Raw genomic sequence first — 115,343 nt, forward strand, 5'->3', positions numbered from 1 at the left:
ATTGGGATTAGCGCCTTGTTGTGCCAGAGTAATGTGTAGTTGGTTCTGTAGCAGTTGCAGGCTTAGCTGCAGGCAGATGTCGCCAGCGCGTTCTGCGACGCTGTATTGAATGGCATTTTCGGCCAGCGGTTGCAATAACAACGGCGGAAAGTGCACTTTAGGCAGCGGTGTGGCTAGCTGCCAGTTCAATTGTAGGCGCGGGCCAAAACGCACTTGCTGTATCGCCATATAGGCGGTTAATGCATCTAGCTCTTGCTGCAACGGAATAAACTCATCCTGTTGGTTTTTCAGCGAGTGGCGCAGATAGGTGGAGATGTGTTGGATAAGTTCTTCCGCCGCCAAGCCGTTGCGCTGCACAATTAACGCATTAAGCGCATTGAGGGTATTAAACATAAAATGTGGGTTAAGCTGATAGCGCAGCACTTTTAAGCGGGCTTGGCGTGCTTGCTTTGCCAGCTGCTGTTGTTGTTGCAGTGCGGCATAGTGCAACTGATTGGTTTTAATCAGCATAAACACGGCAAGCCATCCAGCCAGTGGCAATAACACCAGTGAAAATGCTAAGAAATACTTTAGTACAGAATCGACGTTTTGTACCATATCTGATGCGTAACGCATGACCAGATATTGCCGCAGTAGCACCATCGTCAGCCAAAGCGGAATAACTATCCACAACAAACGTGTTAGTTGTGCCACTAGCTGCCGTTGCTGCAATAACTCATGTTGTCCCAGCCAACCAGTAACTAAAACATTTATCAAAGTAACCAGACTGTAGATCCATAAATAAGGCCACGTAGCCTCGTCCTGAAGTGGCACTAACACGGCCAGATGAGTGTATTTAACCAGTAAATAGCTTAACCAATACAGCACATGCCAATAGCAAAAGCTGGTTAGTCGCTGTCGTTGCACATCTGCGGTAATCACGCTGTGTGCCATGGTAAGCATATGTCGACGGTAAAACCTTGCGGAGTGGCGCCGACATCCAGCGAGGCGTTATCACCAAAATGTTGCCGCAGCCGATTACGGATATTGTTCAGACCGACACCGGCGCCACCGCTGTTTGCTTGCAATTGTGAACCTGGACCATCGTCACTGATGCACAGGTGTAAGCTGTTCTGGTCTCGGTTACCACTTATGGTAATAGTTGCCCCCTGCTTGCGGGTTGCTACGGCGTATTTGATCGCGTTTTCTATCAAGGGTTGTAACAGCAGCGCGGGAATGCGCTGGCGCTTTAGTGTTTCATCAATATTGCACTGTACTTTAAGTTTTTCACCAAACCGGGTTTTCTGCAGTTGCAAATAGGCGTCGATGGCCGACAGTTCATCAGCCAGTTGTACCAGGCTATCGGGAGATTTACTCAACGAGTAGCGTAAAAAGGTTGCCAATTGCTCCGACATGGTCTCGGCGTCATCATAGCGCTTAGCTTCCAGCAGCGCGCACACTGAGTTTAGGGCATTAAATGTAAAGTGGGGGTTAAGTTGATGGCTCAATGCCTGTAACTCCAATTGCTGGATTTTCTGGCTTAGATCATGAGTCTGTGCCAGCCTCTGTAGCTGCTTTTGGTGCAACAGTACCGAGAGATAGCAAGCTGTCCAGACAAAAAAAGCCAGCACAGAGGTGTCCAGATTACCAATTAGCATACGAATGTCGACAATCTCTTTATCCCAAAGCAACTGCCAAAATGCGTTTTCGGCGGGAATATAGAATGCGGCCAACAGAGCAATGCCCAACAGCAATTGCATGTTTGAAAAGGCCTGTTGCATTAGGCGCTGATAGCTCCAAATGACCAATGCCGCTGTCAACAGCATCGCAACCAGGTCACTGGCCAGCATCATGGGCAGGTAGCTCCAATCGTATGGCTTATCGTACAAAGCACCCGCATGCCACGAGCTAAGCAAGCCCAGGCTGAATATCGCTAACCAGTAGTACAAATTAAAACGTAACAATGTCCCAAGACTGACGAACTGCATATGGCGTCTCGCTGGTTAAGGTGTTTCTCAGTATAAGTGACGCTGGCATTTTTGCCGATTTAAGCTGGATAACCGGATGAAAATCCGGGGTAAAACAATTAGCAATCTTCATAAAACTGCCATTTTTGGCACTGTCCGATACGGTAAGCTGTCATGCTAGTGTCATTCACATTAGCCGAGGGTGGCTTGCAAGAGCAGAGTATATTGCCGGAGTTGGCGCAGTTGGAGCAATTAATTGCGGGGGCGCCGGCTGATTTACACACAGAGGTGCTGACTTATGTGGGGCATATGTCGCAAAAGTTACCGCTGTATGGCTTATCTTTGGGCAACACCGCCGCTGACAAGCCAGCTGTGTTACTGGTGGGCGGTGTACATGGTCTGGAACGTATTGGTACCCAGGTGGTGCTGGCGTATTTGCAAACCTTATTGCAGCGGCTGCCGTGGGACCTGTGTTTACAGCACACACTTGAAAATTGCTGCATTTATGTTATTCCGCTATTAAACCCGGCAGGTATGGCAAACGGTTGGCGAGCCAATGGCAACAGTGTTGATCTCATGCGAAATGCGCCGGTAAATTGTACAGAGCAGGCCGCGTGGCTGGTAGGCGGGCAGCGAATAAGTCGAGCCATACCCTGGTATCGCGGACGTACAGATAAAATGGAAATAGAAAGCCAGGCGTTGGTCGACTTTGTCTGTAGTAACTTGTTTAACCGGCCGTTCTCATTGGTGTTGGACTGCCATTCTGGCTTTGGTAGTACTGACCGGCTGTGGTTTCCGTATGCGAAAAGCCGGCGCCAGCCAATTGCCCATCTGGCCGAAATGTATCGCCTGCGGCAACTACTGGCGCAAACCTATCCGTATCAAAATTATATTTTTGAGCCTCAGGCCCAACATTATCTATGCCATGGCGACTTATGGGATTATCTGTACGATTTGTCGCTGGCAAGTAACACCAACATGCTGCCACTGACTCTGGAGATGGGGTCATGGAACTGGGTGCGGAAAAACCCGTTCCAACTGCTGTCCAGCCTGGGCATGTTTCATCCGGTAAAGCCACATCGAGTCCGGCGAGTGCTGCGCAGCCATTTGATTTTAATTAATTTTTTAATTAATGCCACGATGTCTTACCAAAACTGGCTGCCGCTAAGTCAGCGAGAGCAATTACAGGCGGAGGCGCGGCAACTATGGTACTAGACAATCGTACGCCATTGCTGTTGCTGCGCGGCTTAGCGCGAGAGCAGAGGCATTGGGGCGAATTCAGACCGCTGCTGGCAGATACGTTGCCCAACCCGATACTCAGTTTTGATTATGCTGGCAGTGGTCAGCTTTACCAGCAATCATCACCATGCAGTATCAGCGCACTGCGTCAGTCAGTACGATCTCAGTTACAGCAAGCGCTGGAATTTAATGGCAAAGTACATCTGGTGGCCTTGTCGCTTGGCGCTATGCTAGCGGCTGATTGGGCGGCATCCTTCCCACAGGAGGTGGCGTCAATCACCTTGATTAATAGCAGTGCCAGGCCGTTATCGCCATTTTATCAGCGTTTACGCTGGCAGAGTTATCCGGCTTTGATGCGCGGTATTTTTGCCGACACAGCCAAGCGAGAGCAGGTTATTCTACAGCTCACCAGCGCCCGGCCAGCAGAGCATGTAACGGCAGTAGCAAACTGGCAATTGTGGCAGCAGCAACGGCCGGTAAGCCGATTAAACACACTGCGACAATTATGGGCTGCCAAGCGTTTTCGGGTGCCAGCAGCGCCGCAATGCCCAACATTGCTGCTCAGCAGCCTGGCGGACCGGCTGGTTAGCCCAACGTGCAGCGCCCGCTTGGCAGACTACTGGCAGGTTAAACATCTACAGCACCCATGGGCCGGGCATGATCTGCCGTTAGATGATGCAAATTGGACGGTGACGCAGATAGCGGCTTTTATCCGTCAAGTTTAGCTTGGCTTTTACAATAAACGCATTTGCAGCTTTTCGCCGCCAATTTCAATAATATCGCCGGCGTTAATTTGCCGGCGTTTGCGCGTTTCCACTTCGCCGTTCACTTTCACCAAGCCGCCGTCTATCGCCGCTTTAGCTTCGCCGCCACTGCTAAGCAGACCTTCAAATTTCAGTATTTTATACAGTTCTACCGCCGGTTTACTCAGTATTACATCACGCATGTCAGATCCTTGGCAGATTACTCTGCTGATTCAGTAAAATTAAGGTGGGGTTTGCCGACAATATAAGCACGGCGAAATAGTGCAAAGTATTCGGCCAACGCGGCTGCGGCGGCGCTGTCATTCGCAAGTTGCAGTACTTCAACCGCTACTTCGGCGGTACACAGCTGATGCAGGTGTGCCGCTTCGCGCAGTTGATAACGTGAGCCTTGTTCTGGTTGAATACCCAGCACCGGCAAGTTGGCCAGATAAGCGCTTTTGAACATTTTTTTCGCTTCGCGCCAGGTGCCGTCCAGCATAATAAACAACGGTATTTTCTTGTCTTGCACTGCACTAAGTTCAAGCGGGCTGCTAATACAACGCTCAGCTTGCGCATATTGCTGCGGAAATACCACTATCGGTGCATAGCGTGCATCGTTAAGCAGCGCCAGCATGGCAGCATCGGGTTGGGTTCTGTCCCAGACAAAGGCGTGGTTATCTGCAATGACATCGGCAATAATCCGGCCGGTATTACTGGGTTTATAGCACTCGCCGGTGTACATAATAAAGCAAAAAGCACTGTTACTAATGACACTCGGCCTGGCAGCACAAATACACTCAGCCGCCGGCAATAAGCAGTGCTCACAGCGTTTAACTTTACTGCCGCGGGCGTTAAACACCCGGGTGGCTTTGGCTAATTCGCGCTGGCGCAACGTAAGTACAGAGTTTAAATGCAGCACTGGCGACCCGTATTAATGAATGGGTCGCCATTTTAGCCGGTTTTTAAAAGACCGCAATCCGACAGTTGTTATTAGTTGATTGGTTTTTGTAACAACAATACAAAACGGTCTGTTTTCCCACGAATGCTCTCATCAAATACCGATTTACTGTAGTCGTCATCTGGGTTTTGCAGTACATCACTCACCATTATCAGGTTGAAACCAAACTGCTGTAGTTCTTGCTGCACATAGTTAGCCTCTATGCGATGTAGCTCCTGTGATGCATCGATACCGCTTCCTGCACTGGCATTATGATCAACTACCAGCATCCTCCCGCCTGGCGTTAGCGCAGCGTATATCTGTGCCATCAGTTGCTGCGGGTTTATTTTCCAGCCTTCAGCCACATGATACATGTCGTGATAGCCCATAATAAAATACACTGCATCCAAGCTGTTTGGGCTAATACCTAAGTCTTCCAGTTCTGCTTCCAACCGCATAACATTTGGCAAACGGCCTTGTGCAAGCCTTTGTTGCAATTGTTTGTCCACATAAGGCAAGTAGGCTTTATTGTTATGCAGGTACACTTTACCTGAAGAGCCAACCTGTTGTGACAACAACTCGCTGAAGTAACCATTGCCACCAAGCAAATCCAGCACCACGTTGCCTGGCTGCAGCGGTAATAATTTAGCCATACTGCAAGGCAAGCTTACGGTGTCGCGCTTTTTGTCCGCCAGGCTTCTATTGGCTGCATCTAGTGCAAGTTCGCAAGCTGCTAGTGGCAAGTGGCATAAAGCCAACATTAGCGTGCTGATGATTAAACGCATGCCGAGTTTCCTTGTTTTCAAAATGAATAATTGCTTTGGTTTCAGATCAGTAAAATGCAATTACAGCATAGCCATTTCCAGGGCGGTTTGCATTTGGTGCAAGCGGATGCTTTTTGGGGCTGGGCAAGTGATTCTGTTACACTGCTAGCAATTATTTAGGAGTCTTTATGTCAATTGCGGTTAAGGCATCAGAAATCACTCTGCCGGCAACTAATCAGGGCTGGCCGACGGTATTCTCCTATTTATGTGCGCATTTTCATCGTATTACTCCAGAGATTTGGCAAGCACGAATTAAAGCTGGCAAAGTTCACTGGTTTAACGGTGAGACCATTACCGAAATTACGCCTTTTCAGCCCAGTAAGCGGCTGTGTTACTACCGTGAAGTTGAGGCAGAACCGGTGATTCCCTTCGCCCATAAGATCCTGTATCAGGATCTGCATATTTTGGTGGCGGATAAACCGCATTTTTTACCGGTAACACCGGGCGGTGAATACGTTAATGAGTGCTTGTTAGCAAGATTACAGCGTGAAACCGGCATAGCCGATATAGTGCCGGTACATCGTTTAGACCGTGATACTGCGGGCCTGGTATTGTTTTCTGTTAACCCGTTAAGCCGGGCGGCGTATTATCAGTTGTTTAGTGGGGGCCTTGTTGAAAAGCAGTATCAGGCGGTGGCACACTTAACGGCTGCTGTTAGCATTGCTGCCTTGCCATTGTGTTGGCATATTGCAAATCGCATTGAGAAAAGTACACCAGGCTTTATCAATGCGATAGTACCCGGTGCGGTAAATGCTATTTCAGATATCAGCCTGATAGCCAAAACTGCTGAACTTGGGTTATTCAAACTAACTCCGCATACCGGTAAGACCCATCAGCTAAGGCTACATATGCTTAGCCTTGGTATGCCAATTTTGCATGACAGCTATTACCCACAGTTACTGCCCAAGCAAGCGCCGCAATTTGATAAACCACTACAGTTACTGGCTAAGACGCTATCCTTTATCGATCCGGTTAGCGCAACGGCGCATTCGTTTATTAGTCAACAACAACTGCAAGTGGCACATCAGGTTTCGGGTTAAGTATTTTCCAATCACGCACCGCAGGATGGAAAAAGCCCGCCTGCGTGTACGCTCGGTCAATTACGCCTTGCTCGCGTAACAGCGTTAAACCCGCCTGAAGTGCATTGAAAACCCGCTCACCGTCAGGATGCAGGCGTGACACCGCAACATGGCGGCTATCATCAAGCATTATTTTTACACCCGGCACTGCAACGAGCTGATACTCATCGCTGCTAATGGTGAAAGGCAGTCGTGGTAAAAATGGTGACAGCATTACATCAACCCATTGCTTACTTACCAGCTTAGCCTGCGATGGCCATGAATGTTCATCGAGTAAGGATGCCGGGCCAATTTGTTGCCAGGTATACCAGTCGGCATGCCAGTTTTTGCTCGATACCGCAGTGAGCTTTTTTAACTGTTGCAATTCAGTCACCGCAAGTGCCCGTGTATTGTGTGGCGAGGTATATAGACCTGCCAGGTATTCGCCGCGGCGGATTAGTGGCTGGCTAATATAGAGTTGTTGTTGCAGGCTACTCAACTCAGAGCGCCAAAAGGTGTCCAAGCCAATTAATAACATACCGCTGCTTATTGAACGCAAGTTACGGGCATCGTAATTGCCCGGCTCATATCGGACTTGCAATTTAATGCCGCCCAGTGCCACAGCTTGTTGGATCAGAATAAAATCGACGACATCCCGTCTGGCATGGTTGGTACTAAAATCGGTAACAGTTAAGGCGTCGCGGCCATTTAAAAAACGCCGGGCGTCTTCGAAAACGTCTTTATCTACCGTGATAACCGTTTTTAGTGTTTCGGCTTCAACAGTAATAAATACCAAGATTAACAAAAGAAACTTGCCCATTGCCGTCGGTCTTAAAGTGCTATGCATTCAGTTTAGACAAAGTTTTGCATTGCTTATACTTTTCATGCAATGCGCAAAATTTAACAAGCGTGGGCAACAACTGCATAAAACTCAACTATGCTACCTACACCATGCGCCATTAAGCACAGTTAACTTCAACGCTATTTTAAGTAGAGAATAGTTATGACCAACCTGAAAAATTTGTCTGTTAAATTACAAATTGCTTTACCCATCGTTTTATTAGCTGTTTTGATTGCCATTGTCGGTATCAAAAGCCTGACGACGGTCAATGGCGTTGTTACACAAACTGATATTGCTATCAATAGCTTAACTCCAGCAACCACGGCGGTATTAAATGCTGATCGGGATTTGTATCAGGCAGAGCTTGCGATGCGGGAATATGTGTTATTGAGCGCTGAGGGGCGTCAGGTAGGTAGTGCCCAGCAAGATTTTGATGAGAATGTGAAACAAGCCTTGGAGCGCATGACAAAGGCGGCGACTTTAGTGCGTCAACATGACGTCAGTGTGATGGCGGAAGCCGAATTTACCAAAGTATTTGATAACTGGCTTAACCTGGCCCGGCAAGCAATGGAATATGCGCAGCAAGGCAATGCACAGCAAGCCCGTTTATTAATTGAAGGCAGTGAAAGTGCTGCATTCTCAACATTACGAGATGAATACAATGGGTTGGGTGAGCGCATTGATGCGCGTGCTATTGTATTGGGTAAGGAGTTATCAGCTTATGTCAGCCAGCAAAAATCATTGACAGTGCTATTGATGCTGATCGCAGTGATTATTGCTATTGTTACCGTGATCTTTAGTCCAGGGTTAATTGTTAAACCATTAGCGCAGTTGAAAAATATGGTTAGCGAGTTGGCCAGTGTCGGTGGTGATCTGACTCGACGCCTGCCAGTAAGTGGTAGTAATGAAATTGGTGATGTTGCTGTTAAAACCAACGAATTTATCTCAACACTGCAGAAGATGATGAGTCAGGTGCAGCTACAACTGATTGAACTTGAGCAGGCTGCAACCAATATTGCCGGTAAAACCGGACAAACCAGCAGTAAAGCCGGTGAGCAAACGATGCATATTGAACAGGTGCTAACGGCTATTCATCAAATGCAGCATGCGGTGCAAGAAATTGCCGGTAATGCAGCATTAACCAGTGGTGCTACTGAAGATGCCAATAAAGCAGCAAACAGTTCTGGCAAGGTTATCCGTCAGTCGATGCAGGAAATTGGTATGCTGGCGCGTGATATTGATCTGGTAGTGCACGCTATTGGTAACCTGGAAACGGAAAGCCGTAATATCGTTTCGGTACTAGAGGTGATTGGCGGTATTGCCGATCAAACCAATTTGCTGGCACTCAATGCTGCAATTGAAGCTGCTCGGGCAGGTGATGCCGGTCGGGGCTTTGCAGTGGTGGCAGATGAGGTACGTACACTGGCGTCGCGCACGCAGCAATCCACCAAAGATATTCATGACATGATTATCCGGCTGCAAAACGGCGTTAGCAGCGCCGTTACCGCGATGAGAAATGCAAAAAATCAAGTCGACGAAACTGAAAAAAATTCAGAATCAGCCAGTCAGTACCTTGACCATATTATGTCGGGCATCACCAACATTAATGATATGGCGATGCAAATTGCTGCCGCAACGGAGCAACAGTCAACGGTTGCTGAGCACGTTAACCAAACCGTAAATGGTATTAGTCAAAACGCGAATGAATTATCTGACTTGGCGCACGATACCGGCAGCGATGGCAATCGCGTAAGGCAGTTAGTACAAGCTGTCAGTGCTCAGGTTGGCCGGTTTAAGGTGTAGCATAGCGCTGCAAAAAACGATCTAATTGATTAGCAAATGCCTGACGGTCACTCTGATTTAGTGGCGGCGGGCCGCCAGTATGCACGCCGCTGCTGCGCATAGTGTCCATAAAATCGCGCATGGTTAGTTTTTGTTTTATGGTATCGGTACTGTACAGCTCACCACGCGGGTTTAGCGCATGGCCGCCTTTGGCCAGTATATCGGCTGCCAGCGGAATATCGGCGGTGATCACTAAATCGCCGGCTTCACAACGGCGCTCTATTTCGTTATCGGCTTCATCAAATCCGCTGGATACGGTAATGGCGGAAATGAATGCTGATGGCGGTATCCGCAGCATTTGATTGGCTACCAGCACCATGTGGATTTGTTTACGCTCGACGGCGCGGTACAGAATATCTTTTATCACTGTTGGACACGCATCTGCGTCTACCCAGATTTTCATACTGCCTCAGTTGTCAGGTTTTGTGTGTGACCGGAAACGGTTCGGTAATCACCCAGATATTGCCATCCGGTCGCAGCAACATATCGATGACGAAGTTTCCCGCCAGACTGTTTTTTGAGTTGGTTTGCTGGGTATAGCGACGAAAACGGTAGCCATCATAACGTAGCAGGCCGGCAGGGGTACCAATCCAGATAAAGCCTTGTTGATCTTGCAATAAGCGCGTCACAACGTTGTCGGGGATCTGCTCTTCATCACCAATTGGCTGAAATAAACCGGTTTCAGGTGGAAACGGCACTGCCGCTACAGCTGGGTAGAGTAATAACATTATTACTGTTACAAGCAGCTGACGTGCAGAAATACGTATTAGCTGGCTAAGTTGTGGCATATAACGGCTGCCTCACTGATGGTTTAATTAACTTAGCCAAGGCGACATACTAAAGCAATGTTTTTCCGGTGAATAATCAGTCGGCTGTTGTATTGTAATGATGATAAAAACGCATAGCGTCGGGGTAAGGAAAAATATCTTCCACCACACCATCGCGGATATTTTGTTGTTTTTGCCGCCAGTAGCCAGCATCTAATAACTCAGGGTGTTTACTAAACAACAGCTCGCGAATGTCACTTTGTGGTGTAACAAAGGTTGCCATTTGCTCGGGGAATACATCGCCAGGTGCTGCGCATACGGTGCCTTCGGCAAACATGGCGTCTTCGTAGTTGTCGGTTTTGGGGAAGCTTCTGAAATTCACATCCAGCATATACTGCACTTCATCATAATCATAAAACACCACCCGTTTGTGCCGGGTTACGCCAAAGTTTTTTAACAGCATGTCACCGGGAAAAATATTTGCGGCAAGCATTTGTTTAATCGCCAGGCCATAGTCATCCATAATATGGCTTTTTTCTGCCATAGAGGCATGCTCCAGATAAATGTTCAGCGGGATCATCCTGCGCTCGATATACAGGTGTTTAATCACTACCAAATCGTCTTCATAGCTTAGTGAATCGCCGATAACCTGTTGTAACTCTTCAAGTAGTTCAGCCGAAAAACGGCTTTTTGGCAGTGCGACATAGGAATATTCCAGTGTATCGGCCATGCGGCCAACCCGGTCGTGCTTTTTTACCAACAAGTAGCGCGCTTTTACCGTGTCGCGGCCAAATTCTTTACTGGGGGCAAATTTATCGCGGATCACTTTAAACACGTATGGGAAGGACGGCAAGGTAAACACCATCATCACCATGCCGCGGATGCCTGGAGCGGCAACAAACTGATCATTGCTTTTATTCAGATGATTTAACAACTCGCGGTAGAACTCGGTTTTGCCTTGTTTATGCAAACCAATGCTAGCGTATAGCTCGGCCAGAGTTTTGTGCGGCAGCAACTCGCGTAAAAAATGCACCAGCGCGGAGGGCACCTGCGTCTCTACCATAAAATAGGCCCGCGAGAAGCCGAAAATAATAGTCATTTGCTTGGCGTCAGTGACCAGCGTATCAATGAACAAACCGGCGCCTTCGCGGTGCAATAGCGGGATAATAAACGGCTGCTGGCCATCGGGTGTTACTGCCCGGCCAACGATATAAGCCGCCTTATTGCGGTAAAATACCGACTTTAAAATATCAAACCGAATTTGATATACCGGATAGCGGCCATGGCTGGATTGCGCCATAAAGCTTTTTACAATTAAGCGGATATCGCGGTCCAGGTTAATAAAGGGGGTAATAAAACCAAAGCTGGAAACAATATTGCGGATGGTTTGTTTTAAGCCATCCTGCGCTGGAAAATAGCTGTCGTATACTGATGCGATGGGCGCCGGTAAATGCTGCTTACTAAGGGTCGATTCAACAAAAATATTCTGATTATGAAAATATTTGCGTTCAAATAATTGGCAAAATACTGAGTTATAAAAGGTTTCGGCCAGCTCGGCCTGCGGATGAAACGCCAGAAACTCCATGTAGTGCAGTTTAACTTGCTGCCATAGCGCTTCATTCAGACATTGGCTGGGCAATTCCGTTGCCAGATGAGAAATAGCCTCAGTAACGCGCTGATCGTAAAACGAAATGCGCTCTGAGCTGTCTTGCTGAAACGCGCGCCAGTCGGCCAATTCAAAGCGCTGTTTGGCTTTGGCGGTTATCGCCTGAAATAAACCAAAATGGCGGCGAAAGCCCTTTAATATTATTTCTGCAATTTGTTTTGCCTGGCTCATAATTTACTAACTTCCGCGCTTTAAAAAAATAACAGTAGCCACTGTAAACATATTCAAGCTTATAGACCAGTCATGCTGTGCTGAAAGTAGCCTAAATCGAAACAGTGCATACTGTTTTTGAAAAAATATCCTGTGCCGTCAATAAAGTGTTCTATGTTTAGCAGGTGGTCCGAAAAAATAATAATCAGTGGAGTGAATATGAAGCCATCGTTATTAGGTTCAGCATTGATGTTCTCGTTAGTCGCTATACCGGTAAGTGCCGATATTAATATATCGGGTTTTGCCACCATTGCCGGCGGCAGGGTACTCAGTGGCAGTGGCGTCGCAGAATTTGGCTTAGAGCCGACGTTTTTGGCCAATTATCCGTTGGTCGGGGTGTATGAGGAGGAGTGGTCATTTAAGCCCGAAAGTCGGATTGGTTTACAATTATCTGCCGATCTAGCCGACGGCTTGTCGATGACTGGGCAGATAGTGGCGCGCGGTGCGGATGATTTTGATGCCAGTTTTGAATGGGTCTATTTGTCGTATCGGCTAAATGACACCTGGACGATTCAAGCAGGTAAAAAACGTCTGCCCTTGTATTACTACTCTGATTTTTTTGACGTGGGTTATGCCTATTTATGGTTGCGGCCACCGGCAGATAATTACACCTGGCAGATCTTTAATTACACCGGTGTCAACGCGCTGTTTAACACTCAACTTGGTAGTTGGGATGTTAGCGGCAACCTATACACCGGGCGAGAGGACGACAGAGACAACAAGCTGCTATCTGATTTCTTTTTTGGCGCCTCAACCCGTGAAATCTGGAAGGATATTATCGGCGGCGTTGTTAGTTTCAACCGCGACTGGCTGGATGTGCGTTTAACCTACATGACTTATGTCAACGAGCGCTTTATTAATGAAGACGGTGTTGATGTACAACAAACCTGGGATGGCAACACCGAGCGACGTGGCAAGTTTGCCGGTATTTCCTTTAATATTGATTACAACAATATTGTGTTTTTAAGCGAGCTAAACCGGCTTGATCTTGACGGCAGCAAGTTTGATACCTATATGGTTTCACTGGGCTATCGTGTTGATAGTTTCACCCCCTATGTATCTTATGCTGATTTTGATAGCGATGGCGAGGTACACAACACCACCAGCCTGGGGTTTCGTTATGACTTTCACAGTTCGGCGGCGTTTAAGCTGCAGTACGATAAAGTGGAGGACAATGGCTACGACGGCCTGATGGTGGCTGGCGACAGCGATTCTGTAACCTTTGGTATCGATTTAGTCTTTTAGGAGGCGCTATGAAAACGCTATTCGTTGTTTCATTGTTGTTACTTCCGGTCAGTGTTAATGCCGCTATTGCTGTGGTGGTGCATCCGTCGAATCAAACTAGCCTGACGCAGGATGATTTGGTGCGCTTGTATACCGGTAAATTGAGTGCCTTTCCGGATGGCAACTCAGCGGTGCCAGTGAACCTGGCCGATTCTGTGGCATTGCGGGCAGATTTTGATCAAAAGGCTTTGGGGCGCTCATCCAGCCAGATTAAAGCTTACTGGTCAAAGTTGGTGTTTACCGGTAAGGGTACACCACCCAAAGAGGTGGCGTCAGATAATGAAGTGCTGACGTTGGTAGCGAATAACCCTAACCTGATTGGTTATGTCAGTGCTGCGGCAGTGTCTGACAAGGTTAAGGTGTTGCTGACATTAGAGTAACGCTAACGGGCCGGCGATGCCGGCCCGAATTCTTTACAGCACTGGTTGCACCGCAGCGCCATAGTCAAACACCACAGCTAATACCAGCACCAACGCTGCTGCTGCCAGAAGTTTCAACAATAGCGGCATACAGAAACGGAACCAGTGGCCATACGGCACGCCGGCGATGCCAATAATGCCCATTAGCACAGCATTGGTGGGGATAATCATATTGGAAAACCCATCACCGAACTGATACGCCAACACCGCCACCTGACGCGGAATGTCTAGCAAATCACTCAGCGGTACCATCAATGGCATAGTGACATAAGCCTGACCGCTGCCAGAGGGGATAAAGAAATTCAGTAAGGTTTGAATTATAAGCATGCCAACCGCCGCAGCCTCTGCGCCAACGTAAGACAGCGGCATCGACATAGCATTAACCAGTGAATGTAGAATTTGGCCATCTTCCATCACCAGCGAAATGCCGCGGGCAACGCCAATTAACATGGCGGTGGTGGTCAGCTCCATGGCGCCATCAATAAACTTTTGTGCCGCCGTATCAGCAGTAATACGGCCGATTAGCGCAGTAAACAACCCCCAGGCAATAAAGCAGGCGCTTAATTCATATAAGTACCAGCCATGCACCCTTATACCGTAAGCTACCAGCGCGATGGTACCGACAAAGCTGGCGAGGATCAGTTTATGATTCCAGGCCAACGCTGGGTAGGTCGCTGGTAATTTATCGCCAAGCGGGCAGGGTAAATCGGCCACCATAGAGTTGGCAGGATCGGCCAAGACTTTTTTCGCGTAGCTCCAGACATGATGAAAGCCAATCAGCACAAAGGGCAGGAAGATAGCGAACCTTAACCAATTACCTGACAATGGCGGCACATCGGCGATTTGCTGGGCAATAATCACGGTAAACGGATTAATGGCTGATACGCCATAACCAATACCGTAGCCGGCCACCGTCATACCCACTGCGGTCATTGCATCCAAGCGCATGGCTTTACACAATGCCACTAAAATAAGCACAAAGGGAATATACTCACCGGCCGTACCTATGGCGCTGGACGCCATAGCAAAACAAAACACCACCATAAAAATCAGCATGTGCGGTTTTTCGCCAAACCGGGTTAGTAACCGGCCAATTAACGCATCTACCGTACCGGTGGCGCGGGCAATCGACAGCACGCCGCCCAGTATCATGACAAAGAAAATAACATCCTGGGCACTGGCAAAGGCGCGGGGGATCGCGGTAAGTAATTGCCAGGGCGTTAAATACTGCCGCTCTTCAACCAGTGTAAAGGTACCAGGGATAACTGCATTGCGGCCATTAGCCAGCGTTTGGGTTTCAAAAAAACCTTGTGGTACCAGCCAGGTGGCAATCATTGCTAGCACCATCATGGCGAATAACAGCGTTAGGGTGTGGGGTACCCGTAAAATTTTGTTCATAAAAACTGACCCATTTTATTTTTTATATTTGTTGCTCTGCGGCTTAGCGCGAGGCGCCACAGTCTACCCGAGACTGCCAAGCAGGACAAATTTTGCCGCGAAGCGGAAACTTTGTTAATAACCCGCAAGCGCCCGCTTGCCTGAGCAGCGCAGTTTGTATAGGCTTGCGCCTTTATTTGCTTACCATCTGCCGGAGCCTGTCTTGGTCTTGTTTGCCCTGACGATATTTTTAAGCGCTGCCTTGTTGTTTTTGCTGCAGCCGATGCTGGCCAAGCATCTATTACCGTATTTTGGTGGCGGTGCCGCTGTCTGGACTGCCTGTATGCTGTTTTTTCAAATCATGCTGCTGGCGGGTTATGTTTACGCCCATGTTATCTGTCGCTATTTGGTACCGATACAACAACGTGCAGTGCATTGCTTGCTAATGTTGCTGGCGGTAATGGCATTGTCGCTTATGGTACAACCTGACATTATTGCCTTTACTGCTGCCGGGCCACTTAGCGGCATCATTATGTTCTTATTCGTTACTGTTGGTTTGCCTTACTTGGTGTTGTCTGCCACCGGGCCACTCCTGCAGCACTGGTTTGCCGGCCGTTATATCGGCCGCTCGCCTTATCGTTTGTATGCACTGTCTAATATCGGCTCACTGGGTGGCTTGTTGGCCTATCCATTTTTACTTGAGCCCTGGTTAACCTTGGCGACGCAACGACAGCTGTGGCTTGCTGGCTATGGTGTATTTACGTTGTGCTGTCTGGCACTGACTGTAACGCAGTTGCCTAAGTTAGCGCAGGGCTATCGGGCGCAGGCGGTGAAGCTGGGACAGGGCACGGCATTACACTGGTTATTGTTATCGGCATTTGGGGTGGTGTTGTTGTTAGCCGTGACGCAGCAATTGACGCAAAACGTGCCGCCGGTGCCGTTTTTATGGGTAGTACCACTGGCGCTGTATTTGCTTAGCTACATTATCGTGTTTAACAAGCCCGGCTGGTATCAGGGCGCAATATGGCGTTATCTGTTTGGCTTAAGTTTGGCGTTCGCGTTAATGCTATTTTACTTCGGTGGCAGTTTTGATTTATGGTCAAAGCTGGTGCTTTATCTGGTGATTTTATTTAGCGGGTGCATGCTGTGCCATGGTGAGTTGGCACGACTAAAACCGCAGCCGGCATCTTTGACCGGTTTTTACTTAGTACTGGCCGCCGGTGGTGCACTGGGCAGCGCGGTGGTAAACCTGCTGGCGCCGGAGGTATTTAGTCACTATTGGGAGTTTTTACTAGTGCTGGCGTTAATTGCCCTGCTGCTGCAGGTGCGTCAGCCACCGCAACCGGCCTGGCATACGCCGTTATGGTTGCTGGGTATCGGGCTGTTCGCTGTCACTGCCGTGGCGCTGCAATGGCAATTTGGCCAGCATAATGTCTACAGCAGCCGCAATTTTTACGGCAGCCTGGTCGTGCGGGATCTGCAAATCAATGGCCAGCTGCAACGCCAGTTAATTGATGGCACCACCAGCCATGGCGCGCAATATCTGGATACAGAGCTGGCGCGCCAGCCGCAAAGCTATTACCGCCAGGGCACTGGCGCGGCGCTGGCCTTGCAGCATTTTATTCCGGCAGCAATAACGCGTAGCAGCCAGCAATTACAGCAACGCCATATTGGTCTGGTTGGCTTGGGCAGTGGCGCACTGGCGGCATATGGCACGCCACAACATAGCATGTTGTTTTACGAGATAAACCCGGATGTTATTAAGGTCGCCAAGGAATACTTTAGTTATCTGGCTGACAGCAGCGCGCAAATTGAAATTGTACCGGGTGATGCCAGGCTAACGCTGGCTGAGCAATTGGCCAACGGCAGCCAACAGTTTGACATTCTGGTACTGGATGCTTTTAGCAGCGACAGTATTCCGCAGCATTTGCTTACGCTTGAGGCAATGCAGCTGTATTGGCAGCATCTGCAATCCGATGGTGTATTGGCGGTGCATGTGTCGAATAATTACCTGGATTTAACCAGTCTGTTGCGCAATCAGGCCGCTCAGCTGGGTATGCAGGCTATTTTTATCGCCACACCGGCGGCAGGGCTAAACCCGGCCGCACAATGGGTGTTAATAACGTCGAACAGCCGTTTCATAAAGCAAGCGGCGATACAGCAAGCTGTGCGTGCCTGGCCAAGCGCTTTGCAAAGCGCTGTTAGTTGGACAGATCAGCGCAGTAACCTGCTGCAGGTGTTGAAATAACGGTGTTACTCATCGTCTTCCACCATGGTCATCAATGAGGTATTTCCGCCTGATGCCGTGGTATCGATACTGATAGTTTTTTCAGTTACCAGGCGTTTGATCAGCGTGTCGTAGTACTCGGCGCTGATCACCGGCAAGATAGCACCATCACGCTGCGCCAATTGCTGGCTGAAGTAGCCTAAGCGGGATGAGCGCGCCGCTACTACCGCACCGGCTAAATGCGGGTGCGCCAAAATGGCTTGCAGCTGATCCGGTTTGGCTACCTGAAATACCCCGGCAGCCACGCCGGTAGCGATAAACTTGTCTTTAAACGCCATGGCTTCTTCATAGAATAACTCAGAAGCGACGGTAATTACGGTATTACCGGCTGCCAGTGCAGTAATAATGGATATAGCCCAGAAGTTAAACGAGGTGCTTTTATCGGCGTAACACACTACACAACCGCGCGGCTCAATATGCAGCGTATTCGACTCGCCAGTAGGGCCTGGCAGGGTGGTACACTTGCGCATATGTTTTTCCAGCTGGTTTAGCTGGGTGCGGGCATCGGCCAGGGTTAGGGCTAAATCGTCGGCCAGCTCATCGATAATATCTACCGTGGCAATTTTTGCCAGCAATTGCCGCACGGCCGATACGCGGTCATTCAGTGGCGTAGCGCGCCATATTTTTTCATCCCGCAGTGAGTTAGCCATCAGCTGTTGCACTTTGGCATCAGCATCGGGGTTATGGTGCAGGCTCAGCTCGTCCGGGCTTAAGTTAGTCATTTGCACATTGTCCGGCGAGGCTTTCTCTTTTACCAGGCGCAGTAAGTAATTCGGCCCGCCGGCTTTAGGTCCGGTACCGGACAAACCGCGGCCGCCAAACGGTTGGGCACCGACAATGGCACCAATCATATTACGGTTTATATACACATTACCGGCGCGCGACATTTTTGCCAGGTAATTGCAGCGGTCTTCAATGCGCGAATGAATGCCCATAGTCAGGCCGTAGCCGGTGGCATTGATCTGGTCGATAACCTGATCCAGCTCACTGGCTTTAAAGCGGATCACATGTACGCAGGGGCCAAATACTTCACGTTTCAGCAGCGATAAATCACTGATTTCGTACAAGCGTGGCGCAAAGAAATAGGCGCCGTTTTCAGCGTTATCCGGAATATCGCACTGGTAGTGCAAGGTGGCTTTATCTTTTAAATATTCAACGTGCTGTTGCAGGTTTTTCAGTGCTTTTTCGTCTATTACCGGGCCAATGTCCGTGCTAAGCCAGGCCGGGTCGCCCACATGCAGCTGCTCAAGTGCGCCCTTTAGCATGTCGATAATGCCGTCTGCGACATCCTGCTGAATAAACAATACCCTAAGCGCCGAGCAGCGCTGGCCGGCACTTTGAAAGCCCGAGCTTATCACATCGTCGACCACTTGCTCTGGCAGGGCGGTGGAGTCGACTATCATGCAGTTTTGGCCGCCGGTTTCAGCAATCAGCGGTACCTGTAAATCATTACGCTGCGCTAAGGTACGAGATATCAGGCTGCCTGTTTCGGTTGAGCCGGTAAACATCACTGCCTGAATACGGCTGTCCGGCACTATGGTTTTACCCACGTCGCTACCGCGGGCAATGACGGCCTGCACCACATGCTCGGGTAAGCCGACTGCATGCATCAGTTCAATGGCGCGCAGCGCAATCAGGCTGGTTTGCTCGGCCGGTTTGGCAATAACGCTATTACCGGTAACAATGGCCGCCGCTACCTGGCCTAAAAATATCGCCAGCGGGAAATTCCACGGGCTGATACACAAAATAACGCCGCGCGGCTCAAAGCGCTCATCTTTAGCCAGCTCTTCTGCTCTTGCGGCATAGTAACGGCAAAAATCGACTGCTTCGCGCACTTCATCGATACCGTCTTGCGCTACCTTGCCGGCTTCTTTAATACAAATAGCCACTAACTCATCGTGGTGGCGCTCAATAATATCGGCAATGCGGCGCAGTAAATTAGCACGCTCGGTTACCGGTATTTGTGACCAACTGGCGAAGGCGGTGTCGGCATTTTCCAGCAATTGCTGCATCTGCTCAGTGCTGTGGAGGCGCACATGGCCGATGATCTCGGTATGATTAGCCGGGTTTTTAACCGCAATGGCGCCATCCGGCACTTGGTCAGCGGTCAGCAAATGTGTGCTAAACCAGTTATCCAGGTTAGCTTTAAACGCAGTCAGGCTGTCGACGTCGGTTAAATCCAAGCCTTTGGAGTTTGCCCGTTCCTTGCCGTATAAATCCAGCGGTAGCTTTATTTGCGTGTTGTATTTATTGCGCAGGCTTTGCAGGGTTTCAACCGGGTCCGGCAGCAAGGCTTCTACCGGCTGGCTGGTGTCGACGATAGCATTAACAAAAGAGGAGTTAGCGCCGTTTTCCAGCAAGCGGCGTACTAAATATGCCAGCAGGTTTTCATGCTCGCCCACCGGGGCATAGACGCGGCACTGAATTTTTTCACTGCTGACAATCTGGTCAAATAACGACTCGCCCATGCCGTGTAAGCGCTGAAATTCAAAGCCGCTGTTATTGCCTTTGGCCACCTCTAAAATGGTGGCGGCAGTATAGGCGTTGTGGGTGGCAAACTGCGGGTATAGTACATCACGTGCTTCTAACAGTTTAATAGCGCAGGCTTTATACGATACGTCAGTCGAGGCTTTACGGGTAAACACTGGAAAGTGATCCAGGCCTTTTTGCTGGGTAGTTTTAATCTCGGTGTCCCAATAGGCACCTTTAACCAGCCGTACCATTAGTTTGCGGTTTACCTTGCGGGCTAAGTCGGCCAGCCACTCTATAACAAAGATGGCGCGCTTTTGATACGCCTGCACTGCCAGGCCAAAGCCGGCCCAATCACCCAGCTCGTCGTCAGATAATATTGCTTCGATAATATCCAGCGAAATATCTAAGCGGTCGGCTTCTTCGGCATCCACGGTAAAGCCGATATCATAGCTTTTGGCCACCAGCACCAGTGCTTTTAGCTTGGGCAGCAGCTCGCTCATCACCCGCTCGCGGTGACTAAATTCGTAGCGCGGATGAATCGCCGATAATTTAACTGAAATGCCGGGGCTTTTTATCGGCCCCTTGCCGTTAGCAGCTTTACCAATAGCATGGATAGCGGTTAAGTAGCTTTGGTAGTAGCGCTCGGCGTCGGCCATGGTGCGTGCACCTTCGCCCAGCATATCGTAGGAATAGACATAGCCTTTTTTCTCGGTGTCAAAAGCGCGCTCTATGGCATCGTCAATGTTGGTGCCCATAACAAACTGTTTGCCCATAATTTTCATGGCAAAGTTAACTGACTTACGGATCACCGGCTCGCCTAAGCGGCCCAGAGTTTTTTTCAGCACACCAAATTGCTGCGCCTTGGTTTTATCGTTGTAGTTCACCATTTTACCGGTAACTAATAAGCCCCAGGACGAGGCATTAACAAACAGCGAGTCGCTGCTGCCCAAATGCGAGCTCCAGTCGCCTTTGGCCAGTTTGTCGCGGATAAGTGCTTCCTGGGTACTTTTATCCGGCACGCGAAGCAACGCTTCGGCCAGACACATTAGCACCACGCCTTCTTCGCTGGATAACGAAAACTCGTTTAACAGTGCATCAATACCACCCTGGCCATCCTGATCTTTACGAATGGTATGCACAATTTGCCTTGCCCGCTCCCAGGCGCGGCTGCGCGCTTTAACGCCCACCTCTGCCAGTGGCAGTAAATAATCAATCGCTGTGTTTTCGTCGATACGGTAGTAGTTACGGATCTTTTGTCTAAGCGGGCATTGGGTGGTTAAATCAGCATCAAATAGCATAAATCAGCCTTTAGCATGAGCATTGCAAAGTAAAACGCTGCAACGCCGGGTTAGCATTAATTACCCTTGGCATACTAAAGAAAAAGTCACAATATTGGCTGGTTTATTTTGCCATTAAGGCCATATTTAAAATGGCATTAATGTATTTTTACAGCATAAAATGCTGCCTATTTTCTGTTAGGCCCCGCCTAATTGCTGGGTTATTTGCTTTGTGCCGTATTGTCATTGACACTGTTGCAGCCAAATCCACTGCTGAGCGCTAATCCCAATGCTGTTGGCAAACGCCATATACTCATCACACAGCGCTTTTGCCGGAGTTTTACTGCGTGCCAGCAGCCAGGCATAATCTATTGACGGGCCCACCACCAACGCCACACTGTAATCGTCGCTTAATCTTGCAATATTGTAACCGCCGTAAAACGGACCAAAAAACGACACTTTAAGGGCGCCGGTGTTACTGTCGCCAACAAAATACGCTTTACCCTCAGCTTGTTGCCAATCGCTTTCTTCGGCATTAAAGCCACGGTTAATCACCTGTACACCACCGTCGTCGCGCATGGCGTAGTTAGCAGTTACTTCGGTTAAGCCACGTTCAAAGCGGTGGTCCAGCCTGGCAATTTCATGCCACTCCCCAAGGTAGCGATTAAGTTCAAACGGTGTTACCGGCGTAACGCCCGCTGGCGTGCCGGTGCAGCTTTGCAGTATAAGGCTGCTACCAAGCAGCAGGGCAAAACGTAGCAGAGTTTTCATCGCAACCTTCTAACTTTGTTATAGACAGCTGATATTACGCCGCTAAACCAGGTTTGTATCAAAACTTAGCCGGTGTTATGGCGCTAAATTGCAAAAGTTGCAAGCTTGCCGGTTGGGTGTCGCGGATAAAAGCCTTAGTTAGGGTGGCTGATGATGTAAGCAAGCACTGAAAGTTGTGTAAGTTGCATTAAAGAGGGCAGATAAACATTAAAATTTGCGGCTAGCTAGGTTATAACAATGCTATGACTAAGGAATAACGCATTCAAGCGGCTTATGCCAGGTATGACTATGGTTGAAACTGTGCTTGATTTTTGGTTTAAAGAAATTAGCCCCAAACAGTGGTGGGCGAAGGACGACGCTTTTGATCTGCTGATCAGCCAGCGCTTCTCTGCACTGCTGCAACAAGCGGCTGCGGGAGAGTTATTCGGTTGGCGCAGCAGTGCTCACGGTCGGTTGGCTGAGATTATTGTGTTGGATCAGTTTTCGCGCAATATCTACCGCGATAAACCCACGGCTTTTGCTCAGGATGCAATAGCACTAGTGCTGGCACAGGAGGCGGTTCGTGTCAGGGCGATGCTGGAGCTGAATGCAGATGAAAGAAATTTTTTGCTGATGCCCTATATGCACAGTGAATCGGCGGTTATCCATAAACAAGCTGAGGTGCTTTTTAAGCAATTCGCTCCAGCGGCAAACTACGAGTTTGAATTAAAACACAAAGTGATTATTGACCGCTTTGGTCGTTATCCACATCGCAACAGTATTCTGGCTCGCACTTCAACCACAGAGGAAGCAGCATTTTTACGCCAGCCAGGCTCAGGTTTCTAGTAAACGGCCGGTACTAACAGCACTGAGTAATCTAGCCTGCAAACGGGTTTTGTTAGTGCGACCTTTTATAAATCGATTAACCGACAAGAAAATGATAGAAATAATGTGTAAAAAATAAACGGGCTAAAATACAGCAGTTTTGGCCAGCAGCAACACGATTATCTTCTACAATAGTGTTCAGTCTGGTAATTATTGCAGCGTTATCCTCGGAGCCTTGTTTGCATACCTTGTCTGCCACTTTTTCACCGCTATTGCTATTGGCACTGCTGCTGTTGATTGGTCTGCCTGGTACCGCAGCAGGGGCGACAGCGCCGCTGCGCATTATCACCGAACCTGCTGGCCGTGGCTTGCTAACAGACAGGCGTGGCAATGTGTATGGTATGTCGACGCAAATTGTCAAAGCGATACAGCTGCAGGTTGGCGATAGCAGCACAATTGAGATTTTACCTTGGGCCCGCGCTTATGCCATTGCGGTAAGTAGTGACAATATAGCGATGTATGACACCATCAGAACGGCTGACAGAGAAGATAAGTTTAAGTGGGTGGGGCCGATTAAGCTTTACTCAGTAAACCTCTATGCCCAACGCGGCGTAGTGGCAGCCAATGCAAGCCTGGCCGATTTACTGCAGCAGCATATTGCCTGTGAAACGCGCAATACCAGTATCGTCAACGAGCTATTGTCACTGGGCTTTGAAATAGATAAAAACCTGATCTTAAGCCGCCAATCCGGTGATTGTTACAAGATGTTAAAACTTGGCCGCGCCGATTTAATTGCCATGCATGGCGATGTTACACCTAAACGACAGGCCGAACTTTTAGACACAGGATTGGATTTACAGCCGGTTTACCCGCTGCAAAACATTGAGATGTACATCGCCTTTTCAAAGCAGACGGATGGTGCAGTAATACTTAAGTGGCAGTGCGCATTAAATAAACTGGTACTGCAAGGCCGGTTTCGCCAGCTGTATCAGGATGAATATCCCCGTACCATGATTGAAAAAATAGAAATCAGAGCTGCAAATTCACAGCAACAGATGCCGTGCCCGGGGTGATCGGGGTTGCTATATGCAGACAAAAATTCAAAGGCGACTTTTGATATCACCAGCAAATCAGGTTTTAGACTGATCTGCTGGCTGTGTAGAGTGTGTAGTGTGCTGAGGTTAACCTTGTCGAGTTTTATCAGGCAACAGCGACGTTCTTCAGCTGCCTTTTGCCATTGCGACGGGCTAAGCCCAACAAGCCCAAGGCGAATACAGCTAAAGTAGATGGTGCTGGAACGTCAAAGGAGGCACTTTGCACATTTGTTATAAACTCGTAAGTGCCCCCTTGACTTAGTGACGATAATGCTAAAGAGTATCTGCCGGCCGCAAGCACCCGATTAAAATCCGGATCGCCAAAAGGACCACCAAAATTATCATTGTGGGTATCATCAAAAAATTCAATAAATGTGAGACTAGGATTGTAATCGCCTGCTGAAGCGTATGACCAGTTAGCCGAAGAGACACCCGCCGCTACATAATCGAAACCATATGTATCGCCAGAATACAGGCCTGCAATTAAATCTGGGTTTGCAATTGTTCGGTTAAAATAAAATGATATTGCGTCAACGCCATTTGAATCAAAAATAAACCAGTCAACAGCTTCATCTGGCGCAGAGTTGGCATCGCCGACTGCATAGCCAGTGTTTAAACCAATATTAAATTGCTCACCGATAATTGGCGCTGCGTGTGCAAAGCTAATTAAAGAAAACCCAAAAGCAGCAACAATCCCTTTAAATATTTTACTTTTCATTCAATTTCCTTTTAACCGAAACTTACTCGGTATTATTATTTATTAAATACTACTTTTATTTAAGCAATAAACATGCCGTTAATAAAGTTAGTGAATAACAATTACTTACGTTGGTTTCCGTTGTGTTTTGTAAAGTAATTTGACAGAGGTAACGGCTGGCATACTACTTTTTAGTCGCGCCGTAATTTTATTAATGAAGTTTCTTAACGATAACTTCAAACGTTATTTAAACTAACAGCCAATATTACTACAGCCAGAGTGACAACATTAAGTATTGTAAGCTTATGAAGCAGGGTTCTGCGACCGCTGCGGCACAACGGATACGTCGTTCAGCTGTATACGGCTGCAGGCTTTACCGTAACCCAGGCTGTACTTCAGTGCCGGATAAACCCGGTAAGCGCTGATAGCAAAACCAAGCGTAATAAGCCCTTTAGCACCCCACAGCGCCAGTATATTATCGCGCAACGCGTCAGCTTGCGGATCGTGCGCTAACACCCGTTCGGTAAACTGCACTACCAGGGCAATATCTGCAGGCAGCGCGGCGAAGTCTTGCTCAATAATGGCGCGCACCAAAGCCTGTGACAATCCGGCTTCCAGCGCCATATTCGCTACTAACTGGCTGCAGGGGCCACAATCATCATAAATTATGGCGCGTATTCTGGCGGCATACAGTGGCCCGGCGGGCAGATCACCGCGGTGTGATGCCATAGTCTGAAAGCCGCTGAATTTTAAAAACGCGGTTAAATCGCTGTGCAGAATATCCTGTTGATAACGCACGTCGTAAGCGTAACGCTGTTGCATCGCCAGCAGCATCTTTTTGAACATATATCGAAGCATCTGAGTCACCTTAGGTTGTTGCCTGGTCGCTAAACAGCTTATTGGCAGGGAGCTAAAGCCGCAGCCGGTTTTTCAAAGGCCTGCACCGGCTTAAACAGCAGTACATAGCTACATAAGAACAACAGCGCGCAGCTGTAAAGCAAGGCAGAGAAGTTACCGTTATCCAGCAAAGCAGAGGCCAGCAGTGGGCCTGTAGCCATGCCGACAGAGGAAACCACAGCGGCTATCGTTGCCAGCCGGCCGCTGCTGTCTGTTACTGCTATTACCGCTAATAGGTAGGCTAGCACCGCCGGCCAGGCAAAAAACAGCATGGCCAAGGCGCCGATATAAAGCAGGTTGTGCCCGGCAACGGTTAGCAGTAGCGCCGCGCTTAGCGACAAAATTATACCCGCCAACAGCAAGTTTAAGCGGCCAAATCGATGGCCGGTCAATACCGGCAGCATGGCACCGGCCAGGCCCAACAGACCGGTTAGCGCAATAGCGTTATTAGCACTGGCAGTTGCCATGCCGGCAGCCTGGCCAATAAGCCCGGCATAGGCCCAAATTGCGCTGGCGGCAATCTGATACAACATAATGGCGAGCAATAATAAGACGGCGTGCTGTGCTAAACCGGCGCGCGCTGTGTCAGCTGATGCCTGCGCCCGGGGGTTAGGCTTTGGCGTGAACGCCAGCGTTGGCAGACATAGCAAACACAGCATTGCCAGCACGGCAATGCCGGCCATCAGATAAAACACCGCATAGACGCCGAGCAGACTTTCCAGCGCCGGCAGCAGGTAAATAACCAACGAGCCTAGGCTAAACTGCACAAATAGCAGCGCACCAAAAGCGCGGTCGGGATTGTTTAGCCGCGCCAGTACCGCAAAGGCGATACCCAGGCTTAAGCCACCGCACAGCCCGGCAAAAAACCGCCAGGCCAGCAACGCACTGAAGTGAGTAAACCAAACCGTAGCCAGGTCAATTACCGCCAGCAGCGCCAATAGGCTAAGCATCGCGCTTTGCCAATGAAGTTTGCGCACTAAAAAAATGGCCACCATACTACCCAGCAGGCCGCCATAGCCATTTAGTGCCACGATTTGTCCAGCCTCAACTTCGCTAAAGCCAATACCGCCGGCCAGAGCATTGACGACGCCCGGTAAAAAATTAATGTAAGCCAGCCCTGCCATGGCGCTAAAGGCCAGTAGGAAGTAGCTGACAGGGTGAATAACGGCGACTTTTGCTAATGCAGACTGCGGTAACATAATGCCTCTTGCCTGTGGCGCTAGTTGATGATTGGCGCCATGGTAGGCTGTAGCAAAGATGAAAAAAATAGCAGGTTATGCCAAACAGTCGTGAATACTATTCATGAGTTTTTGTGTTATGTTCGGCGCATGAACACACGTCGTACAGCAGACAAGTTATGGATAAACTGCGCTTACTGGATGTTTTTATCGCCACCTGTGATGCCGGCAGCTTTGCGGCAGCGGCAAAAAGCTGTAACACCGACCCCTCGACAGTGAGTAAAGCGATTAACCGGCTGGAGGCAGAGCTGGGCTTTATCTTGTTTCAGCGCTCTACACGGCAGTTAAGCATTACCGCAGCCGGCAGACGCTATGCCGATACGGTGCGCAAATTGCTGCAGGACTTAAACTCGTGCGAACACGAGCTTAAACACTTAAATGATTCACCAGGCGGTACCCTGCGTATTAACTCGGCCGCCTGTTACGGCCATTTGTATGTGCAGCCGTTGTTGCAGGCATTTTGTCAGCGTTACCCGGCAATTAAGTTGCAACTTGAGATCAACGATTTACACGTCGATATTATTGATAACGACATTGACGTTGCCCTGCGCACCGGGCTGGTAAAAGACAGTCGTTTAGTCGCGCGCCGCTTAAGCCCGATGGACTTTCTTACCTGTGCCTCGCCGGACTATTTAGCCGCCAGGGGCACGCCGCGTTGTGCTGATGATTTTCTGCAGCACAGCTGGATTGGCTTTCGCATTAAACAAACCCAACAATTACAGCCGGTGTTTCTGCCGGATCAGCACGGCAGCTATCAGCCCTTTGAGTTGCAGCGCAGCCATATTACCGATGATGGCGAAGCCATGGCCGCAATGTGTGCCGATGGTTTGGGCTTTGCACAGCTGCCACATTTTTTGGCCAAGCAAGGCTTGCAAAGCGGCGCCCTGGTGTCGTTGTATCCGTATTACCGGCCACCACAGCCAGATAATGGCGTGTTTGCTATCTATGCCAAGCGCGATTATTTACCGGCCAGAGTCAGGGTGTTTATCGAGTTTATAAGTAGCGCATTAGAAGTTGCGGGGGAAAGTAGCAACCACACCTGGGCAGAGAGTTGGCCATCGTTGCTGCAAGGGAACATTTCTGGCCGTTCCAGAGCTGATTTGTAGCGAAAAATAACTAACAATGAGTGCTGTTGAATCGAGCTATATTTAAAACCAAAAGGCAGCAAACTCGCTGCCTTTTGGTATTTTAAGCGGGTGTTACTTTGCTAGCTTTTGCGCCATAGCAGCGACAACGCTGGCAATATCCAGCATTTCTTTTTCGCCTGTACGACGGTTTTTATATTCTACCTGCTGGTTATCCAGGTTACGCTCGCCAACGACAATACTGTGCGGAATGCCAATCAGCTCCATATCGGCAAACATTACGCCCGGACGCTCTTTACGATCATCAAACATTACCTCGAAACCGGCGGCAGTCAGCTCGTTATATAACCGTACTGTAGCGTCTTCAATCCGCACCGATTTATGCATATTCATCGGAATTAAGGCAATTTGAAATGGTGCTATAGCATCCGGCCAGATGATGCCGTAATCATCATGGTTTTGCTCGATAGCGGCGGCAATAATGCGTGATACGCCGACACCATAGCAGCCCATGGTCATGATCTGGTGCTTACCTTCTTCGTTCAGCACGCCGGCTTTTAACGCCTGAGAGTACCTGTCGCCCAACTGGAAGATATGGCCAACTTCTATACCGCGCTTAATCACCAGTTTGCCGTTGCCACAGGGGCTGGCGTCGCCTTCAACGATGTTACGTAAATCGGCAACGCTGTAGTCTTTAATATCACGGTCCCAGTTAACGCCGGTTAAGTGACAACCGTCTTTGTTAGCACCACAGATAAAATCGGCTAAATGCGCTGCGCTGCGATCAACAATTACCGGCAGTGGCATACCGACCGGCCCCAGTGAACCCGGGCCTGCGCCGATAGCCGCACGAATTTCTTCTTCGCTGGCAAACACCAACGGGCTTTGTACCTGCGGCAGTTTTTCGGCTTTTATTTCGTTCAGTTCGTGATCGCCACGCAGTACAAGGGCTACCAATGTTTGCGGTGCTTTATCATCGGCTTTGGCGGCATAAACAATCAGTGTTTTGCTTACCAGCGTCATATCTTGTTGCAGCAGCGTTGCTACATCGGCCACGGTTTTGGCATTGGGTGTGGCAACTTCAGTAAGATTTTGTGTTGCGCTGACGCGTTCACCTTTAGGTGCTAAGGCTTCGGCCATTTCAATATTGGCGGCGTAATCACTTTCGTCTGAGAAAGCGATGGCATCTTCGCCGGATGCGGCCAGTACATGGAATTCGTGCGACATACTGCCGCCGATAGCACCGGTGTCGGCCAGAACCGGCCGGAAATCCAGGCCTAAACGGTTAAAAATATTGCAATACGCCTGATACATGGCGTCATAAGTTTGCTGCAGGCTGTCCTGGCTTAAATGAAATGAATAAGCGTCTTTCATTAAAAATTCGCGCGCGCGCATTACGCCAAAACGTGGCCGGCGCTCATCACGGAACTTGGTCTGAATTTGGTACAGGTTCAGCGGCAGTTGCTTATAACTGGTAATTTCACGCCTTACCAAGTCGGTTATGACTTCTTCATGCGTTGGCCCCAGCACAAAATCACGTGTGTGGCGGTCTTTAAAGCGCAGTAACTCGGCATCCATTTTGTCCCAGCGACCGGACTCCTGCCACAGCTCTGCCGGTTGCACCATCGGCATTAATACTTCAATGGCGCCGGCTTTATTCATTTCTTCGCGCACAATTTGCTCTACTTTGCGCAATACCCGCACGCCGGTAGGCAGGTAAGTGTACATGCCTGAGGCAACACGACGCACCATACCGGCGCGCAGCATAAGTTTGTGGCTGATAACTTCGGCATCGGCCGGTGTTTCTTTCATGGTAGATAGTAAGTACTGACTGCTGCGCATCGTATTCTCATATGTCGTGCTAAAAAAATTGCCGCCATTCTAGCAAGGCGGCAGGGGCAATTCTATTGGAGTTTTATCTGGTGTTTAATCAGTTTCGGCGTGACTTGTTGGCTGGCTTGCATGCCGCCAACCGAGTAGATGTCGCCATCTATGTCCACAAGACCACGTAAGTCCATAACAGCAGTGGTATCAGCTGCTTTGAGCCAGCGCTGTTCTGCTAACGAAAATACCCATACCTTGCTGTCAGGCTCTGCTGGTGCGCCGTTATAGCCAATACCATTGTAGTTATACGGGTTAGTGGTGCCGCCGATAAACACCAGCGTATCTTTGCCATCAATTTTAGTGTTAATGCCGGCCATACGGTAACGCGCGGTGCCGGTAGGATGCGGAATGATACGCCAGTCGATTTGGTTAGCGTTGTTGCCTACTGTGCCGAGGTAGCAGGCCGGTTCACTTTTATACTCGCGCTTTTTATCGGCGTAATACTGCAGTGCCACACCATCACAGAGCAACATCTGGTTATCTGCCATAGCGCCGGCCAAGCCAAATACAGGCTTGCCAGGAAACGGCGTAGCTTGTGACCAGCGCTGGGTAAAGTTGTCAAACACCTGTACCAAGTTAACATTGCCATGGTCGCTCCAGCCGCTGACAAGATAGATATACCGGTTCTGGTAGGTTAACGCGACAGCATCATCTACTGGCACCGGAATATCATTTAGTTTGGTGTAGCGTTTGGTTACCGGATCAATACGGTAACTGTCTACCGCGGTTTGTTCAGATCCATCTGCATTAACGCTAAAACCGCCAAAGATAAAAAAGTTATTGTTAAGTGCTACTGCACTGGCAGCAATACGGCCGTTTACTTTTTGCGTGCTGGGTACCGCCGGCAAGCTTTGCCAGTTAAATTCACCCACGGTATGCATCCAGACTTTATTGTGCACGTCGCTGTGTTGTTTACCCGGCCCCATACCCATAAAGCTGACAATATAGCTTTTACCGCGCACCGACGTTGTCGCAACGGCGTTATTACTCACCGGCTCGGGTAAGTCGGGTAGTGTAGTGGCGGATACGGCAACACAAGTTGCTGCAGCTGCCAAACTACTCAGGTAGCTGATGGATTTCAGTAACATGGTTATGTTCTCCGTTTACGGTCCATTTAATATTGTAGTTATACAGTGTCATGCCGTAACTTTGTTCACCTTCGCGTTGTTTTTTATACGACGGCCGCGGATCTTGTTTTAACACCTTTTCAATAAATACTTGTAAATCAGGATATTGGCTTTGCTGTGCGCAAAACACACTGGCTTGTTCAGCGAAGCTTACTGTCATCGCGGTTTGTGGTGCAGCATCAGCAAAACCGCCCGCTGCGTTTGGTAAGGCATCTGAATAAGGCAGGTAAGGCTTAATATCGATTATCGGTGTGCCATCAAGCAAATCAATACCACTGATTTTAAGCATTAACTTACCGTTTTTGCGCTCAACACCCTCCAGTTTCACGACAGACAATCCTACCGGATTCGGCCGGAAAGTGGCGCGGGTAGCAAACACGCCTTTACGGGCATTACCACCCAGGCGTGGCGGACGCACCATCGGTGACCAGCCTTTATCTGCTGTCTCGTGGAATACAAACAGCAACCACAAATGGCTGAAGCTGTCGATGCCACGCAAAATGGCCTCATCGCTGTAGTCCTCTTCCAGCACCAGATAACCGGTTGCCTCAGCAATAAGCCCGGGTTGGCGTGGAATGGCAAATTTTTGTTTGTAGGGCGACTGAATATAGCCCACCACATTAAACTGATACGACGGCATAAACTCCTGCGCGGCTACTAACAAAGGTAATCTGCGGTATTATGCGGCTTTTTGTCGAAACAACAAGTTAAGTCGAAGACGTCTAAATGTCTTTGACGCTGTAGCTTAAGATGCGGTAAAACATAAGCTGGTATGAATAAGGTATACACAACATTATGGAACGTAAGATATTACTGACAGAATGCCCCGACTCTAAGGGACTTATCGCGCAAATTACTAATATTTGCTACAAACACCAGCTGAATATTATCCGTAATACCGAATATGTAGACCCGGTAAGCGGGCGGTTTTATATGCGCACTGAGCTTGAAGGCGTATTTAACGATGCAACCTTGCTATTTGATTTAGACCGCGCTTTGCCGACAGGCTCAGAGCGCAGTTTAGTTAGCCAGCGCGCGAAGCGGGTAGTCGTGTTGGTTACCAAAGAAGCGCATTGTTTGGGTGATATTTTAATGAAAGTGTTTGATGGCTCGCTGGCCCTGGATATTGCTGCTGTAGTGGGCAACTATCCGCAACTGGAGCAACTGGCTGCTCGCTTTGATTTACCCTATCACTATGTCAGCCATCAGGGCTTAAGTCGCACAGAACACGAAGCAGCGCTGCTGGAGGTGATTAAGCCTTATCAGCCGGAGTATCTGGTACTGGCTAAATTTATGCGTATTTTAACGCCGGCGTTTGTAGCGCAGTTTCCAGAGAAGATTATTAATATTCATCATAGTTTTTTGCCGGCGTTTATCGGTGCTAACCCATACCAGCAAGCGTTTGAGCGTGGGGTAAAGATTATTGGTGCAACGGCGCACTTTGTAAATGATGATTTGGACGAAGGGCCTATTATTCAGCAGATGGTGGCGTCGGTTGATCATAATTTCAGTGCTGATGATATGGCCCGCGCCGGCCGTGATGTTGAAAAGTCAGCTCTGAGTAAAGCCCTGCAGCTGGTGGTTGAAGACAGGGTATTTGTGCATGGCAATAAAACCGTGATCCTGTAATGGGTGATTTTACATTGCGGCGGTTTTCTTTGATACTTTGGCGGAACAAGACACAAGGATAACCCTATGAGCCGGATAATACTAAGTGTGATATTGCTTTGCAGCGCGTGGTTGGCTTCAGCTGCAGAAGAGCAAGGTAGTTTGCATCCAAAACTGGAGCCGCTGCGGCCTTATCTTAACCAGCATTGGCAGGGCGATTTAACGCAGCCTGGTAAAGCAGAAAAAGTAATTGACCGTTCGTTGTGGAGCCGGGCATTAAATGGCCAGGCGATTAAATCCGTACACTCTATTAACGATGGCCAATATGGAGGTGAGTCGTTTATTTTCTGGGACGAGAGTAAACAGAGTTTAGCGTATTATTATTTCACCACCGCCGGCTTTTATACCCACGGTACTATGGAGTTTGATGTCCGGGTGGGCGAAATTGTTGCGCTGGAGAATGTCGAAAATAACCAAAATGGTATTACGCAGGTGAAATCTTTTAGCCGCATTATGCCCGATGGTACTTTACAGTCAAAGTCCAGCTACCTGCAAAACGGCAACTGGGTTGACGGCCACAGCGCCACCTACAAACCGGTGGCGCAGCAGCAGATCATTTTTAAATAGTTATTTTTCGCTAAGGCTGGCGTCTGTCAGATCTAAGGTGTAGATATCGTCAATTTTATCGGCACAGGAATGACTGACGCGCAGGTCTTTTACCCGGCCATTGCGTAAACTATACACCCAGCCATGAATAGTAAGCGGCTGACCGCGCTCCCAGGCTTCCTGCACAAAACTGGTATGGCACAAGTTTCGTACCTGCTCCATTACGTTTAATTCAATCAAGCGGTTTAACCGTTCATTGTCATCGGCGATGTCGTCAACTTCCTGGCGATGCATGGCGTAAACGTCTTTAACGTTACGCAGCCAATTATCAACAAAGCCCACGCGCTGCTTAGTCATAGCCGCTTTAACACCGCCACAGCCATAATGGCCGACAACTAAAATATGCTTAACCTTTAGAATATCAATAGCATACTGTAAAACCGATAAGCAGTTCATATCAGAATGCAGCACTAAATTGGCAACATTACGGTGGACAAAAAGTTCACCTGGTAATAAGCCGACAATTTCATTCGCTGGCACACGGCTGTCTGAGCAGCCAATCCACAAATATTCTGGTGCCTGTTGCTCTGACAATTGCTTAAAGAATCCAGGCTGTTCTTTTTCAATCCGGTCTGCCCAGTTTTTATTGTTAAGAAATAGCTGTTTAAAATCTGGCATAAGTTTACCTTAGATACAAAATCGCGCCACGATAGCCGATTTTAACTACTTTTAGAGCACCGACCAGCTAAATATACTTATTTAAGCCACTTTATCGTTTAGGCATAAAGTCGATGTCGTTGCTGACGACGGCTATTATCTGTGGCTATACTGTGCGCCATATTAAGTTTGATGGATTATTACTGAAAGGAGTCGGCATGATACCCGTTATTTTGTCTGGTGGGTCTGGTACACGGCTGTGGCCGTTATCACGAGCTAAAAAACCGAAACAGTTTTTAGCACTGCTTAACGATAAAAGCATGCTGCAAAATACACTTTTGCGGTTAAAAGGGTTGGAAAACCTAACAGCCCCCATGTTGATTTGCAATGAAGATCATCGTTTTATGGTGGCAGAGCAGATCCGCGAATTAGCACTGGGTCAGCCGACGATTTTATTGGAACCAGAAGGTCGCAACACTGCGCCAGCAATTGCGGTAGCTGCATTGCAAGCTATTGCTGATGGCGGGGATCCTCTGTTGCTAGTGTTGGCTGCCGACCACGCCATAAAAGATATACCGGCATTCCATCGTGCGGTTGAACTGGCGATACCTGCTGCAGAGCAGGGTAAACTGGTAACCTTTGGCATAGTGCCTACCAGTGCTCACACCGGCTATGGTTATATTCGCCGGCCAGACCAAACTAAAGAGGACATTACCCCAGGTGTGGCTGCTGTGGCACAGTTTTGCGAAAAACCTGATCTGGTTACCGCACAACAGTTTGTCGACTCCGGCGAGTATTTCTGGAACAGCGGTATGTTTTTGTTCAAAGCGAGTTGTTTTCTGGCTGAACTGCAGCAATTTGCCCCTGCAATAGTCGCGGCAGCTGAACAATCATTGGCGCAGGCCAGTGTCGATCTGGATTTTATCCGGCTGGATAGAACCGCCTTTGCAGCCAGTCCTTCTGACTCGATTGATTATGCCGTGATGGAAAAATCTGCCAATGCGGCGATGGTCGTACTGGATGCGGGTTGGAGTGATGTTGGCAGTTGGGATGCACTTTGGGATGTGATGGCCAAAGACGAGCAGGGCAATGCCAGCCGCGGTGATGTGCTGCTTGAGCAGTGTAAAAATAGCTATGTCAATGCTGAAGAGCGACTGGTTGCTGTTATTGGCTTGGACGATGTTGTGGTTGTGGAAACCAAAGATGCCGTGCTGGTGGCCAACAAAGCGCAAATACAAGGCGTAAAGAGTATCGTTGCCAGATTGCAAAGTTATGGCCGCACTGAAGTGGATTTGCATCGGGAAGTGTTTAGGCCATGGGGCAAATATGATTCAGTTGACAGTGGCACACGCTATCAGGTGAAACATATTACGGTAAAACCTGGTGCGAAACTATCGGTACAAATGCATCATCATAGAGCTGAACACTGGGTAGTCGTTAGCGGCGCTGCGTTGGTGCGCAACGGTGACGAAGAATTTTTAGTCAGCGAAAACGAATCGACATTTATTCCGGTAGGCACGGTTCACTCCTTAGAAAATCCCGGCAAAATTCCATTGGAATTGATTGAAGTGCAATCGGGCAGTTATTTGGGTGAAGATGATATTGTGCGGTTTGAGGATATGTATGGTCGCCATTGAAAACGCACTGCGATGCTTTAAAGCCTACGACATTCGCGGCAAACTGGATGAGGAATTAACTGAACATCTGGCCTGGTGCCTTGGCCGGGCTTATGCGTTGGTGGTGCAAGCAAAAACCGTTGCGCTGGGCGCCGATGTGCGTGCGACGTCAGAGCCACTAAAGCGGGCGCTGGCGCTAGGTTTGCTTAGCGAAGGTGTAAACGTGATTGACCTTGGCATGACGGGCACTGAAGAGGTGTACTTCGCTGCCCAGCATTTACAGATTGACGGTGCGATAGAAGTTACGGCTAGCCACAACCCAATTGATTATAACGGCATGAAGCTGGTGAGACATAACGCCCGGCCAATAAGCGGCGACACAGGGCTTGAAGACATTAAACAGCAAACCGCTGCTTTGTTAGCTGAGCCATTTCCACTGCAACAGTTTAAACAGTTTTGTCAGCTGGCTGATAGCGAAGTCGCGTTCAGTTGGCATGGCGCCAAGTGGCAGCGGCAGTCGATATTAGCGGCATATGTTGACTGTATGCTGAGTTTTATCAAAGCTGCTGCAATTAAGCCGCTGAAGTTGGTTGTTAATGCAGGCAATGGTGCTGCAGGCCATGTTATCGATGCCATCGAGGCGGTGTTTTCTCATGCCCAAGTGCCGGTGGAGTTTATTAAATTGCACCACCAGGCGGATGCTAGTTTCCCCAATGGCATTCCAAACCCATTACTAGTTGAGAATCGGGCGGCTACGTCAGCTGCCGTGATTGCCCATAAAGCAGATTTTGGTATTGCCTGGGATGGCGATTTTGATCGCTGTTTCTTGTTTGATGAAAGTGGCCACTTTATCGAAGGTTATTATATTGTCGGTTTACTTGCTGCAGCATTTTTACAAAAAAATCCGGGGCAGAAAATCATTCACGATCCCAGGTTGTATTGGAATACAGAGCATATCGTGCGGCAACAGGGTGGCGTGAGTGTGTTGAGTAAGACCGGACATGCGTTTATTAAAGAGCGGATGCGATTGGAAGACGCAATATACGGCGGCGAGATGAGCGCGCATCATTACTTTCGCGATTTTGCCTATTGTGACAGTGGCATGATCCCCTGGCTATTAGTGGCAGAGTTAGTATCAGTTAGCGGGCAAACGCTGTCTTCTTTGGTGCAACAAATGATTTCAGCTTATCCCTCGTCAGGTGAATTGAACTTTGAGCTTAGTGAACCAAAAACATTGATGCAAAAAGTGCAGCGGCACTACCAGGCTGCGGCATTGTTGCAGGACTTTACCGATGGACTGAGTATGGAATTTACCGATTGGCGTTTTAATCTAAGAAGTTCAAATACAGAGAATGTATTAAGGTTGAATGTTGAATCAAAGGCTGATGTCCTACTAATGGAACAAAAAGTCGCCGAGATTATATCAATCTTAACTGAAGCTGAATAAATTATATTGTTTTAATGATATTGGTTAATTTTATACCTTTATTTTGCTACTTAAATTGCTTATCCTCTTATAATAAATATTCAAGGAGACTACCATGTCAATTTTATTAGATAAGCGTGAATTAAAACGAGCCGCAAAAGAACTTACTTTAGGTAAACTGACTGATGTTATTGAAACACTTAATCAGGTGTTGGCTGACCGGCAAAAAGAAGTAGAGTTAATTTCTCAATTAGAGCAGTTAGCTAAGTCGCAAGGTTTTACGCTGGAGCAGTTGGGATATAAGCAAAATATTGACGTCGTAGCCGTTGATACACAAGACAGTCAGGCTAAGTCTGATAAACGCCCAACTAAGCCAAAGTTTAAAACGATAAATAAAGATAGCCAGTATTTTTATGTTGAAAGTGGCAAATTGCAGTTACTGCGTACCCATACAATGAAGAAGGGTTTACAACAGCGCGGTATTGATGTGATGCCAGTTGCCAAAGTAGATAAAAAGTTCGCTAAGCAGATAGATGGGCTAATTGCAGAAGCAACAACTCAGGCTGTTGAAAACTTTAACGCTAAAGTGGATGCATGGAATGAGTGGGCGGCGGCGAATGGTGAAGAAATTTTAACGAAAAAGTAGTCGTAATCATTAAATAAAAACCCGGCATGAACCGGGTTTTTTGTTATTTGGCTTGTGCGTCTAATGATTGACCGTTCACGCCAATGCTGTCATCACTCATTAAATAAAGATATAACCACATCAGATCTGCAGGTGTCTTTAGCAAGTTCACGTCTTCGCCGGGATAAGCGCGACTGCGCATTTTGGTCCGTGTGGCGCCAGGGTTGATGCAATTTACCCTAACGTTACTATTGTCATACTCGTCTGCCATTACTTGCATCAAACCTTCGGTTGCAAATTTTGATACGGCATAGGGCCCCCAAAATGCGCGACCTTTGCGGCCGACACCGGAAGAGGTAAATACCACTGACGCATGTGGTGCAAGTTTCAGTGCCGGCATTAGGGCTTGGGTCATCAACATGGCGGCGGTAACATTTACCTGCATAATATCTTGCCAGCTGGTTAAGTCGATATGTTCAAACGGACTCAGCACACCAAGTATACCGGCATTGTGCAGTACGCCGTCGAGGTGACCAAATTCGGCTGTAATCGTTGCTGCCATATCGCGATAGTGCTTGGCTGTTGCGCCTTTTAAGTCTAGTGGAATAATTGCTGGCTCTTTGCCGCCTGCAGCAACGATAACGTCGTACACTGCGGTCAGTTTAGCGACAGTTTTACCTAGCAAAATGACACTGGCACCATGGCGCGCATAGCTAAGGGCTGCTTCTTTGCCTATGCCATCACCTGCACCGGTTACTAAAATCACTTTACCGTCCAGAACATCGCTAGCTGCTTGATAACTTTGCATATAGTTTTTCCTGTTGCCACAAAAACGGCGCAAGCATACGCGCTCTTCGTTAGTTTTGCACCTTTCTTCGCCGATTCTGTATTTTTCAGCTAGCGATTTCCGTTAGTTTGAGTTAACTTTAACTGGTCGTAGCTGTTGCAAGCTACAAGCACAACAGGTTTCCAATAAGCAAGGTAAGCATTTGCTTTGCAAATAAAAATAAAGGCTAGGATAGGGGAGAAACTATGAATAAGCTGACACTGAGTGTGGCTGTAGCCGTGGCATTGGGTTTAGCCGGATGCGGCGGTGAATCTTTAGATGATATTAAGCAAGAAACGAGCAACAACACGGTAAAGCCTTATTCCAGGGTAGTATTTGACCCGGGTGCGGCAACGCCACGATTGTCTGTACCCAATGATTTGTTATTTCAGGGCACGACTGACGGCACCTTGACCACAGATGCTGGTGCAGCGCCTGACTACACAAACCCACAGGTTGCTTTAGGCGCTTTAGATGGTTGGTCTACGCAAAACCCATTTGCTATAGCGGTAGATGTCGCTGCAGGCGCTAGTCTGGTTGCGAGTTCAGTGCAGCAGCCGGGTGCAGTACGCGTATTTGAAATGGTAATGCAAGATCCAAACTCTCCGCTCGATGAATGTAAAACTGCTGATCGTGGTTTTGCTTGTCAGGCGGTGTCAGAGTTAACGTTTGGCGTGGATTTCATTTCTGCGGTTAGCGGCAATAGCATAGCGGTTATACCTTTGCGGCCATTAAAGCCTGCTACAACTTACATGACCGTGTTAACGTCATTAATTGAAGATGACAACGGTAACTCGGTAGCACCGTCAACATCTTATGAACTGGTGAAGCAAGATGACAAGGCTCTTCCGCTAAGCACGCCGTCTCAGCTAGCGCTGCAAAAATTGATTAACAGCTTTGAAGACGCCATAGAGGCTGAAGGCGTAGACCGGGATAGCATTATCTACACTGCAGCAATAACAACACAATCAGTCGGAGCAGTATTATCAACGCTGAAAAGTTTAATGGCATCGCCTGCACCAACCGGATATGGCCCTTCAAATTTCGTTGTGCAGAATACCGGACTTACTGTGTCACAGCTGAGTAGCAGTTTTAGTAATCCATTATTTAATTTAGCCCGGCTTTATCAAGGCAGTATCACACTGCCGTACTACTTGGGCTCGGCTACCGCAGAGAATCCAACCGCACCATTGTCGTCGCGTTGGACGGCTCGTTGTGATAGCGGTGCTATTATCGCTGCGCTACCTGATAGTATGAAACCCGAGGCTCCGGTATCACAAAATGATGGTGTGTGTCAGGCACTCAGTGGCGGCGCACTGCGAGATTTAGGTGTAGATGCTGCACGCCACCTGACGAAGTTTAATACCATTCCTAAAATTGACAGCTATAAGCAAGTCGCAGTGCAAATGACTGTGCCTGATGCTAATGCGATACCAATGCCTGCAGCAGGCTGGCCGGTAGTAATACTGCAACATGGTATTACTTCCTGTAAGGAAAACATGCTGGCGTTGACCGGTGCTCTATCTGCTCGTGGTTTCGCTACAGTGGCTATCGATCATCCACTACACGGTTCGCGTGGTTTCGGGCCAATTAACGCCTCGGGTGCAAGTTGCGGCCTGAGCGGTACTGCCACTGCTTATATGAACCTGCAAAATCTACTGGTTACCCGTGACAACCTGCGGCAGAGTATTGCCGATATGCTGGCACTACGATTGGGCTTAAATTACGTGCAGGGTGTGCAACTGGACATGTCTAATGTACAGGTGCTAGGCCACTCATTAGGTGCCATTGCAGCAACTTCGATGGTTGCAGTTGCAAATAGTGCCTCAGGTAGTGACGCGCTGGATGCGGCTTACAATGTAGATAGTACTGTACTGGCGATGCCTGGTGGTGCGGTTGCTAACTTCCTGTTTGATTCGCCTGCCTTTGGTCCGTTGGTAAAAGCTAGCATTATGTTAGGTGCCGGTGGTTCAACAGCTGAAAGCTATATTGCCTTTGCTACCCAAAATCAGGGTTGCGGTGCTCCCGCAACGCCACCATTTGCGGCATGCTTTACGCCGTTTACTGAATATCTGGCTCAAACCGGTAACACTGCTGCGCTCACTGCATTAAATAGTGCTTTCACGCAATTTGCGTTTGCTGCACAAACAGTAACTGATGCCGGTGATCCGAATAACTATGCGCAGCGCTTGGTGGTTAGTGAGACGCCAACTTATGTCATTGAGGTTGTAGGTGACGAAGATAATTTGCCAGACCAGGTTATTCCGAATGGTTTTGCTAACCCATTGCAGGCGCTAGGCGCTGGCAAAATGGCACTAGCGGGCACTGAACCATTAATCCGTTTATTGGGTGCTGCAGCAATTGATACTGCGCCGGGGCAGCAAGCATTAGCAGGTAATGCTGTCGCCCGCTTTACTGAAGGTGATCATGGCTCAATTCTGAGTCCTGCGGCAAGTGCTGCAGCTACTACAGAAATGCAGATGCAGGCAGTTAGCGTATTTATGACCAAAGGCGCTGGTGTTGTGGTAACTGATCCGGCTGTGTTGCAACCAGCAAACTAATCTTATTGTGACAAATATTCAGCCCGGTTCGCCGGGCTTTTTCTTTTTTGAATTGTAGTTACACTATGCAAAACAATGCTAAAGGAACATGATTTTGGCTTTTTTATACGAATATGGCCTATTTTTGGCCAAAGTAGTCACTTTTGTCGTAGCCGTGGCAGTTATTGTTGGCCTGGTTGCTGGTGCAACGGTTAGCCGTGGCAAACCGAAAAAAGGTCAGCTACAGTTTACCGATTTGAGTGAAGACCATCAGCAGCAAACTATTGACTTGCAGCAACGGCTATTAAACAAGAAGGCGTTTAAGCAATGGCAAAAAGCAGAGAAAGCCAAACCGCAGGACAGCAAACCCAGACTCTTTGTTGTTGAATTTTTGGGTAGTATGGATGCACGCGAGACTGATTCGTTACGGGAAGAAATTACAGCGATTTTGGCCATTGCGACGGTTGAGGACGAAGTGCTGTTGCGGCTGGAAAGCGGCGGTGGTGTGGTTCACGGATACGGCCTGGCCGCTTCTCAGTTAGACCGGTTGCGCCAGAAGGGTATTAAACTAACGGTGGCTGTCGACAAAGTCGCTGCCAGTGGGGGGTATATGATGGCCTGTATAGCGGATACTATTCTTGCAGCGCCTTTTGCTATTGTAGGCTCTATAGGCGTTATTGCCCAGCTACCCAATTTTCATAAGGTGTTAAAGAACAACAATATAGATTTTGAGCAGTTCACTGCCGGCGAGTACAAACGCACAGTAACGTTATTTGGGGAAAATAACGACAAGGGGCGGCTAAAGTTTCAGCAGGAACTGGAGCAAACGCATCAGTTATTCAAGCAATTTGTTCAAGATCACCGGGCACAGCTTGATATTGACCAGGTTGCTACTGGTGAGCATTGGTTTGGCTATCAGGCTTTGCCATTGCAGTTAATAGATAAAATTCAGACTAGCGATGACTATTTGCTCTCGCAATTACAGCAACAGCGACGGGTGTTTCAGGTGAAGTATTTGTTGCGCAAAGGCTTGGCAGATAAAGTCGGTATCGGTAGTGCCAACGTATTGTCACTCTGGTGGCAAAAATTGATGCAGCAGTATTGGATGCGTTAATGCAGCCCCAGTTTTGGCTGGATTTCTGACGGAGCAATTCTGTCGGAATTCAGCTAAACATAGCTTGTCATATGTTGCTCAACGTGTAGCCAGACGACGTTTTCTTGCGTCACTTTGGAAAGAAGATGGCTGATTTATGAAACTGCCGGTATAGCTATACCGGCAGTGTCCGCAAGCTCAACGCAGATGATGAAAATCGACGGTTTCATCTTTAATTCCCGCGTTAGGGTCATTAAAAACGTCAAGCTCAAATTCTTTCTCACTTTTGCCAACAATACACGACACCATGGCATCACCGGTCACATTTACCGCTGTGCGCGTCATATCGAGCAAACGATCGACACCAATAATGAGTGCGATTCCCTCCACAGGTAACCCAACCTGTTGCAGAACCATTGCTAGCATAATGAGACCGACACCTGGTACACCTGCTGTACCTATAGAAGCCAGTGTCGCGGTAAGGATAACCATCAGATAATCACCAACGGTTAAATCAATGGCAAACACCTGTGCAATAAACACGGTGGCTACGCCTTGCATAATAGCGGTGCCATCCATATTGATGGTAGCGCCCAACGGCACGGTGAATGAGGCAATACTGTTTTTCACACCAAGTTTTTTAGTGACAGTTTCCATTGTAATTGGCATAGTCGCATTACTACTTGAGGTGCTAAATCCGAACAAGGCAGCATCACGCATTTTGCGCAAAAAGATAAGCGGATTTAAGCCTGACAGTAGTTTTAAAATAATTGAGTAGCTAACCAAGCCGTGCAGGATAAGCACAATCAACACAACGGCAAAATATTTAGCTAAACTAGCTATGGTTTCAAAACCCAGGCTGGTAAACAGCTTAGCCATGAGAAAGAACACGCCGTAAGGGGCTAGATTCATGAGTAAAGTGACCAGCTTCATAATCACTTCGCTAAGATCGGTAAACATACTTGCCAAGCGTTCGCCCGCTTTTCCACTAAGCGCCATAGCCAGGCCAAACAGAACCGCAAACACAATAATTTGCAGCATATTTCCCGATGCCATAGATTGAATAGGATTGCTGGGAAAAATGTTTATAAAAACCTGAGACAACGACGGCGCTTCACTAATATCAAAGTTGGCGTTTGACTGCATGTCAACCCCAACACCCGGCCCAACCAACAGCGCAGCAAAAATGGCTAAACTGATAGCAATTGCGGTGGTAATTAAGTATAACCCTATGGTTTTTCCGCCTAACCGCCCTAAACTTGATGTGTCAGACAATGAGCAGGTACCGCATACCAAAGACACAAATACCAATGGCACGACTAACATCTTCAAACTAGCAATAAATATTTCACCACCTATATGGAAAATCCCATCGACGAAAAAAGCCTTTAGCGGTAACGCCATGCCAAAAATTTGTAACACGCGCTCGTCTTGACCGGCAATAAGCCATTTAAAGAAAAAACCCACTAAAATACCGGCAACCATGCTGATAACAATACGTGCAGTTAACCCAAGTTTGTTGTTCTGTGTCATAACTTCAGACTATTATTGATTAAGCATTAACGCTTAGCCTATCAGGTTGAATCGGCGAAAGGCAGATAACGTCGCATTTTTTTTCAAAATAGCTGTGACGTTTGCAAGATTAATGGTTTAAGATACAGAATTAACAAAAACTATATAATATAAAAACAGCTTGGGAGAGTTTTCATGCGGAACATCCAGCAACTAATCGTTGCAATACTGATGACAACGCTAGCCGCTTGTGGCGGCGGCGGCACACTGGGTTCTGGTGGCGGAACAGGCGGCGGTTCGACAACACCGGTGTATTCGTTAGCAGTGCAATTGACAGATGGTTCAGGACAGGCTGCAACACAGTTGTCTCAGGCATCATCGCTTACCATTTCAGCAACGTTAACGGCGACTAATAACGGCAACGTTGTGAATCAGCTAATTGAGTTTAGTTTAAATGATGCTGAGCTTGCTGTGTTTGGCAACACCGCAGCTACTGCGCTTACCAACGCTCAAGGTGTTGCAACCATAAGTTTACTGGTAGGCACTAAGAGCGGGGCTGGTACAGTTACTGCCGCATTTGGTGATAGAACTGCCAACGCAGGTTTTAATTCCGCTGGTGACGGGGGGGGCGAAGTTGATGTAACGGTGGGATCGGTTGCTTTGATAGCCGATACCCTTCAGCTCGGATCTGGCTCGGGCTCGGCAGTTGAACTAAGTGCGTTGGTACGTGATACCAACAATGTGGTGTTGGCAGATATTCCAGTGGTGTTCTCTTCTGACTCTGGTGAAATTGTTCAAATTGATGCTGTCACTGGCGCAAATGGTGTTGCTAAAGCCACTTTAAGTACACAAACCAATAAAAATATTCGCGACATTTTAGTTTCTGCTCGGGTGCAGCAACAAAACTCAACGCTAACCGTGTCGGTCGTTGGTACCAAAGTTGAAATAGCGGCACCTTCATCGGTTGTGCTTGGCGATACCACTTCTGTAGATGTATTTCTTACCGATTCAAATGATTCTGGTATACAGGGGCAAGAGGTTGTAATCGTGTCATCACTTGGAAATACTGTTAGTGATACCTCACCAATAACTGCGGGTTCTGCGGGTAAAGCAACGTTTTCTTACACTGCGGTAAATAGCGGTGTTGATATTCTGTCTGTGTCAGCACTGGGTAGTGTGAGTTCAACAAATATTAATATTAGCGCTGATGCTTTTGCCTTTATTCAGGCTGCTGACGAAGGAGAGCAAGTGTTAGAGGTTAACCTTGATACGCCGCAAGAGCTAAGTGTCGAGTGGTTAGTAAATAATACGCCTAATGTTGGTGATAACGTCACATTTAATACCACCCGTGGGGAGATAGCTGATGCTGCTATTAATCTTGACGGAGCAGTAACCTCACAAGATATTACAGATATTGATGGACAAGCTCAGACCGTCGTACGCTCGCAGTTTGCGGGGCTATCAACGATTAGCGCGACTGGTGGCGAAGGCAGTAATACAGTGAAGGCGAATAAGATTGTTGAGTTCGTTGCCGTAGTCCCAACTAAAATTGAAGTGCAAGCGTTTCCTGCTCAAGTTGGGCCAGGTGAAACCAGTACAGTGCGGGCGATAGTACGCGACGCCAATAATAATCCTGTGAAAAATCAAACAGTGGTTTTTTCGTTAGACAATGCTGCTGGCGGTGTTATTAGCTCTGGTACCGCTATAACAAACTCTCAAGGGTTAGCGTCAACAGTATTTACTGCGGATACCAACACCGGAGCGGGAGTTGGCGGTTTGAACTTACAGATAAAAGGCACGTTGCAGGCAAATAGCGCTGTTGAAGGCATGACCGATATCGCTGTAGGCGAGAGAACGTTGTTCTTCCGCTTCGGTACCGGCAATACCATTACCAAACCAAATCAAAGCCTTTATGCCAAAGAGTTTTCCATTATTGTTACAGACAGTTCAGGTAATCCTGTTGCCAATCAGCAGTTAAATGTAGCTGCGGTGCCTGTATCTTATGGTATTGGAGAATGGGTAAAGGATCCGGCTCCACCAGCAGCATTTAAGGTTTGGTCTGCTTTTAGAGAGCACACTTGTGTTAATGAAGACGCTGATCTTAACGGAATATTGGATCTGGTCGATAATGAAATAGGCACAGGTGAAGATCGCAACAAGGATGGTATGTTAACGCCTGGTAATGCTGCAACGGTTCCACAAGTTGTTACAGCAGATGAAAATGGTATTGCCACTTTTGAGGTAAGATACCCACAAGACCATGGTGCTTGGTTAGATATACGGTTACAAGTGTCAGGTTTTGCTGCCGGTACCGAAAATGTTGCTCATAGAGAATATACTTTGGCGGTATCTTCAGAGGATACAACCAACGAAGCGTCACAACCACCAAGGAATCCTTTTGGTGCAATTAATGATTGCTTTTCACCACCAAAATATTTTTAACTAATGTAGTGTTAAAAGTGCTTGTAAATTAATAATAAACCCCGGATTAGTGCCGGGGTTTATGTTTGTAGCAATAAAATTTTTTTCCGTTGCGATTGCAACTTGCACTGCAGCATTACTCCGCGCTGTTGTTTTACGCCCCAGACAGGCTTCTGAAAAGCACTTTCTTGAAAAGACTATCTTTGGTTCAGTATTAGATAAATATTAAAATTCACTCAGAGGTGGGGCTTCCAATTAACTAATGCATCTTAGAGTGCTATCGGGAACTTTTCGGGGAATGTGAGTGTGGTTTGAAGGGAGTTGTCACTCCCTTATTTACCTGAAGTCCTATAACTAATTAGCCCAGCTGAAATTGATACACAGATCCAAGATCCAGGATCTGAGTTAACTCATCCAGTGCGGTGCGGGTTTCAATTAGCAATTGTGGATCCGCTAAATCTGCTTCGCTTATCTGATCACGGTAATGCTTATCTACCCATAGATTTAACGTGGTGAATAAGTCGTCATTCATTAACACGTTTTGATTTAGCGCTTGCTTTTCGGTTTCGCTCATCGCCACGCGCAGTCGCAGACAAGCAGGGCCACCGCCATTTTGCATGCTTTGTTTTACATCATAGTAATGGACATGCTTAATCGGCGTATTACGCTGCGTAAGCTCGGCCAGGTAGGCTGAAACGGCGGTATGATCCTGGCTTTCGGTAGGAGCGATAATTGCCATTTCACCATTGGGTAATGTGATTACCTGGGTATTAAACAGGTAAGTTTTAACCGCTTGCGCCACAGTGACTTCTGAATCTTTGACTTCAATAAGGTGTAATTCGCTGTCATTACCAAATTTGCGCTGTAGTTCTGCTAGTTTATTTTGCGTATCAACAAAAGCTTGTTGATGATAAAACAGCACGTTTTGGTTGCCCACAGCAATAACGTCGTTATGAAACACGCCCTGATCGATAACGTCAGGGTTTTGCTGCATATAAACCACATGTTCATCACTTAAGCCATGCAAGCGCGCTACGGCTTCACAGGCTTCCAGAGTATGGCGGGCTGGGAAGCGTTTCGGGGCCGGTTTGCTGTTATCAAAGGCATAACGGCCAAATACAAACAGTTCAACGCCACGGTTGCCATAGCGGCTGCAAAGTCTGGTATGATTCGCCGCGCCTTCATCACCGAAGTGATCATTGTCAGGTAAATGTGTATGATGCGCAAAATGCTCCGGGTTACGGAACATCGCTTGCAAAATTTTGCCGGTCGTCACGGGCTCTAGCGAGCGATGGAATTTGTTGGTCAGGTTAGCAGGGGTAAAATGTATTTTACCATCATGCGTATCAGCACTGGGTGATATGGTAGCCGCATTGGCTGTCCACATGCTGGAAGCCGAGCACACCGCTCTGAATACTGCGGGCGCCTGTTTTGCTGCTTTGGCTATGACCTGAGCATCTGAACCTGTAAACCCTAAGCGGCGTAAGGTATAGACATCAGGACGTTCCTGTGGTGCTAATACGCCCTGCACCATGCCCAAATCGTGTAAGGCTTTCATTTTACTTAAGCCTTGCTTGGCAGCCTGGCGTGGGCTGGAGCTGTTTTTTGCGTTAGACAACGAGGCAACATTGCCGACTGATAAACCGGCATAGTTATGGGTTGGCCCGACCAGGCCATCAAAGTTTGCTTCAAAGAATTTCATTTTTGCTTTATATCCTTTATTAGGTATGGGCACTGTTTTTATTATTTTTGCGGCCACTTAGGATGCTTCATTAGTTCTGGCTAAGCTTTAGACAGACAGCTCTTAAATTGAGCTGGTTTGCATAATAATGAGTTTATTCACTTGTCACAACTGCGGTTTACGGATATACGTTAAAAAGCAGCGGCGATGACATGCACAAAATGTTAGGGATCTTGGTATTAAGATGGCGAAATCACTGGTAATAGTTGAATCACCGGCAAAAGCAAAAACGATCAATAAATATCTTGGCAAAGACTTTATCGTTAAGTCCAGCGTAGGTCATATTCGCGATTTGCCCACCAGCAGCAGTAAAGACAAGGCTGCCGCGAACAAAACACTGAGCAAAGAAGAAAAAGAATACCAGGCGCTGGTAGACCGTATGGGTATAGACCCGGCGCATGGTTGGAAAGCGCGCTATGAAATTTTGCCCGGTAAAGAAAAAGTGGTTAAAGAGCTCAAAGCGTTGGCTGAAAAGGCAGACATTGTATATCTGGCGACGGACTTAGACCGTGAAGGGGAAGCGATAGCCTGGCACTTGCAGCAGATTATCGGTGGTGATGAACAACGCTTTAAGCGGGTCGTGTTTAACGAAATTACTAAAAATGCTATCCAAAATGCGTTTGAAGAGCCTGGTGATGTTAATGTCGATAGGGTAAATGCACAGCAGGCCCGGCGTTTTCTCGACCGCGTAGTCGGCTTTATGGTATCGCCGCTGTTGTGGAAAAAAGTCGCTCGAGGTTTGTCTGCCGGCCGTGTGCAGTCTGTCGCTGTGCGCCTGGTGGTAGAGCGCGAGCGCGAGATTAAAGCCTTTGTGCCGGAAGAATACTGGACAGTGGCTGCCGATACCCTAACGGCGGCCAAACAGGCGTTGCAACTGGATGTAACCAAGCAACAGGGCAAAGCCTTTAAACCGGCGAATAAAGCCGAAGCCGATGCTGCTTTAGCCGTGCTGAACAAGGCGGGTTACAAGGTACTTGAGCGCGAAGACAAACCCAGCAGCAGCAAACCACAAGCACCTTTTATCACGTCTACACTGCAGCAGGCGGCCAGTACGCGGCTGGGCTATGGCGTAAAGAAAACCATGATGCTGGCACAGCGTTTGTACGAGGCCGGCCACATTACTTATATGCGTACCGACTCGACGAATTTAAGTGCGGACGCGGTAAGCGCGTGTCGCGACTATATCAGTGCACAGTTTGGTAAAAAATATTTGCCGGAGCAGCCGTTGAGTTACGGCAGCAAAGCCAATGCGCAGGAAGCTCACGAAGCGATACGACCTTCAGATGTCAACGTATTGGCTGGCAGTCTGGGCGATATGGAGGCCGATGCGCGTAAACTGTATGAATTAATTTGGCGTCAGTTTGTGGCGTGCCAGATGCCCCCTGCGTTGTACGACGTAAGCAATATTATTGTGCAGGCAGCAGACTTTGAATTAAAAGCCAAAGGCCGTGTACTGCGCTTTGATGGCTGGACTAAGGTGCAGCCGGCGGTTAAGCGTAAAGACGAAGAAGACAGCTTGCTACCGGACGTTAAACCCGGCGAAATGTTGCAACTGCAGCAATTAACCAGTGCACAGCACTTTACCAAGCCGACAGCGCGCTTCAGTGAAGCAAGCTTGGTAAAAGAGTTGGAAAAGCGCGGCATCGGTCGGCCATCTACTTACGCGTCTATTATTTCGACCATCCAGGACCGTGGCTATGTGCGGGTAGAAAATAAGCGCTTTTATGCTGAAAAGATGGGCGAGATCGTTACCGACCGTCTGGTTGAAAATTTTAACGACCTGATGAACTACGACTTTACCGCCAATATGGAGCTGAAGCTGGATGATATTGCCAACGGTCAGGCACAGTGGCGTAAAGAGTTAGACAGCTTTTACGGTGATTTCTATCAAAAACTGAAAACCGCGGAAAACGACCCTGAGCAGGGTGGTATGCGGGTAAACCAATTTGTGTTGACCGATATTGTTTGTCCGACGTGTGGCCGGCCTATGGGCATTCGCACGGCGTCTACCGGGGTATTTTTAGGCTGCTCGGGTTACAACCTGCCGCCGAAAGAGCGTTGTACCACCACCATGAATCTGGTGTCCGGCGATGTAGCGGTAAATGTCAGCGACGAAGATGAAATGGAAACCGAGGCGCTGCGGCAGAAAAAACGCTGCAACAAATGCGGCACCGCGATGGACAGCTATCTGATTGACGAGCAACGCAAATTGCACGTATGTGGCAATAACCCGGCGTGTGATGGTTACCAGGTAGAGCAGGGTAGCTTTAAAATTAAAGGCTACGATGGTCCGCTAATCGAATGCGACAAATGTGGCAGCGATATGCAGTTAAAATCCGGCCGTTTCGGTAAGTATTTTGGTTGTACCAATACCGACTGTAAAAATACCCGCAAACTGCTGCGCAGTGGCGAAGCTGCACCGCCAAAAGAAGACCCCGTGCATTTGCCGGAGCTGAAATGCGAGAAGTCGGATGCGTACTTTGTACTGCGTGATGGTGCAGCAGGTTTGTTCCTTGCGGCATCTACTTTTCCGAAGTCACGCGAAACGCGGGCACCGTTGGTGGCGGAACTGGCAAAGTACCGTGCTCAGTTGTCACCTAAGTTCTATTACCTGGCTGATGCGCCGGTAAAAGACCCCGAAGGTAACCATGCGGTAGTGCGTTGGAGCCGTAAGACCAAGCAGCAGTATGTGATGTCGGAAAAAGACGGCAAAGCTACCGGTTGGTCTGCATGGTATGAGGGTGGTAAGTGGGTTGTCACTAAAGCCTGATGTAGCGGCAATGCCGAAACAAAACGGGCCGCGACTGCGGCCCGTTTTTAAATTGGTTGCACTACCATTTGCGTTTTGGCGCAAACAGCTCGTCCAAATCTTTGTTTTCTTTTTCTTCTTTTTTCTCTCTATCGCGCACATTACCTTCTTTAAGCTGTCGTGCAATATCTTCCAAGGCTTGTATCACTTCAGATTTTCGGGTGGTAGTATAATCATCCTGATGAGGTGAACCGCCAAGTGCAGTCAGGGCTTTTTCAAAATATTGTCGTGCTGAGCCCAACATATTGTTTGTGCGTGCTTGGTTACCACGTTTTATCTGACTCTCAACATTGATCCGTAGCTGAAGGACTTCCAACCGGCGGTCTTCGTGTATCACTATTGGTGTGTCAACGTTGCCTTTTGCATGCTCAGACCGTACAACCGTGCGTAGGCGTTTTATGCCCTTTATCATGGCGATTAGCTGTTGATCATTGTCTGGCAGTGTAACGTTTTCATTGAACTCTATACTGCTAGCATTGCTTTCTGTAAGTTTGGTCTCGGTTTCCTTAAGCCGTTGTTTTAAGTCGCGTGCGCCAGGTTCAAGTTCGACCATAGCGCTTAACGTAGATGCGCTGCGCTTTAATAGCATCTGGCTCAGCGCAGGTGACAACGGCACGCTAGCGGTGTTAACCAGTAACTCTTCAGTGTCTTCCAGTACCGCGCGCAGCTTACTGTACTCCGCACGTTTCAACGTAGCCAGCCGCTCCTTGTGTTGCTGAATGGCATTGACAATAACGGCAATAACCACCAACGCAATTACCAAGGTAATGATTAAGGTTAACAGCATTTCAGCCTCAATTTACACAGTCTCCATCAATCATATTAATCACAAAACAGCTGAAATAACAGCTATCTGTATTATTCAGGGTAATGTTACCCTGAATATGCCACCTCCATAGCGACTGGCATTGGCGAGCTCAACAATACCTGACTGCCCTTTATTGGTATGGGCTTTAGCAATTAGCTTAGCAAAAAATATTCCAAGCCCGGTATGATTGCCCGTTAAATCTGGTGTGTTCATATCAATTTCATCGCTGTTTAGCATAAATACAGGAAAACCAGGACCATCGTCATGCACTTCTATTAATAAAGTGTCAGCGTGTTGGCTAAATCGCAGTAATATTTCTTTATCGCCATAACGTAGTGCATTTGCCACCGCATCATTAAGCATATTTAACATTAAATCGTAGTCAAAAAACCAGTTTAGCTGCTCTGGTTGTTCGACATGGATGGTAAAATTACGTTGTTCTATATAAAACTGGTTTTTAAGCAAGATTTCCTCAACGATGTCTGCAATATAGTGCTGATCAATCTGCACAGGTAGCCGCTGCCGTTCCATTCGATAAAGTGATAGTAGTTGCAATAGATTGGAATTTAGCCGGTTAGCTTCATAGTTCAATCGGGCGAGTTCATCACGGGCCGGCTCTGATAGCTGCCGACTTTCTTGCTGTATCAGCTCTGTCGACTGTATCAGCATACATAGCGAATTTTTCATGTCATGCACGGTAGACGCCAGTACAGCCGCAAAGTCGATGCTTGGAGTGGCTAAAGTCATTATATCTCCTATTCAGTCAATGCGTTTTCGGGCTAGATACCGCTTTTTAGTTACCATTTGATATAGTAAGAGCCTAATTAAAAATTAGTTGGAATATCCTGCCAGATATGTATATTGAGCAATGATATGCCATTACCGGACCTGTGACACATGAAATTGCAGCAACTGCGCTATATCGTTGAAGTGTTAAATCATAATTTAAATGTCTCCTCAACGGCAGAAAGCCTTTATACCTCTCAGCCAGGTATCAGCAAGCAGGTACGTATGCTGGAAGATGAACTGGGTATCCAGGTGTTTGGCCGCAGTGGCAAACACTTAACCCATGTGACACCAGCGGGTCGTGATGTAATTGATATTGCTCAGCAAATTTTAGCAAAAGTAGAAAGCATTAAGGCTGTTGCTAAAGAACATACGTTACCAGACCAAGGTAAGCTTAATATAGCGACTACTCATACTCAGGCTCGTTATGCACTGCCGCCAGTTATCAGCGGCTTTATGCAGAAATATCCTAAAGTATCACTGCATATGCATCAGGGCACACCACAACAAATCTCAGAAGCTGCTTCCCGCGGTGATGCGGATTTTGCCATTGCTACTGAGGCGCTGCATTTATATAACGATTTAGTGATGTTGCCATGCTATCACTGGAATCGTAGTGTGATAGTGCGGCAGGACCATCCGTTGTTACAATTGGGGCGCAAAGTGCAAGTAGAAGATGTAGCACAGCACCCAATTGTTACTTATGTATTTGGCTTTACCGGGCGCTCAGAATTGGATCGCGCATTCGCTGCCAAAGGGCTTGAGCCGAAAATCGTATTTACCGCAACAGATGCTGATGTTATTAAAACCTATGTCCGGTTAGGGTTAGGGGTAGGTGTTATCGCCTCCATGGCAATGGATAAAGAACTGGACAAGGACTTGGTCGCTATCGATGCTAGTCATTTATTTGACGCTTCCACAACAAAAATTGGTTTCCGAAAAGGCGCGTTTTTACGAACCTATATGTATGATTTTATTGAACGTTTTGCTCCACACCTTACGCGAGATGTCGTAGAGAAAGCTAATTTGCTTCGTAATCAGGAAGATATTGATCGCATGTTCGCAAGGTTTGACCTGCCAGTACGTTAATTGTGTAGGTTTAAACCCCCCCGGTATCAATATACAGACTGGATAATAGTAAATGATCCCTGTTGAGTTAATTCTATTGGCTTTAAGCCCACTGTTTCTTGGTTTTATCGGCTGGGAATGGTACCGCTCTCGCAACAAGGTTCCGGCGATATATCGCTGGCAAGACAGCCTGGCAAATGCTGTGTTGGCTTTGTTGCATCAGGCAAGCGATATGATTGCGTTGATATTACTAATGCCATTTTTTCTCTGGTTATATCAATGGCGCATATTTACTGTTGAAATGAGTGTGTTTAGCGTCATAGCAATGTTTTTATTGCAAGATTTTTTGTATTACTGGTTTCACCGAGCTTCGCACCATGTTCGTTGGCTTTGGGCATCCCATGTTACCCATCACAGCTCGCGGCAAATGAATTTCAGCACCGCATTGCGTCAAAGTCTAACTTATCCCTTGTCAGGAATGTGGCTGTTTTGGACGCCAATGATTTTGCTTGGTTTTGACCCGAAGACAGTTTTTGCTGTAGTCGCTTTGAACTTGGCATTTCAATTTTTTGTTCATACTCAAGTGGTAGAAAAACTTGGCATCTTGGAATGGCTGTTTAACACGCCCTCACATCATCGTGTGCACCATGCATGCAATGCTTTGTATATTGATAAGAATTTCGCCGGTGTATTGATTATCTGGGATCGACTTTTTGGTACTTTTGTTGCCGAGCAGGACGCAGAGCCTTGTCGTTATGGTATCACTGACGATTTTAATTCAGATAATCCGATTACTATCACATTTTACGAATGGCGTAATATGCTAACAGAATTTACTACTGCAAATTCCAACCGGCAGCGATTTAACGTGCTGTTTGGTGCGCCGAAAAGGCGTGAAACACCTAACCCGCAAAAATAGCAGTACCGCAAACTAACGATTATTTGTGCAGTTTTCTATCTTATGCACTACGCTTATTTCAATGCGTAACGTCTTGAGGTGTAATATGAAAACCTATATGTTGCTGTTCGCTGTAGCCTGTTCCCTGTTAACGTCTTGCAAGCCCGCGGTGCAACAAGCTGCTGTTGCTGCACCTGAGCCGGAACCTGCAATTGCGGCTTGTAGCTTTACTATGGGAATTGACGCTTGGGAGCCATACCAATATATGACCGTAGGCAATACCGTTGCAGGTCTTGATGTAGAATTGGTGCAAAATATTACAACAGGTATGGGGTGTACTCTAGATGTTGTGCAGGGCAGCTGGCTGGAATTACTGACTTTACTGCGTGAGGGTAAAGTAGATTTTGTCTTAGGCGCATCGAAAACGGAAGATCGACAGCGTTTTGCCTATTTTTCTGAGCCATACCGACAAGAACGCTTTCAGCTATATGTTCGCAAGGAGGATGTTAATTTACCTTTTACAGACTTAAGAAGTTTTATCACTGCCGGCAATAAAGTTGGGGTTGTCAATGAGTATTACTATGGCGCTGAGGTATCAGATTTGTACGCGGACGACAGTTTGCGAAGTAACTTTGTTGGCGCGATTATCAGTGAATTGAATATGGCCCGCTTGCTCGATGATGAAATAGATGGCTTACTAGAAGATAGTTTTGTTGGTGCGTCTATTCTGCGGCGAAAAGGGCTGGACAAGTATATCCAACCCCATAGTATCAGCCTGGGGGCGTCAGATGTATACGTTATGTTTAGCCAAGCGTCAGTTTCTGCTGAGCAAGTGGGGCAATTTAACACTGGCCTGGCACAGTTGCGAGAAAGCGGAGCTTATAATCAAATTGTTGATAAATACCGCAACTAACCAAAACAGAGCCAGTTAGCTTAATTGCCATGTTAAGCTAACTGGAATTGCTCTTGTAATAGTAGTGCGGTAAAGCTGGCTTTAAGGTAAAAACCTCGCGGTAAGGTTTTTATCGGTTCGCCATGCGCTCCAATTGCGTCAGTCCTTGCCCTGCTGTTTGCTGCTTTGGGTCTAAGTTGGAGAACTTTACCGGTTGCGCCTTTGATGTTGTGGATCCCGCCGAGGCTTATCATATCCATTAATTCTTCCCAGTCTTGCTGCAATACTTTTTGCTGAGCCGCGTTAGGGCGCCACAGGAAAGCGGTACCAACAACCCGGTCTGCCAAAGGAATGGTGCGTTCTGCCAGTACCGGTAGCCATAACACCTGCTGCAGTTTCTGACAGACCCAGGATTCATGCCATTGCAGACCAGGCTCGCCGGTAAGCGGTGCTACACAGACATAAGTGCTTTCCAGTGGTTTTCCCGTCGCGTTGACCGGCAGCGTTTTTAATTCAATACCTAGCTGAGGGAAATCAGGCTCTGCCTTTGAACCTGCTGTTGCTCCCAATACATGTTCTAACAGTTGTCCCACCCAGCCTTTATACTTTTGCAGATTATCGGGTATTTGTTGTTGAGTTTGGGCTGCTATCTGGCCCAATGTAAGGCCTGCAAGGGCGTAGCAGCGAGCCATCAGTTCTTCTTTAGATGAGGGGGGAGTCAACATGATGCTAGCCTTTAGTGATCACCAGATCACGCTAGCATTATTTTGCTGCTTTGGCTGCTTAAAAACACAGCAAACCAACTTACACACAGCAAAATATTGATTTTTAATAATCGGGTTATGACTCAAGTTTATGATTTTACTTGTGTTTCACTTTGTTCTGTGACGTTTATTCTTATCATAGTAATAGATATACAGTGGCTAACAAGGTGTTTTGCACAGCCTTATCAACAGAGTCTGTGAAAAAGTGCACATTGATGTTTGTTTTGTCTTCATTATTGTGCATAACTATGTAAAAGCTGTGGCGAAAATACCGTTTGCCCAAGTCCTGACTTTGTGAAAGAATCTTTTACATAATGATTTGTGATCCGCTAGAGGTTTGTGTGATCGATGCCGAAGGTTTTCGGGCCAATGTCGGCATAGTGATTTGTAACCACCAGGGACAGGTGTTTTGGGCAAAACGGTATGGTCAGCATTCCTGGCAGTATCCACAGGGTGGCATTGATGACGGTGAAACACCGGAGCAGGCCATGTTTCGCGAATTGCACGAAGAAGTAGGTCTTACCGGCGCAGATGTGGAAATTATTGCCACAACCAAGCATTGGTTAAGGTATAAACTGCCAAAGCGTCTGATCCGTAAAGATAGCAATCCTGTGTGTATCGGCCAGAAGCAAAAATGGTTTTTGCTACGACTGACGTGCGCTGACGAAGACGTAAACTTACTTAAAACTACTCATCCAGAGTTTGATAGCTGGCGTTGGGTTAGTTATTGGTATCCTGTGCGACAGGTTGTTGCATTTAAGCGGGAAGTTTACCGAAAAGTTATGAAAGAGTTTGCCCCGGTCGCTTTGCCGTTTATACGTCGCGAAGGTAAGAAAAAAGGTTAACTTAACAGGTGCTTACCTGTTTTCAACCTAAAAAGAGGCTCTTATGTTAGGCCAGTTACGGCGAATTGTTCAGGATGTAGCACAAGAGCCAGTGCTTCAAAATGCATTAGCTGGCTTAGTCACGAGTGTAAAACACGCGTTGGCAACGGAATGTTGCTCAGTCTATTTGGCAAATTACGAACAGCAGCATTTTATGCTGATGGCAACGGATGGCCTCAACCCCCAGGCTGTTGGCAGCATAGCTATTGGTTTTTCTGAGGGGTTAATTGGTTGGGTAGGCCAGCGCGAAGAACCCATTAATTTGGCCAAAGCTCATCTACATCCCCGTTTCAAAGTTACTCCAGAAGTAAGTGAAGATAACTTTTCCGCCTTCTTGGGCTGCCCTATCATTCATCATCGTAAAGTGTTGGGTGTGCTTACCATCCAGCAAGCTGCCGAGCGGGTTTTCAATGAAGATGAAGAGTCTTTTTTAGTCACCTTAGGGGCGCAGCTAGCATCAGTGCTGGCCAATGCTGAAATGCGTCAGGCTGCGAGTGAAAGTAGCCCTAGCCAGACACAAACGGGTCAGTTAAAAGGTTTGCCTGGTGCGCCTGGTATCGCAATAGGTGAAGCCTATGTATTGGAGCCGGCTAATGACTTTAACGCCATCTCACTCAAGCGCGCCGATGATGCAGACAAAGAGCTGGCGCATTTTTACCGTGCAGTAAAGATCACTAAGGCAGAGTTTAACCGGCTTGCTGAGCGAATGAGTGGTCACCTGCCGCCCGATGCATTGGCAATATTCGATGTTTACCACCAATTGCTGGATGCCGCCAGCTTAGGCCGGGAAATAGAGCTACAAATTGCGGAAGGCTGGTGCGCAAAAAGTGCACTGAAGCGGGTGGTAGAAAAATTTGCCCGACAATTTGATGATATGGATGACCCTTATCTGCGCGAGCGGGGCACAGACATACGTGATCTGGGCCAGCGGGTATTAAATAATTTACTCGACACTGAACAGCGTAAAATTAAACTGCCTGAAAAAGTTGTATTGGTAGCTGACAATGTCACGGCAACGATGTTGGCTGAGGTACCCCGGCATCAGCTAGTAGCTATTGTTTCACTAAAAGGGTCGGTCAATTCGCATGCTGCGATTATGGCGCGGGCCTTGGGTATTCCAGCGGTAATGGGCGTCAATGATCTTCCGCTACTGCATTGGCAACGACAGCGGCTTATTGTTGATGGTTATCAAGGGCATATTTTGTTGTCTCCGGTTGATGCCATTTGTTTGGAGTACCAACGTTTAATTAGCGAAGATGCCGCCCTGAATGCTCGTTATCTGGCTGAGATTGCTCAGCCCTCGCAATCTTTGTGCGGCAAAGCGTTTAACCTGATGGTGAATTCAGGCTTGGCGATAGAGCTGGAAACCACAAATCCGGCATATACCGATGGTGTAGGGCTCTATCGTACTGAGTTTCCGTTTATTATGCGAAGCCGGTTCCCAACCGAGCAAGAACAAATAGAGCTGTACCGTAAAGTGCTGGAAAGTTACCCAACCAAGCCAGTGATTATGCGCACATTGGACGTTGGTGGTGATAAAGCGCTACCGTATTTTAGTATTGTAGAGGAAAATCCGTTTTTGGGCTGGCGTGGCATTCGCTTGACATTGGATCATCCGGAGATATTTTTGGTGCAAATACGCGCCATGTTGAAAGCCAATTTAGCAATAGACAATTTGCATATTTTACTACCGATGATTTCTGATTTGGCGGAAGTAGATGAATCGTTACGTTTAATTAAGCAAGCGAGTTTTGAAGTGAGTGATGAACTTGCTATCGAGCTGCCCCGCCCCAAAATTGGTGTCATGATTGAAGTGCCTTCTATTATGTATCAGCTGCCCGAGCTGGCGCGGAAGGTAGATTTTTGCTCTATTGGCACGAATGACCTAACGCAATATTTATTGGCCGTCGATCGGAATAATCCGCGGGTTGCCAGCTTGTATGATGCAATGCATCCAGCGGTATTAAGAGCATTGCATCAGTTTAATCAACAGGCTCAGGGTTTGCAGTTTCCAACCAGCGTATGCGGTGAGTTGGCTGGCGAACCAGCTGGTATTTTGTTGCTTGCTGCTATGGGTTACACGAGCTTTAGTATGAACAGTAGCAATCTGGCGAAGATAAAATGGTTATTGCGGCGGGTTGAGCTATCAGAACTGGCGCTGCTGTTGCCAGAGGTGCTGGCATGCCAGTCGGCTAAACAAGTCCGACAGCATGTACAGCGTTTTTTGGAGCAAAAACAATTACTCAGCCAGCTACGTGCTTGATAGCGTGCTTAGCTGTTATACTGCAGCCCCAATGTTGCTTAGAGAAAGCTTGTGTTAAGTATTATTGCCTTTACTCTGTTGCTCGGCGCGCTGGCCGGTTTTCTTGCCGGTTTGCTAGGCATTGGCGGTGGCTTAGTTATAGTCCCAGCCTTAGTTATGCTACTACCTGCTTTTGGTATAGTGCCAGCTGAGCAAGCCATATTAGTAGCGGTCGCAACGTCGCTAGCATCAATTATTATCACAGCAACGTCCTCCGTATTGGCGCATCATCGTTGGGGCAATGTCCCTTGGTCTATTGCAGGGGCCATCTTTGTCGGCGCAGCAATAGGTGCCTGGTGTGTAGGCTATCTGGCACATAATATCAGCGGTGCTGTATTACAAATGATTTTTGGTGTTGCGGCCCTCTTACTAGCGTTACGCATGTTGGGCTCGCGCACAGCGGTAGGTATAAAGCCTTTGCCTGGAACTCTACTAACAATATGTATTTCTGCACTACTCGGTGGTGTCGGCAGTTTGCTTGGCATTGGCGGTGGAGCCTTGTTTGTACCGATGCTAAATTACTTTTCTGTCGATATGCGCCGTGCTATTGGTTGCGCGGCAGCGAGCAGTATTGCTGTTGCAGTATTTGGGACGCTTGGTTACGTTATCGCTGGTTGGCGGCACTATCAACTTGCAGATGGGTTTGTCGGGTATATTTATTTACCGGCATTGTTAGGTATAGTGGCGATGTCTGTATTTACCGCTCCAATAGGAGCAAAGCTGGTTCAGCAGCTGCCGGTGCTGACGATTAAACGGGTATTTGGAGTTTTTCTGCTGTTAATTGCAGTAAAAATGATACTAAGTTAAGGGGCGTTATGTCTGCAGTTTTTTTTACTTTTCCACAGATTGACCCGATTATTTTTTCTATAGGGCCGATCAGTTTGCGTTGGTATGGTTTGATGTATCTCATCGCTTTTGGCTTGGCCTGGTGGCTGGCTAATCGTGCGGCTAAAAAGCCCGCATCAGGCTGGACGGAGCAACAAGTCAGTGACTTATTATTTATTGGTTTTCTTGGTGTCATTCTTGGTGGACGTATTGGATATGTGTTGTTTTATCAGTTTGACCTGTTTTTAGCTGAACCGTTGTACTTGTTCAAAATTTGGACTGGTGGCATGTCGTTTCATGGTGGGTTGCTGGGGGTTTTGGTTGCGATGGCCTGGTTTGCCAAGCGCAATAATAAAGCCTATCTGCAGCTGGGGGACTTTGTAGCGCCATTGATACCCCTAGGGCTGGCGGCAGGACGCTTAGGCAACTTTATTAATGCCGAGTTGTGGGGGCGTCCGACAGACGTACCTTGGGCGGTGTTATTTCCGGCTGCAGGTCCGCTGCCTCGACATCCATCACAACTTTATGAATTTGCCTTAGAGGGGCTGGTGTTGTTTGCACTTATCATGCTGTATCGTCGTTTTAATCCTCCTGCAGGCAGTTTAGGTGGGTTATTCCTGGCGGGATATGGTATTGCACGCTTTTTTGTCGAGTTTTATCGTGAGCCCGACCAGCACCTTGGTGTGTTATCTGCAGGCATGTCGATGGGACAGTGGCTGTCTCTGCCAATGATCATCGTTGGATTTGGGATCATTGTCTATGCTAACTGGAACAGCAACAAGCCACAGCAGCGGGAGAGTACATTATGAAACAATATCTCGATTTAATGCGGCATGTTATTGATCACGGACATAAAAAATCTGACCGCACTGGTACTGGCACTATTAGTGTATTTGGATACCAGATGCGCTTTGATTTACAGCAAGGTTTTCCGCTGGTGACCACGAAGAAATGCCATTTACGCTCCATCATCCATGAATTGCTGTGGTTCTTAAAAGGCGAGACAAATATCGCTTATCTAAAGCAAAACGGCGTGTCAATCTGGGATGGTTGGGCAACAGAAGAAGGCGAGTTAGGGCCGGTATATGGCGCTCAGTGGCGCAGCTGGCAGGCAGCAGATGGTCGGGTAGTTGATCAAATAAGACAGGTTATCAACGATATAAAGCAAACACCGGACTCACGACGCTTGATCGTCAGTGCCTGGAATCCGGCTTTGTTACCCGATACATCAATGTCACCCAAAGAAAATGCTGCTGTCGGTAAGCAAGCCCTACCGCCATGCCATACGTTGTTTCAGTTTTACGTTAATGATGGCAAGTTATCTTGTCAGCTGTATCAGCGCAGTGCGGATATCTTTCTTGGCGTACCATTTAACATTGCCAGCTACGCCTTGTTAACGATGATGGTGGCACAGGTGTGCGGGCTGCAATTAGGCGAATTTGTACATACTTTTGGTGACGCTCATTTGTATATAAATCACTTAGATCAAGTGAGTACTCAGTTAGCGCGTGAACCCTATCCGCTGCCGCAAATGCAACTAAACCCAGCTATTAAAGATATTTTTGCGTTTAGTTACGCCGATTTCAATTTAGTCAATTATCAGGCGCATCCTCATATAAAAGCCGCAGTTGCTATCTGAGCACAAGGTACCAGTAGCAACTACTCACTTTTATCTGACGACCACCCCTAAATGGCGGGTGACGAAATAGGGGATGGTTGTTTGGCTACTGGATATTAAGCTGTTATCCCGGGTGTTGAATAATCGCGTGTTTACCTCGATTCCGGTTGGTGCATAGATCAAGGTTCCAGTTAGTACACAGCAATAGTTAGTGCGGGTAAAGCGTGTGCGTTTCTTGCGTGAAAAAACAAAATCGCCTTTTGAATCAATTATTAACTTCCCGTTTGCTTTGGTCTCATTAACGTTGTAACCAAACTTTTGTAGTTGGGTAATAAAATTTTCGGCCAATTGGTTACCTAAGGCATGGCTATGCGTCAGGCTCGCATCAAAATCAACAAAGGACGCAACAGCAATAGAGCCTTCTGTTGGCACTGTGCCATTGCGTTTTAACGACAGCACCATTTGTTCAACGTAATTTGCCAAGCTTAATTTGTGCCGACCAGGCGTATAACTGTCTTGGAATACATTGTTTGGATGAACAATATGATCGTAATTGCTGACTGCGCTGCTGCCGGGACAAGTCACGAGCAGCAGGCTGAATGCCAGAGCCATGGTTAATTTTTGCATCACCTGTTCCTCACTTAGCGGCCTTTTATCAGCGGTGTCGTATTGACTACTTCGCTTGGGAGCAAAGCATCTATAACTTGGCGGGGTACCAGGCTTTGAGCGGAGGCAACCACGACTTTGCTATCAAACTGCACCATTCGAGCATTGATTAATATTCCGTCTTTGTGGTTGGCCAAAGTACCACCCACAGCAAAGCGAGCTGCAAGGTTACCACCAAGCTCTTCATAATTACGGCTTAGCACCAAATCGCCAGTGTTGGTAACGCGAATATAGTCCGTGACTTTAAAATCCAGTACTGTAATACCGGCGTTATGTAACTCGTGCATAAAGCTTTCGGCAATTTGATTACCCAACATTGACGCCTGATTATAGTCAGTATCCAAATAGAGGAAGCTGGCCACTGCTACCGGTGTTTGCTCGGTTACGCTTTGCATGCCGATTAACATGTCTTGCATCATGCCGCGAATATAGTGATGAATGGTAATTCGATCTACCGTGTCGCGGCTGTTATCCGGCATGATGCTGACAAACTTTGCCGGCTGAAATTGTGCAGGAGTCGCTACCGCGCGCTCTTTTGCGGGCCGCTCTGCATTAACTGACATATGCGGTTTCGGCTGTTGGCTGGCTGATGGTGGCGTACTGCAGGCAGTGAGTGTCAGCATAGTCATGCTAAGTAATATTGTTTTCATGTCGACTCCTTATTGGCCAGTACGATACAGTTTGCCAGCTCTAAGTTGAACCGTGCCTCTGCTCCAGAACACATTAAGCGGTATTTCGGTTGTAGCGGCAGCGACAACCTGGCTAAGTCGGGTATTGATTAGCCGGGTATTGACAAAGTAGGCATGTTGTTGAGGCAACATAGTGCCGGTTAACAGGTAATCTGCCTGCACATTTTGCCGGTTGTGAGCTTCACGAGATAGCACAAGTTCTGCTTCTGATGTCTGCATAATATTTTCATCCCAACGGATTTCGACAACATCAAAGCCGCTTTGTGTCAGTAATGTCATGATGCTTTCCTGTAGTTGCAAACCCAATTCAGGTGCGATGTCTGCACTTACTTTCTGTTGTAAATTATTTGCCAGCACATAGGTAGCAACTGCGACTGTGCTACCTCGCGGCAGCGAAGCGGTACTTTGCAGCATTTGCATAACGATGTCGCCGGCATACTGATGCACCGAGTAAGGTGCGATACCTTCTGGTAGCATTGGTCGGGGAGCCGACGTGGTGCTGCTTTCTGACAGTCCAGAGTCAATAGCCGTTGCGCAACCGGCTAATATTAACGCCAGCAAACCAATCATTATCTGCATGGTAGTACCTGCTTTATTATTCAATTAAGTTTTACTGCTGCTTTGCAGTACATTTCCATAAGCAATAAACAGACCAATATTAGCACTTCTGCCGGATGGCTGGGTTAATATAGCTTACGCGGTAAGCGTTTGATGCTATTTAATACGGTGCTTAACTCGACAATTGCGCAGTTCAATACTGGTAATAGGCAGTTTAAAGCAGGTATTATCAATTTTAATTGCTTTATCAAAGGAAAGTTACCATATGGACACACTTAGTGCTGTAGCACTGGTCAGAAGCCTCTCTGCTCAACGCTGTCCTGTCACCTTGCTAAATGGCTTGATTGATTGGCTCAGTTACAGTGAATTCGGTAACGATCCTGCACAGCGGGCTGGAAAACTACGCGATGCTCTGCAGACAAATCCCCGTCATGCTGCCGAATTAGGTGAAGTACTTTTTAGTTGGTTGGGACAAGTGAACATTTATCCGGCTTTGGTTAACCTTGGTTTATTTTCCCGCTCCGGCTTTTTTCGGGAAATGGCCTCGCGCTTATATGAACGATTAAATCCGGCGCCACATGACCAAAATGATTTTGCAGATGTGCTGGTGCAGATGTGTGATGGCAAAAGTGATGCACAATGGCTGCAAAAGCTGAACAAAGACGATTTATTGGCATGTTTTAGTCTGGTTGCTGCACAAGTTAGTCCGGCTACTGTTGAAAAAATGACGGCGCACTTTCGTGAGGAAAGTTTATACGCGCTGGAGATGCTGGCTATTTGGGTTGCAGCAGAGGAAATAGAGCCGGATCTGATGAGGTTAGACAGGCGTTTGAGCAGCATTGATTCACCTTTTATTGCCCTTAGCCGCGAGATGAATTTGCTGGTAGAAAGTGGCCGCAAGCAGCTCGTTTCGCCAGATGCCGACTTGCTGGACACCGCACATTTGCAGGTTATGATGCAGCAATCCCGGGAGCAGGTAGAACGGTTACGCCGACGTGGTGCCGGCCTTGGTAGTTCAGTGTCAGTGGCACATTTATTGGAACGATTGGAGCAAACACTAGACCGGATAGACATGTTAATGGATGTTCTAACCAGCGACGTGAGCAAGCAAAATAGCAAAGTACAGTCTATGTTAATGCTGCTGGTCGAGGCCAGTGGTGAGCACAATAGTATTTCAGCGTTGTGGCGCAGCAGCACGCAAATGCTGTCAAAAAGTATCACCATCAATAAAAGTGGTCATGGCGAGCACTACATTACCCGCAACCGCAGTGAGTTTTTCACTTTGATGCGATCGGCCGCCGGAGCCGGTATTGTTATTGCTTTGATGGCATTGTTAAAAATTTATTTGCAAAGTCTCGGCCTGAGCGCCTTAAACAACGCGGTGTTGGCAAGTTTGAACTATGGTTTGGGTTTTGTATTAATACACATATTGCATTTTACCATTGCCACTAAACAGCCAGCGATGACAGCCGCCAGTTTTGCACTGGAGGTAGAGCGTGGAGAAAACGGCAAAGCAGTAAATCGTAAACTTGCGGCGTTGTTAATAGATGTAAACCGTTCACAGTGGGCTGCGGTATGGGGGAATGTCAGTAGTGCTATTTTACTTGCCAGTACAATAGCGCTGTGTGCACTGTGGTGGTCTGGACAGCCGCTTTTGTCTACAGAAGTTGTGGCGTATCAACTTAAATCCTTGTCGCCGTTTACTGGGTTGGCGCTGTTCTACGCCGCTATCGCGGGGGTTTGGTTATTCTGCGCTGGTATTATTGCCGGCTTCTTTGACAATAGGGCTAATTGTCTTGAATTGCGCTTACGACTGTTTCATCACCCTGTATTAAAACGGCTGCTGTCAGACCATCGACGTAAGCAGCTTGCCGATTATCTACATGATAATTATGGTGCTTTGGCCGGTAACTTTTTCTTTGGTGTGCTATTAGGTATGACGGGTTATATTGGTTTTTTAACTGGCTTACCTTTAGATATTCGTCATGTTGCTTTTTCTTCAGCGAACCTGGGTTACAGCGCCATAAGTGGTGAACTTGGCATACTTAATTTCCTGTTACAGCTGCTGTTTGTGCTGATGATTGGCTTTGTCAATCTTTGGGTGAGTTTTACGTTGGCACTCGCTATCGCATTACGTGCCAGGGGCACGCGGATCAGCCGTTTGCGTTTACTGTTAAAGAGTTTGTGGGAGCAAGCGAAGCAACAACCATTGCACTTGTTTTTTCCGGTAGAGTTAATGCGACAAACGCTGAACGACAGTGATAAAGCCGAAGTGAAAACGCAAAAGTAAACTGGCTGCCCCAGCAGGAATCGAACCTGCAACTGCCCCTTAGGAGGGGGCCGTTATATCCATTTAACTATGGGGCAACGGCGCCGGAGTGTATCAGACCTGATTATTATTGTGAACTAAACAGATCACTGTTCGCTGTTTTTACGCACACTAATAATGTCGCCGCTCTGAATATGTTGTAAAAACTTGCCATCGTCGGCAGTGGCCCAGGCATTGCGTTCTGATACGCTGCTGACGGTTAGTTTAAGCTGGCTGTTTAGCAAGTGTTTGACCGCGGGTGTCGTTGGCTGGCGCTGCAACTGGAATAGTTCGAGACTGTCACCCATATGCAGGCCGTGCTGTTTACCCAAATTCAGCATAATCCGGCTACCTTTAACTTGTAATACTGAGCTCAGCAGTGGCTTGCACGCGAGTTGTCGCTGTATGTCCTCGGCGATGATTTGCAACAGCTGATCTATTTTCTGGCCGTAAGCCATGTTCCAAAAGGCCTGGCTGTGGCTGGATGGTGTGCTTTGCTCTTGGTAAGGCCACGGCGCGCTGGTGCGGTACTCTTGTTGGTATACTGTGGTTTGTTCAAATAAGTCAAACAAGGCTACTTCTATTGAGAAGTGGCGTTCTTTGACCTTTTGCTGCCAAAAGCCACCGCTAGCTTGACCCAAGGACATGTCGTTTATCTGTGCGCTGATGATGTACTGATGGCCTTGATTAAATAACTGTTCGGTGGTGGGGTATACCAACGCTGACGGCAAAACCGGTTGGGCCAACAGCTGTAGCGTGGCTGCTGGGCTGTAGTCACGCAAATGCCGTTCCAGTTGTGTAGTAGCATGCTCACCGAGTTTAAACAAATCACCATGCACCGCATCTTGTCTGGCCTTTAGCTGAAGCTGCGGTAACAGTACAGGTTTGCTGAAGCTATTGTTACTGCAGTTATCACTCTGGGCTTCAATATATAGCCGTAACGTGATGGTTAGCATATTGTTTTCATGCTGTTCGGTTAATAGTTGCAGCTGGCTGATTTCGCCATTGCTTATAAAACCCAGTCGCTCTTGTTGCAATACACCATTAACTAGCTGCTGAGTGCTACTTAAACTGGCCCCGGCGAATAATGCGGCACGTTTAATTGCATCGTCTATCGCGGCTTGGCGTGCTTGTTCAATGTTACCCTGTTCAATTACAGCTTGACCGGTAGTCTCATACCAATCTGCTGCGGCGTAAGGATTAAAAAGGGCGGCGACAAAAATAGCCAGTAATGCGTACTGTTTCATATAAGCTCGGTGTTTTATTGGCACTGTAAGCAAGCTAAGCAAAATGTATGCCTTTTAACAGATAGTTTTATTGCCAAGATGGATCCTTAGTGGTTATGCACAGCCAATCTATTAAAGGCTGGCTTGATTCTTGCTGAATGGATCTGATTGCTTATCGCTAGATTGCAAAGACTAGCGTTATCCTCCAGCTGATTAACGTTGGTACAGTGCTATGACTGTACCTTGGGAGACAAAATGAAACCTTGTTATCTATTATTGCTACCGATGTTCTGCGCTGTAACTGGCTGTTCTTCATTTGCAAACCGGCATATCGAGTACCAACAGGTAACACCGGAGGTGTTTCCAGTGCTGACGGCAGTGGGGTATGCGCCGATTAGTTTGCAGCTCGGCCAAACCGGCGAGCACAAAATGCTACAAGCGATGAAAGCGTCGAAGTTAGAGGCATACAAGGAGTTAACTGAGCAGGTTTACGGCCAAAAAATTGACGCGCGCAATGAGCTTAGATCGATGGTGCTGACCGATGAACGGCTGTCAACGTCGGTAAAAGGCATAATAAGTGGTGCCAGAGTGGTAAAAACCTATGCTGTTGAAGATGTCTATATTACTGAGCTTGAACTGGATTTTAAGCAGGTTTATAACTTGTACCAGAATACTCAGCCAAGACAAACGATAAAAAGTGTACGCTATTATTACTAAATAGCGAGGTTGTTCTTGCAGTGCTATGTGGTATCTTTGATTAGCTGAACACTGCTTGCAGCGCAGTGTCCAGTTCAGGCCTTTACACCTTTACCTTTACTATCTACGGCCGGTTTACCTTTACTGGTGTAAGTCAGCCCTGCTTTGCCGCGGCTGGATAATAACTCAGTTTTAAATCTTGCCAGTGTAAGCTGGCTTTGCTCCAGTGTTAGCTGGTTAATATCATTCTGGGTTTTGCACTCATTGAGCTGAGCATCGAGGCTGGCAACTTGTTGTACAAACCAGGGGGCTGATTTGTGGGTCGCTATGTCATCAGAAACGGCTAGCGCAGCGTCGTTATCCTGCAGCTGTTGTAGTGTGGTGAGTTTTTCTTGGGTAATGTGCTCCAGCGCACTAACGTCGCGGCTGGCAAGCGCGGCAATTTCCTGCCGTAATAACAAAAGCAGCTCGTCCAGTAGCTGCTTTTGCTGGTCTAATAAGGCGGTGATGTGGTGACTAGTGTCGGTCATTTTTTACCGAACAACTCACTCTCAAACTGCACAATACGTCGTGCCAGTTGTTCTACGTTAACCTTATATCGGCCTTCAGCAATCGCCTGTTTAATCTTGTCGACTTTTTCCTGATCGATGCCTGAACTACCGTTGGCTTTTTCCGTCAGCTTTGAAAACTGCTGAGCCTGTGGTGTAATCGACACTGAATCCTGCTTTTGCGTTGCGTTTTGGGCAACATTTTGCTGCAGCGTCGTTTGTTGACGCTGAACATTTTGCTCAACTTTATCATTTTTAACTTGCGAGCTGTTCTGCAAGTTATTGATATTAATAGCCATGCTAGTACCTCATCACCTTAATACAGTTCCTTATGCACAGGTTAACGGCATTCAACAGCAAAACTTTAGTATTTATTTAAAATATAATACTAACCTGATTTACCGCAACAACGTCTGCTGATATCGTGCGATTTGACTGTCTGTTGAGTACGCTAATGGTATCTCCCAGGCTGCCGTCACTTTGAGCAACGCCTGTGGCGGCAACATTCAGTCCGTTGTTACTGATTGATATTGTAACAACATCTCCTTTACAGACAAGGCAAAGATCTTGCAAAGTTAAAATTTGTCCAACTGAAAGCGAGCGACGGGTTTTGGCACCAATGACCTGATCAACATTCGTGACCAGGCTACCTCGGGTAAACCGGCGTTCACGACTTTCTGTATTAAGCATCGTAGCCGTTATACTGCTTCCTGTAGTTAAGTTTTGCGTTAATACTACTGCTTGCACTACTTCATCAATCCTAACCGGCACATAGAGCTGCCAGCTCGTTGCTGCTGTGCAGCGAATTTGGATCGTGTTCTGTCGTTGTGTTATCGGTTGAGACAATAAAAACTGTAATGGTTGCTGACATTCTTTATCGCCAATACGTTCATCCAATTGGCTGACATTTATTTGGATATCATCTTGTTGCGGCATAGCCAATTGCTGGTTTATCCAGATTTCTGCCCGCCTGGTAAGCTCGCTTGGGCTATAAATATTGCTATCAATGTCAGCGACAACGATATGGGAAAAGAATAACAGAGTGCAAGTAAGTGTTTGTTTAAATAAATTTTCGTACTTTTTCATATGGTTTCAGCTATGCTTTACACGCTAAGGGTTATAACATCAGCACTAAACAACAAACTGTGTCAGATAACCGTCGCTTTGTTTTCCATGGTTAAGACTCAGCAAGAATCGATCCGGATTGTATGGCAAAGGAGCTACAGATGGCCGGTATGTTAGACTCTGTGAACCAGCGTACGCAACTGGTCGGACAAAACCGACTTGAATTACTGTTGTTCAAGTTAGGTGGCCGCCAACGTTATGGTATTAACGTGTTTAAAGTCCGCGAAGTGCTACAGTGTCCAGCGCTAACCGCCATACCCAAACGTAATAAATTTGTCCGTGGTATAGCGCATATCCGCGGGCAAACCATCTCTGTTATCGACCTCAGCTTGGCAACGGGTGGAAAACCGACAACAGACACCAAAAATAGTTTTATTATCATCGCAGAATATAACCGTTCGGTGCAGGGTTTCCTGGTTCATTCAGTTGAGCGCATTATTAATATCAATTGGGAATCGATTATGCCGCCGCCAAAGGGGACTGGTGGTAAACAAAGTTACCTGACAGCGATAACCGAAATTGATAAAGAGCTGGTTGAAATTCTGGATGTTGAAAAAATCCTAGAGGAAATTTCGCCTTCTCCGACGCTGATAACCCGACAATTGGATACGCAGAGCATCACTGCAGATTTAGGTGACAGATTGATCCTGATAGCGGATGATTCTGCTGTTGCGCGTAATCAGGTTAAGCGGGCGCTGGAGGGGTTAGGCGTGAAAATGCATCTAGTAAATAATGGTCGCGAAGCGCTGACATATTTGCAAAATGCGGCGAAAACGTGCAGTGATTCCGTGACAGAAAAAGTGGGGTTGCTGATTTCCGACATTGAAATGCCAGAGATGGATGGCTATACCCTAACGGCTGAAATTAAGTTGGATCCAGCACTAAAAAAGCTGCACGTTATTTTACATACCTCGCTAAGTGGCGTGTTTAATCAGCAAATGGTACAAAAAGTAGGCGCGGATGATTTTATTGCAAAATTTAATCCAGACGAACTGGCTGAATCCGTTCAGAAATGGCTGCATGCCGATTGAGTTAAGGGTTGATAGTGCCAAATAAAGACCTTCATGACAGGGAATACGTCCAGTTCAGAGATTTTCTCGAACAACAGTGCGGTATTGTTCTGGGCGATAATAAGCAATATCTGGTAAAGAGTAGGCTGGGGCCGCTGATGCAGCGCTTCGGGCTGGCTACATTGTCAGAGTTGGTAAGCAAAACGCTTAGTCCGTTTGAGCGACAACTCAGATCTGCTGTTATTGATGCCATGACAACCAACGAGACGCTGTGGTTTCGTGATACTTACCCTTATGAACTGTTAAAAAAGCAAATTTTTCCTGAGCTAGAGAAAACCAGCCGCACCGTCAAAATTTGGTCAGCGGCTAGTTCCAGTGGACAAGAACCGTATTCTATTGCCATGACGGCTTTAGAGTATCAGCAAACCCGCCCTAGTAGCTTTAGCTTAGGTGTTAATGTGCTGGGAACCGACATTTCTAATACCATGTTAGAGCATTGCCAGCGTGCTGAATACGACGGTTTAGCCTTATCCAGGGGGCTATCTGATGATCGCCGGACAAAATTTTTTCAAGATAGCGGCAAAGGTATGATGCGGGTTAAAGACAACGTGCGCAAAAACGTCAATTTTCGGCACCTTAACCTGCTGGATAGTTACACCTTACTTGGTAAGTTTGACATTATATTTTGTCGCAATGTGCTTATTTATTTTTCTGGCGATGTGAAGGCAAAAATCATCCGCCAGTTTGCCCAATCACTCAATCCGCGTGGTTTTTTGTTCCTGGGTGCATCAGAATCTCTACCTAGTACCAACAGTGATTTCGAGATGGTGCGCTGTAACCCGGGCATTATCTACCGCAAAAAGACCTAACCACTCAGCAAATAAAAATTCTGGCCCGTGTTTTGCATTTGAATTGCCATCATAACCTGATAGGTGGCAAGAAAATGGCAATCAGTTTTGAAAAGGCGTTTGGAATGCATCCTGAAGCCTTACTTGTGCGTGACAAGCGGGCACAGGTTCTGGCTGAAAATATCGCTAACGCTGATACCCCTGGGTATAAAGCGAGAGATCTGGATTTTCAGCAAGCGCTGAATAATGCCCGGGCTCGTCAGTCTGGCGCTATGGCGCGAACTCACGATCAGCACTTTGCAATTTCAACCTCCCTTCAGCATGAAACCAAATTTCGCAATCCAGATCAGCCAGATACTGGCGACGGTAATAGTGTAGACATACACCGAGAGCGTAATGCCTTTATGCAAAATAGTCTTGAATATCAAGCTAGTATGACATTTCTAAATTCGCGCATTATGGGGCTTAAAAAAGCCATAACCGGCGGAGGGCAGTAACGATGAGCACCTATAAAATTTTTGATATTACTGGCAGTGGCATGAATGCTCAGTCGGTACGCATGAATACCACGGCGAGTAATATCGCCAATGCTAACAGTGTGAGCAGTAGTGTCGAGCAAACCTATCGTGGCCGCCACGCCGTGTTTGCAGCGGAGCTAAGTGAAGCCAACAAGCGCCAGCAAAGCGATGATGCAGTGGGCGTAAAAGTACTTGGTATTGTTGAATCAGACGCCCCGCTTAATGTTGAGTACTCGCCTAACCACCCATTAGCAGATGAGAACGGTTATATCTACAAACCCAATATTAATATTATGGAAGAGATGGCGAACATGATATCGGCGTCGCGCTCTTATGAAACTAATGTGCAAACAGCGGATGCAGCCAAGCAGATGATCATGCGTACGCTGCGGCTGGGACAGCAACAATAAGGGTATGACCAATGACAACTAACGTAAGCAATAATGCAGCGCTGGATGGTATGTACTGGGATAACACCAGTAAAGCCGCTGACAAAAACAATGGCGCTTTAACACAGTCAGACTTTTTTGCCTTGCTGACACAGCAGTTAGCCTATCAGGACCCAACAAAGCCGGTAGAAAACGATCAGATGATCGCACAAATGACCAATTTCACCATGGCAGATGGTATTGGCCAGCTGAATGATAACTTTAAATCGTTATCCGCCAGCATGACGTCTAACCAAGCATTGCAAGCGTCATCATTAGTGGGGCGCAGCGTACTGACACAATCAGACGAAATTGTGTTCACCGGTGAAACCTTGTCACGCGGCAATATTGTAGTAGATAAGCCTGCCAGCCTGATGCAAGTGCGCATAGAAAACGAAAGTGGCGAGTTAGTGCGCAGTTTTAGCGTAGAAAATCCGAAAACCGGCAAAAATGATTTTGTCTGGGATGGTACAGATGCCAATGACGAAACAGTTGCTGCCGGGTCGTACAAAATTAAAGTTGAAGTGAGTTATACCGACGGTGAAACCGCCAGTTTGCCGGTATTTGTCTATACCCCGGTGGGGAGTGTCAGTATGAATGGTACTGGCGGCGGTATCACCCTTAACCTGTTAGGTTTAGGTGCGGTTAAATTAAGTGATGTATTAGAAGTTTCATATAGTTAATAGTGAGCTGAGGTGAATTATGAGTTTTAATATTGCTTTGAGCGGCTTAGCCGCTGCACAAAAAGATTTGGATACCACGGCGAACAACATCGCTAACGTAAACACAACTGGTTTTAAAGAATCGCGGGCGGAATTTGCCGATGTGTATGCCACATCAATTTTTGCCTCTGGTCGTACCAAAGTTGGCGATGGTGTGTCAACATCCACCGTTGCCCAGCAGTTTAATCAGGGGTCGTTGCAATTTACTAACAACTCGTTGGATTTAGCTGTTACTGGCGAGGGCTTTTTTGCGCTGACACCGGACCTGCAATCTCAGGATTTAACCTATACTCGTTCGGGTGCATTTAAGTTGAATAAAGACAATTTCATTGTCGATAATAACGGCAACTTTTTGCAGGGCTTTTCTGTCGATCCAGTTACCGGCGACAATCAGTCAGTAAGTCTGAGTACCACGGCACCGATTTCTATCCCAACGTCTGCCGGTGCGCCACGTGCCACTGATAATATCTTTTTAAGTATGAATTTGGATTCGCGGGAGCTGGCCACTGCTGGGGTACCGTTTGATGCAACTGATCGTTCGACTTATAACCATTCAACCTCAGTCACGGTATATGACAGTTTGGGCGAGTCGCATACAGTAACGGCATATTTTCGTAAAACCGCTACAGTACCACCGGCAAACTCTGAGTGGGAAACCTTTGTGGTGTGGGACGCAGTTACCGGCGCACCCTTTCAAGGAGACAACGTAGTGTTTGACTCCAGTGGTAATTTTGTCACACCACCGATACCGACTTTAGATCTACCTTTTGCCGATTTAAATGACCCTGCTAACGGCTATCTTACCAACGGTGCTCAGTTTGCTGCTGATGTGGTGGTTAATTTCCGCGATGCATCGGGCGTGCGTCAGCCAACGCAGTATGCATCAAATTTTGATGTAAGTAATCTTAGCCAGGATGGTACTACCGTCGGTAGCCTTACTGGCGTAGACATAGATGCTTTCGGCCGAGTTTTAGCCAGTTACAGTAATGGCGACTCATCCTATTTGGCGCAGGTTGCCATGGTGCGCTTCGCTAATGTTCAGGGGTTAAAGCAAGTAGGGAACACCTCTTGGAAGCAAAGCATTACGTCAGGTGAGCCTATTGGTGGCCAAGCTAATATCGGTACCTTCGGTGCCATAAATGCATCGGCACTAGAGCAATCAAACGTTAACCTAACAACTGAGCTGGTTGATCTGATTAGTGCCCAGCGAAACTTCCAGGCTAACTCGCGGGCGTTAGAAGTTAACAGTACGCTACAGCAAACAGTGCTGCAGATCCGCTAAGTTTAGCCCGACTAAACTCGATGCCAGACACCACCTTCGGGTGGTGTTTTTTTATCCTCAAATTTACTGGCATAAAATATGCTTTAAAGCTGTAGAGAACGTTAACGGAGCATGTTATGGACCATCTGTTATATATCGCCATGAGTGGTGCCAAGGAAAATTTGAATGGCATTTCAGTAAGGGCGAATAACCTTGCTAATAGCAGCACTGTTGGCTTTAAAGCCGATTTTGAACAAGCCAGAGCAATGCAGGCTTTTGGGGAGGGTTTACCAACACGGGTATTCTCACTCACTGAGCGGCCAGGTCAAAACTTTGACGCCGGCACGATAATAACAACCGGGCGTGATCTGGATGTGGCCGTTCAAGGCGAGGGCTGGATAGCCGTGCAGGCACAGGATGGTAACGAGGCGTATACCCGGGCAGGCAACTTACAGGTTAATGCTTTTGGCATGCTTGAAACTGCAACAGGGTTAGCCGTAATGGGTGACGATGGCCCAATTCAGGTGCCCGTGCCGCTGGCAAAAATTGAGATAGCACAAGACGGTACAGTAAGCGCACTGCCACAAGGAGCTCCTGCCAATGCTATTGAAGAAGTGGGGCGCATTAAGTTAGTAAAACCACTAAACCAGGACATGGAAAAAGGCAGTGATGGCTTGTTCCGCCGAAAAGACGGCGTATTAGCCGAGGCCGATGTTGGCGTCAATTTATTAAAAGGCGCGATAGAGGGCAGCAATGTTAATGCCGTCGGCGAAATGACTTATATGATCAGCCTGCAGCGGCAGTTTGAATTACAGGTAAAAATGATGAAGAACGCTGAAGAAATGGATCAGCAGCAGAATCAGTTACTCAGAATTGTTGGTTAATAGACTTAACACAGGGCAATAGCCCGGGAGGCAACGATGCATCCAGCCTTATGGATCAGTAAAACCGGCTTAGACGCTAAACAGCGCGATATTTCGGTTATTTCAAACAACCTGGCCAATGCCAGCACTGTCGGCTTTAAAAAAAGCCGGGCTATCTTCGAGGATTTGTTGTACCAGAACATTAATCAGCCTGGTGGCGCTTCGTCCCAAAATTCAGAGCTGCCAAATGGTTTAATGATTGGTGCAGGTACCAAAGTGGTCGCCACGCAAAAAAACTTTACTCAGGGCAATATGTTAACTACGGATAACAGCCTTGACATGATGATTCAGGGCCATGGTTTTTTTGAGATTTTAATGCCAGACGGTACGATCTCCTACAGTCGAAATGGCCAGTTTACCGTAAACGATGAAGGCAGTTTAGTGACCTCAGGTGCGGGCTATCAGGTGCAGCCAAATATCGTAGTACCGCCGGATGCGCTAAGTATTTCAGTATCACAAGATGGCCAGGTCTCAGTGCAGTTACCTGGACAACCTGAGCCCGCCGTATTGGGGCAGTTAACGGTAACTAATTTTATTAATCCGGCTGGTTTGGAGCCTATTGGCCAAAACCTGTTCCGTGAAACGGGTGCCAGTGGCGACCCGGTACAAGGCATTCCTGGGCTTGAAGGCTTAGGTATCGTTGTTCAGGGCGCGCTGGAGACGTCTAATGTGAACGTGACAGAGGAGTTGGTTAGCCTGATTGAAAGCCAGCGGGTGTATGAAATGAATTCAAAAGTCATTTCATCGGTTGATCAAATGCTGGGTTTTGCTATTCAGCAGTTGTAGCAGGGGGCTTTATGTTGCGTTTTACTACTGTGGTTGGCTTGGTGTACTGGCTTGGTGGTTGTGCGTCTATGCAAGAACCGATGGCTGATGATCCGTATTTTTCGCCGCTGGCACCAGAGCCGGCATCACGGCCATTGGTTAATAACGGCTCGTTATTTGCGCAAAATCACTCTAATTCATTGTATTCCGACAACAAAGCGCGGCATGAAGGTGACATTATTACTGTTGTACTAAAAGAGCGTACCCAGGCCAGTAAAAATGCTAAAACTGAGACAAAAAAAGACAGTTCAACGTCAATTGAGCCCATGATTGGCTTGGGAGGCCGGGGCGTGTCGATAGCCGGCAATGTTCTGCAGTTTGGCGCCGATTCAACCTCAGATTACAAGGGCGATGCTAAAGCTGATCAGAGCAATTCACTGGTGGGGAATATATCGGTCAATGTGTTGCAAGTGCTGCATAACGGCAACCTGGTTATTCGCGGAGAAAAGTGGCTGACGCTGAACACAGGTAAAGAATATATCCGTCTTACCGGCGTGATCCGCTCGCAAGATGTTGATGTGAACAACACGGTTGAGTCGACCAAAATTGCCAATGCCAGAATTGAGTACAGCGGCACCGGCGCACACCACAATGGCCAGTCACCTGGCTGGTTAAGCCAGTTCTTTAACGGGCCTTTGTGGCCTTTCTAGGAGAGCGAGAATGAAATCGATATTCGCACTTTTACTGCTGCTCTTTCTGACACTGCCAGTGCAGGCTGCCAGGATAAAAGATGTCGCCGATGTGGAAGGCGTGCGCTCTAACCAATTAGTCGGCTACGGCTTGGTAGTTGGGCTGCCTGGTACCGGTGAGCAAAGCCCGTTTACCGAACAAAGCTTTCGAACCATGCTAAGCAACTTCGGTATTACGCTGCCTGGCAATATGAAAGCGCAAATTAAAAATGTTGCGGCAGTTGCTGTACACGCTGAACTGCCTGCCTTTGCTAAACCTGGTCAGGCGTTAGATATTACCGTGTCATCAGTAGGCAGTGCCAAAAGCTTACGCGGTGGTACCTTAATGCAAACCTTTTTAACTGGTTTGGACGGCAATGTCTATGCAGTGGCTCAGGGTAGTCTGATTGTAAGTGGCTTGGGCGCCGAAGGGCTGGATGGCTCACGGATTTTGGTCAACACGCCTACCGTTGGCAGTATTCCCAATGGCGCTGTTGTTGAGCGTGAAGTGCCCAGCCCATTTGGTCAGGGGGATTTTATTACTTTCAACCTGAAGCGTTCTGACTTTACCACCTCAAAGCGGCTGGCAGAGGCAATTAATGAATTTATCGGTCCTGAAACCGCGTATTCGCTGGATGCTACCTCAGTACAGGTGCGGGCGCCACGTGATATTAGCCAGCGTGTGTCTTATCTTTCCACGCTAGAGAACCTGGATTTTGTTCCGGGTGACTACGCGGCAAAAATCATTATTAACTCGCGTACCGGCACTATCGTAATAGGTAAAGACGTGCGTTTGTTTCCCGCAGCAGTGACCCATGGTGGTTTAACTGTCACCATCGCAGAAAATCCGCGAGTGGTGCAGCCTAACCCGTTGGCAGCTGGGCAAACCGCAATAGAAGAAAATACGATTATTGATGTACGGCCCGAGCAGTCGAGAATGTTCAAGTTTGATCCCGGTGTCACTTTGGATGACTTAGTCCGCACCGTAAATGCGGTTGGTGCTGCGCCTGGTGATTTAATGGCAATTTTGGAAGCGCTAAAGGAAGCCGGTGCTATCCATGGTGAATTGGTGGTGATTTGATATGAGCCTTTCGCCGCAAAATATGTCTTATCATGATTTGAGCAGCCTGCAGCAAATCCGCAGTCAGTCTGGCAAAGACGAAGCCGGCGCTTTGCGCCAGGCTGCTGAGCAATTTGAATCAATATTTTTTAGCATGCTGCTAAGCAGTATGCGCAAGGCGAATGCTGCTTTTGAAGTAGATGGCATGATGAACAGCCAAACCACTAAGTTTTACCGCGATATGCATGACAGCCAATTGGCTAGCGATTTGGCGCAAAAAGGCGCGTTGGGGCTAGCTGACCTGCTGGTTCAGCAATTAAGCCCTGCTCTGGGAGCTAGAGCTGCTTCGGCAGACAACGCTGCACCTAGCTTACAGCCGGCTACAAAAACACTGTCGATGCCTAAAGTGATATTACCAAGCATTAAAATGACCTCCAGCACTGCTACTGAGCCATCGCAGCCGCAGCCACTAAGAGAGCAAATGCCGTCGCCTTTGGTCGCAGAGCCGGCCCCGTGGCAAATAAACAGTCCGGCAGACTTTGTAAAAAGCCTATTGCCAGCAGCACGACAAACTGCCAAAGCTTTAGGTTTAGATCCTCTGGCATTGGTTGCTCAAGCAGCACTGGAAACTGGCTGGGGCAAACGCATGATTAAAACCGCGCAAGGTAGTAACAGTTTTAACTTGTTTGGCATTAAAGCTAATAACGGCTGGCAAGGTGAAACAGCTGTTGTCGATACTTTGGAATACCGCGGTGGTATTGCAAAAAAAGAACAAGCCCGGTTTCGCTCTTACGCGTCGCCGGAACAAAGTATGAAAGACTATGTGGCTTTTATTCAGCAAAATCCTCGTTATCAGGATGCCGTAAATGCCAGTAGTAATACCAAAGCGTATTTTGAACAGCTTCAAGCTGCCGGTTACGCCACCGACCCGGCCTATGCAAAAAAAATTATGGCAGTGTATCAAAGTCCTGCGCTGCAAAACGCCGCAGATGATGACGGCGAAGCTAAAGAATTGAGCCCGGCGGCCGACTAATAACCTAATTGGCACAGTTAATCTGTGTCTGCGGAGAGCGCAATGTCAGACAACTTATTGAGAATAGGCACTTCAGCTGTATTGGCAAATAGCACCTTACTCAACACAACCAGTAATAACATTGCCAACGTCAATACGCAGGGCTACTCGCGCCAGCGCACCGAGTTTGATGCGCAAACCTTAGGTCTGGGGGTTGGCAAGGGAACGACAGAGCGTTTGGTGAGTGAATTTACCTCGGCTCAATTGCGCAGGGATACCTCCAAGCTGGCATTTGCTAATCAATACACCGCTGAAGCGAACCGTATCGATGGCTTATTTTCTAATCCGGCAAATAGCATTTCATCAGCCATGAATGATTTATTTCAGAAATTACAGACAGCTAATAATGATCCCAGCGCTATTTCTACCCGACAACTAATTATCAGCAGCAGCGAGTCGCTGACCGACCGCTTTGCGACATTATCAAATTTAGTATTGGATCAAGCCAGTTACGTCAACCAACAATTGGATTTAGATTTAACCCAAACCAACTCACTCATTCGTAATATTTCTGAGTTAAACCGCAGCATTGCCGGCTTTGGTCGGGGAGACAACAATCAGGCGCCGTTGGATTTATTCGACCGGCGCGACGAAGCTCTGCGCCAGCTATCGGAAAAACTCGATATTAAAGTGCTCGAATCTGACAACGGTGAAAAGCTGGTCTTTATGGCTACGGGTCAGTCGTTGGTGGTAGAAAACGGTGAGTTTAATATTTTAAGCTTAAACGGCAATCCTGATCCTAATGTACGAAACGTACAACTTAGCCTGAGTTCCAAACCAACCGTTATTCGTAATTTAGGTATTGAAGAACTGGGTGGCCAGTTGGGGGGCTTACTTAAGTTTCGTGATGATTTATTAATTCCTACGCAAATGCAGCTGGGGCAGTTAGCGCTGGCCATGACTGATGCACTAAACAGCCAGAATAAGTTAGGCATGAATGCCAACGGCGAATTGGGTAGTGATTTATTTATCCTGCCGCAAAGTAGTGGTTTGGCATTTCAGGGTAATACTGGCGCAGGCAGCGTGTTGGTTGACATTGAACCTGGGCTGGCCACTGAATTACCGCCAAATGATTTTCTGCTGACCTTTACCGCACCCGATACCTTTACGCTGGAAGCAACCGACACGTCCGGGAATGTGGTTACCGGATCCGCTATTACAGTAAACGGTGTCACTTTTCCTGCAACATTAAATACCGACACGCCGGGTATTACCGATTTCTATGGCTTGTCATTGCAAATTGACGGTCCTATGAACGATGGCGATCGTTTTGTGCTTAAGCCATTGGCTAGTGCAGCCAGGAACATTAATTTAGCCACTAACCGTCCTGAAGATATTGCTCTGGCGTCACCGATACGCAGTGTGGTCGCGCAGGATAATCTGGGCAACGCCCAGGTAGATAAATTAGTGGTGTCGGATACCGATCCCGCGACCTCTGTATTTGCTGCGCCGTCGACAATAAATGGTGCACCGTTTCAGGTGGTGCATATAGGTGGTAATCAGTTTGAAGTGCGCGACAATGCTAATACATTGCTGGGTACCACGCCGGCGTTGCCGAGTGGTCAATTTAATAACATTATGGCGCAGGCTAGTTTAGGCAGCTACGGCTTTGATTTCAACATTACCGGTATCCCGCAAACTGGTGATAGCTTTACGGTAGAGTACAATACCGGCGGCTTTAACGATAACCGTAACGGGTTGGAAATTGCCAAGCTGCAAATAGCTGAAACCATGCGTCGCTATGCGGTTGCTACGCCAAATGCTGATAACAGTGTTAGCTTTAATGAAGCTTACGGTACTATGGTGAGCTTTGTTGGTGACAAAACATCGCAAGCCAGAAACAGTCAGGCTGCTGCAGAGGCGTTGTATTCGCAAACACTGCAATTAAAAGAATCGTTATCTGGCGTTAGTCTGGATGAAGAAGCCGCGAATCTGGTACGCTTTCAGCAATCTTACGCGGCATCGGCTAAAATCATTGCAACATCGCAGATTATTTTCGATACCCTGTTACAGGCAGTGAGGTGATTTATGCGCGTAACATTTAACAGTAAATTTAATCAGGGCCTGGATGGTATTTTAAATACGCAAAAACGATTGTTGCGTGCTCAGGATCAGATGATTAAGCAAACAAAAATCCTCACCCCGGCTGACGACCCTTCAGGCAGTGCTAAGGTGCTTGGCGTTGGACAAAATTTGTCACAATTATCGCAATTTGAAAAAAACGGTATTGCAGTAAAAAACAACCTGGGTGTTGAAGAGACGGTACTAGACTCCATACGCACGGCAATGGACAGGGCGCGGGTACTGGCTTTGGCATCGGGTAATGGCTCATATTCAGAGTCAGAGCGAGAGGCTGTAGCGGCTGAGGTGGAAGGTATTCAGCAGCAGTTATTCGATTTAATGAATAGCCGTAACGTGGAAGGTGGTTATTTATTTTCTGGTTTTCAAGATGGTGTACAGGCATTTAGCTTGGATGCTTCAACGGGTAAGTATGTGTTTAACGGTGATGATGGCCAAAAAGCACTACAGGTGTCACCCGGTGTCACTTTGCCAGTTAATGATAGCGGAAAAAATGTGTTTGATAGTGTGCAAGTGCGGCCACAGCCTACTGCCGCCGTAATTGCTGTGGCGGGGCCGACCAATGCCGCAGTAAATGTAATCAATCAGCAGGTGTTTAACAGCTTTTACATTAATAATTATGATAAAGCCGTTGCGGCCAATAACACTTTCAGTGTTGAGCTAACGGCACCAAGTGACTATCAGATTTTGCGCGGCGGTGCGCCTTTAGTGCCGCCGGTAATTGGCGCTTATACGTCAGGCCAGTCAATTAACTTCAATGGCCTGGATATCGTCATCAATGGTCCGGCCGGTGCAGGCCGGGTTGATTTTGACCTGCCAGCGCCAGAGAAAACCAATATTTTAAACAGTCTGAGCGAGCTGATGGCTGCACTTCGTACGCCAGGGCCGGTTGATGCAAGCTTTCAAGCCAGTGTGAGTAAAGCGGTAGGAGAGATTGATGGTGCATCTACCAGTGTCGCTTCGGCACGCTCTGCTATCGGTGGCCGCATTAATGTATTGGATAGCATTAATGGCTCTAATGCCGACCTGGAAATTTTAGCTACACAATATCAGGCCGATATCGCTGAGGTAGATTTCTCTAAAGTAATCGCTGATTTAACCAAAGAAGAAACCGCCTTACAGGCTGTGCAGCAAACGTTTAGCAGTATTACCAACACCTCATTATTCGACTTTATCCGCTAATATAAAGCTAACCGGCAAATCTTTGCCGGTTAGCTTTACGAGGCTTTGGCATTAAATTAGTGACATAGCCTTTTTTTATAAGTTTTTCTAAAAATTCTTAAAGTTTCCAGACATCTCTCCGATAAATAAGTATCAGACGAAATAACAAACACGGTTTGTTAAACAGATACAGTTATCAGGAGAATCACCATGGCTTTATACGTCAACAGCAACATCAGCGCGTTAAATGCACAGCGTCAGTTAATGAACAGCGGTAACGCCCTGGACACCTCGTTTAAACGTTTATCTTCTGGTTTACGCATTAACAGCGCTGCTGATGATGCGGCGGGTTTACAGATTTCAGACCGGTTAGAATCACAAATCCAAGGCTTAAACCAGGGCAACCGTAACGCCAACGATGGTATTTCACTGGCGCAAACAGCAGAAGGTGCGCTAGAAGAAGTCACCTCTATGTTCCAGCGTGTTCGTACCCTGGCGCAGCAAGCGGCAAACGGTTCAAACACTGATGAAGACCGGTTGGCGATTCAGGAAGAAATCCGCTCATTAATGGCTGAAGTTAACCGGGTAGCTAAAGATACCACCTTTGGTGGTCAGAACTTACTGGATGGTACTTACAAAGCGGACTTCCAGGTGGGCGCGGATGCCGTGCAGTTTATCGGTTTCAGCATGAAATCGGTTGGTACGGCAGACGGTATCATGTCAGATCAAGGCGGTTTCACGCTGTCAGGCATTGCCGCGATTGCCAGTATTGTGACGGGTAAAGCATTATCGGCCAATTTGGCAGGTTTAAGTGATGTGGGCAGCGGTGGCGACCCAACGGCAGTGCAATTTGCTGACGTGTTTACTAAAACCGGTATATCGGTATCAAACCAGGTAAATGCGCAACAGGTTATGGCCGGTATGGATGCGTTAATTGCGGTTGTGGATAAAAAACGTGCTGAACTGGGTGCGGTGCAGAACCGGTTTCAGGCGACAATTCGTAACCAGACCAACATTGCTGAGAATTTATCAGGTGCGAAATCGCGTATCAAAGACGCCGATTTTGCGGCAGAAACGGCGATGTTAACGCGCAACCAGATCTTACAGCAAGCTACGACCACGATTTTGGCGCAGGCTAACCAGCGGCCACAAGCGGCATTGAGCTTACTGCAGGGCTAATCGTCTGAGTAGTTAAGGCAATATCAGTCAAATAATGTGCGGAGAGTGCGCCCTCAACGATGGGGTAAAAGTTGAGGGCGCTTTTTTTGATAAATATAATGTGCGGAGGCTACATACATTTATCTGGCGGCAAGCCAGTCGACCTGCCTGAAATATAGTATCCATTATTTGTGCCAACTTTTACGACTATTTTTTGACATTGATGATTTAGTCGCGTTTTATAAAATAAAATTGTAAAAAATGGCCACTTCATTAAAGTTTTCTGCAGAAGCTCCGATAAATAAGTATCAGACGAAATAACAAACACGGTTTGTTAAACAGATACAGTTATCAGGAGAATCACCATGGCTTTATACGTCAACAGCAACATCAGCGCGTTAAATGCACAGCGTCAGTTAATGAACAGCGGTAACGCCCTGGACACCTCGTTTAAACGTTTATCTTCTGGTTTACGCATTAACAGCGCTGCTGATGATGCGGCGGGTTTACAGATTTCAGACCGGTTAGAATCACAAATCCAAGGCTTAAACCAGGGCAACCGTAACGCCAACGATGGTATTTCACTGGCGCAAACAGCAGAAGGTGCGCTAGAAGAAGTCACCTCTATGTTCCAGCGTGTTCGTACCCTGGCGCAGCAAGCGGCAAACGGTTCAAACACTGATGAAGACCGGTTGGCGATTCAGGAAGAAATCCGCTCATTAATGGCTGAAGTTAACCGGGTAGCTAAAGATACCACCTTTGGTGGTCAGAACTTACTGGATGGTACTTACAAAGCGGACTTCCAGGTGGGCGCGGATGCCGTGCAGTTTATCGGTTTCAGCATGAAATCGGTTGGTACGGCAGACGGTATCATGTCAGATCAAGGCGGTTTCACGCTGTCAGGCATTGCCGCGATTGCCAGTATTGTGACGGGTAAAGCATTATCGGCCAATTTGGCAGGTTTAAGTGATGTGGGCAGCGGTGGCGACCCAACGGCAGTGCAATTTGCTGACGTGTTTACTAAAACCGGTATATCGGTATCAAACCAGGTAAATGCGCAACAGGTTATGGCCGGTATGGATGCGTTAATTGCGGTTGTGGATAAAAAACGTGCTGAACTGGGTGCGGTGCAGAACCGGTTTCAGGCGACAATTCGTAACCAGACCAACATTGCTGAGAATTTATCAGGTGCGAAATCGCGTATCAAAGACGCCGATTTTGCAGCAGAAACGGCGATGTTAACGCGCAACCAGATCTTACAGCAAGCTACGACCACGATTTTGGCGCAGGCTAACCAGCGGCCACAAGCGGCATTGAGCTTACTGCAGGGCTAATCGTCTGAGTAGTTAAGGCAATATCAGTCAAATAATGTGCGGAGAGTGCGCCCTCAACGATGGGGTAAACGTTGAGGGTGTTTTTTTGTTAAAACCTAACTTTTTGAAATATATCCACTTATCTGCTCTGAAATCCTTCTGCAAAAAAAAATTTAAAAAAATAAAAAAAAACCTAAAGCTATTTAGTAAGCCGCCGATACAAGGAATAGGGTAACTGTATTAGTGACCTTGTTTTAGCGCAACTGGCGGGGTAACCAGGAGTGTTAATCCATAGTACTTAAGCTGTTTAGTATCAGGGATGGGGTAATCACTGATACCAAAGCAGTAATATTAAATCTTGGAGGCTACATATGGCTTTATATGTCAATACTAACGTAAGCTCGTTAAACGGTCAGCGTCAGCTGATGAACAGCGGTAATGCACTGGATACCTCTTTTAAACGTTTATCTTCCGGTTTACGCATCAACAGCGCAGCAGATGACTCTGCTGGTTTACAAATTACCAATCGCTTGTCTGGTCAGATTAATGGTCTTAACCAGGGTATACGTAATGCGAATGATGGTATTTCACTGGCGCAAACTGCAGAAGGCGCGTTAGAAGAAGTAACCTCAATGTTTCAACGTGTTCGTACCCTGGCGCAGCAAGCGGCAAACGGCTCGAATACCGGTGAAGACCGTTTAGCAATTCAGGAAGAAATCCGTTCACTAATGACCGAGGTTAACCGTGTTGCTAAAGACACCACCTTTGGTGGTCAAAACCTGCTGGACGGTACCTACAAAGCTGACTTCCAGGTAGGTGCTGATGCTGTACAAACGATTGGTTTCAGCATGAAATCGGTCGGTACTGCAGAAGGCATTATGTCTGACCAAGGTGGCTTTACGTTATCCGGTATTGCAGCTGTAGCCAGTATTGTAACAGGCAAAGCGCTTGCGACGAATCTGGAAGGCTTAAGTGATGTCGGCACTGGCGGTGATGCGACTAACTTTGATTTTGCCAGCGTATTCACAAAAACAGGTATTACGGTATCAAACCAGGTTAATGCTCAGGCCGTTATGGCCGGTATGGATGCCTTAATAGCAGTAGTAGATAAAAAGCGTGCAGAGCTGGGTGCGGTGCAAAACCGTTTCCAGTCAACGATTCGTAACCAATCGAACATTGCTGAAAACTTATCAGGTGCACGTAGCCGGATCCAGGATGCCGACTTTGCCGCAGAAACTGCAGCATTAACGCGTAACCAGATCCTGCAACAAGCCAGTACTACTATTTTGGCGCAGGCAAATCAGCGTCCGCAGGTAGCACTGTCACTGTTAGGATAAGCTATAATCAGTTGGCCAGCGTAATGCTGGCCAACGGCTTTCATCCGGAGGTTTTATGTCAGTGGACACTCTAGCTATTAAAGATAACCGCCTGGTAGATTTGGCGCTGGAAAAGCCGGCAACTGCAAATTCAGCTAATGCCAAAATTGGGCAAACGGAATCAGTATTAAATCAGCAACGAAAAATTGATGATGTTGATGACGTAAAAAACTCTGATTCAATGGTAAAATCCGTAACGGAATTAGCAGAAGATACGGTAGCGGCAATAACTTTTGACAGTAATCAAATCCGGCAAACGTTGGAGCAGATTAATAAAGTTATTCCAATTACTAACACCCGTCTGGTGTTCGAGTTTGATGAACTTGGCGATCCGCCAGTGATCAAAGTTATTGATAAAACCAGCAATGAACTTATTCGCGAAATACCGTCACAAGATTTGGTAAAAGTGGCTAAAGCTTTCAGCGAAATGGCCGATAATTTAACTAAGGCAGGCGCGTTAATTAATTTTCAAGCCTGATAAGTTACACAGGAGCAAGCGACTATGGCAATCATTACTTCAGCTGGCGTAGGGTCAGGATTAGATCTTGAAAGTATCATCCAGGCGACCGTCAACGCTGAAGATTTGCCGCGCATGAAGCGCTTTGAAGCCTCAAAAACCCGCTTTACCGTGCAACTTTCTGGTCTTGGCGCGGTTAAGTCTTCGTTATCTGCATTGCAGGACATTATTAAAAAACTTGCCGACCCGGAGAACTTTACCAAGCGCAGCAACACCTTGGTGCAGCCAGCTTCTGGCGAAATTATATCAGTTGCATCTAACAGCAGTGCTACACCTGGCAGCTTTAATATTAAAGTTAACCAATTAGCTCAAGGTAGCCGAGCTACCACAAATGCTGCGTTTACTGCGCCGACTGATGTGGTCAGTGCCGCAGGCGGTAAGCTGACGATTGCTGCTGGTGATAAAAGTTTTGAGGTTGACGTTGCCGCAGGTGCCACGCTGGAAGAGATTCGCGCGGCTATTAATGATTCAGCTGACAATTTTGGTGTATCAGTCAACATTATCAATACCGGTGGTGTAACGCCGGAATCAAAGTTGGTAATTACGTCAAATGTAAGCGGTACTGGCAATGATTTAACCATTAGCAATGACACTGCTGAGCTGGATAGTATTTCGACCAGTGCTTTTGGCGGCGGCGCCGGAGGCCTGACTATTGCAGCGGCCGACCAGGCACAGGATGCCATTATTGAAGTTGATGGTATTGCGATAAGCAGTTCAACGAACATCTTTAAAGATGCGGTACAGGACCTTACGTTTACGGCGAAGAAGGTCAGTGAAGGCACTGAGACGGCAAAGCTGACAGTAGACTATGATAAAACCGGCGTTGAAAAACTGATGGATGAGTTTATTACCGCTTATAACAACGCTATCGGAACCATGGATTACCACACCAAAACCGGTGCGGCGCTGTATGGTGACGCCGGTATGCGCAGTCTCAAGAATCAGCTAACTAATACATTGTCGACGGTAGTGTCCGGTGCTGGCGGTTTTGAAACCTTGTTTGATGTGGGCATCGGTTTAACTAAAGATGGCAAGCTGGAGAAATCTTCTTTGGTGCGCAGCGTAAATGAAGCGCTAACGTCCAACTATGCCGACGTAGGTAAACTCTTCTCTGGCGATAGCGGGCTGGCAAAAGGTTTTGAAACCTTACTCGAGACGCAGTTAGAGGGCAAAGGTAGTTTTAAATTCCGGGAAGAGTCACTGAATAAATCTTTGCGGCAACTGGAAGATGACAAGCTATCACATGACTACAGAATGACGCAGCTTGAGGCTGGCTTACGAGCAAAATATGCAAATTTAGATGTGCTGATTGCTCAAATGCAAAGTAGTGGTTCTTACATTACCCAGCAACTGGCTAATTTACCTGGGTTTACCCGTAATAAAAATTAACTTTTGGAGTACCGATCATGAGTAATGCTAAATTAAATTTCTATCAAAAAGGTGCGACAAAAACTCAATTAGCCGACGCATCGCCATACGTCGTTATCAAAATGTTGATGGTAGGGGTAATGGATAATTTAGCCTTAGCGAAAGGTGCTGTACAGCGCAAAGATTTAGAGACTAAAGCCAAGACCGTGTCTAAAGCATCGGCAATTATTGAATCGTTACGTTCTTGTTTAGACGAGTCTCAAGCACCAGAGCTGGGGCAAAATCTGTTTGCACTTTATAGCTATATGATTGACAGATTAATTGATGCCAGTCTTGAAAAAGACACTACAGCTGCAATTGATGAAGTGGCTGATTTGTTTCGCCAAATTAAATCTGCCTGGGACGAAATTCCCTTTAGTGCTCAGCAACAAGCCGAAGCACAACGCACGGTGGTGCATGCTAATGTTGGCTGATGTGCAGCATGCCGAGCAGCAATTAACAGCTATAAAACAACTGATTGCGCAAGAGCAGTATATTGAGGCCATGCACAATGTCGTGCTTTTGCAAAAAAAATTACAGCCGCTTTTTGCCCAGTTGCCTGTTATAAATACTGAGGCTGGTAAGCGGTTACAACAATTGTCGGAAGATTTTTTCGCGTTGTTATCTAATCTTAATGCTGAACGAGCGCAGATAAAGAATAGCATCAGCCAATTAGCTGGGGTAAAGTCAGGTAATAAGATCAGTAAAACCTATCAGATAGATTAATTTATGACTGAGCTAGAACAGCTGCTGCAACAGGCACAAAGCGCACTTTCTGCATTACAGCAACAACAACAACGTGAGCACGAATTTGCTAGCCAATCCCAAACAAGATTCGACAACAACCTACAAGCATTTGAAAAGTATTTTCCAGATATAGCTAAAGCTGTTAAAGACTACCAACCGCGCAAAAATTTCAAAATATTGGTGGCATCAACCGGTGTGGGTAATTTTATACCGGAAAATGAAACTGTACCTTTGTATGCCGAAGATCCTATTGCGCAGTCGCAAGCTCAGGTTGAAAAGTATACGCAAAAGGCAAGTTTCGGCAGGGTGGGTCTGTATAAAAAAAGCCCGGATGCCGAGGTAGTTGATACCAGGCTACACGTTCGTTATATGAATGAACTGGCGAGCACTATTGCCGAATTGACAGCTGATACCGCCGAGCCTGAAATTAAATCATTACCGCAGCGTTTTCCAACCTGTGTGATGTTTGGTTTGGGGCTGGGCTACCATGTGCCAATGTTGCTTGAAAACCATCATTTTGATTATATTTACATTTGCGAACCGGATTTTGAGCTGTTTTTTGCCAGCCTGTATTGTTTGGATTGGAGCGCTGTCATCGAGACAGTGAATCAACAGAATGCCAGTCTGTTCCTACAAATCGGTATTACCTATGAAGACTTTGTACAAAAGCTGGTGGCGCTAAATAGCCAGGTGGGGGCGTTCTCCATTATTAATTGCTTTTGTTATCAGCACTATCCGTCTGAGAACATTAATAAACTAATAAAGAATTTCTTCGAAAATTTTTATCAGTTTCAATCCGGATTTGGTTTTTACAATGATGCTGTGACAGGGCTGGCACATGCAGTACACAATATTGAGAAATCGGCACATTTTTTAAACAGAAATAAACTTGCAGCAAAGCAGTTAAAAAATATCCCATTATTTATTGTGGCAAATGGCCCCTCATTCGATGAATCCATTGACGAAATACGACGGTACCAGGACCGAGCAATTATTTTTGCTGCAGGTACCGGCTTACAATCGTTGATTAAAGCTGGCATAACACCAGACTTTCATATTATGGTCGAACGCACCAAGCATACTTATCGGGTGTTGTATGACACCGCTGACCATGAGGCGCTCGCCAAAGTCAATTTGCTGGCTGTTGATGTGATTTATCCAGATATGCTGGACTTGTACAAGTGGAGTGGCTTGGGTCTTAAGGGGCCGGAAGCCTCGTCGTTTTTTATGCAATTTGAGCATTATCGCAACACGCAAAAGGTCTTATATTCTCTTGGTTTTGCTTCGCCATTGGTTGCTAATACAGCAGCTGCTTTTGCATGGGCTTTTGGTTTTAAAGAAATTTACTTGTTTGGCGTAGACAATGGTTACCCGATTGATACCAATCATAGCCATTCTAAGTACAGTATCTATCGTGATGAAAAGTATCAGGGTAAATATAAAGCAAAGTCAGGTACTAAGCATCGTCTTGAGGGGAATTTAGGCCAAGACGTTATGGCAACTAGCCTGATGGCAACGTCAAAACTTTATCTTGAGTTGTTATTTAGCAAAATGCGCGACACCCATATTTATAATGTTGGCAGCGGCGCCAAATTACGCCATACGCATGCGCTGGAAGCGGAAGATATTATTGTACCGTTGTTACCTAACGCAAAAGATTATTACGTTGAGTTTATAAAGCGAGAGTTTTTTGACCACGCGGTTATAGAAGATATTGCCGAAAGAGTAGGTTTTGACGAATTCGACAGTTTGGTGAATTATCTTATCGATATTGGTGAGCGGGAATACTCGACCCGGGCTGAGGCAGCAGAAATACTAAAGGCTCAGGCGCGAGTGGTTTATGCCTATCAGAATAAGAAATATGCGCATATTTTTCATATCGTTAAGGGGACCTTACTGTATTTCCATTGCCCGCTTATTACACTACTTTTTACTTATCAGAGCGATGAATTGACGTTACAGTGGTTTCGGCAGGCTTTTGCTGTCTGGCAACGATTTTTGCACGAGATAAAGCATGACTTTCCGGAAAACTGGAAGAAAAAGTGTGATTATGTCAAACATCAACCAGACGCCAAGAATTAAGTTATGACGCTGCCATCGCTTCTCGAAACATCAGCAGCGGTTTTCCATTTCTCTAAAGGCGGTCGTTATGACTCAGCGGATCTGTTTTTGCAGTCTGCGCAGTATCAAGAGGCACTAACTAGCTTAAAACCTGGCGCTTACATTTATGTTGTCGGTACTGTCTCGGCAGAGCTGTTACTCGCATATTATGCAGTGTGGCGCTTTGGCCACGTATTAGTACCTATTGATAGTAAAACCGCGCTTGCTACGCAACAGAGTTACTTAACAACGGTACCAGCCGATGGCGTTATTTGGGCCGACGCAGGGTTGGTAAGTAGTCATATTAGCAGTCTATATCGCGATATACCTGTGCTGCACAAGCAGCAGGGTGCTGTGGTGCCCAAATGCGGTGCGCCGCTGCGCCCAACGTCAGCGGAAAATCAGCCGGCGCTGGTCATATTTACATCAGGCAGTACCGGCAAGCCCAAAGGGGTCTTGCTTAGTTATGGCAATCTGTTGGCAGGTGCTGAAAATATCCGCAATGCAATGCAGATAAATGCCAGTGATTTTGCGCTATGTTTATTACCGCTAAATCACATTAATGGTATTGTCACAACCTTAATTACTCCGCTGGTTACCTCAAGTAAGGTCTGTTTTTACGACGATAATTTTAGTGTCGAACGGGTAAAAGCGGTAATCCGGCAGCATCTTATTAGCTGGGTGTCAGCGGTGCCGTTTCACTACAATCAGTTTGTTGAACAAAGTTTAACGACTAGCGATGTTAACTCTGTACGATTTTTTCGCAGTGCGTCCGCGCCGTTATTACGCCATGTTATTCAACAGTTTGAGGCGAACACACAGCGGCCGCTGATTGAGACAATGGGCATGTCTGAAGCCAGCGGCCAAATTTTTGCCAATCCTATGCCGCCAGCAGTTCGAAAACCCGGCAAGATTGGACTGCCGGTCGGGTTCGAGGCGGCAATACGCGCTGAAAATGGCGAATTTTTGGCTGCAGGGCAAGAGGGAGAGCTGGTTTATCGTGGCGCGGGGTTGATGCAGGGTTATTTGATTGATGGCCAGTGCCAACCAGAAACCGACAGCTGGTTCAGATCTGGTGATCTAGGCTTTGTTGATGAGGATGGCTATTTCGAAATCACTGGGCGGGCAAAGGATATTTTTATCTTTTGTGGTGAAAATGTGTCACTACGCTCACTTGAGTTAGCGTTGGCAGCGTTGCCTTTTGTCAAAGATGTGGCGGCAAAGGCGGCGCGCTCGGCCAGTTTCGGTGAGGTTGCGGATATTTACCTTGTGCTCGAGGGTGTAGCACTGCATGATATTAAAGCTGTATTGCTGCAAGCTTTGTTAAATAACGCTGTCGGGTCTATATCTATGCTGGGTTATCTGTACCAGATGGATGTTTTGCCGCGCTCTTCCGCTGGCAAAGCACTCAAGGGCTTTATGTCGTCCGATCTTGCGCTGGATAAAGTGGAATGTCGTCCGGTGTTCAATAATGCGGCCACGCTAGTTGCTGCAGTACTCAATACAGAACCTTCCGATTTAGGTGCTGACGCCGCAATGGGAAATACTACTGGCTGGGATTCCCTGGCGCAAACTGTAATTAGTATTGAACTGGAACAAGCGATTAAACGCAAACTTACGCCAGATGAGATAATGCAGGCAACTAGCATTTCGGGTGTACAGCGTATTTTGCAGTACGATAACGAAGGTGCCAAGCCGGTTGCAGTAGCGCAGGACCAGCAAGCAATTAGCGCTTACATCACAGCCTTAAAGCAACTTGGTTTTGCTCAGCATAAAGTCAATTACCTGATCCTCAGTATGGCGTCTGTGTTAAAGCGGGGGATTTCTCATGTGCCACAGCTATTAACCCAGCTGATTGACGAAGCCGGGCCCGATGCCATCATTTGTATGAATACATTTAATTGGAGCTTTTGTCGGGGTAGTGCTTATGATAGTAGTACTTCCGCCTGTGAAACCGGCATGATTAACGAAATATTCCGCCAAATGCCCAATGTGCATCGTTCGGCGCATCCGATTTATTCGTATGCTGTGCATGGCTTGTCAGCAGCCGAGGTGCAGGCTTTTAATGGTGAAAGTAGCTGGGGCGAAGCGTCCTTTTTGAATTATCTATGCCAACAAGATGACGTTAATGTTATTTGTCATGGCCCCGCCTTACTTAAGGGCAACCCCGCAATTCATTGGGTTGAGCAGCAGCATCAGGTACCTTATCGCTATCACAAAACATTTACTGGCTTGGCGCGTTTAAGTGGTGAAAAGCGCATGACAGAAACTAAGGCCACTATGTTTGTGCGCAAACTGGGGGATGATGAATTCGTTAACGACTGGTCTACGCTGATTACTAATTTAACGTCGTCTCAAGCATTACGTGGCCAGCTTAGCGGCGACACATTTTATGCGTATTCATTAAAGTCTCTGACAACTGCTGCCGACAACATACTAACGTTGGATAAATTCGGACTTGCCGTTAAAAAATGAAAATTAAAATAACATCGGGCCATACTACAACGGTAAATAGTCAATCTTTAGTAGTGGTTATAGATGTATTACGGGCTTTTACCCTCACCAGCTTTTTAGCTGAGCAATGCCACAATAGTATTTATTTATGCCGCACCGCAGCTGAGGCCTTTGAACTAAAACAGCAGCTTTGCCATCCGGTGCTGCTTGGTGAGATTAAGGGCTTACCCATAGCTGGGTTTGACTATGGTAACTCGCCGGCAGAATTGTGTGATCGCCCGGTAGCATCAAATGCAACGCCAATATTACGTACCAGTAATGGAGTAGAGGCGGTGCTTAACGTGTTGGCTGCCGGTGAAGTGTTGGTGGCATCATTCCGAGATGCTGATGCGGTAATTAATTATATAAAACAACATTGTCAGCACAAATTTACTGAGTGTGTTCTGGTTGCATCAGACCGTAATGGCAGTGACGAAGATCTGGCATGTGCGGAGTATATGCAGGCAGTGTTGTCGGGCAAGAATACGGATATAGACAGTTTTATTAACCGGGTAAAGCATTCGGCAAATGCTAAACGTTTCCTTGATAAAGCTCAAATTGCTTTCCCAGGTAAGGATTTAGAATTGGCCTGTACAATTAATCACGATGCTAAACCAATGGTAGTTCGTAAAGAAAATGGACATATCATGCTGGAGAATGCGCTATGAATGCTAACTTTTTAGATTTACCTGCCAGAGAAGCTAAGCCAAGGAAAAACGGCATTACGTCGATACTCGATACCGGCACGCCGACGCAACAATTTAAAGATTTTATTGAAAGCCACGGCAACTATATCGACATGGTGAAGTTAGGTTGGGGTACCTGTATGGTAACCAAGGACCTCACGCAAAAAATTGATATTTTGCAGCAACATGGCATTGATTATTACTTTGGCGGTACCTTGTTTGAAAAAGCCTGGTTGCAAAATAAAGTCGAAGCGTTGTTTGATTTTTTTAGTGCTAATCAGGTGAAATGGGTTGAAATTTCTGATGGCACTGTCGCGCTGCCTCATGCAGAAAAACTGAAATATATTGAGCTGGCGGCAAAAAAATTCTCGGTAATGAGTGAAGTTGGCTACAAGGATCAGACTCGGTCTGCTGATTTTTATCCGGCAGAGTGGATTAAATGTATTCAATCGGAATTAGCTGCCGGGGCACAAAAATGTATTACGGAAGCCAGAGAAAGTGGTCAAAGTGGTATATGCCGTTCAAACGGTGAAATTCGATTTGGGCTGATCCACGAAATTTTAAATGGCGGGGTTAGTGCTAAAGATCTGATTTTTGAGGCACCGAACAAAAGTTTACAGACATACTTTATCAAACTCGTCGGGTCAGATGTTAATTTGGGTAATATTGCCTTTTCCGACGTTATACCACTTGAAACATTAAGATTAGGCTTGCGTTCTGATACGCTGGAGAGCTTTAAGTAATGAAAAATACCATCTTCCATTTGGCCATTCCCTGTAAAGATGTGGCAGAAGCTAAAACTTATTATGTTGATCAGCTAGGGTTTGGTCAGGGCAGAATGTACGATGACCGTATATCGATAAACTTCTTTGGCGACCAGGTCGTGTGCCATTTATGTCCGGAAAAAGTCGATCCGATAGTAGAAATGTATCCGCGCCATTATGGCCAAACCTTTACCTGTGAAATGGCATTTGATGAGTTTTATCAACGGGTATTAGAGTCGGGCGTGGCACTTTACAAAGCGTTATTCGTCCGTTTTGAAGGTAAAAAAGAAGCACATAAAACCTTTTTTCTGGTTGATCCCTCAAATAATTTGTTGGAGTTCAAATATTACTTTGATCAGTCGCAAAATTTCTAAGCGAGTGTCGTATGAGTAACGTCAACACCACGGTTGTATCAGCTCATGTAGGCCAAAAAATTTACCAGTGGATGACTGACTTATTTCCGTTGTGCCGCAGCATTACCGGACAAGGCGTGAGAGATTCTCTGGCTTATCTTAGCCAGCAAGTGCCGGGCATAACGGTTAGGGCAGTACCCAGTGGTACTCAGGTGTTTGACTGGGAAGTGCCACAAGAATGGCGTATCACAGAGGCCTACATCGAAACACAGTCTGGCCAGCGCATTGTAGATTTTAAACGCTGTAACTTGCACGTTTTGGGCTATTCAACCGCAATTGATGAGGTACTGAGCCTGGCCCAGTTGCAACCGCATTTGTACTCACTACCAGAGCAACCCGATGCCATACCTTATGTGACGTCTTACTACGCTAGAAATTGGGGGTTTTGTCTTACGCATCAACAACGCTTGAGTTTGCAGGACGACGAATATCGCGTGCGGATAGACAGTGAACATTTCGCTGGTGAATTAAATTACGGTGAGTTAATTATTCCGGGAAAATCCGAGCAAGAAATTTTTCTGTCGAGTTATTTATGTCATCCGTCTATGGCAAACAATGAGTTGTCAGGGCCACTAGTGATGGCAGCGATTGCTCAATGGTTAGCAGAAGCGCCGCGTTTGTACAGTTACCGTTTGTTCTGGGGCGTCGAAACCATTGGCTCGTTAACCTATTTAAGCCTGCATTTGCCCGAGTTAAAACGCCATGTTGTCGCCGGATTTAACTTAACCTGTATTGGCGATGATAATAGTTATTCCATGTTGCATTCTCGGTTGGGTAATACGCTGGCCGATAAAGTCGCAGCATATGTGCTTGATCATGAGTTCCCAGCTGCCAGGAAGTACAGTTTTTTACAACGAGGTAGCGATGAACGTCAATATTGTGCGCCTGGTGTTGATTTACCATTAGTTACCTTAATGCGGACAAAGTTTGCCGAATACCCGGAATACCATACCTCACTGGATAACCTGGATTTTGTCTCACCTCAAGGGCTGCAAGGCGGATTTGAGTTTGTAAAACGTTGTATCGAAGTTGTCGAGGCTAACCAGCGTTGCAAGGTCACTGTTTTGGGGGAGCCACAACTGGGCAAACGCGGCTTGTATCCTACTACCTCGCAAAAAGGTGTGGGTAAGCAGGTGCGTAATTTAAGAAATATCATTGCTTATTCTGATGGCGAGCACGACAGCATTGATATTGCACTGCGATTGGAAATTCCGTTTCAATTAGTGGTGGATACTCAGGCAACTTTGTTGCAAGCAGGTTTGCTGGAAAAGGTCAGTTAAGATGAGAATTGCGGTGATACCGGCCCGTGGGGGCAGCAAGCGCATACCGAATAAAAATATAAAACTTTTTTGTGGCAAGCCCATTATTGCTTATTCGATTGCCGCAGCACATGAATCTGGTTTGTTCGACAAAATAATTGTATCTACCGACAGTGAAAACATAGCCGACGTTGCTATTCAATATGGTGCACAGGTGCCATTTTTGCGCCCCGCTGAGCTAGCGGATGATTATGCCAGTGCCAGAGTGGCGGTGCACCATACCCGTGAAATGTTGGAACGACAGGGCTTAACAATAAGTTATACCTGCTGTATTTATGCCACCGCACCCTTTGTGCAAGCCGCATCTATTGTCGATGGTTTTAATAAATTAGCGAACTCGGAAAAAAAATACTGCTTTTCGGTGGCGCAGTTTGATTACAGCCCGTTTCGTGGCATCGTATTTAGTTCCGGCAAGGCGGAGCTATTGTTTCCACAGCATCGGCATTCGCGCTCGCAAGACATGCCTGCGGTGTACCACGATGCGGCGCAGTTTTACTGGAGCAAAATACAGCATCCGGTAATTGATGAACCCTTGGTTGGGGCAGACTTTGAACCCATCATTATTCCAAGCATGCTGGTTCAAGATATTGATACTGCTGAAGACTGGACCCAAGCGGAATTGAAATATCAATTGTTACAGCAACACCGTGCTGTAACATGATTAGCTTTATTATCAGTGCTGGCACGCAAATAGGCTTAGGGCATTTGAAGCGCTGCCAGGTGTTGGCTGAGTATTTATCTGCGCAGGTTAAATGCCAATTACTGTTAGTTAGCGATGCAGACTGTTCCGAACATATCAAGCCAGCGATTTGGCACAGTATCAACCTATTTTCTGCCTGGCCGTCCGACTGGGTAAAGCACATTGCTGCCAGTTCTCGTGTGGTGTTGGTTGACAGCTACATAGCAGACGAGCTGATTAATGACTCCATGGCCGCGTACGGCGGTGAGTGGGGGCGGTTTGTGTTTAACGTGCCGCGGGTGTTCTCAGGCGGATTTTTAATAAGTTATAACCAGACGCTTGCCTCAGCGACGGCATTGCGCCATTTTTCGCAGCCAATAAAGCAGTTTTTCGGATTAGAGTATTTTATTGTCGCGCCATTATTTAACCGGCAATCGCTGCATCAGGTAGAAAAAGCACAGACGGTATTTTTGTCTTTTGGTGCCGGAGATGACAGAGGCTGGATAATGCACTTTATTGAAAAAATCCGTTCGGTAAGCCCTGACAAAGCCATTACGATTGCAACAACCAAACTGAACCCGGCGCTGATGGCGTTACAGCAACACTGTAAAACACTGCACAATGTCAGTTTATATTGTTCACCGTCACATTATGCAGAACTACTTGCCGCTGCAGATCTGGCAATTGTTGCATCAGGCACCACTTTAATGGAAGCAGTTGCACTGCAAATACCGGCTGCTAGCATTGTGTTGGTTGACAATCAGCAGCACATACAAGCTCAACTGCTTGCACTTGGCTGCGTGGTAGACGCAGAAGATGATGCGCAACTACAAGCTTTGCTGTCGCAGCCGACAAGCGGTATTCGTGCTAAGTTAACCCGCTGTTGTGCAAAATTAGATGTTGCCAGTGGTGCGCAACGGTTGGCAAATAAGCTACTGGAGTTGTCTTATGTTGTTTGATAGCAAAAATGTGCTGGGTGTTTCTGAACTTAATGTGTTAGTGACGGCAGTTGGTGCTCCGCCGGGGAAAAATAGCGTTCGCGCCCTGATGAAATTCGCTGGCATCAAGTTAATTTTGGCCGATGCCAGTGAAAATTTACACGAAGTGTTAGGTTTTCCGGTAGTAAAATTACCGTTTTGTTCTGATAAGGCAGCCTATAACAAGGCGCTGACCGAACTGATTAAAACCCATAATATTGCCGTGATTTTGCCGTGTATTGAAGAAGAAATACTGTATTTCTCTGAGCATAGACTAGAACTTGAGCAGCGTTTAGGCGTAAAAATTCCGCTAACAGATGCCCCTAAGCTAGCCCAGACCATAGATAAATATCAGCTTTACCTGTTGGCTAAGCAGCTTAATATTCCACTGATAGAAACCTTGGATTTAAACCTGCCTACAGCCCATGACAGCTTAATGCAGTGGCCATTGCCTTTTGTAGTAAAGCCGCGCTTTGGTCATGGCGCACGAGACGTAAAAATCATCCGAACGGCTGCTGAACTCAAGCAGTTGGCTTTAGCGATAACGTTAAAAACGGATTGGGTGGCACAGCAGTACATCCCTGGCGGTGATGGTTCTAATTACATGTATTCTGTTGTGCTGAACAATGGCGAAGCTGTGGCCCGGTTTCAAAGCCGTAGCGTTAAAACATTATATGAATTTGGTGGGCCAGCTACCGCTGGCGAGCCAACGGCAGAACATGAGCTGAGCGCCTTAGGCTTAAAACTAGAGGCCGCTTTACCTTATTGGCATGGTGTAGCCAACTTAGAATTTAAACGCTCAGATACGGATGGGAAATTCTATCTGATGGATTTAAACCCCAGGGTGTGGGGTTACAGTTCTTTAGCGGATGATGCTGGCATGCCTTTTCCGTTTATCCAGCTTATGCTTTCGTTAAACCGGCCGATAAAGAATGTGCAACAGTTCTTACCATGGATTTTAATGACGCGAACTGAAAACGGTGACGATATCAGTGTAGTAAAAAACACTGCTCATCAGGTAAATGGTCATCAAGTTGCGTTGGTAGAAGCCCGGGTGATGACCGCCGATCAGCCAGACCATATGTTATCGGCAGCGGCTGATTTAGTCTGGTGTAATATTGCTGAACCGTTTAAGCAGAACGATACGTTATTTGTGCCTGATCAGGCGCTAACTGATATAGAAAAAGCGTACTTGAGTATGATCATTCTACGGGCAGATAACTATATGTTTGCTAAGCAGAACGCTGATGCGAAGCATAGGTTGGCGATGACAAGACAACAGATATTCGATTCTTATTGGAACTCCTAAATGAAACCAGTACAAATAATTGCTGAAATAGGCTCAAACCATAACGGTAGTGTCGATATTGCCAAGCAGTACATCGATGCCAGTAAAGCCTCTGGGGCTGATTGGGTAAAGCTGCAAACGCTGACTAAACCACAATTAATGTCACCTAAAACGTTAATTGATGGTGCAGTACAGCCTTATCCAATCTGGAATATTTTTAACTGCAACCCGCTTAGCGATCAGGCTCATGCAGAGTTATTTAGCTATGCACAGCAGCAAGATATTGCCTTGTTCTCCGCACCTTTTTATCTGGAAGCGGTTGACCTGCTTGAACGTATGCAGGTCTCGCAATACAAAATTGCTTCTGGCGATATCGCTTTCTTTCCGTTACTTGATAAGGTAGGCGCAACTAAAAAACGCGTCATTTTGTCTACCGGCGCCAGTGATTTATTGGATGTTGAAAAAGCCGTTCGTCGACTAACTGATGCCGGTTGTCCGGAGATTGTGTTATTACACTGTGTCAGTAACTATCCTCCGGTGTGGGACGAAATTAATCTTAAAGCGATGACGACGCTACAAACTGAATTTGGTACTGCAGTTGGCATTTCTGATCACACCCCTGGGGCGCTGTTACCCATTGCTGCGGTAGCAATGGGCGCTAGTTACATCGAAAAGCATGTTACTTTTGATCGGCGTTTAAATGGGCCGGACCACCCTTTTGCCATGACGTTTGCCGAGTTTAGCGACATGATCGCGCAAATTCGAATTCTGGAAAAAGCGCTGGGTAATGGTATTAAAGTGCCGACAACTTCCGAAACAGAGAAGCAATGGCGGATAAGACGGGGCACTTATGACCCTATCAGTCTGGAACCGTCAACGGCAGAAAATGCCATCTGGTTAAGGCCAGACTATAGAATGAAAGGTTAGTCCGGTTGGCACTTCAAACGGTATTTGGGGCTGAGCAAAGTTATTGCAATACTTTACTCAGCTCCTGCACAACATAGTTTTGTTGCTCCGCCGTCAGCTCAGGAAACATCGGTAAGCTAACAATACGCTCGTAAAAATCTTCCGCAACGGGGAAATCGCCCCAGTCAAACCCAAGTTGTTGATAATATGGTTGGGTATGGATTGGAATATAATGCACATTTACACCAATACCTGCTGCTCGTAACGCATCAAATACCGCTTTGCGTTTACTTTTGTCATCAAACCGGACCAGATACAAGTGCCAGGCACTGATATTCACGTCATCAAGCTGTGGCAAGCCCAATGGTAAGTCTGCCAGCAGACGATTGTAGCTCGCGGCTAGTAGCTGGCGTTTCTGGATGATTGGCAGCAATCGCTGGCTTTGGCTTAAGCCCAATGCCGCTTGCATATCTGTCATACGGTAATTAAAGCCAAGCTGCAATTGCTGATAATACCAGGCGCCATGTGTCGGTTCAGTCATCAGGTTTTCGTCGCGGCTGATACCATGGCTACGCAGCAGGCGCAATTTGTCGGCCAGCTCAGCGCTGTTGGTCATCGCCATGCCACCTTCGGCGGTGGTGATAATTTTTACCGGATGAAAGCTAAAAACGGTGATGTCGCTGTAACGGCAGTTACCCACCGGTTCATCCAGGTAACTGGCACCTACCGCATGGGATGCATCTTCAATAATCTTGAAGCCAAACTCATTTGCCAGGTAATGTATTTGCTGCATATCGCAACTGGCACCCGCTAAATGCACCGGTATCACAATTTGCGGTAAAGTATCGTTGTTGCGTGCTAATTCCAGCTTTTGTCTCAGCTTATCCACCGCCATATTGCCGCTATCTGGCTCTACATCGACAAAGTCAACGTCAGCACCGCAATAACGGGCACAGTTGGCTGAGGCGACAAAACTGATAGGTGACGTCCAGACCCGGCTGCCAGGACCAACACCCAACGCTAAACAGGCAATATGTAGCGCAGAAGTCGCGCTGTTTACGGCGACAGCATGTTGAGCTGTTGTTATCTCGCATAAGCGTTGCTCAAACGCCGGCACAGCCGGACCTTGGGTTAAAAAGTCACTTTGCAATACGTCAGTGACGGCATCAATATCTGCCTGGCTAATATGCTGGCGACCGTAGGGGATCACAGCATTGCCTCCTGATTAAACTGGCGCATTTGCTCAACAGTTAAAAAGTCTGGGTTAGTGTCCGACACATATTCAAATCCCGGAGCCACTAATTTACCTTGCTCCTTCAGTGCATTGCTGGAAAAATCATTGCTGCGGTTAAAGAATCTGATGGCCGGCGCAATAACAAAATGGTCATTAAATTCAAAGGTATGATAAGACATATCGCCGGGACACATCATTTCGTGTAATTTTTCACCCGGGCGAATGCCAATGATTTTAACCGCTAAATCTGGCGCCATAGCTTTAGCCAGATCAACAATTCTAATGGAGGGGATTTTTGGCACAAATATTTCGCCGCCCAACATTCGTTCAAAGTTTTTCAAAACAAAATCAACGCCTTGTTGCAGGCTTATCCAAAATCTCGTCATGTCGGCATGCGTTATTGGAATATGGTCTTGTTTATTGTCAATCAGCTGTTGAAAAAACGGCACTACCGAGCCGCGTGAGCCAACTACATTGCCGTAACGCACCACCGAAAAACGCGGCCGGCTGCCACCTGTCATATTGTTAGCAGCAATAAACAATTTATCCGACGCCAATTTAGTGGCACCGTACAAATTCACCGGGTTGGCGGCTTTATCCGTGGACAGCGCAATTACTTTTTCGACATTAGTTTCGATGGCCGCATTAATAACGTTTTCTGCGCCATTAATATTGGTGCGAATACACTCGGTAGGATTGTACTCGGCGGCCGGAACCTGCTTTAACGCAGCAGCATGGATGACAAAGTCGACACCGTGCATAGCGCGGACCAGACGTTTTTCATCTCTGACATCGCCTATAAAGTATCGCATGCAACTGTGGTCAAACTTTTGTTGCATCTCGTACTGTTTTAGCTCGTCACGCGAGTAGATAATAATTTTTTTGGGCTTGTAGCGTGAGATCAATGTTTGCGTGTATTTATGACCAAATGAGCCAGTGCCACCGGTAATTAAAATCGTTTTGCCGTTAAACATAAGCTGCCCTCGGGAACCACTTAGTGTGCGAAATGCTGTTGTAATTGAACATAGCATAAACTGTGCCGATACAGCTAACGCATTCAGTTTAAACACTTTAATACTAATACATTGTTTGCCGGTTTGCGCATAATTATTTATTGGCTGTAACCTGCACGATTGGCTAAACTATAACCAGTTTTAGCAATGTTGTGGTGAAGGTATGAAACTTAATGCGCCGGGGAATTTAAACACGCTAAACCAAGCCCAATTGCAGCAAGATAACCTGTTAAAAAAGCTGGCTAGTGCCAAGCGTATTAACAGTGCTGCAGACGATGCTGCCGGATTACAAATTGCCAACCGCTTAAGCAACACGATAAACGAAGCGGCTCAGGGGCAACGTAATTTATATGATGGTATCGGATTGGCGCAGGTGTATGAGCAAAGCCTGCAAAATATCAATACAGATTTATCATCGGTTAACACACTGGCCGTGGCTGCCGGTAATGGGATTTACACTGATGCTGACCGCGCCGCGCTGCAAGAACAAGCGCAAGGTTACCTCGACAATGCGCAAAACACCTTGAAAACCGCCAGTTTTGGCGGTGCACCTTTGTTTAGCGACCAAAGCATCAGCTTTAACAGCGGCCAAAGCAATCTTAATCTAAAAGTACAAGACGTTGGCGCCGCCCTGACAACGCAAAACGTGTTTAACATTGATTTGAGTACCCAAGCCGGAGCTGCTGCAGCAAATACGGTGCTAACTCAGGCAACAGAATATGTCAGTGGTTTGCAGGCCGAAGCGGGGGCCAGCATAAACAGTTTTGCGGCGCAGGCCCGTAATTTAAACAATCAGCAGATTAATCAGGCGCAAGCCCGCAGCAGAATTGAAGATACCGATTTTGCCAAAGCCACTGCCGATAAGGTTGCTGCTGATATTCTTGGCAAAACCTCTGTTAGTATTTCGCTACAAGCCAGGGTACAGCAACAACAGGCGTTGAATTTATTGGCTTAACGGCTTTAATGACGCTATTTTTTTGACACTGCGTCAAAAAAATAGCGTATTACCTTGCAAGCTGCTTTATGCGCAGTACAATGCAATGAAAAGCATAATAAAAGCAACGGCATGTCAAATACTCCTACTGTGTATATTGTTGATGAACAAAGCGGTCGCAGTACCAGGCTAAGTACTGTTTTAAGCTTTATTAATGAACCGCATCAAGTACTGGACGCAGACAATCTTAACAAGTTGTTGCAAACCTCTGCGCCTGCAGTGGTATTGCTAGGGGCGCTGCAAGACATAGCGCAGGATGAATTGTTGCAACGCTATCCAGCCACAGCATTTCTGCTGTTAGGTGAACCACTGCGGGACTTGCTGAAATTTGCTAACGCCGTAGGTTTACTGTGCGAGCCGTTTTCTTATGCCACACTGACGCAATTGCTGCGAGACAGCCAGCAATACCATCGCTTGTTGCCACAGCAACGCCAAAACGATCAAGCGGTTAAGTTTGACGGTATGGTCGGCAACTCTGCCATGATGCAACAGGTAAGGTTTCTTATCGCTCAAGTTGCTAAAACTGATGCCAACGTGTTGGTGCTGGGACCCTCAGGTACCGGTAAAGAAGTGGTAGCCCGCAATATTCATTTACTGTCTAACCGTGCCTCTGGGCCTTTTGTGCCGATTAATTGTGGTGCAATTCCGGCTGAGTTGTTGGAAAGCGAGCTGTTTGGCCATGAAAAAGGCGCGTTTACCGGTGCCATTTCTACACGAAAAGGCCGCTTCGAACTTGCACAAGGTGGCACGCTGTTTTTGGATGAGATAGGCGATATGCCGTTGCCGATGCAGGTGAAGCTGTTGCGGGTACTACAAGAGCGCACCTATGAGCGGGTAGGCGGTACCCAACCAATTAAAGCCGATGTGCGTATAGTGGCCGCAACACATCGTGATTTGGAACTGATGATCAGTGATGGCAGTTTCCGTGAAGATCTTTACTACCGTTTAAATGTGTTTCCAATTGATACTCCCGCCTTGAGTCAGCGCACAGATGATATCCCAACCTTGATCAGCGAGTTGCTTAAGCGGCAGTCCCGGCAGAGCCAGGCAACAGTAAAATTTACAGAGCATGCCATGCAAAGCCTGCAGCTGCATAGTTGGCCTGGTAATGTACGCGAACTGGCTAATTTGCTCGAGCGTATGGTAATTATGTACCCGGACCAAGTGGTAGATGTTGCCGAGTTACCGCAAAAGTATCGCCACCTGGATGTAGAGAGCTACGTGCCGCAATATCCAGAAAGCTTGCAAGAGCGTGATTTACTCAACGAAATGTTCCAGGCTACAGATGACGAAGACAATACCATTGCTGAGGAGTTGGATTTTGACGGCAATAACCTGCAGCATTTACCAGAACAAGGGCTGGATTTAAAAGAGTATTTGGCAGAACTTGAAATCCGTTTTATCTCTCAGGCGCTAGAGCGGCATGAGTTTGTCGTTGCCAGAGCGGCAGAAGTGCTTGGGCTGCGCCGTACAACACTGGTTGAGAAAATGCGTAAATACAATTTGGGCAAAGATGAGTAATTCACTAGCGCCAGTATATTGACGTTGCGTAACATCCTGAAATACATCTAATAATTGCTGGCATAATGCCTGCATATATCCTGCTGATAATGCTGTTTCAGGGGGATTTATGCCATCAGCCAATGCGGTGCACTTTTCATCAGAAAGTCTAAAGCGTCGTGACAGTTCTGCAGCGGTTGCTGCGCTGCGCCCGGCGCTGCAATTATTACCGGGAACTAACATCGATCCGGTGTTGCAAGCGCTACCGGCTGCGGTGATTTTATTAGATCAACGCGGCATGATATATCAGGCAAATCCTGCTGCCTTGGCAATGTTGGCTGAGCCGCTGGTTGGGCAAGCCTGGTTTAACGTGATTAGCCGCTGTTTTAGACCACGCAGTGATGATGGCCTGGAGGTTTCCTTAAAAGATGGGCGCCGGGTTAAACTGCAGATCAGTACGGTGCTTAGCCATTCTGATTATACCCAACCTGGCCAGTTGATTATGCTGACCGATTTAACTGAAACACGGCAATTGCAAAGCCGGTTGTCACATCTGCAGCGTTTATCGACGCTGGGTAAAATGATGGCAACACTGGCACATCAAATTCGTACGCCTTTGTCTGCCGCTTTATTGTATGCGCAAAACCTGACGGATCCCCGGGCTACGCTGCAAGCACAACAGCAATTTCAACAGAAGCTACTCTCACGTCTGCAAGACTTAGCACAGCAAGTCGATGACATGCTGTTGTTTGCCCGCAGTGGCACGGCGCAGCAAGTCGCGCCGTTTACGCTGCAGCAATTAACGTCACAGCTCAATACCAATATTGAAGCCTTGCTGGCGCAGCATCATGCCAGCTTAACGCTGCATTGTGTAGATATGAGTTGGCGTTTGCTGGGAAATCAGAATGCGCTGTGTGGTGCATTAGAAAATCTGATCCAAAACAGTATTCAAGCGGTTGCAGAGCGTGCTCAGATAACACTACACATTGCACCTAGTGCGTTGCACAGCGGCATGTTAGCTTTACGGATAACTGATAATGGCCCAGGCGTGGCCCCGGCACTACAGCCAACGTTATTTGAACCCTTTGTTACCGGTCGCGCACAAGGTACTGGCCTCGGGCTAGCTGTAGTGCAGGCTGTTGCCAGCTCACATCATGGTTCGGTGCGCTATGTACCGACAGCGCAAGGCGCTTGCTTTGAATTACTGCTACCGCTGCATACCAGTGACAATGAGGAGTAAGCTATGAGCCAATCTATTTTGCTAGTTGAAGATGACGCGGGCTTGCGCGAAGCACTGCAGGATACCTTGTTGCTTGCCAATTATGAGGTGCTGGCTGCTGATAGTGCTGAGCAGGCATTACTGATGTTAAAACAACGCAATGTGCAGTTGGTGATAAGTGATGTGCAGATGCAGGGTGTGTCTGGCTTAACCCTACTTAAAACTTTACGTGAACAGTACCCTAAAATACCTGTACTGATGATGACGGCCTACGCCACTGTGCAAGCTGCGGTAGAAGCCATTCGTATCGGTGCAGTAGACTATCTGGCTAAACCCTTTTCGCCGCAAGTCTTGGTAAATACAGTTAGCCGTTATGTTACTGCTCTGGCAACGGATAGCGTTGAACCGGTGGTTGCAGCCAGTAGTAGCAAACAATTGCTCGCGCTGTGTGCCCGGGTTGCCGGTACGGACGCCAGCGTGATGATTAGTGGTCCAAGTGGCTCTGGTAAAGAAGTTCTTGCACGTTATATTCATCAATTGTCGGAGCGCAGCAGCGGCCCTTTTGTGGCCATTAATTGTGCTGCCATTCCGGATAATATGCTGGAGTCTACCTTATTTGGGTATGAAAAAGGCGCCTTCACCGGGGCTATCAGTGCTTGCCCCGGTAAATTTGAGCAGGCCCAACAAGGCACTATCTTGTTGGATGAAATAACCGAGATGGATTTAAACCTGCAGGCCAAATTGCTACGTGTATTGCAAGAGCGTGAGGTTGAGCGTTTGGGTGGACGAAAAACCATCCGGCTCGATGTCCGCGTGCTGGCAACCAGTAATCGCAACTTGCAACAGGCGGTAGCACAAGGCCGTTTTCGTGAAGATTTATATTACCGGTTGAATGTATTTCCGTTGGTGTGGCCGGCTCTGGCCGAGCGGGCCGACGATATTATTCCACTGGCCGAGCATATGCTAGCCCGTCATTGCAAACTATCAGGCCGCAGCATTCCAAAGCTAACATTGGCCGCCAGAGAGCGTCTTGCACACTATCATTGGCCGGGTAACGTACGAGAGCTGGATAACGTGATACAGCGCGCATTAATTATTGCCCGCGGTAGTGAGATTGACATCGACGACATTATGCTGGAGGCGGCAGATATGGCGGTGCCGCGTCAGGTTGTCGAGCAAAGTAGTATAACTTCGGACATGGATACTGCAACAAGGCACGTGGCAGAGGCCCCGCCAGTAGAAACCTGCGACGAGACAGATAGCAATTTCAGGCATAGCGTACACGAGCAGGAACATCGTATTATTCTGGCGACGATGAAAGCCTGCGCTAACCGGCGTAAAGACGTGGCGGAGCGCTTGGGGATAAGTGATCGTACTTTACGCTACAAGCTGGCACGTATGAAACAGCATGGCATCGACCTTCCAGCCTAAAAAAGACCCTCAATATGAGGGTTTTTTCTTGTAAATACATATAGTTGAAAACTGGCATAACTCCTGCTTTACCTTAGTTAATTACGCAAGCAGCAATTTTTTGACGGGTGATGCAATGAATATTAAAGGTCAGGCACTTTATGCCGAAATGCAGTCACTGGCGGGTCAGGCCAGAGGTGTTGGTACTGAACTAAAGCTGCAGCACGCCGAACAGGTCAATCCCAGTCAAAGCGACTTTAGCAGTATGCTGACAAATGCCTTGAGCAATGTGAATAACCTGGCACAAGAAACCGGCCGGTTGCGCTCTGCTGTGGAAATGGGCGACCCTGGTGTTTCTCTGGCGCAGGTAATGATCGCGAGCCAAAAATCGTCATTAGCGTTTGAAGCCACGGTGCAGGTACGCAACAAGTTAGTTGAAGCCTACAAAGAAATTATGTCGATGCCGGTATAACGGAGGGATAAGTAGTGGCTGATAATCAATCTACCGAGCTGGCACTGACCAATACTGAATTTGGCGCAGAGCAGCAGGAACAAAAGCCTGGTTTCGTCGGATCTTTAGGCGGTATGGACCTGGTACGCCAGATCACCCTGATTGTGGCGTTGGCTATCTGCCTGGCCATTGCCGTGCTAATAGTGATGTGGGCACGCACGCCTGAAATGCGACCTCTGGGTAATTTTACTACCGATGAGCTGATACAAACGTTAGACCATTTAGACAGTCAAAAAATTGATTACAGTTTGGAAGGTAGTGTCATATCGGTACCGGAAGACCAATTTCAGAGTATCAAGTTATCACTATCGCGTGCGGGCCTTACAAAAGAAGCTTCAACCGGCACTGAATTTTTGCTGCAGGATAGCGGCTTTGGTGTCAGCCAGCGTCTGGAGATGGAGCGGTTAAAACATAGCCGGGAGCAACAGCTTGCACGCACTATTGAAGAGCTGCAAAGTATTTCCCGTGCCCGAGTGTTGCTGGCTATACCAAAAGAAAATGTGTTCGCCAGGGTAGAGAAGTCGCCATCGGCCACCGTGCTGGTGACTGCGCGCGGAGGCACAGTTATTCGTGACAGCGAAGTCGATGCTATTGTCGATATCGTGGCGTCTGCGGTGCAAGGGTTAGAGCCGTCTAAAGTTACTGTTACGGATCAAAATGGCCGCTTACTAAATAGTGGCTCACAAGACGCCGGCTCGGCTCGTTCTCGTAAAGAATATGAGCTGCAGCGCACGCGGGAAGAAGAATACCGGCAGAAAGTGGATTCTATTTTAATGCCCGTGTTGGGCTACGGGAATTACACCGCGCAGGTCGATTTGTTGATGGACTTTACTGCGACCGAACAAACACAAAAGCGTTTCAACCCGGATTTGCCTGCGGTACGGAGCGAAATGACCATTGAAGAGAGCAGTGTCGGTGGCCTAAGTGGTGGTATTCCTGGTGCACTATCAAACCAACCACCGCTCAATTCAAATATTCCTGAGCAAGCAACCGGTGGAAACGCTACACCTGTGGTACCAGGTAGAAATCATAAAGAAGCGACCCGCAATTACGAGCTGGATACCACCATTAGCCATATTTCGCAGCAAAGCGGCGTTATCCGCCGGCTAAGCGTGTCAGTGGCTATCGACTATCAACGCTCTGCTGAGGGAGAGCCGCAACCTTTACCGCAGGCTGATTTGACGAATATCCGGCGTTTATTGCAAGGTGGTATAGGCTTCGATACGCAGCGCGGTGATACTATAGAAGTGATATCTGTGCCCTTTATGAAGGATGAGGTAGTTGAAGCGCCGGTACCTAATTTTTATGAAGAAGACTGGTTTCTGCGGGTAATTCGATTGGTTATTGGCGGGCTTATTATCATAGTGCTGATTTTAGCTATCGTTAAACCCATGTTGAAAAAGCTAATTTACCCAGACGATACCAAAGAAGTATATGACGACAAATCACTAAGCAGTGGCCTGGATCTGGGGGATGACACTATTGACATGCTAAGCTCAACCTTTGATGAGAATTCAGTGGGCTTTGCACCAGACGGTACCCTGATGCTACCGGATTTACACGGTGATGAAGATTTATTACGCGCGGTTCGGGCTTTAGTGGCAAATGAGCCGGAACTATCCTCTTTAGTAGTGAAAAACTGGTTGGCTGAAGATGAGTAGCATAGAAGCGACAAAACCTGCATTTGACGTAGGTAAATTAGACGGTGTTGAAAAAGCCGCCATCTTATTGCTGAGTTTGTCAGAAGAAGATGCCGCGCAAATATTGAAACACTTAGAACCTAAACAGGTACAAAAAGTGGGTTTAGCAATGGCGCAGATGACAGATCTGAACCAGGCCAAAATCTCTGCTGTGCATCGGTTGTTTATTGAACAGATCCAGAATTTCAGCACTATAGGCTTCCAAAGCGAAGAGTTTATCAAGCGCGCCTTAACGGCAGCATTAGGCGAAGAAAAAGCCGCAAACTTGATTGATCAGATAGTCCTGGGTGGCGGTGCTAAAGGTCTGGATTCACTAAAGTGGATGGACTCCAAGCAGGTTGCCAATATTATTCGCAACGAACACCCACAAATTCAGACCATAGTGTTGTCTTACTTAGAGCCAGAGCAGTCGGCCGAAATTTTATCGCAGTTCCCGGAAAAAGTGCGGCTGGATTTAACCATGCGTATCGCCAATCTGGAAGAAGTGCAGCCGGCAGCATTACAGGAGTTAAACGAAATTATGGAGAAACAATTTGCCGGCCAGGCCGGTACACAAACAGCGAAAATGGGCGGCTTAAAAGCGGCGGCCGATATCCTCAACTATATGGATACCAACATTGAAGGCCAGCTGATGGACTCAATTCGTGAACACGACGAAGAAATGGCGCAGCAAATTCAGGACCTGATGTTTGTATTTGAAAACCTGATTGATGTTGATGACCGCGGTATTCAAACCATCTTGCGCGAAGTTCAGCAAGACGTGCTGATGAAAGCATTAAAAGGCACTGACGAAAACTTAAAAGAGAAAATCTTTAAAAACATGTCTAAACGCGCAGCTGAGCTGCTTCAGGATGACTTGGAGGCCATGGGACCGGTTCGGGTTAGCGATGTAGAAACGGCACAAAAAGAAATTCTGTCCACAGCACGGCGTTTATCTGACGCTGGCGAAATTATGTTGGGCAGTGGCGGTGGTGATGATTTCCTATAAGCTGAATGGGCTTACCCATGAACACTGATGCGTTTAAGTATAAAAGACCATTTTCGCCGGACGAAGAAACTGACGAACTGGTAAAACACTGGCAAACACCGGATCTGACCTCAGAGCGGGTGCGTGATACTAGCCGCACCAATGCGCTGAACAAAGCCGCACCAGTAGCCAAAGCGCAACAGCCAGCTGCGGAAGAAGAGTTGGTGGTTAAACCGCTAACCGCCGAAGACATTGAGCAAATGCGCCAGGCCGCTTATGACGAAGGTTTTGCTCAGGGCAAAGAGGATGGCTTTGGCAAAGGCTACCCTGAAGGGCGTGAGCAAGGCCTGCAAGACGGTCTTAGTCAGGGCCAGGCCGAAGGTAAAAAGCAGGGGCTTGCCGATGGCCAGACCGAGCTTACCGAACGGCTGGGACAACTTACGCAGTTGCTGGACCAACTACAGCAGCCGTTAGCCAGTATCGATGAGCAGGTCCAACAGCACTTATTGCAACTGAGCCTGTCTATGGCGCAAGCGGTTATCAATGTTGAAGTAAGCACCAATCCAAATGTTATATTACAAGCGATTGCTGACGCTACCAACGCCTTACCACTACAAAGCGCTCTGCTAGTGATTAAATTGCATCCGGAAGACTTAGCCTTGGTACAACAGGCCTATGGTGAGGACGAACTTAACAAGCGGCAATGGCAGCTTAGAGCTGAACCCTTGTTGGAGCGTGGCGGTTGTTTAGTCGAGAGTAATCAGTCTAGCGTCGATCGCAGTTTAGGGCAGCGGCTGCAAAGTAGCCTGGAGCATTTCATCCAGTTGCAACAACACAGCGACAGCGCTAACAAGCGGATTGAGGACTAGCCATGCCGAGCAGTGACGGCCTGAGCCGGTTTTTAAAACAACAACATAGCTATATTCACCGTTCAAAGCCTGCGGTAGCCGGGCACCTGGTGCGCGTTGTAGGTTTAACATTAGAAGCCAGTGGCTGTAGTGCTGCTATTGGTCAGCCGTGCAGTGTCGAAACTGCACGTGGCGACATTATGGCCGAGGTCGTTGGCTTTGCGAATGATCGTATTTATCTGATGCCCAAAGATGATGTATCGGGTGTAGTACCTGGTGCTAAAGTGACGCCGTTGCTCAATTTTAAAGGTGTACCGCTGAGCTTGAACCTGCTTGGTCGGGTTATTGACGGTGTGGGCTCGCCACTGGATGGTAAAGGACCTATCGCGGCTGAGCAATTTGCTGGTGCGAAAAACAAACCCATTAACCCACTGCATCGCCGGCCGATAAAGCAACCACTGGATGTTGGCGTGCGGGCGATAAACAGTATTTTTACTGTGGGTAAAGGCCAGCGCATGGGGCTGTTTGCTGGCTCTGGTGTTGGTAAAAGTGTGCTACTGGGCATGATGACACGCGGAACCTCGGCTGACGTTATTGTGGTGGGGCTGGTGGGTGAGCGCGGCCGGGAAGTAAAAGAGTTTATTGATGATATTTTGGGCGAGGAAGGCAAAGCTCGCTCGGTTGTTATTGCTGCACCGGCCGACGTGTCGCCCTTGATGCGGCTTAAGGGTTGTGAGACTGCGGTGCAGGTTGCGGAATATTTTCGCGATCAAGGTATGGATGTATTGCTGTTAATCGACTCTATTACGCGCTATGCCCAGGCACAGCGGGAAATTGCACTGGCGGTTGGCGAGCCTCCGGCGACTAAAGGTTATCCACCATCGGTGTTCGCCAAATTACCGGCGCTGGTAGAGCGTGCCGGCAATGGCAGCGGCAGTCAGGGCTCGATAACGGCATTCTACACGGTGTTGTCAGAAGGTGACGATTTGCAGGACCCTATCGCAGATGCCTCCCGAGCCATTTTAGATGGCCACATTGTGCTATCCCGCACATTGGCCGATGCCGGGCATTTCCCCGCGGTTGATGTGGAAAAGTCTATTAGTCGGGTAATGCCTGCGGTTACCAGCATGGAGCATCAGCAAATGGCCCGAGGCGTAAAGCAGTTGTATGCCAGTTATCAACAAAGTAAAGATCTTATCGCCATTGGTGCCTATGTTCGTGGCAGTGATCCACAGCTAGATCGTGCGATTGGCCAGATGCCAGCGATAAACCGCTTTTTGCAGCAAAGCATGCACGATGTTATTACATACGATGACAGCTTACAAAGCTTGAATCAGCTGATGCCCGCTGCGGCCAAAGGATCGAATCTATGATCAATCAACGCTTTGCCATGCTAATAAAAGTGCAACAGCAACGCGAAGAAAAATTGCAGGCGCAATTTGTCAAAGCGCAGCAGTTCTATCTGCAGTCAGAGCAAAAATATCAGGGATTGGCGGGTTACCGCACCGATTACATTCTACAAAGCCAACAGCAGGGCAGTGTCGGCTTACAAAGCCGGCAGTACAATCAGTTTGTTAACTTTATCGGTAAACTAGATCAGGCCATATTGCAGCAAAGTAAAGCGGTGCAGCAAGCACAAGCTGCAGCGGAGCAACGCAAACAAAGCTGGCTGGTGGCACAGAAAAAACGTAAGGCATTAGAATTGCTAGTGCAGCGTGGTGAACATGCTGAACTGATTAAACAAGCTAAACAAGAACAAAAAAATGCCGATGAATACGCCAGTCAGCAATTTATGCGTAATCGATTACATGCCGAAGCGAACTAGAAAACATTGGCCTGAATTTTGAATGTACACTCAGGGTGTAGTGTCAATTAATACCTGAACGCCAAGCTTAGCCAGGAGAATGTCAAATGACGCAAGGCTTACAATTATCAATGCTGACAACCGGTGCAGACATCGCAAACAAGGCCGATAGCACTGGCGCTGATATCTCTGCAGGCAATGGCCAAGCTTTTGGCGATGTGTTAGAGCAGCTAACGTTAACGGCAAAATCTGGCCCGGATCGTGTCGAAGCGGGGCAGATCCCTGCCGGTATTAGTTTATTGTCAGGTTTAAGTCAGGCAGTGCGCGCAGCCGCTAGCGACACAATAAATATGGGCGACAGCGCAGATGCTGATGCTGTAGCAACAGAAACTGGCGATACGGCTGCGTTGGCAGCCAGCCTGCTTGGACAAATTGCATTAAAAGAAAAGCCGATAAAAGCTACACATAATGTTACGCCTGACTTAAGCAAGCCGATGCTGGGCGATATTGTTGCCGACAATGGTAAACCCCAGCCAGACTGGAAGCTTACTTTGACGGATGCAGCAATAACCCCTGACGTTGCTCAGGGCGAGGCAGACACTAGCGATACACCTGAAACAGCTGTAAACCTTAATGCAACAATGCTGCAGGGCAAAACCGCACAGACTGCAAAGGGAACCGAAGAGGTGCCCGCTGCCGAAGTTATGACTGACAGTGGCCCAACTGATGCGGCTGATGCAAATAACATACTGGATACTACTGATGTAAAAAATATGCTGGATACTGCTGGAGCAAATACCATGCACAATACAGCAGACTCGGCCAAAACCGGTGATGTACTCCGAGGGCAACCAGCAGATAAAACCACTAGCGCGAGCAAGGTGCTTGCTACAGCCGTTGAAAAACCAAAACTTGATGGCGGCAAATTGCCAGTAGAAAATGGTAAGCCTGAGTCTGCCTTAATGTCGCAGCTGATTACTGATAAAGTTGAGCCGCAGATAGCCGAAGCTTCCCAGCCTTTAGCGGAGATTGAGCCGGAAAAAGCAAGTCAGCCTGCTGAAGATAAGTCTAATACAACAGCCACAGTAGTTACCAATAGCGCCGTGCCATCAGCTAAAGCAACGTCTGCGCATGAGCCCCTAAAAACCAAGAACAAAGCAGTGGTTGGGCTAAACAGTATTCAGCCGCAGGTGGTTGAGCTAAAGACCACAGAAAAAATAGCTAGCCAAGCCTCTGACGTGGTATCAGAAACCAGCCCTAGGCTAGACACCTTGCCGCCTGCCAGCCAGCTTATGGTAGATGCTGATACACAACATGACAGCGACCAGCCATTGACACCACCGGCTGCAGCGGCAACGCCAACAGTGGCGTTGGGTGCAGAAGTAAGCCCAAATAGCCAGGTAGCTGGGCGCCAAACTGTTGAGGTTGACAATGTTGCTGATACTAAGTTGGCGGTAAAGTCCGCAGGTGACAAGGCTGAAGCTGGCAGTAACGATAAAGCCGGCTTGCAGCTGGGACAACGCCAACAAGGCAGCGCTGAGCAAGGTCAGTCACAGCAAGGCCAGTCACAGCAAGGTCAGTCACAGCAAGGCCAGCCTCAATATAGTGTGAGTCAGCAATTGACAGAAAATCAGTCGGTAGTGCCAGAGCCATTGGCAGCGCAAAGTAGCAGTAAAACAACAGCCGAACCTTCGCGGCCAGAAGGGCTGTTTAGCCAGAGTTTACATGCCGCTGAGCAGCGCCAACAGCACAGTAATGTGGAAAAAACGCTGTCAAAAAGCCCGGCTGAACAATTAAAACAAAGCTTAAACTTACAGCAGCAAGATGCTGCCAGTAACTTGCGCGAGCGTGTGTCGTTAATGGTACGGCAAAATATTCAGGTAGCCGAAATTCGTTTGGATCCGGCAGGTTTGGGCCAAATGCAAATAAAAATAGATATGCAGCAAGATCAAGCTTCGGTGCAGTTTATCGTGCAACAGCCACAAGCCAAGGAATTGCTGGAGCAACAACTGCCCCGTTTAAGAGAAATGTTACAGCAGCAAGGTATTCAGCTCACTGAAGGCCAGGTACAGCAGCAGTCGCAGCAGCAAGAGCGGCAAATGGCACAGCGCGACAATGGCAGAGGTTCAACAGCTGGCTCAGGTGCTAACAGTCTCGAAGGTATGGATGATAACGCCGCTGCAGTGCAGGTAAATATCAGCCATAGTGAGCGTTTGGTGGATTATTACGCATAACAACGCTTCCCAGGCTAAAAGCGCTAACTTTGATTTACATTATCAGGCTCAGATGAGCATAATGATGGCAGCTTAAATAACGGATGACGCAGGCATGGCAGACGAAAAAGACTTGGTAATTACCGACGGTTCCGGCAAGAAGAAATTGCTGATCATTGGTGGGGCAGTGGTGTTGCTACTGGTACTGGCCGTGGTTGGCTGGTTGCTGTTTAGCGGCGACGACGGCCAAACCCAGGCAGCGGGCGGCACCAGCGGCGATGGTAG

105 protein-coding genes and 1 tRNA gene (2 of these 106 running past the window's edge) are annotated in these 115,343 nt (G+C 47.3%); 71 read left to right on the forward strand and 35 right to left on the reverse strand.

Annotation, left to right across the window (positions count from 1 at the left end):
* Together I4W93_RS00845 and I4W93_RS00850 are read right to left on the reverse strand one after the other, a co-directional pair.
* Window positions 1–933, reverse strand: the 5' portion of a protein-coding gene (locus I4W93_RS00845) for a sensor histidine kinase (protein ID WP_205310322.1). 165 nt of this gene lie to the left of the window's left edge; 933 of the gene's 1,098 nt are visible here — the first part of the coding sequence; its start codon is at window positions 931–933; the stop codon falls past the left edge of the window.
* On the reverse strand, window positions 918–1,967 hold the full coding sequence (locus I4W93_RS00850) for a sensor histidine kinase (protein ID WP_205310321.1): 1,050 nt from the start codon (window positions 1,965–1,967) through the stop codon (window positions 918–920). The genes I4W93_RS00845 and I4W93_RS00850 overlap by 16 nt, the downstream gene beginning before the upstream one ends.
* Before the next feature lie 153 nt (window positions 1,968–2,120).
* Between I4W93_RS00850 and I4W93_RS00855 the strand changes: the two genes are divergently transcribed.
* Window positions 2,121–3,161: a M14 family zinc carboxypeptidase gene (locus I4W93_RS00855; protein WP_205310320.1), complete on the forward strand. Its 1,041-nt coding sequence runs from the start codon at window positions 2,121–2,123 to the stop codon at window positions 3,159–3,161.
* A complete protein-coding gene (locus tag I4W93_RS00860; protein ID WP_205310319.1) occupies window positions 3,152–3,910 on the forward strand; it encodes an alpha/beta fold hydrolase in 759 nt (252 codons plus the stop codon). The genes I4W93_RS00855 and I4W93_RS00860 overlap by 10 nt, the downstream gene beginning before the upstream one ends.
* An 8-nt stretch (window positions 3,911–3,918) precedes the next feature.
* Here the strand turns inward: I4W93_RS00860 and I4W93_RS00865 are convergent, their stop codons facing one another.
* The 3 genes from I4W93_RS00865 to I4W93_RS00875 all read right to left on the reverse strand — a co-directional run bounded on the left by I4W93_RS00865 (window position 3,919) and on the right by I4W93_RS00875 (window position 5,650).
* Window positions 3,919–4,131 carry an RNA-binding S4 domain-containing protein gene (locus tag I4W93_RS00865; protein ID WP_205310318.1) on the reverse strand — a complete coding sequence of 71 codons (213 nt, stop codon included), beginning with the start codon at window positions 4,129–4,131 and terminating at the stop codon, window positions 3,919–3,921.
* A gap of 17 nt (window positions 4,132–4,148) precedes the next feature.
* A complete protein-coding gene (locus tag I4W93_RS00870) occupies window positions 4,149–4,847 on the reverse strand; it encodes a tRNA-uridine aminocarboxypropyltransferase (RefSeq protein ID WP_205310317.1) in 699 nt (232 codons plus the stop codon).
* A 71-nt stretch (window positions 4,848–4,918) separates the two neighbouring features.
* The gene (locus I4W93_RS00875) at window positions 4,919–5,650 is read right to left on the reverse strand and encodes a methyltransferase domain-containing protein (RefSeq protein ID WP_205310316.1); all 732 of its coding nucleotides are present in this window, start codon (window positions 5,648–5,650) and stop codon (window positions 4,919–4,921) included.
* A gap of 167 nt (window positions 5,651–5,817) precedes the next feature.
* On the opposite strand from I4W93_RS00875, the gene I4W93_RS00880 reads away from it, so the two are divergent.
* Window positions 5,818–6,729 carry a pseudouridine synthase gene (locus tag I4W93_RS00880; protein WP_205310315.1) on the forward strand — a complete coding sequence of 304 codons (912 nt, stop codon included), beginning with the start codon at window positions 5,818–5,820 and terminating at the stop codon, window positions 6,727–6,729.
* Here the strand turns inward: I4W93_RS00880 and I4W93_RS00885 are convergent.
* Window positions 6,686–7,567, reverse strand: coding sequence for a hypothetical protein (locus tag I4W93_RS00885; protein ID WP_205310314.1), 882 nt, complete (start codon window positions 7,565–7,567; stop codon window positions 6,686–6,688). The two genes, I4W93_RS00880 and I4W93_RS00885, sit on opposite strands and share 44 nt — an antisense overlap.
* A 183-nt stretch (window positions 7,568–7,750) precedes the next feature.
* Between I4W93_RS00885 and I4W93_RS00890 the strand changes: the two genes are divergently transcribed.
* On the forward strand, window positions 7,751–9,391 hold the full coding sequence (locus I4W93_RS00890) for a methyl-accepting chemotaxis protein (RefSeq protein ID WP_205310313.1): 1,641 nt from the start codon (window positions 7,751–7,753) through the stop codon (window positions 9,389–9,391).
* On the opposite strand, the gene I4W93_RS00895 is transcribed toward I4W93_RS00890, so the two are convergent.
* From I4W93_RS00895 to aceK, 3 genes are all read right to left on the reverse strand, one after another.
* On the reverse strand, window positions 9,381–9,833 hold the full coding sequence (locus I4W93_RS00895) for a YaiI/YqxD family protein (RefSeq protein WP_205310312.1): 453 nt from the start codon (window positions 9,831–9,833) through the stop codon (window positions 9,381–9,383). The genes I4W93_RS00890 and I4W93_RS00895 overlap by 11 nt on opposite strands.
* Window positions 9,834–9,846: 13 nt before the next feature.
* Window positions 9,847–10,218: a ligand-binding sensor domain-containing protein gene (locus I4W93_RS00900; RefSeq protein ID WP_205310355.1), complete on the reverse strand. Its 372-nt coding sequence runs from the start codon at window positions 10,216–10,218 to the stop codon at window positions 9,847–9,849.
* 76 nt (window positions 10,219–10,294) lie between these two features.
* Window positions 10,295–12,034, reverse strand: coding sequence for a bifunctional isocitrate dehydrogenase kinase/phosphatase (gene aceK, locus I4W93_RS00905; RefSeq protein ID WP_205310311.1), 1,740 nt, complete (start codon window positions 12,032–12,034; stop codon window positions 10,295–10,297).
* A 198-nt stretch (window positions 12,035–12,232) separates the two neighbouring features.
* Between aceK and I4W93_RS00910 the strand changes: the two genes are divergently transcribed.
* Window positions 12,233–13,318, forward strand: coding sequence for a porin (locus I4W93_RS00910; protein ID WP_205310310.1), 1,086 nt, complete (start codon window positions 12,233–12,235; stop codon window positions 13,316–13,318).
* A gap of 8 nt (window positions 13,319–13,326) precedes the next feature.
* Window positions 13,327–13,737 (forward strand): type 2 periplasmic-binding domain-containing protein, encoded by a 411-nt coding sequence (locus tag I4W93_RS00915; RefSeq protein WP_205310309.1) that lies wholly within the window; start codon window positions 13,327–13,329, stop codon window positions 13,735–13,737.
* A gap of 33 nt (window positions 13,738–13,770) precedes the next feature.
* Here the strand turns inward: I4W93_RS00915 and I4W93_RS00920 are convergent, their stop codons facing one another.
* The gene (locus I4W93_RS00920; RefSeq protein WP_205310308.1) at window positions 13,771–15,174 is read right to left on the reverse strand and encodes a YfcC family protein; all 1,404 of its coding nucleotides are present in this window, start codon (window positions 15,172–15,174) and stop codon (window positions 13,771–13,773) included.
* 202 nt (window positions 15,175–15,376) lie between these two features.
* Here I4W93_RS00920 and I4W93_RS00925 point away from each other — a divergent pair, with 202 nt between their 5' ends.
* On the forward strand, window positions 15,377–17,401 hold the full coding sequence (locus I4W93_RS00925) for a spermidine synthase (RefSeq protein ID WP_224673203.1): 2,025 nt from the start codon (window positions 15,377–15,379) through the stop codon (window positions 17,399–17,401).
* A 5-nt stretch (window positions 17,402–17,406) separates the two neighbouring features.
* On the opposite strand, the gene putA is transcribed toward I4W93_RS00925, so the two are convergent.
* Both putA and I4W93_RS00935 read right to left on the reverse strand, forming a co-directional pair.
* Window positions 17,407–21,210 carry a bifunctional proline dehydrogenase/L-glutamate gamma-semialdehyde dehydrogenase PutA gene (gene putA, locus I4W93_RS00930; RefSeq protein ID WP_205310307.1) on the reverse strand — a complete coding sequence of 1,268 codons (3,804 nt, stop codon included), beginning with the start codon at window positions 21,208–21,210 and terminating at the stop codon, window positions 17,407–17,409.
* A gap of 222 nt (window positions 21,211–21,432) precedes the next feature.
* Window positions 21,433–21,960, reverse strand: a complete 528-nt coding sequence (locus I4W93_RS00935) for a lipocalin family protein (RefSeq protein WP_205310306.1) — start codon at window positions 21,958–21,960, stop codon at window positions 21,433–21,435.
* Window positions 21,961–22,248: 288 nt separating this feature from the next.
* Here I4W93_RS00935 and I4W93_RS00940 point away from each other — a divergent pair, with 288 nt between their 5' ends.
* Both I4W93_RS00940 and I4W93_RS00945 read left to right on the forward strand, forming a co-directional pair.
* The gene (locus tag I4W93_RS00940) at window positions 22,249–22,785 is read left to right on the forward strand and encodes a DUF924 family protein (RefSeq protein WP_224673204.1); all 537 of its coding nucleotides are present in this window, start codon (window positions 22,249–22,251) and stop codon (window positions 22,783–22,785) included.
* Window positions 22,786–23,003: 218 nt separating this feature from the next.
* Window positions 23,004–23,837, forward strand: a complete 834-nt coding sequence (locus I4W93_RS00945; RefSeq protein WP_205310304.1) for a substrate-binding periplasmic protein — start codon at window positions 23,004–23,006, stop codon at window positions 23,835–23,837.
* Window positions 23,838–23,964: 127 nt separating this feature from the next.
* On the opposite strand, the gene I4W93_RS00950 is transcribed toward I4W93_RS00945, so the two are convergent.
* The 3 genes from I4W93_RS00950 to I4W93_RS00960 all read right to left on the reverse strand — a co-directional run bounded on the left by I4W93_RS00950 (window position 23,965) and on the right by I4W93_RS00960 (window position 26,651).
* Entirely contained in the window at window positions 23,965–24,576 is a 612-nt protein-coding gene (locus I4W93_RS00950; RefSeq protein WP_205310303.1) for a PEP-CTERM sorting domain-containing protein, read from the reverse strand.
* Between the two features lie 282 nt (window positions 24,577–24,858).
* Window positions 24,859–25,413, reverse strand: a complete 555-nt coding sequence (locus I4W93_RS00955; protein WP_205310302.1) for a hypothetical protein — start codon at window positions 25,411–25,413, stop codon at window positions 24,859–24,861.
* Between the two features lie 38 nt (window positions 25,414–25,451).
* A complete protein-coding gene (locus I4W93_RS00960; protein WP_205310301.1) occupies window positions 25,452–26,651 on the reverse strand; it encodes an MFS transporter in 1,200 nt (399 codons plus the stop codon).
* Between the two features lie 158 nt (window positions 26,652–26,809).
* On the opposite strand from I4W93_RS00960, the gene I4W93_RS00965 reads away from it, so the two are divergent.
* Window positions 26,810–27,796: a LysR family transcriptional regulator gene (locus I4W93_RS00965; protein ID WP_205310300.1), complete on the forward strand. Its 987-nt coding sequence runs from the start codon at window positions 26,810–26,812 to the stop codon at window positions 27,794–27,796.
* Window positions 27,797–27,889: 93 nt separating this feature from the next.
* Here the strand turns inward: I4W93_RS00965 and I4W93_RS00970 are convergent, their stop codons facing one another.
* The 3 genes from I4W93_RS00970 to tsaA form a co-directional block, all read right to left on the reverse strand.
* On the reverse strand, window positions 27,890–29,617 hold the full coding sequence (locus tag I4W93_RS00970) for a proline--tRNA ligase (protein WP_205310299.1): 1,728 nt from the start codon (window positions 29,615–29,617) through the stop codon (window positions 27,890–27,892).
* Between the two features lie 62 nt (window positions 29,618–29,679).
* Entirely contained in the window at window positions 29,680–30,747 is a 1,068-nt protein-coding gene (locus I4W93_RS00975; protein ID WP_205310298.1) for a Kelch repeat-containing protein, read from the reverse strand.
* The gene (tsaA, locus tag I4W93_RS00980) at window positions 30,716–31,426 is read right to left on the reverse strand and encodes a tRNA (N6-threonylcarbamoyladenosine(37)-N6)-methyltransferase TrmO (RefSeq protein ID WP_205310297.1); all 711 of its coding nucleotides are present in this window, start codon (window positions 31,424–31,426) and stop codon (window positions 30,716–30,718) included. Before tsaA ends, I4W93_RS00975 begins: the two co-directional genes overlap by 32 nt.
* Window positions 31,427–31,581: 155 nt before the next feature.
* On the opposite strand from tsaA, the gene purU reads away from it, so the two are divergent.
* Both purU and I4W93_RS00990 read left to right on the forward strand, forming a co-directional pair.
* Window positions 31,582–32,415 (forward strand): formyltetrahydrofolate deformylase, encoded by an 834-nt coding sequence (purU, locus tag I4W93_RS00985; RefSeq protein ID WP_205310296.1) that lies wholly within the window; start codon window positions 31,582–31,584, stop codon window positions 32,413–32,415.
* Window positions 32,416–32,481: 66 nt separating this feature from the next.
* On the forward strand, window positions 32,482–33,021 hold the full coding sequence (locus tag I4W93_RS00990) for a hypothetical protein (RefSeq protein ID WP_205310295.1): 540 nt from the start codon (window positions 32,482–32,484) through the stop codon (window positions 33,019–33,021).
* On the opposite strand, the gene can is transcribed toward I4W93_RS00990, so the two are convergent.
* Complete coding sequence (gene can / locus I4W93_RS00995; protein ID WP_205310294.1) at window positions 33,022–33,678, reverse strand: carbonate dehydratase; 657 nt, start codon at window positions 33,676–33,678, stop codon at window positions 33,022–33,024.
* Between the two features lie 197 nt (window positions 33,679–33,875).
* Between can and I4W93_RS01000 the strand changes: the two genes are divergently transcribed.
* From I4W93_RS01000 to I4W93_RS01010, 3 genes are all read left to right on the forward strand, one after another.
* Window positions 33,876–35,294 (forward strand): mannose-1-phosphate guanylyltransferase/mannose-6-phosphate isomerase, encoded by a 1,419-nt coding sequence (locus tag I4W93_RS01000; protein WP_205310293.1) that lies wholly within the window; start codon window positions 33,876–33,878, stop codon window positions 35,292–35,294.
* Window positions 35,281–36,720 (forward strand): phosphohexomutase domain-containing protein, encoded by a 1,440-nt coding sequence (locus I4W93_RS01005; RefSeq protein ID WP_205310292.1) that lies wholly within the window; start codon window positions 35,281–35,283, stop codon window positions 36,718–36,720. Before I4W93_RS01000 ends, I4W93_RS01005 begins: the two co-directional genes overlap by 14 nt.
* Before the next feature lie 94 nt (window positions 36,721–36,814).
* Entirely contained in the window at window positions 36,815–37,345 is a 531-nt protein-coding gene (locus tag I4W93_RS01010; RefSeq protein ID WP_205310291.1) for an H-NS family histone-like protein, read from the forward strand.
* A 43-nt stretch (window positions 37,346–37,388) separates the two neighbouring features.
* Here I4W93_RS01010 and I4W93_RS01015 read toward each other — a convergent pair whose 3' ends face one another.
* Window positions 37,389–38,132 carry a YciK family oxidoreductase gene (locus I4W93_RS01015; RefSeq protein ID WP_205310290.1) on the reverse strand — a complete coding sequence of 248 codons (744 nt, stop codon included), beginning with the start codon at window positions 38,130–38,132 and terminating at the stop codon, window positions 37,389–37,391.
* 224 nt (window positions 38,133–38,356) lie between these two features.
* Between I4W93_RS01015 and I4W93_RS01020 the strand changes: the two genes are divergently transcribed.
* Both I4W93_RS01020 and sohB read left to right on the forward strand, forming a co-directional pair.
* Window positions 38,357–40,711 (forward strand): VolA/Pla-1 family phospholipase, encoded by a 2,355-nt coding sequence (locus I4W93_RS01020; protein ID WP_205310289.1) that lies wholly within the window; start codon window positions 38,357–38,359, stop codon window positions 40,709–40,711.
* Window positions 40,712–40,799: 88 nt separating this feature from the next.
* Window positions 40,800–41,804: a protease SohB gene (gene sohB / locus I4W93_RS01025; RefSeq protein ID WP_224673205.1), complete on the forward strand. Its 1,005-nt coding sequence runs from the start codon at window positions 40,800–40,802 to the stop codon at window positions 41,802–41,804.
* A gap of 177 nt (window positions 41,805–41,981) precedes the next feature.
* Here the strand turns inward: sohB and I4W93_RS01030 are convergent, their stop codons facing one another.
* Complete coding sequence (locus I4W93_RS01030) at window positions 41,982–43,316, reverse strand: dicarboxylate/amino acid:cation symporter (protein WP_205310287.1); 1,335 nt, start codon at window positions 43,314–43,316, stop codon at window positions 41,982–41,984.
* A gap of 303 nt (window positions 43,317–43,619) precedes the next feature.
* Here I4W93_RS01030 and I4W93_RS01035 point away from each other — a divergent pair, with 303 nt between their 5' ends.
* On the forward strand, window positions 43,620–45,737 hold the full coding sequence (locus I4W93_RS01035; RefSeq protein WP_224673207.1) for an Ig-like domain-containing protein: 2,118 nt from the start codon (window positions 43,620–43,622) through the stop codon (window positions 45,735–45,737).
* Between the two features lie 337 nt (window positions 45,738–46,074).
* On the opposite strand, the gene astB is transcribed toward I4W93_RS01035, so the two are convergent.
* On the reverse strand, window positions 46,075–47,418 hold the full coding sequence (astB, locus tag I4W93_RS01040) for an N-succinylarginine dihydrolase (protein WP_205310285.1): 1,344 nt from the start codon (window positions 47,416–47,418) through the stop codon (window positions 46,075–46,077).
* 223 nt (window positions 47,419–47,641) lie between these two features.
* On the opposite strand from astB, the gene topA reads away from it, so the two are divergent.
* Entirely contained in the window at window positions 47,642–50,227 is a 2,586-nt protein-coding gene (topA, locus tag I4W93_RS01045) for a type I DNA topoisomerase (RefSeq protein ID WP_205310284.1), read from the forward strand.
* Window positions 50,228–50,288: 61 nt separating this feature from the next.
* Here the strand turns inward: topA and I4W93_RS01050 are convergent, their stop codons facing one another.
* Together I4W93_RS01050 and I4W93_RS01055 are read right to left on the reverse strand one after the other, a co-directional pair.
* A complete protein-coding gene (locus I4W93_RS01050) occupies window positions 50,289–51,053 on the reverse strand; it encodes a hypothetical protein (protein ID WP_205310283.1) in 765 nt (254 codons plus the stop codon).
* 75 nt (window positions 51,054–51,128) lie between these two features.
* Window positions 51,129–51,821 carry a sensor histidine kinase gene (locus I4W93_RS01055; protein WP_205310282.1) on the reverse strand — a complete coding sequence of 231 codons (693 nt, stop codon included), beginning with the start codon at window positions 51,819–51,821 and terminating at the stop codon, window positions 51,129–51,131.
* Window positions 51,822–51,971: 150 nt separating this feature from the next.
* Here I4W93_RS01055 and cysB point away from each other — a divergent pair, with 150 nt between their 5' ends.
* The 3 genes from cysB to I4W93_RS01070 all read left to right on the forward strand — a co-directional run bounded on the left by cysB (window position 51,972) and on the right by I4W93_RS01070 (window position 54,739).
* Complete coding sequence (gene cysB, locus I4W93_RS01060; RefSeq protein ID WP_205310281.1) at window positions 51,972–52,949, forward strand: HTH-type transcriptional regulator CysB; 978 nt, start codon at window positions 51,972–51,974, stop codon at window positions 52,947–52,949.
* Window positions 52,950–53,001: 52 nt separating this feature from the next.
* On the forward strand, window positions 53,002–53,847 hold the full coding sequence (locus tag I4W93_RS01065) for a sterol desaturase family protein (RefSeq protein ID WP_205310280.1): 846 nt from the start codon (window positions 53,002–53,004) through the stop codon (window positions 53,845–53,847).
* An 85-nt stretch (window positions 53,848–53,932) separates the two neighbouring features.
* On the forward strand, window positions 53,933–54,739 hold the full coding sequence (locus I4W93_RS01070) for a substrate-binding periplasmic protein (protein ID WP_205310279.1): 807 nt from the start codon (window positions 53,933–53,935) through the stop codon (window positions 54,737–54,739).
* A gap of 32 nt (window positions 54,740–54,771) precedes the next feature.
* Here I4W93_RS01070 and mutH read toward each other — a convergent pair whose 3' ends face one another.
* Window positions 54,772–55,443: a DNA mismatch repair endonuclease MutH gene (gene mutH / locus I4W93_RS01075; protein ID WP_205310278.1), complete on the reverse strand. Its 672-nt coding sequence runs from the start codon at window positions 55,441–55,443 to the stop codon at window positions 54,772–54,774.
* 380 nt (window positions 55,444–55,823) lie between these two features.
* Here mutH and rppH point away from each other — a divergent pair, with 380 nt between their 5' ends.
* From rppH to I4W93_RS01100, 5 genes are read left to right on the forward strand one after another with little or no spacing between them, the layout of a single operon-like run.
* The gene (gene rppH / locus I4W93_RS01080) at window positions 55,824–56,327 is read left to right on the forward strand and encodes an RNA pyrophosphohydrolase (protein ID WP_205310277.1); all 504 of its coding nucleotides are present in this window, start codon (window positions 55,824–55,826) and stop codon (window positions 56,325–56,327) included.
* Window positions 56,328–56,370: 43 nt separating this feature from the next.
* Window positions 56,371–58,629: a phosphoenolpyruvate--protein phosphotransferase gene (gene ptsP, locus I4W93_RS01085; protein WP_205310276.1), complete on the forward strand. Its 2,259-nt coding sequence runs from the start codon at window positions 56,371–56,373 to the stop codon at window positions 58,627–58,629.
* 51 nt (window positions 58,630–58,680) lie between these two features.
* On the forward strand, window positions 58,681–59,475 hold the full coding sequence (locus I4W93_RS01090) for a sulfite exporter TauE/SafE family protein (protein WP_205310275.1): 795 nt from the start codon (window positions 58,681–58,683) through the stop codon (window positions 59,473–59,475).
* Window positions 59,476–59,483: 8 nt separating this feature from the next.
* Complete coding sequence (gene lgt, locus I4W93_RS01095) at window positions 59,484–60,302, forward strand: prolipoprotein diacylglyceryl transferase (protein WP_205310274.1); 819 nt, start codon at window positions 59,484–59,486, stop codon at window positions 60,300–60,302.
* A complete protein-coding gene (locus tag I4W93_RS01100; RefSeq protein ID WP_205310273.1) occupies window positions 60,299–61,132 on the forward strand; it encodes a thymidylate synthase in 834 nt (277 codons plus the stop codon). The genes lgt and I4W93_RS01100 overlap by 4 nt, the downstream gene beginning before the upstream one ends.
* A 30-nt stretch (window positions 61,133–61,162) precedes the next feature.
* On the opposite strand, the gene I4W93_RS01105 is transcribed toward I4W93_RS01100, so the two are convergent.
* Genes I4W93_RS01105 through I4W93_RS01115 form a run of 3 tightly spaced genes read right to left on the reverse strand, consistent with a single transcriptional unit; the run spans window position 61,163 to window position 63,045 of the window.
* Entirely contained in the window at window positions 61,163–61,738 is a 576-nt protein-coding gene (locus tag I4W93_RS01105) for a FlgO family outer membrane protein (RefSeq protein WP_205310272.1), read from the reverse strand.
* 14 nt (window positions 61,739–61,752) lie between these two features.
* Entirely contained in the window at window positions 61,753–62,427 is a 675-nt protein-coding gene (locus tag I4W93_RS01110; RefSeq protein ID WP_205310271.1) for a FlgO family outer membrane protein, read from the reverse strand.
* Between the two features lie 9 nt (window positions 62,428–62,436).
* Window positions 62,437–63,045, reverse strand: a complete 609-nt coding sequence (locus I4W93_RS01115; protein WP_205310270.1) for a FlgO family outer membrane protein — start codon at window positions 63,043–63,045, stop codon at window positions 62,437–62,439.
* Window positions 63,046–63,289: 244 nt separating this feature from the next.
* On the opposite strand from I4W93_RS01115, the gene I4W93_RS01120 reads away from it, so the two are divergent.
* Window positions 63,290–65,314, forward strand: coding sequence for a site-specific recombinase (locus tag I4W93_RS01120; protein WP_205310269.1), 2,025 nt, complete (start codon window positions 63,290–63,292; stop codon window positions 65,312–65,314).
* A 2-nt stretch (window positions 65,315–65,316) separates the two neighbouring features.
* Here the strand turns inward: I4W93_RS01120 and I4W93_RS01125 are convergent.
* Together I4W93_RS01125 and I4W93_RS01130 are read right to left on the reverse strand one after the other, a co-directional pair.
* A tRNA-Arg gene (locus I4W93_RS01125) sits at window positions 65,317–65,391 on the reverse strand.
* A gap of 48 nt (window positions 65,392–65,439) precedes the next feature.
* Window positions 65,440–66,579, reverse strand: a complete 1,140-nt coding sequence (locus tag I4W93_RS01130) for a flagellar assembly protein T N-terminal domain-containing protein (protein WP_205310268.1) — start codon at window positions 66,577–66,579, stop codon at window positions 65,440–65,442.
* A gap of 234 nt (window positions 66,580–66,813) precedes the next feature.
* Here I4W93_RS01130 and I4W93_RS01135 point away from each other — a divergent pair, with 234 nt between their 5' ends.
* Window positions 66,814–67,275 carry an LPP20 family lipoprotein gene (locus I4W93_RS01135; protein WP_205310267.1) on the forward strand — a complete coding sequence of 154 codons (462 nt, stop codon included), beginning with the start codon at window positions 66,814–66,816 and terminating at the stop codon, window positions 67,273–67,275.
* Window positions 67,276–67,349: 74 nt separating this feature from the next.
* Here I4W93_RS01135 and flgN read toward each other — a convergent pair whose 3' ends face one another.
* From flgN to flgA, 3 genes are all read right to left on the reverse strand, one after another.
* Window positions 67,350–67,784, reverse strand: a complete 435-nt coding sequence (gene flgN, locus I4W93_RS01140) for a flagellar export chaperone FlgN (protein ID WP_205310266.1) — start codon at window positions 67,782–67,784, stop codon at window positions 67,350–67,352.
* The gene (flgM, locus tag I4W93_RS01145) at window positions 67,781–68,101 is read right to left on the reverse strand and encodes a flagellar biosynthesis anti-sigma factor FlgM (RefSeq protein ID WP_205310265.1); all 321 of its coding nucleotides are present in this window, start codon (window positions 68,099–68,101) and stop codon (window positions 67,781–67,783) included. Before flgM ends, flgN begins: the two co-directional genes overlap by 4 nt.
* A 76-nt stretch (window positions 68,102–68,177) precedes the next feature.
* A complete protein-coding gene (gene flgA, locus I4W93_RS01150) occupies window positions 68,178–68,888 on the reverse strand; it encodes a flagellar basal body P-ring formation chaperone FlgA (protein ID WP_205310264.1) in 711 nt (236 codons plus the stop codon).
* A gap of 140 nt (window positions 68,889–69,028) precedes the next feature.
* On the opposite strand from flgA, the gene I4W93_RS01155 reads away from it, so the two are divergent.
* The 30 genes from I4W93_RS01155 to I4W93_RS01300 all read left to right on the forward strand — a co-directional run bounded on the left by I4W93_RS01155 (window position 69,029) and on the right by I4W93_RS01300 (window position 99,666).
* On the forward strand, window positions 69,029–69,958 hold the full coding sequence (locus I4W93_RS01155) for a chemotaxis protein CheV (protein WP_205310263.1): 930 nt from the start codon (window positions 69,029–69,031) through the stop codon (window positions 69,956–69,958).
* Between the two features lie 14 nt (window positions 69,959–69,972).
* On the forward strand, window positions 69,973–70,806 hold the full coding sequence (locus I4W93_RS01160) for a CheR family methyltransferase (RefSeq protein WP_205310262.1): 834 nt from the start codon (window positions 69,973–69,975) through the stop codon (window positions 70,804–70,806).
* 74 nt (window positions 70,807–70,880) lie between these two features.
* The gene (gene flgB, locus I4W93_RS01165) at window positions 70,881–71,282 is read left to right on the forward strand and encodes a flagellar basal body rod protein FlgB (protein ID WP_205310261.1); all 402 of its coding nucleotides are present in this window, start codon (window positions 70,881–70,883) and stop codon (window positions 71,280–71,282) included.
* 2 nt (window positions 71,283–71,284) lie between these two features.
* Window positions 71,285–71,713, forward strand: coding sequence for a flagellar basal body rod protein FlgC (flgC, locus tag I4W93_RS01170; protein ID WP_205310260.1), 429 nt, complete (start codon window positions 71,285–71,287; stop codon window positions 71,711–71,713).
* Between the two features lie 11 nt (window positions 71,714–71,724).
* Window positions 71,725–72,414 carry a flagellar hook assembly protein FlgD gene (locus I4W93_RS01175; protein ID WP_205310259.1) on the forward strand — a complete coding sequence of 230 codons (690 nt, stop codon included), beginning with the start codon at window positions 71,725–71,727 and terminating at the stop codon, window positions 72,412–72,414.
* 19 nt (window positions 72,415–72,433) lie between these two features.
* Window positions 72,434–73,735 (forward strand): flagellar hook protein FlgE, encoded by a 1,302-nt coding sequence (gene flgE / locus I4W93_RS01180; RefSeq protein WP_205310258.1) that lies wholly within the window; start codon window positions 72,434–72,436, stop codon window positions 73,733–73,735.
* A 116-nt stretch (window positions 73,736–73,851) separates the two neighbouring features.
* Complete coding sequence (gene flgF, locus I4W93_RS01185) at window positions 73,852–74,598, forward strand: flagellar basal-body rod protein FlgF (protein ID WP_205310257.1); 747 nt, start codon at window positions 73,852–73,854, stop codon at window positions 74,596–74,598.
* A gap of 36 nt (window positions 74,599–74,634) precedes the next feature.
* Window positions 74,635–75,423 carry a flagellar basal-body rod protein FlgG gene (gene flgG, locus I4W93_RS01190; RefSeq protein WP_205310256.1) on the forward strand — a complete coding sequence of 263 codons (789 nt, stop codon included), beginning with the start codon at window positions 74,635–74,637 and terminating at the stop codon, window positions 75,421–75,423.
* Between the two features lie 11 nt (window positions 75,424–75,434).
* Window positions 75,435–76,112, forward strand: a complete 678-nt coding sequence (gene flgH / locus I4W93_RS01195) for a flagellar basal body L-ring protein FlgH (protein WP_205310255.1) — start codon at window positions 75,435–75,437, stop codon at window positions 76,110–76,112.
* A 10-nt stretch (window positions 76,113–76,122) separates the two neighbouring features.
* On the forward strand, window positions 76,123–77,211 hold the full coding sequence (locus tag I4W93_RS01200) for a flagellar basal body P-ring protein FlgI (protein ID WP_205310254.1): 1,089 nt from the start codon (window positions 76,123–76,125) through the stop codon (window positions 77,209–77,211).
* Window position 77,212: 1 nt separating this feature from the next.
* Window positions 77,213–78,223: a flagellar assembly peptidoglycan hydrolase FlgJ gene (flgJ, locus tag I4W93_RS01205; RefSeq protein WP_205310253.1), complete on the forward strand. Its 1,011-nt coding sequence runs from the start codon at window positions 77,213–77,215 to the stop codon at window positions 78,221–78,223.
* Window positions 78,224–78,265: 42 nt separating this feature from the next.
* Complete coding sequence (gene flgK, locus I4W93_RS01210) at window positions 78,266–80,287, forward strand: flagellar hook-associated protein FlgK (RefSeq protein WP_205310252.1); 2,022 nt, start codon at window positions 78,266–78,268, stop codon at window positions 80,285–80,287.
* A gap of 3 nt (window positions 80,288–80,290) precedes the next feature.
* The gene (flgL, locus tag I4W93_RS01215; RefSeq protein ID WP_205310251.1) at window positions 80,291–81,523 is read left to right on the forward strand and encodes a flagellar hook-associated protein FlgL; all 1,233 of its coding nucleotides are present in this window, start codon (window positions 80,291–80,293) and stop codon (window positions 81,521–81,523) included.
* Window positions 81,524–81,712: 189 nt separating this feature from the next.
* Window positions 81,713–82,681, forward strand: a complete 969-nt coding sequence (locus I4W93_RS01220; protein ID WP_205310250.1) for a flagellin N-terminal helical domain-containing protein — start codon at window positions 81,713–81,715, stop codon at window positions 82,679–82,681.
* Between the two features lie 344 nt (window positions 82,682–83,025).
* Window positions 83,026–83,994, forward strand: a complete 969-nt coding sequence (locus tag I4W93_RS01225) for a flagellin N-terminal helical domain-containing protein (protein ID WP_205310250.1) — start codon at window positions 83,026–83,028, stop codon at window positions 83,992–83,994.
* A gap of 350 nt (window positions 83,995–84,344) precedes the next feature.
* Entirely contained in the window at window positions 84,345–85,310 is a 966-nt protein-coding gene (locus I4W93_RS01230) for a flagellin N-terminal helical domain-containing protein (protein ID WP_205310249.1), read from the forward strand.
* 55 nt (window positions 85,311–85,365) lie between these two features.
* Window positions 85,366–85,827 carry a flagellar protein FlaG gene (locus I4W93_RS01235; RefSeq protein WP_205310248.1) on the forward strand — a complete coding sequence of 154 codons (462 nt, stop codon included), beginning with the start codon at window positions 85,366–85,368 and terminating at the stop codon, window positions 85,825–85,827.
* 24 nt (window positions 85,828–85,851) lie between these two features.
* Window positions 85,852–87,255 (forward strand): flagellar filament capping protein FliD, encoded by a 1,404-nt coding sequence (gene fliD, locus I4W93_RS01240; protein WP_205310247.1) that lies wholly within the window; start codon window positions 85,852–85,854, stop codon window positions 87,253–87,255.
* A gap of 17 nt (window positions 87,256–87,272) precedes the next feature.
* Window positions 87,273–87,707 carry a flagellar export chaperone FliS gene (gene fliS / locus I4W93_RS01245; RefSeq protein ID WP_205310246.1) on the forward strand — a complete coding sequence of 145 codons (435 nt, stop codon included), beginning with the start codon at window positions 87,273–87,275 and terminating at the stop codon, window positions 87,705–87,707.
* Window positions 87,691–87,999 (forward strand): hypothetical protein, encoded by a 309-nt coding sequence (locus I4W93_RS01250; protein WP_205310245.1) that lies wholly within the window; start codon window positions 87,691–87,693, stop codon window positions 87,997–87,999. The genes fliS and I4W93_RS01250 overlap by 17 nt, the downstream gene beginning before the upstream one ends.
* Before the next feature lie 3 nt (window positions 88,000–88,002).
* The gene (locus I4W93_RS01255) at window positions 88,003–90,102 is read left to right on the forward strand and encodes a motility associated factor glycosyltransferase family protein (RefSeq protein ID WP_205310244.1); all 2,100 of its coding nucleotides are present in this window, start codon (window positions 88,003–88,005) and stop codon (window positions 90,100–90,102) included.
* Window positions 90,103–90,105: 3 nt separating this feature from the next.
* Window positions 90,106–92,595, forward strand: a complete 2,490-nt coding sequence (locus I4W93_RS01260; RefSeq protein WP_205310243.1) for an AMP-binding protein — start codon at window positions 90,106–90,108, stop codon at window positions 92,593–92,595.
* Window positions 92,592–93,281 carry a 2-phosphosulfolactate phosphatase gene (locus tag I4W93_RS01265; RefSeq protein ID WP_205310242.1) on the forward strand — a complete coding sequence of 230 codons (690 nt, stop codon included), beginning with the start codon at window positions 92,592–92,594 and terminating at the stop codon, window positions 93,279–93,281. Before I4W93_RS01260 ends, I4W93_RS01265 begins: the two co-directional genes overlap by 4 nt.
* Entirely contained in the window at window positions 93,278–94,042 is a 765-nt protein-coding gene (locus I4W93_RS01270) for a phosphosulfolactate synthase (RefSeq protein WP_205310241.1), read from the forward strand. Before I4W93_RS01265 ends, I4W93_RS01270 begins: the two co-directional genes overlap by 4 nt.
* Window positions 94,042–94,437, forward strand: a complete 396-nt coding sequence (locus I4W93_RS01275) for a VOC family protein (RefSeq protein ID WP_205310240.1) — start codon at window positions 94,042–94,044, stop codon at window positions 94,435–94,437. The genes I4W93_RS01270 and I4W93_RS01275 overlap by 1 nt, the downstream gene beginning before the upstream one ends.
* Window positions 94,438–94,448: 11 nt before the next feature.
* The gene (locus I4W93_RS01280) at window positions 94,449–95,756 is read left to right on the forward strand and encodes a DUF4910 domain-containing protein (protein WP_205310239.1); all 1,308 of its coding nucleotides are present in this window, start codon (window positions 94,449–94,451) and stop codon (window positions 95,754–95,756) included.
* Window position 95,757: 1 nt separating this feature from the next.
* Complete coding sequence (gene pseF, locus I4W93_RS01285; protein ID WP_205310238.1) at window positions 95,758–96,456, forward strand: pseudaminic acid cytidylyltransferase; 699 nt, start codon at window positions 95,758–95,760, stop codon at window positions 96,454–96,456.
* Entirely contained in the window at window positions 96,453–97,433 is a 981-nt protein-coding gene (locus I4W93_RS01290; RefSeq protein ID WP_205310237.1) for a hypothetical protein, read from the forward strand. The genes pseF and I4W93_RS01290 overlap by 4 nt, the downstream gene beginning before the upstream one ends.
* On the forward strand, window positions 97,423–98,760 hold the full coding sequence (locus I4W93_RS01295; protein ID WP_205310236.1) for an ATP-grasp domain-containing protein: 1,338 nt from the start codon (window positions 97,423–97,425) through the stop codon (window positions 98,758–98,760). The genes I4W93_RS01290 and I4W93_RS01295 overlap by 11 nt, the downstream gene beginning before the upstream one ends.
* Window positions 98,761–99,666: an N-acetylneuraminate synthase family protein gene (locus I4W93_RS01300; protein ID WP_205310235.1), complete on the forward strand. Its 906-nt coding sequence runs from the start codon at window positions 98,761–98,763 to the stop codon at window positions 99,664–99,666.
* A 40-nt stretch (window positions 99,667–99,706) separates the two neighbouring features.
* Here the strand turns inward: I4W93_RS01300 and pseC are convergent, their stop codons facing one another.
* Together pseC and pseB are read right to left on the reverse strand one after the other, a co-directional pair.
* Window positions 99,707–100,855 (reverse strand): UDP-4-amino-4,6-dideoxy-N-acetyl-beta-L-altrosamine transaminase, encoded by a 1,149-nt coding sequence (gene pseC, locus I4W93_RS01305; RefSeq protein WP_205310234.1) that lies wholly within the window; start codon window positions 100,853–100,855, stop codon window positions 99,707–99,709.
* A complete protein-coding gene (gene pseB / locus I4W93_RS01310) occupies window positions 100,852–101,853 on the reverse strand; it encodes a UDP-N-acetylglucosamine 4,6-dehydratase (inverting) (RefSeq protein ID WP_205310233.1) in 1,002 nt (333 codons plus the stop codon). Before pseB ends, pseC begins: the two co-directional genes overlap by 4 nt.
* Before the next feature lie 202 nt (window positions 101,854–102,055).
* Between pseB and I4W93_RS01315 the strand changes: the two genes are divergently transcribed.
* The 12 genes from I4W93_RS01315 to fliL form a co-directional block, all read left to right on the forward strand.
* The gene (locus tag I4W93_RS01315; RefSeq protein ID WP_205310232.1) at window positions 102,056–102,847 is read left to right on the forward strand and encodes a flagellin; all 792 of its coding nucleotides are present in this window, start codon (window positions 102,056–102,058) and stop codon (window positions 102,845–102,847) included.
* Window positions 102,848–102,958: 111 nt separating this feature from the next.
* A complete protein-coding gene (locus I4W93_RS01320; protein WP_205310231.1) occupies window positions 102,959–104,407 on the forward strand; it encodes a sigma-54 dependent transcriptional regulator in 1,449 nt (482 codons plus the stop codon).
* A gap of 109 nt (window positions 104,408–104,516) precedes the next feature.
* Window positions 104,517–105,626, forward strand: a complete 1,110-nt coding sequence (locus tag I4W93_RS01325; protein WP_205310230.1) for a two-component system sensor histidine kinase NtrB — start codon at window positions 104,517–104,519, stop codon at window positions 105,624–105,626.
* A 3-nt stretch (window positions 105,627–105,629) separates the two neighbouring features.
* Window positions 105,630–107,036 carry a sigma-54-dependent transcriptional regulator gene (locus I4W93_RS01330; protein WP_205310228.1) on the forward strand — a complete coding sequence of 469 codons (1,407 nt, stop codon included), beginning with the start codon at window positions 105,630–105,632 and terminating at the stop codon, window positions 107,034–107,036.
* Between the two features lie 115 nt (window positions 107,037–107,151).
* Window positions 107,152–107,487, forward strand: a complete 336-nt coding sequence (gene fliE, locus I4W93_RS01335; RefSeq protein WP_205310227.1) for a flagellar hook-basal body complex protein FliE — start codon at window positions 107,152–107,154, stop codon at window positions 107,485–107,487.
* A gap of 14 nt (window positions 107,488–107,501) precedes the next feature.
* Window positions 107,502–109,187, forward strand: a complete 1,686-nt coding sequence (gene fliF, locus I4W93_RS01340) for a flagellar basal-body MS-ring/collar protein FliF (RefSeq protein ID WP_205310226.1) — start codon at window positions 107,502–107,504, stop codon at window positions 109,185–109,187.
* Entirely contained in the window at window positions 109,180–110,214 is a 1,035-nt protein-coding gene (fliG, locus tag I4W93_RS01345) for a flagellar motor switch protein FliG (RefSeq protein ID WP_205310225.1), read from the forward strand. The genes fliF and fliG overlap by 8 nt, the downstream gene beginning before the upstream one ends.
* A 17-nt stretch (window positions 110,215–110,231) precedes the next feature.
* Window positions 110,232–111,062 (forward strand): flagellar assembly protein FliH, encoded by an 831-nt coding sequence (gene fliH / locus I4W93_RS01350; protein WP_205310224.1) that lies wholly within the window; start codon window positions 110,232–110,234, stop codon window positions 111,060–111,062.
* A gap of 2 nt (window positions 111,063–111,064) precedes the next feature.
* A complete protein-coding gene (gene fliI / locus I4W93_RS01355) occupies window positions 111,065–112,414 on the forward strand; it encodes a flagellar protein export ATPase FliI (RefSeq protein ID WP_205310223.1) in 1,350 nt (449 codons plus the stop codon).
* Window positions 112,411–112,866: a flagellar export protein FliJ gene (fliJ, locus tag I4W93_RS01360; protein ID WP_205310222.1), complete on the forward strand. Its 456-nt coding sequence runs from the start codon at window positions 112,411–112,413 to the stop codon at window positions 112,864–112,866. Before fliI ends, fliJ begins: the two co-directional genes overlap by 4 nt.
* Window positions 112,867–112,952: 86 nt before the next feature.
* Entirely contained in the window at window positions 112,953–115,079 is a 2,127-nt protein-coding gene (locus I4W93_RS01365) for a flagellar hook-length control protein FliK (protein WP_205310221.1), read from the forward strand.
* Window positions 115,080–115,173: 94 nt separating this feature from the next.
* Window positions 115,174–115,343, forward strand: the 5' portion of a protein-coding gene (gene fliL, locus I4W93_RS01370) for a flagellar basal body-associated protein FliL (protein WP_205310220.1). Its footprint extends 343 nt past the window's final position; only the first 170 of its 513 coding nucleotides appear in the window; its start codon is at window positions 115,174–115,176; its stop codon lies off the right edge, out of view.

The sequence above is a fragment of the Rheinheimera maricola genome (assembly GCF_016918075.2).
Taxonomy (GTDB): Bacteria; Pseudomonadota; Gammaproteobacteria; order Enterobacterales; family Alteromonadaceae; genus Alishewanella; species Alishewanella maricola_A.

Excerpts from the sequence above, each read along its gene's own strand:
- I4W93_RS01000 (WP_205310293.1), top strand. The coding sequence starts at position 33,876 with ATGATACCCGTTATTTTGTCTGGTGGGTCTGGTACACGGCTGTGGCCG.
- flgM (WP_205310265.1), bottom strand. The coding sequence starts at position 68,101 with ATGGCTATTAATATCAATAACTTGCAGAACAGCTCGCAAGTTAAAAAT.
- fliJ (WP_205310222.1), top strand. The coding sequence starts at position 112,411 with ATGATCAATCAACGCTTTGCCATGCTAATAAAAGTGCAACAGCAACGC.
- pseB (WP_205310233.1), bottom strand. The coding sequence starts at position 101,853 with ATGTTTAACGGCAAAACGATTTTAATTACCGGTGGCACTGGCTCATTT.
- ptsP (WP_205310276.1), top strand. The coding sequence starts at position 56,371 with ATGTTAGGCCAGTTACGGCGAATTGTTCAGGATGTAGCACAAGAGCCA.
- flgH (WP_205310255.1), top strand. The coding sequence starts at position 75,435 with ATGTTGCGTTTTACTACTGTGGTTGGCTTGGTGTACTGGCTTGGTGGT.
- fliE (WP_205310227.1), top strand. The coding sequence starts at position 107,152 with ATGAATATTAAAGGTCAGGCACTTTATGCCGAAATGCAGTCACTGGCG.
- I4W93_RS01105 (WP_205310272.1), bottom strand. The coding sequence starts at position 61,738 with ATGCAAAAATTAACCATGGCTCTGGCATTCAGCCTGCTGCTCGTGACT.
- I4W93_RS01235 (WP_205310248.1), top strand. The coding sequence starts at position 85,366 with ATGTCAGTGGACACTCTAGCTATTAAAGATAACCGCCTGGTAGATTTG.
- I4W93_RS01250 (WP_205310245.1), top strand. The coding sequence starts at position 87,691 with ATGCTAATGTTGGCTGATGTGCAGCATGCCGAGCAGCAATTAACAGCT.
- fliH (WP_205310224.1), top strand. The coding sequence starts at position 110,232 with ATGAACACTGATGCGTTTAAGTATAAAAGACCATTTTCGCCGGACGAA.
- I4W93_RS00900 (WP_205310355.1), bottom strand. The coding sequence starts at position 10,218 with ATGCCACAACTTAGCCAGCTAATACGTATTTCTGCACGTCAGCTGCTT.
- I4W93_RS00960 (WP_205310301.1), bottom strand. The coding sequence starts at position 26,651 with ATGTTACCGCAGTCTGCATTAGCAAAAGTCGCCGTTATTCACCCTGTC.
- I4W93_RS01020 (WP_205310289.1), top strand. The coding sequence starts at position 38,357 with ATGAATAAGCTGACACTGAGTGTGGCTGTAGCCGTGGCATTGGGTTTA.
- I4W93_RS01315 (WP_205310232.1), top strand. The coding sequence starts at position 102,056 with ATGAAACTTAATGCGCCGGGGAATTTAAACACGCTAAACCAAGCCCAA.
- I4W93_RS01005 (WP_205310292.1), top strand. The coding sequence starts at position 35,281 with ATGGTCGCCATTGAAAACGCACTGCGATGCTTTAAAGCCTACGACATT.
- I4W93_RS00860 (WP_205310319.1), top strand. The coding sequence starts at position 3,152 with ATGGTACTAGACAATCGTACGCCATTGCTGTTGCTGCGCGGCTTAGCG.
- I4W93_RS00880 (WP_205310315.1), top strand. The coding sequence starts at position 5,818 with ATGTCAATTGCGGTTAAGGCATCAGAAATCACTCTGCCGGCAACTAAT.
- I4W93_RS01155 (WP_205310263.1), top strand. The coding sequence starts at position 69,029 with ATGGCCGGTATGTTAGACTCTGTGAACCAGCGTACGCAACTGGTCGGA.
- cysB (WP_205310281.1), top strand. The coding sequence starts at position 51,972 with ATGAAATTGCAGCAACTGCGCTATATCGTTGAAGTGTTAAATCATAAT.
- I4W93_RS00920 (WP_205310308.1), bottom strand. The coding sequence starts at position 15,174 with ATGAACAAAATTTTACGGGTACCCCACACCCTAACGCTGTTATTCGCC.
- I4W93_RS01330 (WP_205310228.1), top strand. The coding sequence starts at position 105,630 with ATGAGCCAATCTATTTTGCTAGTTGAAGATGACGCGGGCTTGCGCGAA.
- I4W93_RS01120 (WP_205310269.1), top strand. The coding sequence starts at position 63,290 with ATGGACACACTTAGTGCTGTAGCACTGGTCAGAAGCCTCTCTGCTCAA.
- I4W93_RS01065 (WP_205310280.1), top strand. The coding sequence starts at position 53,002 with ATGATCCCTGTTGAGTTAATTCTATTGGCTTTAAGCCCACTGTTTCTT.
- I4W93_RS00975 (WP_205310298.1), bottom strand. The coding sequence starts at position 30,747 with ATGTTACTGAAATCCATCAGCTACCTGAGTAGTTTGGCAGCTGCAGCA.
- I4W93_RS01175 (WP_205310259.1), top strand. The coding sequence starts at position 71,725 with ATGACAACTAACGTAAGCAATAATGCAGCGCTGGATGGTATGTACTGG.
- I4W93_RS00915 (WP_205310309.1), top strand. The coding sequence starts at position 13,327 with ATGAAAACGCTATTCGTTGTTTCATTGTTGTTACTTCCGGTCAGTGTT.
- lgt (WP_205310274.1), top strand. The coding sequence starts at position 59,484 with ATGTCTGCAGTTTTTTTTACTTTTCCACAGATTGACCCGATTATTTTT.
- I4W93_RS00935 (WP_205310306.1), bottom strand. The coding sequence starts at position 21,960 with ATGAAAACTCTGCTACGTTTTGCCCTGCTGCTTGGTAGCAGCCTTATA.
- flgE (WP_205310258.1), top strand. The coding sequence starts at position 72,434 with ATGAGTTTTAATATTGCTTTGAGCGGCTTAGCCGCTGCACAAAAAGAT.
- I4W93_RS00940 (WP_224673204.1), top strand. The coding sequence starts at position 22,249 with ATGGTTGAAACTGTGCTTGATTTTTGGTTTAAAGAAATTAGCCCCAAA.
- I4W93_RS01130 (WP_205310268.1), bottom strand. The coding sequence starts at position 66,579 with ATGAAACAGTACGCATTACTGGCTATTTTTGTCGCCGCCCTTTTTAAT.
- pseF (WP_205310238.1), top strand. The coding sequence starts at position 95,758 with ATGAGAATTGCGGTGATACCGGCCCGTGGGGGCAGCAAGCGCATACCG.
- putA (WP_205310307.1), bottom strand. The coding sequence starts at position 21,210 with ATGCTATTTGATGCTGATTTAACCACCCAATGCCCGCTTAGACAAAAG.
- I4W93_RS01280 (WP_205310239.1), top strand. The coding sequence starts at position 94,449 with ATGAGTAACGTCAACACCACGGTTGTATCAGCTCATGTAGGCCAAAAA.
- I4W93_RS01135 (WP_205310267.1), top strand. The coding sequence starts at position 66,814 with ATGAAACCTTGTTATCTATTATTGCTACCGATGTTCTGCGCTGTAACT.
- can (WP_205310294.1), bottom strand. The coding sequence starts at position 33,678 with ATGCCAGATTTTAAACAGCTATTTCTTAACAATAAAAACTGGGCAGAC.
- I4W93_RS01265 (WP_205310242.1), top strand. The coding sequence starts at position 92,592 with ATGAAAATTAAAATAACATCGGGCCATACTACAACGGTAAATAGTCAA.
- I4W93_RS01365 (WP_205310221.1), top strand. The coding sequence starts at position 112,953 with ATGACGCAAGGCTTACAATTATCAATGCTGACAACCGGTGCAGACATC.
- aceK (WP_205310311.1), bottom strand. The coding sequence starts at position 12,034 with ATGAGCCAGGCAAAACAAATTGCAGAAATAATATTAAAGGGCTTTCGC.
- I4W93_RS00950 (WP_205310303.1), bottom strand. The coding sequence starts at position 24,576 with ATGAAAAGTAAAATATTTAAAGGGATTGTTGCTGCTTTTGGGTTTTCT.
- I4W93_RS01070 (WP_205310279.1), top strand. The coding sequence starts at position 53,933 with ATGAAAACCTATATGTTGCTGTTCGCTGTAGCCTGTTCCCTGTTAACG.
- I4W93_RS00955 (WP_205310302.1), bottom strand. The coding sequence starts at position 25,413 with ATGCTTCGATATATGTTCAAAAAGATGCTGCTGGCGATGCAACAGCGT.
- fliD (WP_205310247.1), top strand. The coding sequence starts at position 85,852 with ATGGCAATCATTACTTCAGCTGGCGTAGGGTCAGGATTAGATCTTGAA.
- I4W93_RS01010 (WP_205310291.1), top strand. The coding sequence starts at position 36,815 with ATGTCAATTTTATTAGATAAGCGTGAATTAAAACGAGCCGCAAAAGAA.
- flgB (WP_205310261.1), top strand. The coding sequence starts at position 70,881 with ATGGCAATCAGTTTTGAAAAGGCGTTTGGAATGCATCCTGAAGCCTTA.
- I4W93_RS01220 (WP_205310250.1), top strand. The coding sequence starts at position 81,713 with ATGGCTTTATACGTCAACAGCAACATCAGCGCGTTAAATGCACAGCGT.
- fliG (WP_205310225.1), top strand. The coding sequence starts at position 109,180 with ATGAGTAGCATAGAAGCGACAAAACCTGCATTTGACGTAGGTAAATTA.
- I4W93_RS01320 (WP_205310231.1), top strand. The coding sequence starts at position 102,959 with ATGTCAAATACTCCTACTGTGTATATTGTTGATGAACAAAGCGGTCGC.
- astB (WP_205310285.1), bottom strand. The coding sequence starts at position 47,418 with ATGAAATTCTTTGAAGCAAACTTTGATGGCCTGGTCGGGCCAACCCAT.
- I4W93_RS01015 (WP_205310290.1), bottom strand. The coding sequence starts at position 38,132 with ATGCAAAGTTATCAAGCAGCTAGCGATGTTCTGGACGGTAAAGTGATT.
- I4W93_RS00970 (WP_205310299.1), bottom strand. The coding sequence starts at position 29,617 with ATGCGCAGCAGTCAGTACTTACTATCTACCATGAAAGAAACACCGGCC.
- I4W93_RS01225 (WP_205310250.1), top strand. The coding sequence starts at position 83,026 with ATGGCTTTATACGTCAACAGCAACATCAGCGCGTTAAATGCACAGCGT.
- flgL (WP_205310251.1), top strand. The coding sequence starts at position 80,291 with ATGCGCGTAACATTTAACAGTAAATTTAATCAGGGCCTGGATGGTATT.
- I4W93_RS00885 (WP_205310314.1), bottom strand. The coding sequence starts at position 7,567 with ATGGGCAAGTTTCTTTTGTTAATCTTGGTATTTATTACTGTTGAAGCC.
- I4W93_RS01295 (WP_205310236.1), top strand. The coding sequence starts at position 97,423 with ATGTTGTTTGATAGCAAAAATGTGCTGGGTGTTTCTGAACTTAATGTG.
- I4W93_RS01030 (WP_205310287.1), bottom strand. The coding sequence starts at position 43,316 with ATGACACAGAACAACAAACTTGGGTTAACTGCACGTATTGTTATCAGC.
- I4W93_RS00875 (WP_205310316.1), bottom strand. The coding sequence starts at position 5,650 with ATGCGTTTAATCATCAGCACGCTAATGTTGGCTTTATGCCACTTGCCA.
- flgG (WP_205310256.1), top strand. The coding sequence starts at position 74,635 with ATGCATCCAGCCTTATGGATCAGTAAAACCGGCTTAGACGCTAAACAG.
- flgA (WP_205310264.1), bottom strand. The coding sequence starts at position 68,888 with ATGAAAAAGTACGAAAATTTATTTAAACAAACACTTACTTGCACTCTG.
- flgN (WP_205310266.1), bottom strand. The coding sequence starts at position 67,784 with ATGACCGACACTAGTCACCACATCACCGCCTTATTAGACCAGCAAAAG.
- I4W93_RS01260 (WP_205310243.1), top strand. The coding sequence starts at position 90,106 with ATGACGCTGCCATCGCTTCTCGAAACATCAGCAGCGGTTTTCCATTTC.
- I4W93_RS01270 (WP_205310241.1), top strand. The coding sequence starts at position 93,278 with ATGAATGCTAACTTTTTAGATTTACCTGCCAGAGAAGCTAAGCCAAGG.
- flgF (WP_205310257.1), top strand. The coding sequence starts at position 73,852 with ATGGACCATCTGTTATATATCGCCATGAGTGGTGCCAAGGAAAATTTG.
- I4W93_RS00850 (WP_205310321.1), bottom strand. The coding sequence starts at position 1,967 with ATGCAGTTCGTCAGTCTTGGGACATTGTTACGTTTTAATTTGTACTAC.
- fliI (WP_205310223.1), top strand. The coding sequence starts at position 111,065 with ATGCCGAGCAGTGACGGCCTGAGCCGGTTTTTAAAACAACAACATAGC.
- flgJ (WP_205310253.1), top strand. The coding sequence starts at position 77,213 with ATGAGCCTTTCGCCGCAAAATATGTCTTATCATGATTTGAGCAGCCTG.
- I4W93_RS00965 (WP_205310300.1), top strand. The coding sequence starts at position 26,810 with ATGGATAAACTGCGCTTACTGGATGTTTTTATCGCCACCTGTGATGCC.
- I4W93_RS00855 (WP_205310320.1), top strand. The coding sequence starts at position 2,121 with ATGCTAGTGTCATTCACATTAGCCGAGGGTGGCTTGCAAGAGCAGAGT.
- I4W93_RS00890 (WP_205310313.1), top strand. The coding sequence starts at position 7,751 with ATGACCAACCTGAAAAATTTGTCTGTTAAATTACAAATTGCTTTACCC.
- I4W93_RS01300 (WP_205310235.1), top strand. The coding sequence starts at position 98,761 with ATGAAACCAGTACAAATAATTGCTGAAATAGGCTCAAACCATAACGGT.
- I4W93_RS01055 (WP_205310282.1), bottom strand. The coding sequence starts at position 51,821 with ATGACTTTAGCCACTCCAAGCATCGACTTTGCGGCTGTACTGGCGTCT.
- sohB (WP_224673205.1), top strand. The coding sequence starts at position 40,800 with ATGATTTTGGCTTTTTTATACGAATATGGCCTATTTTTGGCCAAAGTA.
- I4W93_RS00865 (WP_205310318.1), bottom strand. The coding sequence starts at position 4,131 with ATGCGTGATGTAATACTGAGTAAACCGGCGGTAGAACTGTATAAAATA.
- purU (WP_205310296.1), top strand. The coding sequence starts at position 31,582 with ATGGAACGTAAGATATTACTGACAGAATGCCCCGACTCTAAGGGACTT.
- tsaA (WP_205310297.1), bottom strand. The coding sequence starts at position 31,426 with ATGCCGTCGTATCAGTTTAATGTGGTGGGCTATATTCAGTCGCCCTAC.
- I4W93_RS01200 (WP_205310254.1), top strand. The coding sequence starts at position 76,123 with ATGAAATCGATATTCGCACTTTTACTGCTGCTCTTTCTGACACTGCCA.
- I4W93_RS01115 (WP_205310270.1), bottom strand. The coding sequence starts at position 63,045 with ATGCAGATAATGATTGGTTTGCTGGCGTTAATATTAGCCGGTTGCGCA.
- I4W93_RS01255 (WP_205310244.1), top strand. The coding sequence starts at position 88,003 with ATGACTGAGCTAGAACAGCTGCTGCAACAGGCACAAAGCGCACTTTCT.
- I4W93_RS00895 (WP_205310312.1), bottom strand. The coding sequence starts at position 9,833 with ATGAAAATCTGGGTAGACGCAGATGCGTGTCCAACAGTGATAAAAGAT.
- I4W93_RS00910 (WP_205310310.1), top strand. The coding sequence starts at position 12,233 with ATGAAGCCATCGTTATTAGGTTCAGCATTGATGTTCTCGTTAGTCGCT.
- I4W93_RS01275 (WP_205310240.1), top strand. The coding sequence starts at position 94,042 with ATGAAAAATACCATCTTCCATTTGGCCATTCCCTGTAAAGATGTGGCA.
- I4W93_RS00990 (WP_205310295.1), top strand. The coding sequence starts at position 32,482 with ATGAGCCGGATAATACTAAGTGTGATATTGCTTTGCAGCGCGTGGTTG.
- I4W93_RS01290 (WP_205310237.1), top strand. The coding sequence starts at position 96,453 with ATGATTAGCTTTATTATCAGTGCTGGCACGCAAATAGGCTTAGGGCAT.
- I4W93_RS01110 (WP_205310271.1), bottom strand. The coding sequence starts at position 62,427 with ATGAAAACAATATTACTTAGCATGACTATGCTGACACTCACTGCCTGC.
- I4W93_RS01230 (WP_205310249.1), top strand. The coding sequence starts at position 84,345 with ATGGCTTTATATGTCAATACTAACGTAAGCTCGTTAAACGGTCAGCGT.
- fliS (WP_205310246.1), top strand. The coding sequence starts at position 87,273 with ATGAGTAATGCTAAATTAAATTTCTATCAAAAAGGTGCGACAAAAACT.
- topA (WP_205310284.1), top strand. The coding sequence starts at position 47,642 with ATGGCGAAATCACTGGTAATAGTTGAATCACCGGCAAAAGCAAAAACG.
- I4W93_RS01050 (WP_205310283.1), bottom strand. The coding sequence starts at position 51,053 with ATGCTGTTAACCTTAATCATTACCTTGGTAATTGCGTTGGTGGTTATT.
- flgC (WP_205310260.1), top strand. The coding sequence starts at position 71,285 with ATGAGCACCTATAAAATTTTTGATATTACTGGCAGTGGCATGAATGCT.
- I4W93_RS01100 (WP_205310273.1), top strand. The coding sequence starts at position 60,299 with ATGAAACAATATCTCGATTTAATGCGGCATGTTATTGATCACGGACAT.
- I4W93_RS01325 (WP_205310230.1), top strand. The coding sequence starts at position 104,517 with ATGCCATCAGCCAATGCGGTGCACTTTTCATCAGAAAGTCTAAAGCGT.
- mutH (WP_205310278.1), bottom strand. The coding sequence starts at position 55,443 with ATGTTGACTCCCCCCTCATCTAAAGAAGAACTGATGGCTCGCTGCTAC.
- flgK (WP_205310252.1), top strand. The coding sequence starts at position 78,266 with ATGTCAGACAACTTATTGAGAATAGGCACTTCAGCTGTATTGGCAAAT.